This window comes from Lysinibacillus sp. FSL K6-0057, from assembly GCF_038630885.1.
GTDB classification, from domain to species: domain Bacteria; phylum Bacillota; class Bacilli; order Bacillales_A; family Planococcaceae; genus Lysinibacillus; species Lysinibacillus fusiformis_F.
In genome coordinates this window covers 1-115,343 of the sequence record NZ_CP152047.1, presented here as the reverse complement: position 1 = coordinate 115,343, position 115,343 = coordinate 1, and the positions used below count along the sequence as shown (strand labels likewise).

The 115,343-nt window shown below is 39.5% G+C and carries 93 protein-coding genes, 6 tRNA genes, 10 rRNA genes, 1 other RNA gene and 1 other annotated feature; of the genes, 11 read left to right on the top strand and 99 right to left on the bottom strand.

Annotation, left to right across the window (positions count from 1 at the left end):
- Positions 1-62 precede the first annotated feature (62 nt).
- From MHB40_RS00550 to MHB40_RS00460, 19 genes are all read right to left on the bottom strand, one after another.
- Positions 63-1,614, bottom strand: a 16S ribosomal RNA gene (locus MHB40_RS00550).
- A gap of 772 nt (positions 1,615-2,386) precedes the next feature.
- Positions 2,387-2,668, bottom strand: a complete 282-nt coding sequence (locus tag MHB40_RS00545) for a hypothetical protein (protein WP_205446384.1) — start codon at positions 2,666-2,668, stop codon at positions 2,387-2,389.
- A 208-nt stretch (positions 2,669-2,876) separates the two neighbouring features.
- Entirely contained in the window at positions 2,877-4,379 is a 1,503-nt protein-coding gene (lysS, locus tag MHB40_RS00540) for a lysine--tRNA ligase (RefSeq protein WP_342442149.1), read from the bottom strand.
- 177 nt (positions 4,380-4,556) lie between these two features.
- Positions 4,557-5,597: a tRNA dihydrouridine synthase DusB gene (dusB, locus tag MHB40_RS00535; RefSeq protein WP_205446382.1), complete on the bottom strand. Its 1,041-nt coding sequence runs from the start codon at positions 5,595-5,597 to the stop codon at positions 4,557-4,559.
- An 88-nt stretch (positions 5,598-5,685) separates the two neighbouring features.
- Positions 5,686-6,198: a 2-amino-4-hydroxy-6-hydroxymethyldihydropteridine diphosphokinase gene (gene folK / locus MHB40_RS00530; protein ID WP_342442148.1), complete on the bottom strand. Its 513-nt coding sequence runs from the start codon at positions 6,196-6,198 to the stop codon at positions 5,686-5,688.
- A complete protein-coding gene (folB, locus tag MHB40_RS00525; protein ID WP_342442147.1) occupies positions 6,198-6,563 on the bottom strand; it encodes a dihydroneopterin aldolase in 366 nt (121 codons plus the stop codon). Before folB ends, folK begins: the two co-directional genes overlap by 1 nt.
- Positions 6,563-7,417, bottom strand: a complete 855-nt coding sequence (gene folP / locus MHB40_RS00520) for a dihydropteroate synthase (protein ID WP_342442146.1) — start codon at positions 7,415-7,417, stop codon at positions 6,563-6,565. The genes folB and folP overlap by 1 nt, the downstream gene beginning before the upstream one ends.
- A 12-nt stretch (positions 7,418-7,429) precedes the next feature.
- Positions 7,430-8,269 (bottom strand): aminodeoxychorismate lyase, encoded by an 840-nt coding sequence (gene pabC, locus MHB40_RS00515; protein WP_342442145.1) that lies wholly within the window; start codon positions 8,267-8,269, stop codon positions 7,430-7,432.
- Positions 8,270-8,851 carry an aminodeoxychorismate/anthranilate synthase component II gene (gene pabA / locus MHB40_RS00510; protein WP_342533693.1) on the bottom strand — a complete coding sequence of 194 codons (582 nt, stop codon included), beginning with the start codon at positions 8,849-8,851 and terminating at the stop codon, positions 8,270-8,272.
- Positions 8,848-10,278: an aminodeoxychorismate synthase, component I gene (gene pabB / locus MHB40_RS00505; protein WP_342534739.1), complete on the bottom strand. Its 1,431-nt coding sequence runs from the start codon at positions 10,276-10,278 to the stop codon at positions 8,848-8,850. Before pabB ends, pabA begins: the two co-directional genes overlap by 4 nt.
- 127 nt (positions 10,279-10,405) lie before the next feature.
- Positions 10,406-11,335 (bottom strand): cysteine synthase A, encoded by a 930-nt coding sequence (gene cysK, locus MHB40_RS00500; protein WP_205446375.1) that lies wholly within the window; start codon positions 11,333-11,335, stop codon positions 10,406-10,408.
- A 248-nt stretch (positions 11,336-11,583) separates the two neighbouring features.
- The gene (locus tag MHB40_RS00495; protein ID WP_342533692.1) at positions 11,584-12,555 is read right to left on the bottom strand and encodes a peptidyl-prolyl cis-trans isomerase; all 972 of its coding nucleotides are present in this window, start codon (positions 12,553-12,555) and stop codon (positions 11,584-11,586) included.
- Entirely contained in the window at positions 12,539-13,420 is an 882-nt protein-coding gene (gene hslO, locus MHB40_RS00490) for an Hsp33 family molecular chaperone HslO (protein ID WP_009373570.1), read from the bottom strand. The genes MHB40_RS00495 and hslO overlap by 17 nt, the downstream gene beginning before the upstream one ends.
- A gap of 21 nt (positions 13,421-13,441) precedes the next feature.
- Positions 13,442-14,209, bottom strand: coding sequence for a type III pantothenate kinase (locus MHB40_RS00485; protein WP_004229137.1), 768 nt, complete (start codon positions 14,207-14,209; stop codon positions 13,442-13,444).
- A 247-nt stretch (positions 14,210-14,456) separates the two neighbouring features.
- Complete coding sequence (locus tag MHB40_RS00480; protein WP_342533691.1) at positions 14,457-15,290, bottom strand: aldo/keto reductase; 834 nt, start codon at positions 15,288-15,290, stop codon at positions 14,457-14,459.
- A gap of 164 nt (positions 15,291-15,454) precedes the next feature.
- On the bottom strand, positions 15,455-17,482 hold the full coding sequence (ftsH, locus tag MHB40_RS00475) for an ATP-dependent zinc metalloprotease FtsH (RefSeq protein WP_333006334.1): 2,028 nt from the start codon (positions 17,480-17,482) through the stop codon (positions 15,455-15,457).
- A 282-nt stretch (positions 17,483-17,764) separates the two neighbouring features.
- Positions 17,765-18,307, bottom strand: a complete 543-nt coding sequence (hpt, locus tag MHB40_RS00470; protein ID WP_004229145.1) for a hypoxanthine phosphoribosyltransferase — start codon at positions 18,305-18,307, stop codon at positions 17,765-17,767.
- A 67-nt stretch (positions 18,308-18,374) separates the two neighbouring features.
- Complete coding sequence (tilS, locus tag MHB40_RS00465) at positions 18,375-19,781, bottom strand: tRNA lysidine(34) synthetase TilS (protein ID WP_342533690.1); 1,407 nt, start codon at positions 19,779-19,781, stop codon at positions 18,375-18,377.
- Between the two features lie 29 nt (positions 19,782-19,810).
- Positions 19,811-22,204, bottom strand: coding sequence for a SpoIIE family protein phosphatase (locus MHB40_RS00460; RefSeq protein ID WP_342442138.1), 2,394 nt, complete (start codon positions 22,202-22,204; stop codon positions 19,811-19,813).
- 419 nt (positions 22,205-22,623) lie between these two features.
- On the opposite strand from MHB40_RS00460, the gene MHB40_RS00455 reads away from it, so the two are divergent.
- The 4 genes from MHB40_RS00455 to MHB40_RS00440 all read left to right on the top strand — a co-directional run bounded on the left by MHB40_RS00455 (position 22,624) and on the right by MHB40_RS00440 (position 23,267).
- Positions 22,624-22,698 (top strand) — tRNA-Gly (locus tag MHB40_RS00455).
- Between the two features lie 11 nt (positions 22,699-22,709).
- Positions 22,710-22,786 (top strand) — tRNA-Met (locus tag MHB40_RS00450).
- A 4-nt stretch (positions 22,787-22,790) separates the two neighbouring features.
- Positions 22,791-22,862 (top strand) — tRNA-Glu (locus MHB40_RS00445).
- Positions 22,863-23,015: 153 nt separating this feature from the next.
- Entirely contained in the window at positions 23,016-23,267 is a 252-nt protein-coding gene (locus MHB40_RS00440) for a hypothetical protein (protein ID WP_205446366.1), read from the top strand.
- Between the two features lie 86 nt (positions 23,268-23,353).
- Here MHB40_RS00440 and MHB40_RS00435 read toward each other — a convergent pair whose 3' ends face one another.
- From MHB40_RS00435 to metG, 25 genes are all read right to left on the bottom strand, one after another.
- Positions 23,354-23,782 carry a S1 domain-containing RNA-binding protein gene (locus MHB40_RS00435; RefSeq protein WP_004229154.1) on the bottom strand — a complete coding sequence of 143 codons (429 nt, stop codon included), beginning with the start codon at positions 23,780-23,782 and terminating at the stop codon, positions 23,354-23,356.
- 134 nt (positions 23,783-23,916) lie between these two features.
- Positions 23,917-24,321, bottom strand: coding sequence for a septum formation initiator family protein (locus MHB40_RS00430; RefSeq protein ID WP_131522611.1), 405 nt, complete (start codon positions 24,319-24,321; stop codon positions 23,917-23,919).
- 17 nt (positions 24,322-24,338) lie between these two features.
- Positions 24,339-24,830 carry a spore cortex biosynthesis protein YabQ gene (gene yabQ / locus MHB40_RS00425; protein ID WP_205446365.1) on the bottom strand — a complete coding sequence of 164 codons (492 nt, stop codon included), beginning with the start codon at positions 24,828-24,830 and terminating at the stop codon, positions 24,339-24,341.
- Entirely contained in the window at positions 24,827-25,126 is a 300-nt protein-coding gene (gene yabP / locus MHB40_RS00420; protein ID WP_004229167.1) for a sporulation protein YabP, read from the bottom strand. The genes yabQ and yabP overlap by 4 nt, the downstream gene beginning before the upstream one ends.
- A gap of 147 nt (positions 25,127-25,273) precedes the next feature.
- Positions 25,274-25,564, bottom strand: a complete 291-nt coding sequence (locus tag MHB40_RS00415; protein ID WP_205446364.1) for an RNA-binding S4 domain-containing protein — start codon at positions 25,562-25,564, stop codon at positions 25,274-25,276.
- Positions 25,565-25,568: 4 nt separating this feature from the next.
- Positions 25,569-27,029 (bottom strand): nucleoside triphosphate pyrophosphohydrolase, encoded by a 1,461-nt coding sequence (mazG, locus tag MHB40_RS00410; RefSeq protein ID WP_342533689.1) that lies wholly within the window; start codon positions 27,027-27,029, stop codon positions 25,569-25,571.
- Positions 27,030-27,038: 9 nt separating this feature from the next.
- The gene (locus MHB40_RS00405; RefSeq protein WP_342533688.1) at positions 27,039-28,661 is read right to left on the bottom strand and encodes an oligosaccharide flippase family protein; all 1,623 of its coding nucleotides are present in this window, start codon (positions 28,659-28,661) and stop codon (positions 27,039-27,041) included.
- 158 nt (positions 28,662-28,819) lie between these two features.
- Entirely contained in the window at positions 28,820-29,356 is a 537-nt protein-coding gene (gene spoVT, locus MHB40_RS00400) for a stage V sporulation protein T (protein ID WP_004229174.1), read from the bottom strand.
- A gap of 307 nt (positions 29,357-29,663) precedes the next feature.
- Entirely contained in the window at positions 29,664-33,176 is a 3,513-nt protein-coding gene (gene mfd, locus MHB40_RS00395; RefSeq protein ID WP_342533687.1) for a transcription-repair coupling factor, read from the bottom strand.
- Between the two features lie 142 nt (positions 33,177-33,318).
- Entirely contained in the window at positions 33,319-33,546 is a 228-nt protein-coding gene (locus MHB40_RS00390) for an anti-sigma-F factor Fin (RefSeq protein WP_016993788.1), read from the bottom strand.
- 241 nt (positions 33,547-33,787) lie between these two features.
- Entirely contained in the window at positions 33,788-34,354 is a 567-nt protein-coding gene (pth, locus tag MHB40_RS00385) for an aminoacyl-tRNA hydrolase (RefSeq protein ID WP_205446360.1), read from the bottom strand.
- Between the two features lie 148 nt (positions 34,355-34,502).
- On the bottom strand, positions 34,503-35,093 hold the full coding sequence (locus MHB40_RS00380; RefSeq protein ID WP_342442133.1) for a 50S ribosomal protein L25/general stress protein Ctc: 591 nt from the start codon (positions 35,091-35,093) through the stop codon (positions 34,503-34,505).
- 252 nt (positions 35,094-35,345) lie between these two features.
- Positions 35,346-36,305, bottom strand: a complete 960-nt coding sequence (locus tag MHB40_RS00375; RefSeq protein WP_004229183.1) for a ribose-phosphate diphosphokinase — start codon at positions 36,303-36,305, stop codon at positions 35,346-35,348.
- 24 nt (positions 36,306-36,329) lie between these two features.
- Complete coding sequence (gene glmU / locus MHB40_RS00370) at positions 36,330-37,700, bottom strand: bifunctional UDP-N-acetylglucosamine diphosphorylase/glucosamine-1-phosphate N-acetyltransferase GlmU (protein WP_342442132.1); 1,371 nt, start codon at positions 37,698-37,700, stop codon at positions 36,330-36,332.
- Positions 37,701-37,962: 262 nt separating this feature from the next.
- The gene (gene spoVG / locus MHB40_RS00365; protein WP_205446356.1) at positions 37,963-38,265 is read right to left on the bottom strand and encodes a septation regulator SpoVG; all 303 of its coding nucleotides are present in this window, start codon (positions 38,263-38,265) and stop codon (positions 37,963-37,965) included.
- A 220-nt stretch (positions 38,266-38,485) separates the two neighbouring features.
- Complete coding sequence (locus tag MHB40_RS00360) at positions 38,486-38,860, bottom strand: RidA family protein (protein ID WP_205446355.1); 375 nt, start codon at positions 38,858-38,860, stop codon at positions 38,486-38,488.
- A complete protein-coding gene (purR, locus tag MHB40_RS00355; protein ID WP_205446354.1) occupies positions 38,857-39,690 on the bottom strand; it encodes a pur operon repressor in 834 nt (277 codons plus the stop codon). The genes MHB40_RS00360 and purR overlap by 4 nt, the downstream gene beginning before the upstream one ends.
- A gap of 56 nt (positions 39,691-39,746) precedes the next feature.
- Complete coding sequence (ispE, locus tag MHB40_RS00350; protein ID WP_205446353.1) at positions 39,747-40,613, bottom strand: 4-(cytidine 5'-diphospho)-2-C-methyl-D-erythritol kinase; 867 nt, start codon at positions 40,611-40,613, stop codon at positions 39,747-39,749.
- Between the two features lie 221 nt (positions 40,614-40,834).
- The gene (locus tag MHB40_RS00345; RefSeq protein WP_004229193.1) at positions 40,835-41,014 is read right to left on the bottom strand and encodes a small, acid-soluble spore protein, alpha/beta type; all 180 of its coding nucleotides are present in this window, start codon (positions 41,012-41,014) and stop codon (positions 40,835-40,837) included.
- Between the two features lie 113 nt (positions 41,015-41,127).
- Positions 41,128-41,388 (bottom strand): Veg family protein, encoded by a 261-nt coding sequence (locus tag MHB40_RS00340; RefSeq protein WP_004229199.1) that lies wholly within the window; start codon positions 41,386-41,388, stop codon positions 41,128-41,130.
- Between the two features lie 157 nt (positions 41,389-41,545).
- Entirely contained in the window at positions 41,546-42,427 is an 882-nt protein-coding gene (gene rsmA, locus MHB40_RS00335; protein WP_205446352.1) for a 16S rRNA (adenine(1518)-N(6)/adenine(1519)-N(6))-dimethyltransferase RsmA, read from the bottom strand.
- Positions 42,420-42,986: a ribonuclease M5 gene (rnmV, locus tag MHB40_RS00330; protein WP_205446351.1), complete on the bottom strand. Its 567-nt coding sequence runs from the start codon at positions 42,984-42,986 to the stop codon at positions 42,420-42,422. The genes rsmA and rnmV overlap by 8 nt, the downstream gene beginning before the upstream one ends.
- A 204-nt stretch (positions 42,987-43,190) precedes the next feature.
- Complete coding sequence (locus MHB40_RS00325; protein WP_342442131.1) at positions 43,191-44,402, bottom strand: ubiquitin-like domain-containing protein; 1,212 nt, start codon at positions 44,400-44,402, stop codon at positions 43,191-43,193.
- Between the two features lie 135 nt (positions 44,403-44,537).
- On the bottom strand, positions 44,538-45,308 hold the full coding sequence (locus MHB40_RS00320; protein WP_205446349.1) for a TatD family hydrolase: 771 nt from the start codon (positions 45,306-45,308) through the stop codon (positions 44,538-44,540).
- Between the two features lie 253 nt (positions 45,309-45,561).
- Positions 45,562-47,538, bottom strand: a complete 1,977-nt coding sequence (gene metG / locus MHB40_RS00315) for a methionine--tRNA ligase (RefSeq protein ID WP_205446348.1) — start codon at positions 47,536-47,538, stop codon at positions 45,562-45,564.
- A gap of 349 nt (positions 47,539-47,887) precedes the next feature.
- On the opposite strand from metG, the gene MHB40_RS00310 reads away from it, so the two are divergent.
- Positions 47,888-48,166, top strand: a complete 279-nt coding sequence (locus MHB40_RS00310) for an AbrB/MazE/SpoVT family DNA-binding domain-containing protein (RefSeq protein WP_004229214.1) — start codon at positions 47,888-47,890, stop codon at positions 48,164-48,166.
- A gap of 238 nt (positions 48,167-48,404) precedes the next feature.
- Here the strand turns inward: MHB40_RS00310 and rsmI are convergent, their stop codons facing one another.
- The 20 genes from rsmI to ffs all read right to left on the bottom strand — a co-directional run bounded on the left by rsmI (position 48,405) and on the right by ffs (position 65,674).
- Positions 48,405-49,280, bottom strand: coding sequence for a 16S rRNA (cytidine(1402)-2'-O)-methyltransferase (gene rsmI, locus MHB40_RS00305; RefSeq protein ID WP_342533686.1), 876 nt, complete (start codon positions 49,278-49,280; stop codon positions 48,405-48,407).
- Entirely contained in the window at positions 49,277-49,540 is a 264-nt protein-coding gene (locus tag MHB40_RS00300) for a GIY-YIG nuclease family protein (RefSeq protein WP_342533685.1), read from the bottom strand. The genes rsmI and MHB40_RS00300 overlap by 4 nt, the downstream gene beginning before the upstream one ends.
- Complete coding sequence (locus tag MHB40_RS00295) at positions 49,524-50,273, bottom strand: tRNA1(Val) (adenine(37)-N6)-methyltransferase (protein WP_342533684.1); 750 nt, start codon at positions 50,271-50,273, stop codon at positions 49,524-49,526. Before MHB40_RS00295 ends, MHB40_RS00300 begins: the two co-directional genes overlap by 17 nt.
- 63 nt (positions 50,274-50,336) lie before the next feature.
- Complete coding sequence (yabA, locus tag MHB40_RS00290) at positions 50,337-50,693, bottom strand: DNA replication initiation control protein YabA (protein ID WP_004229222.1); 357 nt, start codon at positions 50,691-50,693, stop codon at positions 50,337-50,339.
- A gap of 27 nt (positions 50,694-50,720) precedes the next feature.
- A complete protein-coding gene (locus MHB40_RS00285; protein ID WP_205446344.1) occupies positions 50,721-51,536 on the bottom strand; it encodes a stage 0 sporulation family protein in 816 nt (271 codons plus the stop codon).
- Positions 51,529-52,533, bottom strand: a complete 1,005-nt coding sequence (gene holB / locus MHB40_RS00280; RefSeq protein WP_342533683.1) for a DNA polymerase III subunit delta' — start codon at positions 52,531-52,533, stop codon at positions 51,529-51,531. The genes MHB40_RS00285 and holB overlap by 8 nt, the downstream gene beginning before the upstream one ends.
- Before the next feature lie 156 nt (positions 52,534-52,689).
- Positions 52,690-53,130, bottom strand: coding sequence for a YaaR family protein (locus MHB40_RS00275; protein ID WP_004229228.1), 441 nt, complete (start codon positions 53,128-53,130; stop codon positions 52,690-52,692).
- A gap of 123 nt (positions 53,131-53,253) precedes the next feature.
- Complete coding sequence (locus MHB40_RS00270) at positions 53,254-53,583, bottom strand: cyclic-di-AMP receptor (RefSeq protein WP_004229230.1); 330 nt, start codon at positions 53,581-53,583, stop codon at positions 53,254-53,256.
- A gap of 307 nt (positions 53,584-53,890) precedes the next feature.
- Positions 53,891-54,520 (bottom strand): dTMP kinase, encoded by a 630-nt coding sequence (gene tmk / locus MHB40_RS00265; RefSeq protein WP_205446342.1) that lies wholly within the window; start codon positions 54,518-54,520, stop codon positions 53,891-53,893.
- Between the two features lie 17 nt (positions 54,521-54,537).
- On the bottom strand, positions 54,538-55,971 hold the full coding sequence (locus tag MHB40_RS00260) for an aminotransferase class I/II-fold pyridoxal phosphate-dependent enzyme (protein WP_342442126.1): 1,434 nt from the start codon (positions 55,969-55,971) through the stop codon (positions 54,538-54,540).
- Positions 55,972-56,288: 317 nt separating this feature from the next.
- Positions 56,289-56,726 (bottom strand): SRPBCC family protein, encoded by a 438-nt coding sequence (locus MHB40_RS00255; protein WP_342442125.1) that lies wholly within the window; start codon positions 56,724-56,726, stop codon positions 56,289-56,291.
- Positions 56,727-56,831: 105 nt separating this feature from the next.
- Positions 56,832-56,947 (bottom strand): 5S ribosomal RNA (gene rrf, locus MHB40_RS00250).
- A 68-nt stretch (positions 56,948-57,015) separates the two neighbouring features.
- Positions 57,016-59,943 (bottom strand): 23S ribosomal RNA (locus MHB40_RS00245).
- Positions 59,944-60,124: 181 nt separating this feature from the next.
- Positions 60,125-61,676 (bottom strand): 16S ribosomal RNA (locus MHB40_RS00240).
- Together the 16S, 23S and 5S rRNA genes form the textbook arrangement of a ribosomal RNA operon.
- 283 nt (positions 61,677-61,959) lie before the next feature.
- Positions 61,960-62,232, bottom strand: coding sequence for a pro-sigmaK processing inhibitor BofA family protein (locus tag MHB40_RS00235; protein ID WP_205446339.1), 273 nt, complete (start codon positions 62,230-62,232; stop codon positions 61,960-61,962).
- Positions 62,233-62,308: 76 nt separating this feature from the next.
- Positions 62,309-62,524: a YaaL family protein gene (locus tag MHB40_RS00230; protein ID WP_004233954.1), complete on the bottom strand. Its 216-nt coding sequence runs from the start codon at positions 62,522-62,524 to the stop codon at positions 62,309-62,311.
- Between the two features lie 13 nt (positions 62,525-62,537).
- A complete protein-coding gene (gene recR / locus MHB40_RS00225; RefSeq protein WP_205446338.1) occupies positions 62,538-63,134 on the bottom strand; it encodes a recombination mediator RecR in 597 nt (198 codons plus the stop codon).
- Positions 63,135-63,145: 11 nt separating this feature from the next.
- A complete protein-coding gene (locus MHB40_RS00220; RefSeq protein ID WP_004233957.1) occupies positions 63,146-63,460 on the bottom strand; it encodes a YbaB/EbfC family nucleoid-associated protein in 315 nt (104 codons plus the stop codon).
- A 21-nt stretch (positions 63,461-63,481) separates the two neighbouring features.
- Positions 63,482-65,266, bottom strand: coding sequence for a DNA polymerase III subunit gamma/tau (dnaX, locus tag MHB40_RS00215; RefSeq protein ID WP_342533682.1), 1,785 nt, complete (start codon positions 65,264-65,266; stop codon positions 63,482-63,484).
- A 140-nt stretch (positions 65,267-65,406) separates the two neighbouring features.
- An RNA gene (ffs, locus tag MHB40_RS00210) (signal recognition particle sRNA large type) lies at positions 65,407-65,674 on the bottom strand.
- A gap of 168 nt (positions 65,675-65,842) precedes the next feature.
- On the opposite strand from ffs, the gene MHB40_RS00205 reads away from it, so the two are divergent.
- The 4 genes from MHB40_RS00205 to MHB40_RS00190 all read left to right on the top strand — a co-directional run bounded on the left by MHB40_RS00205 (position 65,843) and on the right by MHB40_RS00190 (position 69,567).
- Positions 65,843-65,935 (top strand) — tRNA-Ser (locus MHB40_RS00205).
- Between the two features lie 126 nt (positions 65,936-66,061).
- Positions 66,062-67,321 carry an ATP-binding protein gene (locus MHB40_RS00200; RefSeq protein WP_205446336.1) on the top strand — a complete coding sequence of 420 codons (1,260 nt, stop codon included), beginning with the start codon at positions 66,062-66,064 and terminating at the stop codon, positions 67,319-67,321.
- Positions 67,322-68,200, top strand: coding sequence for a response regulator (locus MHB40_RS00195; RefSeq protein WP_205446335.1), 879 nt, complete (start codon positions 67,322-67,324; stop codon positions 68,198-68,200). It abuts the gene before it with no gap.
- Positions 68,201-68,292: 92 nt separating this feature from the next.
- Positions 68,293-69,567: a cation:dicarboxylase symporter family transporter gene (locus tag MHB40_RS00190; RefSeq protein WP_205446334.1), complete on the top strand. Its 1,275-nt coding sequence runs from the start codon at positions 68,293-68,295 to the stop codon at positions 69,565-69,567.
- A 45-nt stretch (positions 69,568-69,612) separates the two neighbouring features.
- Here the strand turns inward: MHB40_RS00190 and MHB40_RS00185 are convergent, their stop codons facing one another.
- From MHB40_RS00185 to MHB40_RS00140, 10 genes are all read right to left on the bottom strand, one after another.
- Positions 69,613-70,233 (bottom strand): RraA family protein, encoded by a 621-nt coding sequence (locus MHB40_RS00185; protein WP_342533681.1) that lies wholly within the window; start codon positions 70,231-70,233, stop codon positions 69,613-69,615.
- A gap of 114 nt (positions 70,234-70,347) precedes the next feature.
- A complete protein-coding gene (locus MHB40_RS00180) occupies positions 70,348-71,256 on the bottom strand; it encodes a methyl-accepting chemotaxis protein (RefSeq protein ID WP_342533680.1) in 909 nt (302 codons plus the stop codon).
- Between the two features lie 138 nt (positions 71,257-71,394).
- Positions 71,395-71,922, bottom strand: a complete 528-nt coding sequence (locus MHB40_RS00175) for a TIGR00730 family Rossman fold protein (RefSeq protein WP_243456369.1) — start codon at positions 71,920-71,922, stop codon at positions 71,395-71,397.
- An 89-nt stretch (positions 71,923-72,011) separates the two neighbouring features.
- Positions 72,012-72,680 carry a deoxynucleoside kinase gene (locus MHB40_RS00170; RefSeq protein WP_048391003.1) on the bottom strand — a complete coding sequence of 223 codons (669 nt, stop codon included), beginning with the start codon at positions 72,678-72,680 and terminating at the stop codon, positions 72,012-72,014.
- Positions 72,680-73,315, bottom strand: coding sequence for a deoxynucleoside kinase (locus tag MHB40_RS00165; protein WP_342533679.1), 636 nt, complete (start codon positions 73,313-73,315; stop codon positions 72,680-72,682). Before MHB40_RS00165 ends, MHB40_RS00170 begins: the two co-directional genes overlap by 1 nt.
- A 197-nt stretch (positions 73,316-73,512) precedes the next feature.
- Positions 73,513-75,924 carry a heavy metal translocating P-type ATPase gene (locus MHB40_RS00160; protein WP_342533678.1) on the bottom strand — a complete coding sequence of 804 codons (2,412 nt, stop codon included), beginning with the start codon at positions 75,922-75,924 and terminating at the stop codon, positions 73,513-73,515.
- A gap of 80 nt (positions 75,925-76,004) precedes the next feature.
- Complete coding sequence (gene copZ / locus MHB40_RS00155; RefSeq protein WP_004233974.1) at positions 76,005-76,211, bottom strand: copper chaperone CopZ; 207 nt, start codon at positions 76,209-76,211, stop codon at positions 76,005-76,007.
- A gap of 32 nt (positions 76,212-76,243) precedes the next feature.
- Positions 76,244-76,576 carry a metal-sensitive transcriptional regulator gene (locus MHB40_RS00150; RefSeq protein ID WP_205446329.1) on the bottom strand — a complete coding sequence of 111 codons (333 nt, stop codon included), beginning with the start codon at positions 76,574-76,576 and terminating at the stop codon, positions 76,244-76,246.
- A 66-nt stretch (positions 76,577-76,642) separates the two neighbouring features.
- On the bottom strand, positions 76,643-77,596 hold the full coding sequence (locus MHB40_RS00145) for a cation diffusion facilitator family transporter (RefSeq protein ID WP_205446328.1): 954 nt from the start codon (positions 77,594-77,596) through the stop codon (positions 76,643-76,645).
- A gap of 19 nt (positions 77,597-77,615) precedes the next feature.
- Positions 77,616-77,951 (bottom strand): metalloregulator ArsR/SmtB family transcription factor, encoded by a 336-nt coding sequence (locus MHB40_RS00140; protein WP_205446327.1) that lies wholly within the window; start codon positions 77,949-77,951, stop codon positions 77,616-77,618.
- A gap of 237 nt (positions 77,952-78,188) precedes the next feature.
- Between MHB40_RS00140 and tadA the strand changes: the two genes are divergently transcribed.
- Positions 78,189-78,704 carry a tRNA adenosine(34) deaminase TadA gene (gene tadA / locus MHB40_RS00135; protein WP_342533677.1) on the top strand — a complete coding sequence of 172 codons (516 nt, stop codon included), beginning with the start codon at positions 78,189-78,191 and terminating at the stop codon, positions 78,702-78,704.
- A 103-nt stretch (positions 78,705-78,807) separates the two neighbouring features.
- On the opposite strand, the gene MHB40_RS00130 is transcribed toward tadA, so the two are convergent.
- The 6 genes from MHB40_RS00130 to pdxS form a co-directional block, all read right to left on the bottom strand.
- The gene (locus tag MHB40_RS00130) at positions 78,808-80,400 is read right to left on the bottom strand and encodes an amidohydrolase (RefSeq protein WP_342442118.1); all 1,593 of its coding nucleotides are present in this window, start codon (positions 80,398-80,400) and stop codon (positions 78,808-78,810) included.
- Complete coding sequence (gene brnQ, locus MHB40_RS00125) at positions 80,397-81,728, bottom strand: branched-chain amino acid transport system II carrier protein (protein ID WP_342442117.1); 1,332 nt, start codon at positions 81,726-81,728, stop codon at positions 80,397-80,399. Before brnQ ends, MHB40_RS00130 begins: the two co-directional genes overlap by 4 nt.
- A gap of 109 nt (positions 81,729-81,837) precedes the next feature.
- Positions 81,838-83,172 (bottom strand): sigma 54-interacting transcriptional regulator, encoded by a 1,335-nt coding sequence (locus MHB40_RS00120; protein WP_342442116.1) that lies wholly within the window; start codon positions 83,170-83,172, stop codon positions 81,838-81,840.
- Between the two features lie 141 nt (positions 83,173-83,313).
- Positions 83,314-84,594, bottom strand: a complete 1,281-nt coding sequence (gene serS / locus MHB40_RS00115) for a serine--tRNA ligase (protein ID WP_342533676.1) — start codon at positions 84,592-84,594, stop codon at positions 83,314-83,316.
- A gap of 75 nt (positions 84,595-84,669) precedes the next feature.
- Positions 84,670-84,889, bottom strand: a binding site (T-box leader).
- A gap of 49 nt (positions 84,890-84,938) precedes the next feature.
- Positions 84,939-85,502 carry a pyridoxal 5'-phosphate synthase glutaminase subunit PdxT gene (gene pdxT / locus MHB40_RS00110; RefSeq protein WP_342533675.1) on the bottom strand — a complete coding sequence of 188 codons (564 nt, stop codon included), beginning with the start codon at positions 85,500-85,502 and terminating at the stop codon, positions 84,939-84,941.
- 1 nt (position 85,503) lies between these two features.
- Positions 85,504-86,388, bottom strand: a complete 885-nt coding sequence (gene pdxS / locus MHB40_RS00105) for a pyridoxal 5'-phosphate synthase subunit PdxS (RefSeq protein WP_342442114.1) — start codon at positions 86,386-86,388, stop codon at positions 85,504-85,506.
- 102 nt (positions 86,389-86,490) lie between these two features.
- Here pdxS and MHB40_RS00100 point away from each other — a divergent pair, with 102 nt between their 5' ends.
- Complete coding sequence (locus MHB40_RS00100) at positions 86,491-87,915, top strand: PLP-dependent aminotransferase family protein (RefSeq protein WP_342533674.1); 1,425 nt, start codon at positions 86,491-86,493, stop codon at positions 87,913-87,915.
- A 15-nt stretch (positions 87,916-87,930) separates the two neighbouring features.
- Here the strand turns inward: MHB40_RS00100 and asnB are convergent, their stop codons facing one another.
- The 19 genes from asnB to dnaA form a co-directional block, all read right to left on the bottom strand.
- On the bottom strand, positions 87,931-89,769 hold the full coding sequence (gene asnB / locus MHB40_RS00095) for an asparagine synthase (glutamine-hydrolyzing) (RefSeq protein ID WP_342533673.1): 1,839 nt from the start codon (positions 89,767-89,769) through the stop codon (positions 87,931-87,933).
- A gap of 99 nt (positions 89,770-89,868) precedes the next feature.
- A complete protein-coding gene (locus MHB40_RS00090) occupies positions 89,869-91,200 on the bottom strand; it encodes a D-alanyl-D-alanine carboxypeptidase family protein (RefSeq protein ID WP_342442111.1) in 1,332 nt (443 codons plus the stop codon).
- Between the two features lie 142 nt (positions 91,201-91,342).
- Complete coding sequence (guaB, locus tag MHB40_RS00085) at positions 91,343-92,806, bottom strand: IMP dehydrogenase (protein ID WP_004233999.1); 1,464 nt, start codon at positions 92,804-92,806, stop codon at positions 91,343-91,345.
- 285 nt (positions 92,807-93,091) lie between these two features.
- Positions 93,092-93,207: ribosomal RNA gene (rrf, locus tag MHB40_RS00080) — 5S ribosomal RNA — on the bottom strand.
- 67 nt (positions 93,208-93,274) lie between these two features.
- A 23S ribosomal RNA gene (locus MHB40_RS00075) occupies positions 93,275-96,202 on the bottom strand.
- Positions 96,203-96,382: 180 nt separating this feature from the next.
- A 16S ribosomal RNA gene (locus tag MHB40_RS00070) occupies positions 96,383-97,934 on the bottom strand.
- Positions 97,935-98,245: 311 nt separating this feature from the next.
- Positions 98,246-99,139 (bottom strand): patatin-like phospholipase family protein, encoded by an 894-nt coding sequence (locus MHB40_RS00065; protein WP_205446317.1) that lies wholly within the window; start codon positions 99,137-99,139, stop codon positions 98,246-98,248.
- A gap of 899 nt (positions 99,140-100,038) precedes the next feature.
- Positions 100,039-100,154: ribosomal RNA gene (gene rrf, locus MHB40_RS00060) — 5S ribosomal RNA — on the bottom strand.
- Positions 100,155-100,221: 67 nt separating this feature from the next.
- Positions 100,222-103,149: ribosomal RNA gene (locus MHB40_RS00055) — 23S ribosomal RNA — on the bottom strand.
- Positions 103,150-103,238: 89 nt separating this feature from the next.
- Positions 103,239-103,314 (bottom strand) — tRNA-Ala (locus MHB40_RS00050).
- 12 nt (positions 103,315-103,326) lie between these two features.
- Positions 103,327-103,403 (bottom strand) — tRNA-Ile (locus tag MHB40_RS00045).
- 94 nt (positions 103,404-103,497) lie between these two features.
- A 16S ribosomal RNA gene (locus tag MHB40_RS00040) occupies positions 103,498-105,049 on the bottom strand.
- Between the two features lie 438 nt (positions 105,050-105,487).
- Positions 105,488-106,570, bottom strand: a complete 1,083-nt coding sequence (locus MHB40_RS00035; protein ID WP_342533672.1) for an HD-GYP domain-containing protein — start codon at positions 106,568-106,570, stop codon at positions 105,488-105,490.
- Positions 106,571-106,711: 141 nt separating this feature from the next.
- On the bottom strand, positions 106,712-109,177 hold the full coding sequence (gene gyrA / locus MHB40_RS00030) for a DNA gyrase subunit A (RefSeq protein WP_205446315.1): 2,466 nt from the start codon (positions 109,175-109,177) through the stop codon (positions 106,712-106,714).
- A gap of 25 nt (positions 109,178-109,202) precedes the next feature.
- Positions 109,203-111,137: a DNA topoisomerase (ATP-hydrolyzing) subunit B gene (gene gyrB, locus MHB40_RS00025; RefSeq protein ID WP_342442109.1), complete on the bottom strand. Its 1,935-nt coding sequence runs from the start codon at positions 111,135-111,137 to the stop codon at positions 109,203-109,205.
- A 92-nt stretch (positions 111,138-111,229) separates the two neighbouring features.
- Positions 111,230-112,345: a DNA replication/repair protein RecF gene (gene recF / locus MHB40_RS00020; protein ID WP_205446313.1), complete on the bottom strand. Its 1,116-nt coding sequence runs from the start codon at positions 112,343-112,345 to the stop codon at positions 111,230-111,232.
- Between the two features lie 3 nt (positions 112,346-112,348).
- Positions 112,349-112,573, bottom strand: a complete 225-nt coding sequence (yaaA, locus tag MHB40_RS00015) for a S4 domain-containing protein YaaA (RefSeq protein WP_205446312.1) — start codon at positions 112,571-112,573, stop codon at positions 112,349-112,351.
- Between the two features lie 113 nt (positions 112,574-112,686).
- Positions 112,687-113,823 carry a DNA polymerase III subunit beta gene (gene dnaN / locus MHB40_RS00010; RefSeq protein WP_004233305.1) on the bottom strand — a complete coding sequence of 379 codons (1,137 nt, stop codon included), beginning with the start codon at positions 113,821-113,823 and terminating at the stop codon, positions 112,687-112,689.
- A gap of 170 nt (positions 113,824-113,993) precedes the next feature.
- Entirely contained in the window at positions 113,994-115,343 is a 1,350-nt protein-coding gene (gene dnaA, locus MHB40_RS00005; RefSeq protein ID WP_205446311.1) for a chromosomal replication initiator protein DnaA, read from the bottom strand.

The following is a 115,343-nucleotide window of genomic DNA, read 5'->3' as shown; positions in this document are numbered from 1 at the left end:
CAAAACTGAACGCAAAACGTAATCTTACAAACCCAAGGTTTGTATTCCGAAATAATCCTTAGAAAGGAGGTGATCCAGCCGCACCTTCCGATACGGCTACCTTGTTACGACTTCACCCCAATCATCTATCCCACCTTCGGCGGCTGGCTCCAAAAGGTTACCTCACCGACTTCGGGTGTTACAAACTCTCGTGGTGTGACGGGCGGTGTGTACAAGGCCCGGGAACGTATTCACCGCGGCATGCTGATCCGCGATTACTAGCGATTCCGGCTTCATGTAGGCGAGTTGCAGCCTACAATCCGAACTGAGAACGACTTTATCGGATTAGCTCCCTCTCGCGAGTTGGCAACCGTTTGTATCGTCCATTGTAGCACGTGTGTAGCCCAGGTCATAAGGGGCATGATGATTTGACGTCATCCCCACCTTCCTCCGGTTTGTCACCGGCAGTCACCTTAGAGTGCCCAACTAAATGATGGCAACTAAGATCAAGGGTTGCGCTCGTTGCGGGACTTAACCCAACATCTCACGACACGAGCTGACGACAACCATGCACCACCTGTCACCGTTGCCCCCGAAGGGGAAACTATATCTCTACAGTGGTCAACGGGATGTCAAGACCTGGTAAGGTTCTTCGCGTTGCTTCGAATTAAACCACATGCTCCACCGCTTGTGCGGGCCCCCGTCAATTCCTTTGAGTTTCAGTCTTGCGACCGTACTCCCCAGGCGGAGTGCTTAATGCGTTAGCTGCAGCACTAAGGGGCGGAAACCCCCTAACACTTAGCACTCATCGTTTACGGCGTGGACTACCAGGGTATCTAATCCTGTTTGCTCCCCACGCTTTCGCGCCTCAGTGTCAGTTACAGACCAGATAGTCGCCTTCGCCACTGGTGTTCCTCCAAATCTCTACGCATTTCACCGCTACACTTGGAATTCCACTATCCTCTTCTGCACTCAAGTCTCCCAGTTTCCAATGACCCTCCACGGTTGAGCCGTGGGCTTTCACATCAGACTTAAGAAACCACCTGCGCGCGCTTTACGCCCAATAATTCCGGACAACGCTTGCCACCTACGTATTACCGCGGCTGCTGGCACGTAGTTAGCCGTGGCTTTCTAATAAGGTACCGTCAAGGTACAGCCAGTTACTACTGTACTTGTTCTTCCCTTACAACAGAGTTTTACGAACCGAAATCCTTCTTCACTCACGCGGCGTTGCTCCATCAGGCTTTCGCCCATTGTGGAAGATTCCCTACTGCTGCCTCCCGTAGGAGTCTGGGCCGTGTCTCAGTCCCAGTGTGGCCGATCACCCTCTCAGGTCGGCTACGCATCGTCGCCTTGGTGAGCCGTTACCTCACCAACTAGCTAATGCGCCGCGGGCCCATCCTATAGCGACAGCCGAAACCGTCTTTCAGTGTTTCACCATGAGGTGAAACAAATTATTCGGTATTAGCCCCGGTTTCCCGGAGTTATCCCAAACTATAGGGTAGGTTGCCCACGTGTTACTCACCCGTCCGCCGCTAACGTCGAAGGAGCAAGCTCCTTCTCTGTTCGCTCGACTTGCATGTATTAGGCACGCCGCCAGCGTTCGTCCTGAGCCAGGATCAAACTCTCCATAAAAGAAATTTGATTAGCTCAAATTGTTTTGCTGGCATCAATTTTGATGTCCAAAATTTTTGTTTCGTTCACTCGCCGAAGCTAGCTACTTAAAACTTTATTGATTACGTTTTGCTTGTTCAGTTTTCAAGGTTCATTTCGTAACCATCTTTCGACAGCAACTTTTATATTATAACATTTCTTCATTTCGTTGTCAACACTTTTTCTAAAAAGTTATTCAAAAATTATCAGAGACAACTTTTATATTATATTATAATCATTTATTTCTGTCAACATCTTTTTTCAAATTCATTTTTGAAGCTCGATGTTGTTAATTGCGTTGTCTTAACGACAAGTAATAATTTATCACGTTATAAAAAACTTCGCAAGTGTTTTTTACACAAATTCTATTTTATTTTAATAAAATTGATTTTATAAGCTATTTTTTGCATTTACGAGAGTTTTAATTATCGTATTCTCGTTTCTTACTTAATTATTTGTTTTACTATACATCTCTTTCTATTAAATCTCAACATTTAAAATTAAAATACTAATAATTTTATAGCTCTTAAAGTTGGTAGTTGTAGCTAACAAAATCATTACTTTATATAAGAGATCATTCTTTTACAGATGTCCTTCTTCCTTGATAAAAACTACAAATCATACAAAACCGTTTATTCCTTCATAATAACTATAACTGTAACTACAATCTATGTTACTTCAATCCCAACCTAAAATAAGCAGGCGCTAAAGTACGTCTTCTGTACTTTAGCGCCTGCTTATTTCTAAGATGCCCCTATTTTATGTCATTACTTTGAGGATCGACTATGTTTAAGCACCATAAGAAATTATCCCATGCGGAATACCAGCCACTGAAGATTTCAGAAGAATCATCCCAACGAACTTCAAATTTCTTGTGGCCATCTATTTCCACTAAATATAAGGTAAGCGTCTCGTCTTTTTTAGCAACGACTAATTTCATACCATGCTCGAGCTCTTCCTCCGTAAATGGAACATCGGAAACAGAACGTAATTGTGCCTGTTCAAATACTTGTTTGTTAATAATTTTGTAATTCATTATAAGCCCCCAATAAAATACTTCTTTTTTATACTTATTGTATTGAAAAACATAGAACTATAAAAGTATAACCTAAATTTAATCAACGTTTAAACAACTTAATTTTTTTCATTGAACAAAAAGAAGAGAATTCACTTATCTTGTGAATTCTCCTCTTCATACATTACTGCTCTTTTATAGCTCTATGAAAAACCTACACTACAATTTACTATTTTGTAATATGACGCATTGTTGGGAACAATAATACATCACGAATTGATGGTGAATTTGTTAGTAGCATGATTAAGCGGTCAATACCGATACCTAGACCACCTGTTGGAGGCATACCGTATTCTAATGCTTCAATGAAATCATTGTCCATTTCATGTGCCTCATCATTACCTGCTTCTTTTTCTGCTAATTGCGCTTCAAAGCGTTGGCGTTGGTCGATTGGGTCATTTAACTCCGTGAAGGCATTTGCATGTTCACGACGAACGATGAATAACTCAAAGCGATCTGTAAAACGCTCGTCCTCTGGATTTTTCTTCGCAAGAGGTGAGATTTCTACTGGATGACCAAATACGAATGTAGGCTGTACAAGTGTCTCTTCTACTTTCTGTTCAAAGAATTCATTGATAATATGACCTACTTCATGAACATCCTTCACTTCTACTCCATGCTCTTTAGCAAGCGCTTGTGCTTGTTCTTTTGTCATTGGCTGCCAGAAATCTACACCCGTTGCCTCTTTTACAGCATCTACCATGTGAACTCGTTTCCAACCTACCGCAAGATTAATTTGATCTTCTCCATATTGAACTGTTGTTGTACCTAGAACTTCTTGGGCAACATGTGCAATAAGGTTTTCAGTTAGAGACATGATATCTTGATAATCAGCATATGCTTCGTATAGTTCAATCATTGTAAATTCAGGGTTGTGGCGTGTAGAAATTCCTTCATTACGGAACACACGTCCGATTTCGTAAACTTTCTCTAAACCACCAACGATTAAACGTTTTAAGTGCAATTCGATGGCAATTCGCATATATAATTCCATATCAAGTGCATTGTGATGCGTAATAAATGGACGAGCAGCTGCGCCACCAGCAATTGTGTGAAGCATTGGTGTTTCTACTTCTAAGTATCCAGCATTATCTAAATAATTACGGATTGCACGGATAATTTTAGAACGAGTGATAAATGTTTTTTTGCTATCTTCGTTTGTCATTAAATCTAGGTAACGTTGGCGATAACGTTGCTCAACATCCTGTAAGCCATGGAATTTCTCTGGCATAGGACGTAGCGCTTTTGTCAGGAACGTGAATTCCTCAGCCTTTACAGAAAGTTCTCCCACTTGTGTACGGAATACGTTACCGCGCACACCTACGATGTCTCCTAAATCAGCTTGTTTAAATAATTCATACGCTTCTTCGCCTACATGATCTTGGCGAACATAAATTTGAATTTGACCACTTAAATCCTGAATATGCGCAAATCCAGCTTTTCCTTTACCACGTTTCGTCATAATACGGCCCGCAATAATAACCTCTTGAAGGTTTTCCTCAAGCTGCTCTTTTGTTTGATCTGCAAATTGCTCACGTACTTCTGTGGATAAATGTGTACGCTCAAAACGGCTTCCAAATGGATCTTGTCCGTTTTCTAGTATAGTTGTCATCTTTTGGCGTCTCACCAATAGTTGATCATTTAATTCTTCTATATTTGACACTTGTTTCACTCCTTAAGTAAATTGTCCGCGTTTACGTCCATAATATTTCTATTGTACACAATTTTAGTGCTGTAATCATCTGTTTCAGTTTATTTTCAACCTAATACAAAATAATTAATAATTCGAAAAATTTAAGTTGCAGCTAAAAGGCGTCTCTACCAAATTGTAGAGATGCCCATCATGTATCTATATAATTAATTCTTTGGCTTCTGGAACAATCAATTTAGATTCGCTTTCTTCATACTCCTGTACAAGACCATTTAACAATGCGCGAAGCTCTGCCGCAGTTTCAGTTTGGTTAATAGCATTGCGTGCTTTACCATTGCCGCGAATCCCTTTTAAATACCATGATGCATGTTTACGCATTTCCCGAACTGCAATTCCTTCTCCTTTTAATTGAAGAAGTCGTTCAAAGTGTAATAGACATACATCCATTTTTTCACGTACACCTGGTTCTTCTTTTAATTCACCTGTTTCTAGGTATTGAACCGTACGGTAGATCATCCATGGATTACCTAAAGCAGCACGTCCAATCATTACTGCATCTACACCTGTAGTTTCAAGCATGCGTTTCGCGTCTTGTGGTGTTTCCACGTCCCCATTACCAAGCACAGGAATGCTGACATTTTCCTTCACTTGACGAATGTAATCCCAGTTCGCTTTACCTTCATACATTTGTACACGTGTACGACCATGAACTGCTACTGCAGATGCACCTGCCCGCTCCACAGCTTGGGCATTTTCAATTGCAAAAATATGCTCTTCGTCCCAGCCAATACGCATTTTTACGCTAACTGGTTTTTTGACGGCATCCACAACAGCCGCTACCATTTCATATACTTTATCTGGATTAAGTAGCAAGCGTGCACCCGCTTCACATTTTATGATTTTATTAACAGGGCATCCCATGTTGATATCAATAATATCAGCAGTTGTATTTTCATCCACATATTTCGCTGCTTCCACTAAGGTTGCTTTATCCCCACCAAAGATTTGCAATGACAGAGGATTTTCACGTTCATCGATATAAAGCATACCTAATGTTTTTTCATTTTTTTGAACAATGCCCTTATCACTAATCATTTCAGCGTATACGAGACCTGCACCAAACTCCTTAACCGTTAATCGGAAAGCAGAGTTACAAATCCCAGCCATTGGCGCTAATACTACTCGATTGTCCATGACAATATCGCCAATTTGAAATGGCTTCTCTGTTGACTGACCCAACGTTTTTCTTCCTCCTCTATAGGCTTTACCTATTTTTCTCTAGCTATCGTTAATGCTATACGCTGATAATTCATTCCTACACCATTACTTAATTCACCGTTGAAGGTTCATTAAAAAGTTTCCAGAAGATCACGCCTTCCTTTTCACAATCCATTTGCTGTAACAGAACATGCGCTTGTTGTAGCTGTTCATCCAGTGGTGATGGTGTAATCTCTACAAGTGGTACTAGGACGAATGCTCGCTCATACATTCTTGGATGAGGAACAATTAAGTTCTCCGTTTCAATATTCTCTTGATTGTAAAGTAAAATGTCAAGGTCAATAACCCGTGGGCCCCAGCGGAATTCTCTTACACGCCCTAATTCCTGTTCGATTGCTTGGCAAATCTTCAACATCTCAGTAGACGATATATCTGTTTTTAGATGAACAGCTATATTTAAAAAATCTGCCTGGTCCGTGTAACCTACAGCTGCTGTTTCATAAACAGATGAAACACGGATTAGCTCAATTTCCTTCTTTTCCTTTAAAAGGGCTACTGCGTGCTGAAGATTTTCATATCTCTCTCCCATATTTGTTCCGATAGATAAATAGACATCCTTCATTAGAAATCACCTCTCGTTACCTCAACAGAGACCTCTTTGTAATAACCATGAATGGGTGGGTCTGGTTTAATGAGCTCTACACGAACGCCCTCTACTTTATCCGGATAGGTTGCTAAAATTACATTCGCTATTTTCACAACAAGAGCCTCAATAAGCTTAAACGGTTCGCCTTCTACAATATCACGACATAACGCATATACCTCTGCATAATTAACTGTATAAGAAAGATCATCCGTTTCCCCAGCTTTTGTCATATCTACTGCAAGCGAAACATTTGCTCGGAAGCGTTGACCTAGAGTCGTTTCCGCGGCTAACACACCATGATAGCCATAAAACTGCATGTCCTTTAAATGAATATAATCCATCAAGCTTCCTCCTTAAACAAACGTTTACCCACTAATACATCCGCCATATGTGTTGTACGCGCCATTTCCTTTACATCGTGAACTCTGATCATATGACAGCCCTTTTCAATTCCATAAGCCACCGTTGCACTTGTCCCTTCAAGACGCTCCTCAACAGGTAGCTTTAAAACATTACCAATCATTGATTTACGTGATGTTGCTAATAATACCGGATAGCCCATAGCCACTAATTCCGTTAAGTGTTGCATCATAGCTATATTTTGTGCAGTATTTTTAGCAAAGCCAATACCTGGATCTAAGATGATATGATGATCAGGGACTCCAGCTTGCTGTGCGATGGCAATACTTTTTTCTAAATCTGCCTTTGCAGTCGTCCAAAAATCAATGCCATAATCCATATTTTCACGATTATGCATTAAAATGATAGGAACATGTAAATCTGCAGCCACCTGAGCAATTTCTGGTTCTGCTTTCGCTCCCCAAATATCATTGATGATATGTGCGCCCGCTTCAATTGCAGCACGCGCTACACTTGCTTTATACGTATCAACAGAAATAACGGCCTTTACTTCTTTTGCCAATGCTTGAATAACAGGCACAATGCGTGCAATTTCTTCTTCATCTGAAATTCGTTCATACCCTGGACGTGTAGATTCCCCACCTACATCAATGATTTTTGCTCCTTCAGCTACCATTTTTTTCGCTTGAGCAACAGCAGCCACCACATTGTTATACTTTCCTCCATCAGAGAAGGAGTCTGGTGTAACATTTAGAATCCCCATAACAAATGTTTCTTGTGTATAGTCTAATGTAATACCATTAATCGTTAATGGTTTCGTATATTTTTCTAGCATGTAAACGCTCCTTTATCCTTGCTCCACTTCTTGAATAAATGCCCCATGCAAAAGCGAATAAATAGGTCCTTTATTGCCAAAAAATCGCTGGTTCTCCAAGCTACTAATAGGCACAAGCTCTTGTACTGAATTGGTAATGAAGCATTCCGCACTTTGTAGTAAGTCTTCTTTTGTATAAAAGCCTTGCTGTACTTCGATATCTAGCACATTGGCCTTCTCTATAACCCATGCACGAATAATCCCTGGTAAAATACCTGTCTCCAAGGAAGGCGTATATAGTATATCATTTTTTACCCAAAAAACATTTGATGTCACACCTTCAGCCACATAGCCTTGTTCCGTTAAAAAGAAACCTTCTTGTTTGGCCAGTGATGGTATTTCAAAGCGACCAAGTACGTTGTTGCCATAATGATGTGATTTAACTCGTACCCCTTGTTCAGGTGTATTGCGTGTTGTAGTAAGCCATTGTGCAATCTTTTCAGTACCACGCGGTGTGTCCTGAAGTTCCTTGCGAAAAATGATGACATTGGGTTGCCTATATTCTGTTGGCTGTAATCCAATATTATGCTCTCCAGCGGATACATTTAAACGGAAGTAGCCATCCTGACCGCCTGCCAGTTGATTTAGTTGTTGTACAACCTCAAGTAATACATTTTCAGAATAGGTTAAATGAATGTGATATTGTGATAAAGCATGCTGTAATCTTTCCATATGTTCTTCCCAGCAGAATACCTGACCCCTATATGTTCGGAACGTTTCAAAAAATCCCAAACCGTATAAAAACCCATGATCAAATGGCGAAATTCGCAAATCCTGGGCCGCCATATAGTTTCCATTCATCCAGCACTGCATCTATTTCACTCCTTCTACATACATCTCTATAAATTGGCGAAGAAGTTTTTTCCCTTGCTCCGTCATAATGGATTCTGGATGATATTGTACACCCTCAATTGGATATTCCTTATGACGAAGACCCATAATTTCTCCCTCTTCTGTCCAAGCTGTTACTTCTAGACACGCTGGTAATGTCTCCTTTTCTACAATAAGAGAGTGATAGCGAGTTGCTTGGAATGGATTTGGTATACCTTTATGCAAACCTACTTCTGCATGCAGCACGGGTGATGTCTTACCATGCATTAGACGTTCCGCTCGTATGACATTGCCACCAAACACCTGTGCAAGTGCCTGATGTCCAAGGCAAACCCCTAAAATCGGAATATTTCCCGCGAAATATTTAATAATGTTCAGGCTTTCACCCGCCTCATTCGGACTACAAGGTCCTGGAGAAATAACAATCATATCGGGTGCAAGTTGTTCTATTTCCTCTACTGTCATAACATCATTACGTTTCACAACTATCTCATGACCAAATTCACCCAAATATTGGACGATGTTATAAATAAATGAATCATAATTGTCGATCATTAAAATCATTTTGCTCGCTCCTCTGCCATTGCCTTCGCCTGCCACATTGCCTTCGCTTTGTTTAAAGATTCCTGATACTCTCTTTCGGGAACAGAGTCAATGACAATGCCTGCGCCAGCCTGAATATGCGCAACCCCATCTTTTATAAATGCTGTACGGATCACAATATTAAACTCCATATCACCGGTAAAGCCTAGCCAGCCGATTGAGCCTGTATATAAACCACGTCGTACAGGCTCCAATTCTTCAATAATTTCCATAGTGCGGATCTTTGGCGCTCCTGTAATTGTCCCACCTGGGAACATTGCGCGAATAACATCTGCATTCGTTTTGCCTTCTGCTATTTCTCCACGCACATTCGAAACGATATGCATGACATGTGAATAGCGCTCAATGACCATAAACTCATCCACTTCCACTGTTCCATAGGTCGATACTCGGCCTAAATCATTACGCTCTAAATCCACTAACATTACATGCTCAGCACGCTCTTTTTCATTATCAATTAACTCCTGAGCCAATGTTAAATCTTCCACTTCGGTTTTTCCTCTTGGTCGAGTACCCGCAATTGGTCTCGTCGACAACTCATTGCCTTGACGCTTGACTAATAACTCTGGTGATCCAGAAACAACAGCAAAATCAGGTGCTTCAATATAAGCCATATATGGTGACGGATTAAACGCTCGAAGTGCCTCATAGACATCCATTGCAGTTGCATTTAGGTTCTTAGACTGACGAACAGATAAATTCACCTGAAAGACATCACCTTGCGCGATATACGTTTGTATTTTTTTAACCGCTGCCTCGAAATCAGCTCCTGCAAATGAAACAAGTAATTCGTTCTCATCATTCATAACTTCTGTAGCATTTGTTTTTTCAAATTTGCGCGCGCCTAATCCAGCCTGTGCTGCAACATGCCAGTTGTTAGCCCATTCTTCCAAGTTGACCTCATTATCTTCTAGCTTCATAAGTGTCACTGTATTTGTTTTCACATCATGTACTGCCCAACAATCAAAAATATAATAATAGATATCTGGTACTTGTAGGTCATCTATTGCCGTATTAGGAAGCTCCTCAATTTTACGGGCATAATCATACGCAACGAATCCAATAGCCCCTCCCTGAAAAACAGGAAGCTCTGCATTATAAGTAACCCGATATTCCGCCACAAGCTCTTCCAATAAGTCGAGGGACTCGCCTTGTAAAACTTCTTGTCTACCATTTCTCCAATTTACTAAAAGCCCACCCTCTACTGATTGTGCGATAGCTAATGGATTCCACGCTGCTATTGAAAAATGTCCACCACGTCCACTTTCTAAAAACACATGTGCTTGCTGAGTCTCTGTCTGCTTTTTATAGCTATAAAAAAATGAATCTGCATCCATCGTTAATGTTTTCGTAAGTATTGTCTTCAAGTTATTTTCCCCTTTAAACATATGATGTGATTCCATCTTAACTTGATTATTACATAGAAGCGAATATTTTTATAATTTTCATAGTGTCCATTTTTTTGCATTAAAAAGGACTCCTTTTATAAAGGAGCCCTTACATAAAAAACTTTAATTAGTCTTCAAATTGATATAAAGGTGTTGATAGGTAACGCTCACCGTTAGAAGGCACAATAGCAAGAACATTCGAACCCTTGCCTAAACGTTTTGCCGCTTCAATTGCAGCATAGATTGCAGCACCAGATGAAATACCACATAGGATTCCTTCTTCACGTGCTACTTTACGTGCTACTTCAAAAGCAACCTCATTTTCAACAGGGAATACTGAAGAATAGACTTCCGTATCTAAAACGGCTGGTACAAATCCAGCGCCAATTCCTTGAATTTTATGTGGCCCTGGTTGACCACCAGAAAGAACTGGTGAATCTTTTGGCTCAACAGCAATGATTTCAATGCTTGGATACTTTTCTTTTAAGACAGCACCCGCACCAGTGATTGTACCACCTGTACCAACACCAGCTACAAATGCATCAAGTGTTAGGCCATCAAATGCTTCTACAATTTCAGGACCTGTTGTTAGACGGTGAATTACTGCGTTCGCTGGATTCGTAAACTGTTGTGGCAGGAAGTAGCCATGCTCTGCAGATAGTTCTTCTGCTTTAGCAATTGCCCCCTTCATACCCGCTGGACCAGGCGTTAACACAAGCTCTGCACCATAAGCACGCAATAAATTACGACGCTCTAAGCTCATTGTTTCTGGCATAACTAAAATGGCTTTATAACCTTTAGCAGCAGCAATCATTGCAAGACCAATACCTGTATTACCAGATGTCGGCTCAATAATTGTACCACCAGGTTTTAATGTCCCGTCTTTTTCCGCAGCTTCGATCATCGCTAAAGCTAAGCGGTCTTTTACTGAGCTTCCTGGATTAAAATATTCTAATTTTACATACACAGTACCTTCATTTTCACTTGTTGCATGATTTAATTTTACAATTGGTGTTTTACCAACTAATTCAGCTACCGAATTTGCTAATCTACTCATTTACTAATCCACTCCCAATCCCTACTATTTTTATAGGTTTTACTTATTTTGTATTTTATCAATTTTTCCATTCGATTGTCAATAAATAAAGCATATATTTTCAGAATATTTATCATTGCGTTGAAAAGGAAAAACTTTATCATCGGCTAAAGAAAAAGAATCTGCATCTATTGGGTAAATCACTACGAATGCCTGTAAGTTTGATCAGACTCATTTTACCCCGCAAAACCTGCAGACTCTTTCATGTATTATTTTTCTTTTTTAGACTCTCCATAATACCAAGTAGCATTAAATTCAGACCAAAATGCTTCTGGCGTAACAGATTGCGGCAATTGCTCTAAAGCTAATTCACGCTCAATATGTTCTTTCACATCGTCATATGTAAAGGATTGTCCTTCTAATACCTCTTGCACTTGAACAATGCCATAATGACCATTATCTAACTTAAAGGCTTTACTTACCTCATTTGCCTTTATCGATTTCACAGCATTAATAATTGCAGGGTCTACATTTTCCTGATTTTCTGTAAGGAAACCAATATCCCCTCCTAAACTCGCTGAAGCACTATCAACAGAAATTTCTCGTGCCAGCACTGTAAAATCAGAGCCATTTTTTAATTCACCCAGTGCCTCATCAGCAGCTTTTTTTGAATCGACCTCAATAAAATTCGTACGATAGCTTGTTTTTGTATTATATAAGCCTTGATTTTCCTCATAATACTTTTCAACGTTTTCTTCCTCTATCACTACATCTTTCGTGAGTACCTTATCCAATATAAGCTGTGATCGAATCTTTTGGCGTAGTTGCTCTGCCGAAAGATTTTGCATGGCTGTATCATACAAATCTTGAGCAGATCGCATTAACGCTAATTCCAGATCAATTTCTTTATCAGTAACTTTAATTTTATATGTTTTTGCGGCCTTTTCCATTACCGTTTCATTTACTAAATTTTGGAGTGTTTCTTTACCATATCGTTCTTCCATAGCAATCATCCACTCTTGGCGTGTGATAACATCCCCGTCAATGGCAGCGACTTGTTCGTCGCTACCAATTTCCTGACCTTTGTTCGGGATCAACCAACTAATGAACCATAATACATTTCCTAATAACAAAACGGCTATGACAGCTAAAGCAGGCTTTGTCTTTAAACGACGTTGCAATAAAGGAGTTTGGTTTGGTGTTACATTGGTTGAAGGTCGCCGATTACGCGTTGAGCTCATCGATAAACCCTTCTAGCTCATCTTTAGAAAAGCTATATGTCTCTAAGCAGAAGTGACATTGTGCCTCTGCACCGCCGTCCTCATCAATCATTTCTCTAATCTCTGCAGTTCCTAGACCTAAAATTGCCGCACCAAACCGCTCTTTTGAACATTGACATTTAAATTCAACTGGCATGGAATCTAAAATTTGTAGATGTCCATTTCCTAATACAGCTTCTAAAATTTGCTCTGGTGTAAAGCCTTTTTCAATCATTTTGGAAACAGGCTCTATTGTAGCAAGGTGTTGCTCAATTTCAGTTATCGTTTCTTCCTCACAACCTGGCATTAATTGAAGTATAAATCCGCCAGCTGCAAGAATAGTGTTGTCTGGATTAACTAATACGCCTAAACCTACAGATGATGGTACTTGCTCAGATGTAGCAAAATAATAAGTAAAATCTTCAGCAATTTCGCCTGAAACAATTGGTGTTTGTCCTGAAAACATATCTCTTAAACCAAGGTCTTTAACAATTGTAAGAGCACCTTCTGTTCCAACACCTGCTCGAACATCTAGCTTACCTTGCTCGTTTAAATCAAAGTGTACATGAGGGTTTGTCACAAATCCACGCACTTCTCCATGTGCATTACTATCAATTACCATTGGGCCAATTGGACCGTTGCCTTCAATTTTAATAGTAATTTTCTCTTCACCTTTTAGCATGGCTCCCATCATAACTGCCGCTGTCATTGAACGACCTAAAGCTGCTGATACAACTGGCCATGTATCGTGACGGCGTTGCACTTCTCCTACTGTGGCTGTTGTACGTGCTGCAAACACACGAACTTGTCCATTAAATCCTAAACCTCTTACTAAATAATCACTCATAAATGGAATGTCCCTCATTTCCTATTGGTTACGTTTATAGAGCTTATATAAACCCTTTAACGTTAAAAATGGATCTACAACATCTATAATTTGTGTCTCCCCTGCAATTAGATTTGCTAATCCACCTGTAGCAATAACTAATGGCTCCTCTTTACTTTGTGCTTTTATACGATTAACAATGCCCTCAACTTGCCCGACAAAGCCATAAAAAATTCCCGCCTGCATGGCAGAAACGGTCGTTTTCCCCACGATATGTGTAGGTCGAACGATTTCAATACGCGGCAATCTTGCAGCCTGTGTATAAAGAGCCTCTGTAGAAATAGTGATGCCTGGCGCAATAGCTCCCCCCATGTAATCGCCCTTTTCGTTCAAATAACAATAGGTTGTTGCTGTCCCAAAATCAACTATGATACAAGGGGCCTTATATAAATCTAGAGCTGCTATGGCATTCACTATGCGATCAGACCCAACCTCACGTGGATTTTCGTATTTAATATTTAAACCCGTTTTTACACCTGGTCCTACTACCAAAGGCTTTTTTCGAAAATACTTCTGGCACATCGCCTCTAGGGAAAACATAATTGGTGGCACAACTGAGGATATAATAATGCCTGTTATTTGTTCAAATGAAATGCCTGCATGATTAAAAAAGGAAAGAACTTGCATGGCATATTCATCTTCTGTTTTATGAAGATCCGTCACCATACGCCAATGGAAGGCTAATTGATCGTTGTCATCATAGACACCTAAAACAATATTTGAATTCCCTGCATCTAAAACTAAAATCAAAAATGACACCTCCCATATCGTCATTGTAACTTTCGCAATCCCCATATTACAACATTCTCTCTAACTGGAATGAGGATAAAACACTTTAGAAAATGATACCATACTTTTTATCTTGATTCAGCAGATGTTGTTTGTACTGTAGGGGGCATGCTAGGTACAGCATCGTCTACTACAAATGGAGATCAAAACTATATTGTTTCATCCTTCCATAAAAAGAGGCACCTAAATATGGCCGCCTCTCTTAAGATCATTTGAAATTAAATTTTTCTGGATCTGGACCACAACGCAGTCCATCGTTCATTGCATCCAACTGTGTCATTTCCTGCTCAGTTAACGCAAAGTCAAAAACAGCTAGGTTTTCAGTCATACGTGCAGGTGTCATCGTTTTTGGAATCGTGACAACATCATGTTGTACATCATAGCGTAATACAATCTGTGCAGGCGTTTTGCCGTATTTAGCGGCTAGCTCTTGAATCAAAGTTTCTTCCAGTAGAGAACCATTCATCAACGGAGACCATGCCTCCACCTGTATCCCCTTATCCTTACAGTAAGCACGTACTTCCTCCTGTGTTAAGTGCGGATGGAATTCAATTTGATTAATAACAGGGACGACAGTCGTTGCCTTCAAAAGGCTTTCTAAATGGTGTACGTGGAAATTACTAACTCCAATTGAACGTACTCGACCATCTTGGTAAATCTTTTCTAGCGCTTTATAAACCTCAAGATAATTTTGGTCTATTCCAGGCCAATGTACTAAATATAAATCCAAATAGTCTAATCCTATTTTTTCTAAACTGCTGTCATATGCCGCAAGTGTTTCTTCATAGGAAAGTCCATCGTTCCAAACTTTTGATGTGATAAATAATTCTTCACGAGTTACTATGCCTTCTTCAATGGCTGCTCGTATCCCTCGTCCAACACTTTCCTCGTTGCGATATACTTGTGCTGTATCAATACTACGATAACCTTTTGCTATAGCTGTTTTAACTGCTTCAGCTAGGTCATCTCCTTCGGGTACTCGAAAAACACCATAACCAACCAACGGCATTTTAAGTCCATTATTCAATACAACATTTCCCATGCGTATACACTCCCATCTGTTTTAGCTAACAAATACCACATCACTCTATCCTAAATATAGATCGTTGCAGCTTGTCTTTTTTACTACTTTATCCTAATGCTTATTAGCAAGAAAAGGCAAAGAAAAAGACTGCTTACTGAACTAGTAAACAGTCTTCCCTATTTTTAATCACGTTTTTCATCGATACCCTTAGGTGCATCATTTGGTTCTTTACGTTCTTTTGCTAGATCCAAAGTTGTTGGATTTGGCTCTTTACTTAATAGCTCTTTTTCAACAACTGGTTCGCCAATAGTATCTAATGTAGGCTTTGCTTCAATCTTTGGAGTGTTCTCCTCAATTTTTTCTACAGCCTCTGGTTCTGGTAATACACCATGATCACGTAAATGCTCAATTTCCTGTGCATTTAATGTTTCTTTTTCCATTAGTGTATTGGCAATTAAATCAAGCAGGTGACGCTTTTCCGTAAGGATACGCTTAGTACGCTCATATTGTGTATCAATAATTTTTTGCATTTCTTTATCAATTTCATAGGCGATTGAATCAGAATAGTTCTGGTCAGAATTAAAGTCGCGGCCAAGGAATACATTACCACCTTGACTTGAACCAAATTGCATTGCGCCAAGATTCTCACTCATTCCGTATTCAGTAACCATAGCACGGGCAATGCTTGTTACCTTTTGGAAATCGTTATGCGCTCCAGTAGAAACTTCACCAAGAACAATTTCTTCAGCTACACGACCACCAAGAAGACCTGCAATACGATCTAAAAGCTCTTGTTTGGTAGTAAAGAAGCGCTCTTCCTTCGGTAACATAATCGCATATCCACCAGCTTGCCCACGAGGAACAATTGTTACTTTGTGTACTGTATCAGCCTCATCTAGTTCAAGACCAACGACTACGTGGCCAGCTTCATGGAAGGATACTAGTTTCTTCTCTTTGGCAGAATATACACGACTGGCTTTTGCAGGACCAGCGATTACTCGGTCTGATGCTTCATCGATATCTGCCATATTAATAGTGCGTTTACTTTTTCGAGCCGCTACAAGCGCTGCCTCGTTTAGTAAGTTTTCTAAATCCGCACCTGAGAAACCTGGTGTACGTTGAGCAACAGCTGCTAAATCAACTGTATCTGCTAAAGGCTTATTGCGTGCATGTACTTTAAGAATTGCCTCACGTCCTTTTACATCAGGATGCCCTACTGTAATTTGACGGTCAAAACGACCTGGACGTAATAATGCTTTATCTAAAATATCTGGGCGGTTTGTTGCGGCAATGATAATAATCCCTTCATTGGCACCGAAACCATCCATTTCAACTAATAACTGGTTTAATGTTTGTTCACGCTCATCATGACCTCCACCGAGACCAGCACCACGTTGACGACCTACTGCATCAATCTCATCGATAAAGATGATACATGGAGCATTTTTCTTAGCATTTTCAAATAGATCTCGAACACGTGAAGCCCCAACACCGACAAACATTTCTACGAAGTCAGAACCTGAGATAGAGAAGAATGGAACGCCTGCTTCACCTGCTACTGCTCGTGCAAGTAATGTTTTACCTGTACCTGGAGGACCTACAAGTAAGATACCCTTTGGAATACGGGCACCAATTTCAGTGAATTTGCGGTGGTCTTTTAAGAATTCTACCACTTCGACAAGTTCTGCTTTCTCTTCATCAGCACCTGCTACATCTGTAAAACGTACTTTTTTCTTTTGATCATCATACAGTTTAGCTTTACTTTTACCAAAGCTCATCACTTTATTACCGCCACCTTGAGATTGACTCATTAGGAAGAAGAATAAGAAAATGATGATAATGAAAGGAATAATTCCTGTGAAGAATTGAATCCATCCACTTGTTTCTGGTGCTGCTAAAAAACTAATATTACTATTTTTATCCTTAGCAGCCTCATCGATGCGGTCCATTAAAGATTGGTTTTCACGAGGGATGTTTAAAGTAAAACTTTCCCCTTTTTCATACCCCTTCAGTGTTCCTTCAACGACGTAAACTGATTTATCAGGTTGAATTGTAGCACTTGTTATTTCTTTCTTATCTAGAGCTTCTTGAAACTCATGATAAGTTAATTCTTTCGTTGGTGAATTTCCACCATTGAAAGTACCAAAAATACCGATAATCACTAGGAAAATCAGTAGATAGAATATGGTATATCGAAATATTCGATTCATCTCCAGCCTCCTCATTACAAACAGAAAAATTATAAGTAAAATCTTAACATATCATGATTTCATCATACAACGAAAAGCCCTACTTAAAAAATGTTTCGTTCACTTATTGCCGTTATCACAACAGTTTTTAGGCCATCTTTATATGTCCCAGCGTAATTGTACCTGTTCCTCGGGCTCGATATAGCTAAACATTGTGTCAAGATTTTGAATTATGTTCAACATAACAAAAAATACGTGACTTGCGCTGGAGACCTTTACTTTTTATAGCTGGTCTTTTGTATCTTAGAAAGAATATACCTCAGGCTTCAAAATACCGATATAAGGTAAGTTACGATATTTTTCAGCGTAATCTAAGCCATATCCTACAACAAAGCCATCTGGCACTTCAAAACCAACATAGTCAGCAGATAAATTTACTTTTCGGCCTGATGGTTTATCAAGTAATGTAACAATTTTAATGGACTTTGCTTTGCGGTATTTAAATAAATCTACTAGATAGCTTAAAGTTAAACCACTATCAATAATGTCCTCGATAATTAATACGTCACGCCCCTCAACGCTTGTATTCAAATCCTTTAAAATCTTTACTTCACCAGACGACACGGTAGCATTACCATAGCTAGAGACATCCATGAAATCCAGTTCGATGAAAGAATCGAAACGTTTCATTAGGTCCGTCATAAATGGCATTGCCCCTTTAAGAACGCCAACAGCTAATGGAAATGCATCTTTGTATTCCTCTGTTAATTGCGCGCCTAAGTCTGCAATTCTTTCTTGCAATTGTTCTTCTGTAATCATAATTTTTTCGATGTCGTTTTGTAACATATCGATTCCTCCTCGTGATGTATCAAAAAATCTTCAACCTATTACGTTGAAATATTTTACAAAGACCTTAGTCTACGATGAGCACTGTATCATCGTTTGGTTGCGGAGTGGTTGAAAAAAATATTCCCATACGCACACCAATTACCGCTACCACCTCATCAGATTGAGAAATCAGTAACGGCCAGCTATTTCGCTCATTTAAAGGAATCTTTTCATCTATAAAAAGGCGAGATAAGCGTTTTGGCTGATCCATTCCTTTTAACAGCATTCTATCTCCATCCCTGCGTGCCCGAACATAGAGCGGTAGGTGGAGTTTGCTAGCGTTAAAATAAAAAAGTTGTGCAGTATCCGTCAGCAATTCAGACGATAAATCATGCAAATTGACTACGTGTAAGCGCTCACCATTTGTCAGTGTTGTCCAGCCATTAGCAGTCGAAATAACCTGGTTTTCAGGAGAAGCTAGGCCTTCTAACGGCTCATTTTTCTGAATCGTTAATTTCCCATAACGGCGAACTGCTAGAAAATCTTCAGGTAAGTGAATTTCAGCATACCCTGCTGTTGTCTCACAAAGCTTTAAAATTGAAGTCAATAAGGCATAACTTTGTATCGTATTTGAATCTTTGTAAAGATAGTTTAATAGTATTAAAATGAGCCTCCTTTGTAAAGCAAGTGGTACCAATTGAAAAGCCTCAATTTCCATGCTATATGTATTTTCGTTACTTCTTATGATAATTTGGGAAAATACATCTTGGGCCAATGTCATTAAAAAGGTATCGTCTTCTTGCAATTGCTTTGTGAAATGGGTCACCTGTTCAGTCACTCGCGGATTTTCTGCCTCCAGTAATGGTACCACATGATGTCTAAAACGATTGCGTACATAGGTATCTTTGGAATTGCTTGCATCTTCTCGATAATCCAAACCTTTTCTAAGTAAATATTCCCCTATTTCAGACTTTGTAACCGTTAAAAACGGACGAATTAATGATTTTCCTTCAAAAAGTCTTTGTGGACGTATGCCTTGCATACTATTCATTGTTGCATTTTTTGTAAGGGCCATTAATACTGATTCCAGTTGGTCATCCGCATGATGTGCAGTTACAAGCTTATTAGCATTTGTTTTTTGCAAAACTTCTTTGAAATATCGATACCTTTCCCTACGACAAATTAACTGTGTATTACCGTTTTCCTGTGCCATAATTGTTGGTATTGGAATTTCCGTAGCATGTAAGTAAACACCATTATCGTCACAATATTTTTGAACAAAAGCTCTATCCTCAGCAGAGGCTTCCCCTCTCAACATATGATCAACATGTACAGCCTCCACCCGAATGTTCCACTGCTCCTGTGTTTGAACAATGTAATGAAGTAAAGCCATAGAGTCTACCCCACCCGAAACGGCGATGAGAAGATGGTCGCCTTGCTGTAATAATTGCTCTTCTTCAATAAATGTTTTGACCTTTAATTCAAATGACAAACGCTTCTCCTCCCCTTTTCGTTGTTATTTTATGATGATTTACTCATAGAATACTGAGCTGGCCTAAAAACAGCCCATGTCGGTACAACATGCGTCACCTCTAACATTAATACTGTACAGTCATCTTCTATTTCAAAATAACCTTGGAATGATTGCATAATGGTTGTTAGCTTTTCTTGAATGGTTTTATTTGTACTTGCTACCTGCTGTGCGAAAGCTAAAAATGTCTCCTCTTGTTCATCCCAATCAGCTACACTTGAGAACAGGCCGTCTGAATGCATTAAAATAACGTCTCCTGCCTTTAGTTTTCTTTTTTCAGCTTCAACTGTTGAAATAGATAGGAATCCTACAGGTGCTGCATTACTTTCAACTTTCAGTACCTCTTTACCACGCAAAATGTAGGTTGACATTCCACCAGCCTTCCACGACCACAAATCGCCATGCTGTAAATCGACAAGTGCAAAATCAAGAGTTGCATACATATCATCTTGTTGCTTCAATGCCATGACATAATGGAGCGTATGCATCGCAGTTTCTGGATTCATATTGTAATTTAGACACTCTCGCATCAAATGGATCAATTTTCTACTTTCATGTTGTGCTTCTTTACTTTGCCCCATACCATCAGACAGCAAAATTGCAAATAATCCAGGATGCAATTGGAAAAGGGCATGAGAATCACCCGAGTATAATGTTGCATCTTTAGACATGCTATATATATCATACTCTACTTCAAAGCTAATAGCTGATCTAAAGCATATTTGAACATGACGAAACGGTATTTCACAGGCTACTACTTTTTCAATTTCAAAAGGTTCATCAAAAATTTCATAAAGAATCGGCAGAATCATACGTTCAGCTAATGTCGTATCTTTCTCCCAATTGACACGTGCTGGTGCTAAGGCACAAACAATCTTTCTTGCCCCCGGCTTATTGCTTAGGACATCAAGTTGAAAACATTCAATATTGGCCTCCTTTAAGCGTTCAACAATGTCCTTTTCAACACTTACAAAAGAAATTGTATCCTCCTTCATCTCAGCAATTAACTGATTCAAATGATTACTCATATCTCGAAGTTGTAAGGCAATCATTTTTTTACCATGGAAATATTGCCCGTTAATGCGTTCTCTATAGAGCTCTGTATCTAATTCCTCAAAAATTTTCGTGGATTTCACGCATTTATAGCGTATTTGTTCTTCTACACGATGAATAGCTGATTCCTTTCCTACTCCTTTCATATGAAACCAATCTGTCATCAGCTTGTCCATACCATTATTTTGCGCTCCCCAGCAATGATCGTAACGGAAACAACTTAAACAAGTATTCATTGGCGCTACTTCCTTTGCAGCTTCTACTGGTGCCGTCATAAAGCGATCAAACACAAGCTCCTTCATGAATTGCACAAAATGCTGAAAGTGCTCTAATTTATACGTTACATGTTCCGTTAACCAATTCTGTCGGGCTAGTAAAATCTCCTCTCGTTGTGGAAAGAGCTTGTCCCTTACCTTATCTGAATATTTCTTTGGAATTGTTAGAAATAGAATACTCCCAATGGCAATTGAGGTGAAATATACACTATCTAAAGGCAATGTGGCGTCATAAAATAGAAAAAATACACTCGGTAAAATACTACCGATAGCAACGCCAAATCTACCACCTTTCGCTCCCATACCCGCACACAATCCTGTTAAGGTAGCAACCGAGAGCATACCCGTAAACGAAAGCTTGGCCACACCGATAAGAGTCCCTAGTACTGCTCCAATAACAGTTGCTAACGGAACACTTCCAACCAATGCACCAAAACAGATAAAGAGCTGCAGTAAAAAAATAGGGAGTGAAAAATAGCTAATTACAACTGCTTGCATCCCGGTAAGCATGGCTGCAAAGACGACTAATCCTGAACCTAGCTTTTCATATGTCCAATGCGTCGTAAACCATTCATACGAGTTAACAAATAGTACCTGCATAAACAATGTCATAATAAGAGCTAAAGCTGCTTCACAGCCCACATAAAATTGTACAAGCACTGGTGGTAAGCCTTGATACATCACTCCTTGCCACATTATTTGTACCAGTAATACAGCTAAAGACACCGCAATACTTTGGGGCAGTTGCCAGTAACGGAAACGCATAATACATTCATACAGGATGATTTGTAAAGCGAGAATAAGGACTTGTCCAAAGCCCAGAAAAAAGCAACCCGCTAAACTCCCAAATAAAACAAATTTGGCATACTCCCTATATTTCGTTCGGATAATGGCCCAAAAAGGAACTGAGAACGGTACAGCCGCTTCAAATACAACAGATTGAGCCAAGAAAAAGGCTGTTAAAAAAAAGAGAGAGCCTATTAGGATCTGCTTCTTTTTCAAACCTATTTTTTGGTCATCTACATTCGTTGTATTATACCATTCAATACTTGTCATTTAACTATCCCCTTTCCGCACTTTTGGTTATTATAAAAAATTATGTGTGGAAAGATTGTCTGACGTTGACATAAAAAAATATAAATATTTCGACTAATAGCTATTCATAAATACGAGAACTGGCAACAATTTCTTTAGTAAAAGGCTGTTAATCAAAAAAAATATTGAAAAATCTATTTATTGAAGCAAAATAATAATCACTTACTATTGGTCTTAAACCCTAATTTGAAGGGATTTTGCGTACTATTAGTGCCTTTATTCAGCTATTCCCCCCGATACATTTCTACGTAAGAACTAAAAATCCGCTAAAATATCCTGCTATGTTAATTCTCCTGAAATATCTTTAAATATTTTTTAATAAACCTACTTGACACTAGCACGATTGGCTTGTATTATTTAACTTGTTGCTTAAACGACATGCGGAAGTAGTTCAGTGGTAGAACACCACCTTGCCAAGGTGGGGGTCGCGAGTTCGAACCTCGTCTTCCGCTCCATTTATAAATTTGGCGGCCTAGCTCAGCTGGCTAGAGCGTACGGTTCATACCCGTAAGGTCGGGGGTTCGATCCCCTCGGCCGCCACCATATAGGCCCGTTGGTCAAGTGGTTAAGACACCGCCCTTTCACGGCGGTAACACGGGTTCGAATCCCGTACGGGTCATCTCAAATAGGCATCTCAGAATCTAGTTCTGAGATGCCTATTTTTATTTTACCCATCAGATAATTCTATCCGTCAGCTCAACTAAAGCTATGTGATAGAGTATAAAAATATGGCATACTAGTAAAAAGAGTGTTTTTAGGAGGTTTAATTCCCTTGAGTGCATTAACAAAGGCTGCTTTAATTTGCGGAAGTGGCTCAATGATTATTCTTATTTCAATTCTAATAAACTTACCGTTTTTTGTTCAAATAATCCTATTGCTTTGTGGACTAGCTGTGAGTGTATATGGTGTTTCTTTACTTGTCAAAATGGTAATCCATCCAGTGAAGAAAGAATCCATAGGTCCTTCAGATGAAAAAATGATAACACCCACAAAAAAGAAAAAGAGACCTTCTTCTACTTTGTAGGTACATTAAAAAAGGGAGTAGCTTTTTAAAAAGCTACTCCCAACTCTATTTCATACACTTTTTCTACGATTAAAACAGTCAGCAAACTACCCTCTTCTAGCTCCGCGACCTCCGCGTTTTGATTCTGTAGCACGTTTAAGTGTTGCTAGACGTTCATCACTATCTTTTAAGAAGCGTGCCATTTTTTGCTCAAAATTTTCTTTTGGCTGGTGGCGTTCGTTGCGATCATTAGAACGATTATCACGACGTGGGCGTGCTGGACGCTCTGGTCTCTCAGCTTGAGGCTTTGCTTTACGGATTGAAAGACCAATCTTTCCGTCCGCTTCAACATTCATCACTTTTACTTCAACTTCATCTCCAACTTTTAGATGCTCATTGATATCTTTTACATAATTGTCAGCAACTTCACTAATGTGAACTAAGCCTGTTTTGCCATCTGGCAGCTCAACGAATGCTCCAAAATTTGTGATTCCTGTTACTTTACCTTGTACCTTGCTGCCTACTTCAATTGACATAAAAAAAATGCTCCTCCTTAAAAATTAAGCGACTCTTTTGAGCCATGTAATCAATTTAATCAAACTTTTTACTGCAATAAGCTTCTCTTTTCATTATATATAACAATAAAAGAGTGTCAACAATACATAGCTTTTCAGTCGTCTTTTTTATCTTCCTTATCTGGAATTATGAAAATAATCTCACCTTTTTCCGATAAGTAGTACTCTTTTCTTAATAGCTTTGCGATATATTCATCATCCTGTAATTGTTTGATTTTAAGATTTAATGTATCTTGTTCTTCTTTCAATTCAGTGAGATGCTGATTCGCTTCTTCCTTGGATTTCTCTTTTGCTGCTAATGTTTCATTTTGATGTGACAGCACATTTAAGAGAAGAGCAATAATAATGACTGGTACAATCGCAAAAAAGACAATACGACGCATTTTACGTTTTCGAGCCTGTTGTTTGCGATTTATAGCTCTATCCGTGTTACGGACATAGTCATTATCAAGCTTCGTGAAGTTTTGTGATTCATCATTTGATGAATGACGTCTAGTCATGCCCGCACCTCCGAAAATTATTGTTGCTTTTTATTATACTTCAAATATCGTAATTTTTTTAAAAAAGTGTAGGACAAATACGAATAAATTTTGACAAAAGGTCTTATAACAAACATAACAATATTTATGAATAATTGCAAAATTTGTCGAATAACAGTAACTATGAAGCGTACAATGAACCAGAAGGGTCTCCATGTTATATTCACCAAAATTCTAGCAACGAAACGTAAAAAGGTTTGAAAAAACGTTTGATACAAAAAAATTCCGGCTATTTGCGCTAGCGGGTCATAAGCCCGCCAAGCGCCATCTTTTAGCCAAAATAATAAATAGTATGTCAATCCTCCAAGTAGAATCCATGCTATTAACTCAACAACCATCATCCACTTTCGAAGGCTTGACCTTTTTGGAGTTGAAAAAACAATGAGCCTTATACTATCAATTATGAAACCAACTGCTATACCGCTCAAAACCATGACAATTAATTGGTAAAATTGTTCACTGACAATCATCCAAATAACTTATGAAGGAAACCTTTCGAGAAGCCACTTTCCTCCTCGTCATACTGTAAGGTTTTTACAGTTCCTTCAAGCGTCAATAATCCTTTGTCAACATCTAAATGAACGATATGCAGTTCCTCTCCACGGATTAACAAGTGCCCTTGGGACGTCTTAATGAAAAACTCTTCCTGATCAAAGCGTTCAATTGATTTTACAGAAGTCATGTCCATTCTTTTACGATTACGAATCGTTAAAATATGCTCTCCAGATGGAATTGTGTAACGATTACTTTCTTGATGTAGCGTCATTTTTTTCCTCCTTTAGTCGTCCTAGCTTCTGTTCACTTTATGCGGACAACCTTCAAAGCATGACAACTTTATTTAAGTTGTGTAATACTTTCACCCACAAAAAGAAAGGTGGGACAACATTAGGAGGGCTAGAAATTAAATTTAGCTTTATTCCTCATCATCAATAAATTCAGGCTCAATCTTATCCAGTCGTTCTTCTTTCAAAATGGTAAACATTTTTGCTGCATCTTCTTTTTTCACAGTATCACGTAATTCTTCTACACGTGCTGTTACTATTTTTTGACCGAAACGGATTGCAAGCTCATCACCTGCTTTTACTGAACTGCTTGCTTTTGCAATCTTTTCATTGATTGTGATACGGCCCTGATCTGCCACTTCTTTGGCTAAAGTGCGGCGCTTTATTAAACGGGATACTTTTAAAAACTTATCTAATCTCATATTCTTACTCCTTTTCTAGTTGCTTTGCTTCATTCCAAAATGCATCTAATTGTTCTATTGTAAAATCGGAAAATGGTTTTCCACTTGCCTTTACCTGTTGCTCAACATAGCCGAAACGCCTTGCAAATTTCTCATTTGCATGTAGCATAGCTTCTTCTGGTGACAATTTATAGAAACGCGCTAAGTTTACTAGCGTGAACAGCACATCACCAAATTCATCAAGACGAGATGCATTAGAGCCTTTCGTCACCTCATGGCGAAATTCCTGCCACTCCTCGGCAAATTTATCCCATGCTCCCTCCACATCTGGCCAGTCAAAGCCCACTTTTGCAGCTCTTTTTTGATAGTTATAGGCTGTTTGTAACGCAGATGATGCTCTATACTCTTCGTCTAATAACGCTTTATCGCTAGTTCCCTTTTCTTCAGCCTTGATGGCCTCCCAATTAGCCACAACACTATCTGCATCTTCTACTGTAACATCCCCAAAAACGTGTGGATGGCGACGAATCATTTTTTCACTGATTGAAGCTAACACATCTTCAAGTGTAAAGTAGCCTTGATCTTCTCCTATTTGTGCATGTAAAAATACTTGTAACAACACATCGCCTAGTTCCTCAATCATTGCAAAATCATCTTCAGCATCTACCGCAGCCAAGTATTCATGTGCTTCTTCAAGTAAGTATTTTTTTAACGACTCATGTGTTTGCTTTTGATCCCAAGGACAACCATTCGGACCTCTCAGCGTTGCAATGATTTGGCGGAATGTTGTCCAATCTCTTAATGACTCCTCCTGTGATTTTACAGGTGGTACATAGACCGTTGTTAAATTATTTACTTCTACACTCTGATCGAGTTCATAGAGTGGCACTGTGACAATCTGTTCTTGTGAAGATCCTGCAGCTGTCACAACCGTCACAGGATATTCATCATCATATTTCTCCATCAACGTCAGCTTCACTTCTGATGCACTGAATGTATCGTATACTTGAGCAATCAAGATATGCTGACGCATATTAATGTCATGCATTGAAAAGCTGGTACCATCAAGTAATTGAAAGCCTTCAATTGGATCAATTTTTAATGCGCCAAAAATTGGATCTAAGAAACTCTGACCACCCTCAATGACTAGCTCAATTTTCCCTTCATTAGCTGCTGCAATAAGCAATTGCACTGTTTGCTCTGCAACTAATGGGTGGCCAGGCACAGCATACATAATATCCTCAACAGCTGTAGCCTCCATAAGGGAATCAGCTATTTCCTCATAAACAGGTTGGAATGTATCGTGTTTTTCGTATACATTGTCAAAGCTTTCGAATTCTACACCTTCTGCTGCTAATTCCTCTAAAACCGGATGATCCACTGTACGTACATATAATTTGTTTGCAGTCTTTAATTTTTTATAAACACCCATTTGCAGCTGATTAAAGTCTCCTGCACCTAAGCCAATAATTGTTAATGTATTCAATATCCACACCTACTTCTTTGAATTTAGCCAAAGTTGGTAAACAGCCATTCTACGTCCAAACGGCAATAAATACCACTCTTTTTCTACTAATACTCGTTTCTTGGCAATGATTGTCAGCATAACAAACGCCCCAATAGATACTGCCGTCAAGCCCGCCACCATAGCTATCATTCGTGAAGACATCAGATGGTTTAAAAAGGCCGACACTAGCTGTAACCATACAAGCACGACGATTGCCATACTGAAAGATGCTATCCCTACTTTTTTATAAAAAGCGCCTGTGGCTAATTGGATGCCAGTCAATGTTTTTAAATAAATAATCAGCAAGATTGCTGTTAATAATAATCCTATATCATTAGCGATGGCAGCGCCTAGTACACCTAACCAACCGATTAATCGTATATTTAAAATCATTTTTAATAGAAAACCTAATATTAAAAATAAAGCTGGTTTTTTTAATTTTCCATAGCCTTGTAAGATTGCTGTAAATGTAAGAATAATCGACAATGGGACGATTTGGAATACATAGACAATCAATACCTCGGATAAGGAATTGGTTTTAAAAAGCATTTCATTTAAATAAGGCATAACTAGCATTAAGCCTAGTGCAGCAGACCAGCCGAACAGTACGGATGCTTTGTATGTTAATTGTATAAATGGAACTGCACTTCGTCCCTCTTGTTTTTTCGACAAATGGGCAACAAGTGGCACAATGGCCAGCGACAATGAGGATGCAATGACAACACCTAATTGAACTAACGGTTGTCCTCGATCATAAATCCCCTTCGTTTCCTTCGCTATTGTAGGAGTCATGCCATGATCAACTAATGATGAATAGATCGTAAATGAATCGACTAACTGATAACCGAGTAGTAGTAGACCGCTCATACTGACACTCAAACTCAGCCATGTGACCTCTTTAATGATAGGCAAACTTGGATTACGATGTAGATGTTGTTTAACTTGCAGTAAACCAAAACGTTTATACGAGATATAAACAAGTAATAACAAGGCCGTAATTTCTCCAATTACTGTACCGATAACAGCCATTCTTCCCGCACCATAAAGTGATTTTGTAGTCGTCATAATAATAAAGGTCCCCGTCAAAATAACAGTTACTCTCACTGCTTGTTCAAGTACTTGAGCATAAGCAATGGGCTCCATAATTCCTCTTGATTGAAAGCTACCTTTCAAAATAGCCAGCGCCGGCATAACCAATACTACAAGGGAGCCTGTGCGAATCAATGGTGCCAATTGAATGTCTCCCATCAACTGGGCGATCTTTTCAGCACCTCCAAATAAAACAGCAAAAAACAGTAGTGATAGTACCGTCAAATACCTGAAAACAACCCGCATAATAGTGCTACGTCTTTCATCACGTTCTATTGTATCAACAATGCAATCATTGTCTGCAAGCATTTTAGAAATGGCTACAGCAAAGCCACTAGAAGTCCAAACAACGAAGATTGATATAACTGGATATACCTGTTGATAGATATAAAAGCCTTCATCACCAACTAGATTTTGAAAAGGCACACGATAAATGGCACTAAGAACTTTTACAATAAGGGCCGCTATCGTCAATAAGGCAGCACCCTTCATGTAGCTTTTCATACCAAAACGTTGCGACATAAATTGCCCTCTTTCCTTCTTAACAATGCCAATAGTATAGCATATCTCAAAAGTTTGACGCTTCAAGTAGCACTACTGTTCCTATAATGATCAATCTTTATGTACGCAAAAAAGTTATTGTTCAGCCTTAAAGGTCTTCGCAATAACTTTTCCATGCATCAACTATTCATTTGTTTAGCTAAGAAGTTTGCAGCGGTTTCCACTACTTTGACTTCTACCTCACCCACAAAATGTACTTTAGACAATACGATAATACAGCCGATCGGATCACCATTTACCATTATAGGTGTCGCACAATATGACTTTACTTGCTCATATTGCCCAGGAACAATTTCAATCGTTGTCTCCATTTTTTCAATTTTTGTAGAGCGCTCGTCCATAAAGCTTTCCGCAAAGGACGTAATGCGACGATTAATATATTCCTTTTTCCCAATCCCTGCAACAGCGATTACTTCATCACGGTCAGTGACAAACGCCGGTGTGCCCATTGTTTCATAAAGTGTTTCAACATATTCTCTTGCAAATTCCCCCAAATCATTGATGGGAGAATATTTTTTTAAAATGACTTCGCCTTCTCGGTCCGTATAAATTTCAAGCGGGTCGCCTTCACGAATACGTAGCGTCCTACGAATTTCTTTTGGAATAACTACACGCCCTAAATCATCAATACGACGAACAATTCCTGTTGCCTTCATTCTAATGCCTCGCTTTCGCTACAATGAAATTTTTATTCAACTATAGTATGGTTTTTATTTAAGCAATCTATGCAAAAACTGAAGAAAAAGGATTTCACAACCAACAATTTTTTTCAAAAAAGCAGTATTACATCAATCAACTCCTTATTAGATTACCCAAGGAATAAGTTTCTATAATTAATTCATAAAAAATATTGGAAAAAATCAATTATTCCTCCGCTCAATGTGTTCCAGATGTTGTTTACTGAATCAACATAAAAAAAGGCCATCTTATCTTTTACAGTAAAAGATAAGATTAGCCTTTTGACTATTGCTGCTTTTTTGCTTTATCAATAATTTGCATTAGTTCTTCCAACATATCAAAGGGTTGATATTTCCCACTCTTGCGTTCATCTATTGTTAATTTTAACTGCATGCCATCCATACCAAAACCAACAGCACGCTCAAACTTCATCGACTCTTCAATAATCTTACTGCCATCGACATTTGTTGTCCCTTGTTCCGACAATAGTATTGTAATAAGTTTTTGCTTCTCCTTTACAGATACTACTCCCGCACCTAAGCCCCAAACTTTCATTCTTGCTATTCGAAGTAAACGCTCTGTTTCAATTGGAAGATCGCCAAATCGATCCTCTAATTCCTCCATGATTTCGTCATACTCCTCCACCTGATCCATAGCCTTAATTCGTTTATACATTTGGATTTTTTGATATCCATCTGGAATATAGACGTCTGGAATATACGCATCAATACTCAGCAAAATTTCAATATCTGGCTTTTCTTCTTTTTTCACGCCTGTTTGACGTTCAGCAATGGCATCTTGAAGCATTTGAGAATATAAATCAAAGCCGACTGAATCAATAAAGCCATGTTGCTGGGCTCCAAGTAAGTTTCCTGCTCCTCGAATAGATAAATCTCGCATCGCAATTTTAAAGCCTGAGCCAAGCTCTGTAAATTCTTTAATTGCCTGCAAACGTTGCTCCGCTACATCTGTCAAAACTTTGTCGCGTTGGTACATAAAATACGCATAGGCTACTCTGTTAGAACGTCCAACACGCCCACGTAATTGGTAGAGCTGAGCTAAGCCCATGCGATCAGCATCATGGACAATTAATGTATTTACATTTGGTATATCGACACCTGTCTCGATAATCGTTGTTGTGACAAGCACATCATAGTCACCCTCTAAAAAGGCTAAAATCACTGATTCTAGCTCTGATTCTGTCATTTTTCCATGAGCAAAGCCTATACGTGCTTCAGGGACGAGCACTTGAATCTCCTCAACCCTTCGAGCCATATCTTCAACACGGTTATATAAATAAAATACTTGTCCGCCACGTGCCATTTCTCTCTCAATAGCTTCTCGCACTAATGCACCACTGTGCTCCATCACATATGTTTGAACCGGGAAACGATTAGCAGGAGGCGTTTCAATAACAGATAAATCTCGGACCCCTACCATTGACATATGAAGTGTCCTCGGGATTGGTGTAGCCGTTAAAGTTAAGACATCGACATTTGTCTTTAACTGCTTAATTTTTTCCTTATGTGTCACACCAAAACGTTGCTCTTCATCCACAATTAACAGACCAAGGTCTTGGAAAATTAAATCTTTGGATAAAATGCGGTGTGTTCCAATAACTATATCGACTCGGCCTTCTTTTAATCCTTTTAATGTGGCTGTTTGCTCCTTTTTCGTACGGAAGCGAGATAACACTCCAACATTAATAGCAAAATCCTGAAAGCGCTCACGAATAGTCTCATAATGTTGCTGGGCTAAGATGGTTGTAGGGACAAGGAATGCCACTTGTTTACCATCTTGAATAGCCTTAAATGCGGCACGAATGGCTACCTCTGTTTTACCATAGCCTACATCACCACATACTAAACGGTCCATAGGGCGTTCACGTTCCATATCTCGTTTTACTTCAACAATTGAACGTAGCTGATCCTCTGTTTCCTCATAGGGGAACATCGCCTCAAAATTACGTTGATCATCATTATCAGGTGTAAAAGCATGCCCTTTCTCTGCTTCACGCTTTGCATACAGCTTTATTAAATCATCTGCAATATCCTGTACAGCAGAAGATACCTTCGCTTTAGCCTTTTTCCACTCAGCTCCACCTAATTTATGTAGCTTTGGTTCACGATCCTCTGACGCCACATATTTTTGGATTAAATCTATTTGCTCTACAGGTACATATAATTTATCGTCTGCACGATATCGAATATGCAAGTAATCCTTATGTGTACCATTGACCTCTAATGTTTCTACACCAATATATTTACCAATCCCATGATGAACATGTACAACATAATCACCTGGCTTAATTTCCGTATAACTTTTAATACGTTCAGCATTGGTCATTTTTTGTGTACGTGCTTTTTTCTTTACCTGCTGTTTAAAGAGCTCATCTTCTGTCACAATTGCTAAACGCTGTAGAGGTAATTCAAAGCCACTCGACATGCCACCATCTATAATATAAATACCAGGTTCTGTTGGTTCACCTAATGACGTATGAATATCGTATTCTTCAAGCATTTGCTGCACTTTTTTCACTCGTTCTTTATCTCTTGCCACGATTAGAACGGTAAATTTACCAAGTAACCAGCGTTCAACCTCACTTTGAAGCAAGGACATTTGACCATGAAATTGCTGCATAGGCTTACAGGAAAAATTCGTCGTTTTATTAAACGTAATCCCCGCAAATGTTCGCGAAAATAATGAAAATGAAAGCTTTTGTTGTGACAACATCGCCTGTATTTCTTTTAATGAGAAGGCAGGTTTGACATCATGAACCATTTTTCCTTCTTCAATTAAAGATAAAAACCATTCATCTTCTTCGCGTTCCCACGCATCCATTACCTCTTGAATACGTCCAAGTTCGTCAAAAAGGACAATACCATCATGTTCAAAATAATCTCCCAAATAGGCTGTTTTATCATATAATAATGAGCCATATTTGTTTACATAATCAGGTAGATTGCCTTGCTGTAACAATTCAATATCATATTGAATATGCTGATACAGAAGTTCCTTTGTCTCCTGCTTTTTTACCTTCTTTAGACTTGCTGCTAACGCCACTTCTAGACGGCCTGCTAATGCCTGTCTTTCTGATTTAGTAAGAATGACCTCAGAAGCAGGAAGAATACGAATTTTTTGTAATTTATCAATAGAACGTTGGTCATCTGCTGAGAATGTCCGAATGGAATCAACCTCTGTATCAAATAATTCTATACGAATAGGTGCTTCCAAATAAGGTGGATAAATATCTAAAATACCCCCACGCAACGCAAACTCTCCAGGTGACGTCACCATCGAATTTCGTACATAGCCCATCTCAACTAATGTTTGTAACCACATATCAATTTCAATATCATCGCCTACGGCTGTTTGTAAAAAATAGTGTAGCCAGTGTTCCTTAGGCTGCATTATTTTACGTAAACCAGCCACAGGTATTACATAGACAGCTTTCTCACCTCTAGCTAAGCAATCAAGCGTCACGATTCGCTCCGCGCGAAGTTCTGGTGAAGCTACAGAAAGATCGGCTGCAATAAATTCATCAGCTGGGTAATAATGAACATGTTCTTCCCCTAACAATCCAGCAAGCTCATCGACCATTTTTTGTGCCTGCAGTAGATTAGGAGAGACAATGTAGATTGGCTTCTTTACATATTCAAATAACACATCGACCATTACGGGGCGCGCGCTTCCTGTTAAACCTGTAATAAGCTGTGATGCAGTTTGACCGCTCTGAACTTCCTTTAAAAATGATGTAATATGTTTATCCTGCGACACAAGCTGTCGTAAAACCTCCACAGTCAAAAGCTCCTTTCAGCATAAAATTCTATATTTTTATTTCTATCATTCTAGTGCTATTTTACATATTTCTATTAATGGCTAATTTATAAAATGGAAAAAGCCTTGAACACACATATAGTGTGTCAAAGCATCCTTCCAATTATTGAATCCATTTATTGAGTGCGTGATAATCTGGATATTGTCTCAGCGAATCCTCACATTGCTCACAAATGCAGTGCACAGTCGTTTGACCATGTTGATCTTTCTCAACATAATCATCCGCTTCTCCCAATTCGAAAATATGCAACTTTCGAATTGTATCATCTGCATCAAATGGTAGTGTCCCTATTTCTACTTCACAATGCCGACATCGATAGCGAACTGACATCTCCAAATCATCCTCCTTTAAGCAACTTTCTACTTAAAGTATAGACATTTATAAAAAGGATTATGCACTTTTCACTGTCATCATCATTGCAATAACTTGAAAATTAGAGAATTAATTTTTACTTGTAGCGAAGACTATTCACTACAAGCATTAGCTGTAATGATAGTGTAAGGCATTTGATCGATCACCTTACACCATGCCAATTATCCAAAAACTTTAACAGAAATTTCATTACTTCCATCTATTTGCTTGCGTTAAAGTGATTCATCACATCAAGAAACGGCTTTGAAAGAGATGCTTCAACAGCATTTACTGACTTTACAATAGCGTCTTGCATAAGAACTTGGTCTTCCTTCGAAAATTTCGCTAATACATAGTCTGCTACCTTCATGCCCGCTGGCGGACGATTAATTCCAACTCGAATACGATTAAATTCCTGAGTACCTAAATGTTGGATTAACGATTTAATGCCGTTATGGCCACCTGCACTTCCTTTTTGTCGCAGACGTAATTTACCTGTTTCTAAATCCAAGTCATCATAAATAACAATTAAATCTTCTACCTCAATATCAAAATAATCCATTAGGGGTCCAACACATTCCCCTGATAAATTCATATATGTTAAAGGTTTAACAAGTAGAACCTTTCCTTCTGGTCGATGTACAGTAGTGTACATTCCATTAAATTTTGAATTTGTTAAAGGCGCCCCCCATTTTTCTGCTAAAGCATCAATTACATCAAAGCCAATATTATGTCTTGTATGTTCATACGGTTTACCTGGGTTTCCTAAACCAACGATAATTTTCATAAGTACCTCGCTTCTTTCAAATCTAATAGTCATTATTTTACCATATAGCACACCTAGAAAGCATTTTGTACAATTGTTAAAGGGCATAAAAAAATAAGGCTAATAAGAAAGCTGTAGCCTCCTTATTAGCCTTAACTGTTATTTACTTTTATACTGGCTCTTCTTCACTATCTGTCGTCTCTTCCTCTACAGAAACAGGCGCCACAATAGTTACTAACATATAATCATCTTCACTAATAATTTCAACAGATGTAGCATCTCGAATATCTGCTACTGTTAGCGATTCACCAATTTTCAATGATGAGATATCCACATCAATTGATTCGGGTAACTCTGCTGGTTTTACTTTTACTTTTAATTCTAAGTTAGGCTGCATTAAAATACCGCCCTCACTCACACCAACTGACTGTCCAAGTAATTTAATTGGGACATCCGCTTCTAGCTCCTCGGCCATATTAATGGCTAAAAAATCAATATGATTTACTTCATCTTTCAATGAACATTGCTGTATCTCTGACACAACAGCATTCACTTTTTTCCCCTCTAACTCTAGCGAAAACACACTGTTTTGCCCATTTTTTTGAATGGATTTTTTAAAATCCTTTGCAGCAATAGAAATTGGGGTTGAATCTACTTTGTAGCCGTAAATAACTGCAGGAATGGCTCCCCCTTTTCTAAGTTGGGTTATTGTTGAACGATGCCCAGTTTCGCGCTTTGTAACACTTAATACTGTACTCATACTTCTTTATTCCCCTTCCAAGAAAATTATTTACGCCTCAACAATAATTCGTTGTAGGCTATGATAATATTTAGCTCTATTTTTTAAGGTAGAGTAAATATTATTAAGACACATTTTTATTATACCCCTTTGTGAGAAGATTCACACAAAAAACACTCATCTATTTCTTTCCCTTGATGAAATAGTGTCCAATTTATATAGAAAAGACCAATCTACTCAAAGAATAGATTGGTCTTATACTTACGATATTTATTAATCAAATAGAGTACTTACAGATTTATTTTCATAAACGCGAGAGATAGCATCAGCCATTAGCTTAGCTACAGAAAGCTCCGTAATTTTTGGAGATTTTTTCTCGTCTGAAAGCTGAATTGTATTTGTCACCACTAATTCTTTAATAGCAGAGTTTTCAATACGTTCAATTGCTGGACCAGATAATACAGGGTGTGAACAGCAAGCGTAAACTTCTTTTGCACCAGCGGCACGTAACGCATCTGCCCCAATTGTAATTGTGCCTGCTGTATCAATAATATCATCAATTAAGATTGCCACTTTACCATCAACATTACCAACAATGTTCATCACTTCCGCAACGTTTGGTTTCGGACGACGTTTGTCAATAATTGCAATCGGTGCTTTTAATCGTTCAGCCATTTTACGAGCACGTGTTACCCCACCATGATCTGGTGAAACAATAACGATTTCATCTCCTGGAATACCTTTAGATTTGAAGTAATCAGATAGTAATGGTACTGCCATTAAGTGGTCGATTAGGATATCGAAGAAACCTTGGATTTGAGGTGCGTGTAAATCTAATACGATAACACGTGTTGCACCAGCAGTCTCAAGTAGATTTGCCACTAATTTAGCTGTAATTGGCTCGCGCGCTTTTGCTTTACGATCTTGACGTGCATAACCATAATAAGGCATTACAACGTTTACTGTACGAGCAGATGCACGTTTAACTGCATCTACCATAATTAAAAGCTCCATTAAATGTTCGTTTACAGGTGCAGAAGTAGACTGCACGATAAACACATCACAACCTCGAATACTTTCTTCAATGCTAATTTGAATCTCTCCATCACTGAAGTGCTTAACAGAAGATTTACCTAATTCAACGCCCATTTCCTGCGCAATTTCTTGAGCTAATGGATTATTAGAATTAAGTGAAAATATTTTTAATTGTGAGTTTGCATAATGATACGGCATGATGGCCTCCTGTTTAGTTGATAATTATTTTGAATTTAATTTGCTTACATAATTCGGTTTGTTTTCTTGTCTTGCACGAGCTATTGCAAGTGCATCTTCAGGAACTTCTTTTGTAATTGTAGAACCTGCTGCAATAAATGAACCTTTTCCAACTTTCACTGGTGCTACTAAGTTAGTATTACATCCTACAAATACATCATCTTCAATAATCGTTTTGAACTTGTTTTTTCCATCATAGTTTACTGTAATGGAACCACAACCAATATTGACGTTACTGCCGATTTCGGCATCGCCAATATAACTTAAATGCGAAACTTTCGTGTCATTACCCAGCTTGCTTTTCTTCACTTCTACAAAGTTACCAATTTTAACATGACTACCGATGTCTGAAAGTGGTCGAATATGAGCAAATGGCCCAATAGCAGTATCCTCTGCAATAGCGCTTTCACGGACAACAGAAGAGTGTACAGTTGTGCGATCACCAACACGACTATCGATAATTTGAGTATTTGGCCCGATAATGCAATCTTCACCGATCACAGTAGCACCTTCAATCATTGAGCCTGGTTGAATCACAGTGTCACGCCCAATAACTGCATCTACACTAATATGCGTTGTTTCAGGATGAATAATTGTTACACCATTACGCATATGCTTCTCGTTGATTCTTGTACGCATTAATGTCTCAGCTTGTGACAAAGCCACACGATCGTTAACACCTAACGTTTCCTCAAAATCATCAGTGACATATGCTTCAACAATATCACCTTGCTTTTGTAAAATTTCAATGACATCTGGTAAATAATATTCACCTTGAGCATTATCATTTTTCACAAGCTTCAATGTTTCAAATAATAATTTGTTATCAAAGCAGTATGTGCCAGTATTTATTTCTTTTACTAATTGTTGCTCTGCTGAAGCATCCTTTTGCTCAACAATTTGCTCGACCTGCCCGTTATCGCCACGTAAAATACGGCCATAGCCAGTTGGATTTTCAGCAATTGCTGTTAAAATAGTTGCTTTAGCATTTTTCGCTTGATGATGTTCGAATAGAGCTTGCATCGTTTCAGGACGAATTAGTGGTGTATCTCCACATACAACTAATGTTGTACCTTCTTCATTACCTAAAATCGCCTCAGCTTGTTGCACAGCGTGCGCTGTACCTAATTGTTCAGCCTGCAGTACATACTCACTCTTATCTCCAAGCTGTTGTTGCACTTTTTCAGCACCATGTCCGACTACCGTTACAATGCGATTCACATCTAACGTTTGAATATGATCCACCACATGTTGTACCATAGGTTTCCCACATACTGGATGGAGCACTTTATATAATTTGGACTTCATACGTGTACCTTGACCTGCAGCCAAAATGACAGCAAAAACATTGCTCATCTGTAAGTCCTCCAATACGCTCATTTTCTCTTATGACTATATAGCAAAATTCATCTATTTTCAAGGCATGTAGAGTTGACAAAAACATGAATTCCTAAATCCAATGCACCTTATGCTCGAATGTCATGAAGTATATCCTAAAATTGCTCATATTATCTTTTTATCAAAATAAAAAGAACCCTTCTAGCTAGAAGAGTTCTTCCTATCTTTTTTTACCATCAGTTTGTAACATATCCTTTAAAAGTAAGTTATTACCTTTCTATTACACACCGATTCCCTCTAATTCTTCCTCTTTACCGGTTTCCTCTACTTCACTAGAGTTATGATACTCGTTTAAAATGATTTCCTGAATTTTATTTCGAGTATCAGAATTAATTGGATGGGCAATATCTCTAAATTCCCCATCTGGTGTTCGTTTACTTGGCATAGCTACAAATAAACCAGTATTTCCATCAATTACACGAATATCGTGAACAACAAACTCATTGTCAAGTGTAATGGAAGCAATCGCACGCATGCGACCATCCGTCTGTACCCGACGTAATCTCACATCAGTAACTTCCATTTTCTCACCACCTCTCTTCTTGGATGCCTAAATGAAAATATCATATTCTCGATTACCGAATATTTTCCTTTTCATAGTCTATCAAATTTTCTAAAAAATTTGAATACTTATTAGAATAATATTTTTTCTTATATACGTAATTTTTGACAATTGTTTGTCGGCATAAAAAAACTCACTAAATAGAATAGAAATTCTCTTTAGTGAGCTTAGCAAGCTTCATTTATTTTACGATTGCGATTACTTCGATTTCAACTTTTACATCTTTCGGAAGACGGGCTACCTCTACAGCTGAACGAGCTGGTTTATGATCACCAAAATGACTTGCATAAACTTCATTCATCGCTACAAAGTCGTTCATATCCTTCATAAAGACCGTTGTTTTCACAACATTATCTAAAGAAGTTCCAGCTTCCGCTAAAACTGCTTTTAAATTAGCAAAGACTTGATTTGTTTGTACAGTTATATCGCCTTCCACTAAATCACCTGTAGCTGTTAATGGAATTTGACCAGAGCTATAAAAAATCCCGTTAACAATAATACCTTGTGAGTATGGTCCGATTGCTGCTGGTGCATTTGTTGTTGCTACTACTTTCATTTGTCATGTCCCCTTTTAGAAAAATAGTTACCTTCACTTAATGCAATTGTTCGATCTTTTTCATTAACTTCATGAAGCTTTACAAGTGAATAATAATCATCTACTAATGTTTCGTCTGCATGCTCAGCCTCCACAAGCACCGCAATACCTGCTAGCTGACAGTCAAACTCTTCTAATAGATTTTTCATGCCATTCATAGTACCGCCGACCTTCATAAAGTCGTCTGTAATTAATACACGTTGTCCACTCTTCATGCTTCTTTTTGATAATACCATTGTCTGAATTCTTCTGGAAGAACCCGATACATAGTTAATGCTAACTGTAGAGCCTTCTGTTACTTTACTATCTCTTCTCACAACAACCACGGGTACATTTAAATGCCTTGCAATGGCATGGGCAATGGATATCCCTTTGGTTGCTACTGTCATTATGACATCGATTTGTTGATCTGCAAAGGCAGAAGCAAAGACCTTCCCTACGCGATTAATTAAATCTGGGTTTCCAAGCAAGTCTGTCATAAATAAGTAACCGCCTGGTAACAATCGATCTGAATGTTCTAGCTCTGCCTTTAAATCTTGAATCACTAAACGTACTTCTGCCTCGGACATTTTCGGAATATACTTTACTCCTCCTGCAGCACCCGGCACTGTTATCAATAACCCGATTCCTTTTTCTTCGAAAGTTTCTTTTACAATCGTTAAATCCTCACTAATGGATGACTTAGCAGATTGATATAGTTCTGAAAAATAAGTTAGCGGGATCAGCTGATGTGGATGTTCTAGTAAGTAGTACGTCATATCAACTAGTCGTTCACTACGTTTCCATTTCATGCGACCCTCTCCTAAACACGAATATTTATAGGTAAAATTAACACAAATTTGCGTTTCTAAGCAAGCGTATTTCGCTCACCTAAAATTCGTACTGCATAAACTTCCTCACAAAAACCACGTAAACCATTATAAATACGACTTACACGAGCTTCACTATCCACCAGCCCAAACACAGTCGGACCGCTTCCGCTCATTAACGTAGCATCTGCCCCAAAGCGCTTCATTTGTTCCTTTAACATCACAACTTCTGGGTGTAACTTAAATGTTACAGTTTCCAAAACATTTCCTAATGAAGAACATAGTAGCTCATAATCTTTTGTCTCTATAGCTTGTATCATCTGCTGTGTATTTGGATGTTCCAATCCTTCAACCTTAAGACCCCCATATACTTCTGCTGTTGATACACCAATTTTAGGCTTAGCTAGTACAACCCAACAATTAGGTGGGGCTGATAATTCCTTTATTTTTTCGCCTCGTCCTGTAGCGAGTGCTGTACCTCCATAAACACAAAACGAAACATCCGAACCAATTTTAGCGCCAAGCTCCGCTATTTCATCTATTGATAAACCTAAATCCCACAGTTCATTTAACCCTTTTAATGTTGCAGCTGCATCACTACTGCCACCTGCGAGCCCTGCTGCGATGGGTATTTCCTTTTCAATCGTAATGGATACACCTTGTCTAATGCCGTATGTATCTTTTATGAGACGCGCTGCCTGATAAGCAAAATTGCGATGGTCATTTGGTACAAAATTATCTGTTGAAATTATTTGAATAACACCATCTTCTCGAGATTCAAGACTGATACGATCAGCTAAATCGACTGTTGTCATAACCATCTCCACTTCGTGAAAATTATCTGGTCTTTTATAAAGTACATCTAATGTTAAATTGATTTTTGCAGGCGCCTTTACATAAAGCATCTTTCTTCCTCCCTTATAGCTACACGTATAAACAGTTCTTTTTTTCGCGCAAGATTATTCATTTTATTTTACCATATTGAGAATACGAAAATGGAAAAAAAGAACCGTTTACCCTGTTCGGAGTAACGGCTCTCTCTCGTCAGTTGTATTTGTTGTGTCAGTAAGGATTTTCATCCCTGCTGAATGAAACGTTATAAGATGACTATTTTAGCAAAAACAGTCTACTTACGCTCTTGCTCACTACTTGCCCGTTCAGCCATTTCTATGGCACGTTTGACCATATTACCAGCATCACGAGCTTTTATGCCGCCCCAGCCTTCCTTTTGCACAACATCATAAAATCCAAGCTCTTTTGCGATCTCTTCTTTTAAACGAGGTGACATGATACCTTTTCTAGGCATATAAACTCCTCCTTTAACAACTGACGAATTTAGTATGCCCGTGAAAACGCAAAACACTCATGTATTTTTTAACATACATGAGTGTTTCTAAATATAGAAATAAGTACTAGAAACTATTTTGCGACAGCAGCCTTTGCTTCGTCTAAAAATGTAATCTCTACTGCTTCAGTTAAAATATCTGTGTAGCTATACGATACGCGCTTGCACGTATTGTCTTCTTGATCGAGTTCTACTACAAAGATGGCGCGATATGTCTCACGTAGTATCCCTGCACACTCAACCGTTTTCTTGCGACCACCGTTTGCTTTTAATTGCAAACGTTTACCCAAATGACAATCCAACGACTTTTTAATGTCCGCTAAAGTTTTTGGCATTTTCGCTTACACCTCACTAATTACAAGTATAAGCTAATGGCCCAAAAATGTCAACAAAATATAATATTTTATCAGCCTCTTATAAATCTTGTCAACTTATTTTTTATAAAAAAATATATATTTTTTTACATCTCCGAAAAAATGTTAACAAAAATTTTTACTTTGCAAAAACAGGATGCAGTGCATCAGCTAATTTTCCAAACTCTTGAATCGAAAGTGTTTCTCCACGACGAGTTGGCTCAATATGAGCTAGCTCTAATGCCTGTAAAATTTGATCCTTTTGTGCCTTTCCATTTGGTAAACCAGCTTGCAGGTTATTATAGATCGTTTTTCTTCGCTGTACGAAAGAGGCACGCGTTACAACAAATAGAAAATCCTCATCTATTACTTTTACTGGTGGTTCATCATGCTTGATAAGGCGAATTACAGCGGAGTCGACATTAGGTTGTGGCATGAAAACTGTTTTTGGCACTGTCATAGCAATATCTGCCTTCACGTAATACTGAATCGCAATAGATAACGAACCGTATTCCTTCGTTCCCGGCTTAGCCGTTATACGATCTGCCACCTCTTTTTGCATCATAACAACAAAACCACGGATTGGTAGTCGGTCATTGAGTAATTTCAATAAAATAGGCGTAGTGACGTAATATGGTAAATTGGCAACAACCATAATATCATCAATACCTGGCATCTCATCTGCAATTACCTTCGCAACATCTGCCTTAAGTATGTCAGAGTGGATGATAGACACATTATTATATGGACTAAGTGTATCTTCTAGTACAGGTAATAAACGTTGGTCGATTTCAAAGGAAACAACCTTTTTAGCGCTTCTTGCCAAATGCTCTGTTAATGCCCCAATACCAGGGCCAACTTCAATTGCACCACTATTCTCTGTTAAATTTGCGTGGCTTACTATATTTCGTAAAATGTTAGGATCAATTAAAAAGTTTTGCCCCAAGCTTTTTTTAAATGAAAAACCATATTTTTTTAGAATTTCTTGTGTTCGAATTGGTGTAGCAATATCCTTATGCATCATTTTCCTCCTGATCTACCTGTGCGATAGCCGCACCAAATTGCTCCTCTGTAATCTGAAACATCTTCAACCTTTTATGAAGTTGTTTACCGTTTGTAGCACCTATATTTAAGATTTCTCCTAGACGATCACGACGCTGCTTTGATTGTGGGTGTCCAATTAAACGCGCTGTCATTAAATCTTCCAGTGTAATAACCTCTTCGTTTAGTACATCATGAATAGGGGTATAGACATGTTGTAGTGCCTCACGTATATCATCGTCAGCAGCATGTTCGATACCTAACCCTTTACCGTTTTTGGCAATCGTTTTGGCTTTTGGTAAAAAGGCATGCTTCACCCCTTGTACATGCTCCTCAATAATGGCGCGTATTCGACGTCCTGGGTAGTCAGGATCTGTAAATACAATAACACCACGCTTTTCTTGGGCATGCTGAATTCGTTTCAACGTTTCTTCAGAAATCGCAGATCCATTTGTTTCTATAGTATCTGCTTGCACAGCACGTTTAATAGCCGTCGTATCGTCTTTTCCTTCAACAACAATAATTTCTTTAATTTGCAAAAAGGCCCCTCTTTTCTATCTACCTTATCTTCTGACCATTTTACAACTGCTCTATATGATTTGTACAGGAATACAAGGTACAGACAAGCTTAATAAGCTTATCTTACAAAATCATTTGCTAAAAATAATAAAGAAGCTTTCCCGCCAGTCAAAACAGGAAAGCTCCATTTGTGAAAAAACATTTTGATTAATTTTACAATTTTTCTAATTTAATACTTTAATGCGCACTTTCTTACGTCCCCAGTTACGTGCTTGGGCATCTGTTTGTACAAGTATGTCAATCTTATTACCCTTAATTGACCCACCAGTATCCCCAGCAATAGCTGTACCATAGCCTTCAACCCAAACCTTTGATCCTAACTTAATAACAGAAGGGTCAACTGCTATCACCTTCAAGCCTGAATTTGAACGTAAGTTTATACCAGTTGCTGATGTACCAGTACAACCGTTGCAATATGGTGTATAAGCTGTTGCTGTTACATAAAATTCTTTACCGCTAGCAGGCTCTGCAGAACCACGTGATACAGTTGCTGCGCTTGCAACAATTGTTTTTGTGCCAACTGCAACGACTTGTTTCTTCGGCTCTTTTAAAACTTTCTCAGATTGTAAATTTTTTGCTACAACATTACCATTTTCTTTGATAACTTCATACGTACGAGAAATCGATCCCTTCTCGCCTGTTGCTACTACTTTTTGTTTCCCCTTTTGCAATGAAGCATCCTGCTTCTTTTCAACTGCGAAATCTAAAGAGTCTTCCACTACATCGATAACCTTTTCTACGCGAACTACTGTGATTTTACTCTCCGGAGTAATAACGTTCTCCAGGTTATTTTCGACACGATCGAATTCATTTAGCTGAATTCCTTGTTGTTTTAAAAAGTTAGCGACCGTAGTCGAAGTGGACCATACTTGTCTTTTATTTACGCCATCGACAAGCGCTACTTGAAACGCTTTTTGAATATCGATTTTGTTTTCTGCTCCTAGTTCAGTATCTAGACCTTGCGCTAAAGAGTCGTGCTCAGATACTTTAATATTTGCTTCCTTCAAAATGTCCTTCACAAGTGTTTCAGTTGTCCAAACTTTTGACTGATTTCCATCAACTGAAATAGTTACTTCTTTTGCCTGTTCCCATGTAATTGCTAATCCATTCACAATTTTGGTGTTCAGAGAGGGTGATATTTTGTCATGCTCTGCTATATCTATATTTTGACTTTGTAATAATTGTTCTACAGTTTTGGCATGTGTTGATACTTCGATTGTTTCTCCATTTGCTTCAAGCTTAACGGCTTTTTTCGTACCTTGATAAAGCACGAAAGAGATTACAGATACAAACAGGACAAGTGAAATAATTCTTATCACTGTTTGCTTACTCCTCAATGATCCTAAGAACAAGTTTTTCATGGAATTATTTGACATGAAAAAACGCCTCCTTAATACAAGGTTGGATTATACGGACTAGTTTTGGCACTGTCAACCCGAAAGTATTTCTCTGAAAATTGACTTCTTGTTTTTTGCCAACCACAAACCCTGTATTGGAGGCATCTAAGCTAGTTAATTGTCAATCCCAAAAAATTTTTTCGCATTGGCTGTAGTTGCTTGTGCAATTTCCTCAATTGTCAACCCTTTCAAACGTGCGATTTCCTCAGCAACTAAAGGCACGAAAGCGGGTTCATTACGCTTACCTCGATGTGGATGTGGAGCTAAATAAGGAGCGTCTGTTTCAATCATCAAGTGCTCTAGAGGTATTTCTGTAGCCACTTCCTTTGGTAGTCGGGCATTTTTAAATGTTACTGGCCCTCCAAGACTAATCATAAAATTCATAGCTATACATTCACGTGCTGTTTCTACACTCCCACTAAAGCAGTGCATGACACCCCCTACAGAAGCCGCATTTTCTTCACGCAAAATTTGTACAACATCACCTGTTGCATCCCTATTATGAATAATGATTGGCAAATTGATCTTTTGAGCTAATTGAATTTGCTTGCGAAAAAGTGCTTGTTGAACATCTTTTGGTGACTTATCCCAATAGTAGTCCAATCCAATTTCACCAATGCCAACTATTTTTGGATGTGATGCTAATTCCTCAATCCACTCTAAATCTTGTTGAGTACAATCAATAGCGTCTACTGGATGCCAACCAATGACACCATAAACAAAGTCATATTGCTCTATTAGTTGCATTGTTCTCTCAATGGTTTTACGGTCGAAACCAATGACCACCATTCTCTCTACTTTCGCTTCAAGGGCTCTATCAATCACCTCTTGAAGATCTTCCTCATACTGGTCTGCGTTTAAATGTACGTGCGTATCTATATACATTTTCATTCTCCTAACATAGATTTTATTAAAATTTATTATTTCATATTTTTCGTAAGCATTACATTTTCGTTACAAACTATTTGGTATTGTGACATTCCACTTAATCGACAATACCTAAAATAGTTCTTTAAACCTATAAATCAACATCTTTCACGCGATATAAATTATTTCAAAATAATTTAATTCCAATTTCCCTAACGGATTTGAAAAGCCTGCTGAATAATTCATATTCAGCAGGCCTTTCTTAAGATCATTACTTTACTTTTGCACCATTTTCAAGTTTAGGATCAACAGATGCTAATTTTAAAATTCCATCTTTTTCACCAGCCAAAATCATTCCTTGTGATAATTCACCACGTAATTTTACTGGTTTTAAATTTGCTACGACAATCACTTTTTGACCGATTAAATCATCTGGTGTATAGAATTTCGCAATACCTGAAACTACTTGACGTTGCTCATATCCTAGATCAACTTGAAGCTTTAATAATTTATCCGCTTTCGGAACTGTTTCACATGCAGTCACAGTCGCTACACGCAAATCAATTTTCATAAAATCATCAATAGCAATTTCAGGAATTTCTGGGTTTTCGTCAGTCTTTGTAGCCTTTTTACTTTCTTCCTCCTGTGGTGTTTTCACAGAACCACGCATTTCCTCTCGAATATAAGCAATTTCAACTTCATTTTCCAAGCGTGGGAAAATAGGTATCCCTTTTTCTACCACTTTAATGTTTGCTGGAATAGTATTGCCGAATGTTTCAATTGTATCCCATGCTAAGAATTTGTCATCTAAACCTAACTGATCGATCATACGTTTCGGGGTTGTTGTCATAAATGGTTGTAACATGACAGCAATTTGGTGTAAGCTCTCTGCCAAATTTCGCATAACAGCACCTAATTTTGGCTTATCGGACTCTTCTTTTGCCAACACCCAAGGTTGTGTCTCATCGATATATTTATTAGTACGTGACACCAATGTCCATAAGTCAGCAAGAACGACACTAAATTGCATTTTTTCCATACTTTCTTCATATTTAATACGTACCGACTCAGCTTGCTCTTTTAACGCAGCATCAAATTCTGTCGGTTGAAGATTTTCTGTCGGAATAACACCATCAAAATATTTATTAATCATTGAAATAGTACGATTTAATAAATTTCCTAAGTCATTCGCCAAATCAAAGTTTGTGCGTTCTATAAATGATTCTGGTGAAAATACACCATCAGAGCCAAATGGTAATTCACGTAATAGGAAATAACGTGTCGCATCTAGGCCATAACGCTCGATTAACATTTCTGGATAAATAACATTGCCTTTTGATTTAGACATTTTACCGTCCTTCATCATAATAAAACCATGAGCAAATACTTTTTTTGGTAATGGTAAATCTAATGCCATTAAGAAGATTGGCCAATAAATCGTGTGGAAACGAACAATATCCTTCCCAACTACATGTACATCTGCTGGCCAATATTTATTGAATAGTGATTCATCCTCTGATAGATATCCTAAGGCTGTAATATAATTCGTTAATGCATCAACCCATACATAAATGACATGCTTTGGATCTCCTGGTACTTTAATACCCCAGTCGAAGGATGTTCTTGATACAGATAAATCTTCTAGCCCCGGTTTAATGAAGTTGTTAATCATTTCATTTTTTCGCGACTCTGGCTCAATGAATTCAAGGTTCTCTTCATAATAAGCTAATAAGCGATCCGCATATTTCTTCATATTAAAGAAGTACGATTCTTCTTTTACTTTGTGCACTGGGCGACCACAATCTGGACAGTTCCCGTCAACTAATTGAGTCTCTGTAAAGAATGATTCACATGGTGTACAGTACCAGCCTTCATATTCACCTTTATAAATATCACCATTATCTAAAAACTTTTGGAAAATCTTTTCGACAGCTTTCGTATGTCGCTCCTGCGTTGTTTGAATAAAGTCATCATAAGAAATATCCATTAAACCCCAAAGTTTTTTCGCAGCATCTGCGATTTCATTTACATAATCTTGAGGATGTTTGCCCGCTTCTGCTGCTTTTTCTTGAATTTTTTGACCGTGTTCGTCCATTCCTGTTAAAAAGCGTACATCATACCCTTGTAAACGCTTATAGCGCGCAATAGTATCAGATGCTACTGTTGTATATGCCGTACCAATATGAAATTTCCCACTTGGATAGTAAATGGGTGTTGTTATATAGAATGTTTTTTGTTGTTCACTCACAAGAACTGCCTCCATTGTTTTACAATATACTTTCTATTCTAACGAAGTACGAAATTCGTTTCAATGAAAGTTTATCAAACGCGAAAATTGTCGAATAATATATCTAATCCATTAAATGACTTAAATAAGAACCTTTTTTACTATAAACAAAAATATTTATTAAAAACCTTTTAAAAAAATTAAAATACCTGCATTCTTCTCAAAAATTTTTTTTAAAAACCATAATATTAGTGCATTAATTAATTGACGTTTATGGCATTACTTGGTATGATAACTATCAGACAAAGAAATAATGTCGAAATTTGACGAAATACCAATATAACTTTTATAAATTAGGAGGAAATCTATTATGAAATCAACAGGGATTGTTCGTAAAGTCGATGAGTTAGGTCGTGTAGTAATTCCTATCGAGTTACGCCGTACGCTAGGTATTGCAGAAAAGGACGCTTTAGAAATCTATGTGGATGACGATAAAATCATCTTAAAAAAATATATGCCTAATATGACATGTGCTGTTACTGGTGAAGTTTCAGATGATAACTTCCGTCTAGTTGGAGGCAAATTAATTTTAAGTCCAGAAGGCGCTGAAATGTTAGTTAAAGAAATTCAATCTAACTTAAAAAAATAAGTGATTACTCACCTAAATCAAAAACAGTGATTTAGGTGTTTTTGTTTATATACAATTTAATATACCCAAAATCTAGAACCCTTATAATGTCCATGTCAGACCTTTCCTCTTAAGGTTACTATTATTTACAATTATTATCAATTTAAAATTATGTCTCAAAATCATTACATTTCAACTTTTTAAGTTATGATGACTAACTAAAAATAAAGAGCTACCCTACTAAGGTAACTCTTTACTATTATTCACTATGATATTCATTATAAACATCTCGTTTTGCCACTTTTCTTAGCTTAGCTACTTCCTTAATGGCTTCTTTTGAAGTGATATTGGATTGATTGATAATAAAATCAACATGTTCAACTATAGACATGTTTTGCCAATAGGCTTCTTCATGTTCTTCCTCTTCTACAGAGCTATTGCCTTCAAGGACAATACAAAACTCTCCTCGTATTTCCTCTGTTTGTGACCATTCTACAGCTTCGGCCAATGTACCTCGTAAAAATTCTTCAAATTTCTTTGTTAGCTCTCGAGCTAAAACAATGCGACGGTCCCCGAGTATAGCTTCCATATCTTTTAATGTATCCTTTAAGCGATGTGGTGCCTCATATAATAAAATCGTTTCTTGGCGTTTTTTTAATTGCTCTAATTGCTGGCGACGTTCCTTTTTCCCGCGGTTCAAAAATCCATAAAAGAAAAATGGCTGTGGCGACAACCCAGATGCAATTAACGCTGAAATCGCTGCATTAGGACCTGGCACTGGTACGACAGAAAAGTTTCGAGCAATTGCTTTTTCCACTATATCGGCACCTGGATCAGAAATACAAGGTAAACCTGCATCACTTACTAATGCTATTGTTTTTCCTTCTTGTAGCAATGTTAATAATTTTTCTCCACCTACGGCTAAATTATGCTCATGGTAGCTTATTAGTGGTGTTTCAATCTCGAAATAGTTACACAGCTTTTTTGTGTTTCTAGTATCTTCTGCAGCGATAATATCGGCTTCTTTTAAAATGCGAAGTGCACGCACGCTCATATCCTCTAGATTACCAATAGGTGTTCCTACCAGATATAAACAACCTGTCTGATCGTGTATTGTACTTTTTTGTGATTTCACGATTCACCCCTCCTTATATAATTAATTTTCTGTGATCTTGTTAATTGCTTAAAAGCATATTCCGCACGCATTGCTTCTTGCTTTGTCTCAAATATTTCTTTATAAATACATTTCACTGGACCTCTAGCTCTTGTATATTTTGCTCCTTTACCAGCGTTATGTACAGCAACACGTTTTTCTATATTATTTGTATACCCTGCATAAAGCGTTTGATCAGCACACTCTAACACATAAAAGTAGTGACTACTGCTCTTTTCCATACAGAATGTCTCTCACTTCTGCCGTATATTCATTATTGGCATCATAGACATACAACGGCGGCAGAATTTTTAAATCTGGCTTTCCGTCTTTGATTCCTTCTATTAATAATGTATTGGCCTCTTTCCCTTCCTTCGGATAAATAAGCTGCATCCGTTTAGGCTCTAAGCGATTTGCTCGCATAGCTGTAACAATATCTAATAATCGCCCTGGACGATGGACAAATGCCGCCTTGCCACCCTGCTTTAATAATTTACTTGCTGATTGAATCGCTTCTTCTAATGTTAAATATAGTTCATGTCTTGCAATGGCATGATGCTCACTAAGATTTTTATCACTTGCTTCATGTGCTAAAAAATAGGGTGGATTGCAGGTAACCGCATCATACTTTTCAATGCCTAATTGTTTCGGTATTTCTTTTACATCTCCAAGAATCATTTGAATTTGCTGTTCTAGTTGATTGTAACAGATACTTCTCTCTGCCATATCAAATAAACGTGACTGAATCTCTACTCCCGTTATTTGTCCCTTTGTACGTGCACTTAAAAAGAGAGGAATTACACCATTTCCTGAGCATAAATCAACAATTTTTCCCTTATGATAAGGAATATTAACAAACTTTGAAAGCAACACTGCATCCAATGAGAATGAAAAGACAGAGGGGCTTTGAATAATACGTAAATTTTCAGCCAACAAATAATCTAGTCGTTCGTCACCTTTTAGCCATTTTTCCATGCTTCTTCCTCCTACGCTACAAAACAAAAGACTGACACCACCGTAGCGGGAATCAGCCTTCTATTACACATTTTGTTTATTTAAAAATGATAGACAAAACAGACAATCCTCACCTTTACGGGAACTTCCAAAATGAACATGACAAACATGGAAGCCCTCCTGGTAGAGGCGAGCTAAGTTATCATATCCCTCACCAATATCTAGCGGACTCTCTTTCTTTACTTCAGCAGCTTGTACGGAGTTTGTATTAGAAAGTAGTTCTTCTAGACGTGTTCGTAGGTGATGATTTTCTGTCTCAAGCGCCTTATGCTCTTCCATCATTAACGCTACAAATTGTTTCAATGCACCAAATTGCTCCTGCATTGCTTCGAGCTGTTGTTCGAACTCCATAACGGTATCCAAGAAATTACGGTCCTTCACCCAAGCCACCTCGTTAAATTCTCTATCTTAAATAAGATTTTTTTCGCCTGCTAGCAGTTCTTCTAGTGTATACTCAACTGTGCGTTCCTGCTCGTGTAAATATACTTGAATAATTCTTTCCAGCACATTTAGCCCTACTACTTTTCCACGGCCATCTGGTGTCATTGTTATCTCACCAACATCTGGCATGCCCTCTTTTGCTTCTTCATATTCATCATTTTCATACTTTAAGCAACACATTAACCGTCCACAAAGACCAGATATTTTTGAGGGATTTAATGATAAGTTTTGATCTTTAGCCATCTTGATAGAAACTGGCTCAAAATCACCTAAAAATGTGGAGCAACAAAGCATTCTTCCACATGGACCAATGCCACCTAATAGCTTTGCTTCATCACGCACACCGATTTGGCGAAGCTCAATACGCGTTCTAAAAACTGAGGCTAAATCTTTTACTAGATCCCTGAAGTCAACTCGTCCTTCAGCTGTAAAGTAAAAAATAATTTTATTACGATCAAATGTATATTCAACATCTACAAGTTTCATTTCTAAATTATGCTCTATAATTTTAGTACTAGCGAGTTCAAATGCACGTTTCGATTCGGCTGCATTTTCCTCTACTTGTATACGATCACGATCATCCGCTGGTCTAAGTACTTGTTTAAGTGGTAATACAACATCATTATCACCCACTACTTTTTGAGGGACAACTACCTTTCCATACTCTACACCGCGGGCTGTCTCTACAATGACATATTGACTATCTTCTAGTAGAAATGATGCCGGATCAAAATAATATATTTTACCCGCCTTTTTAAAGCGGACTCCTACTACATTATACAAATGTATATCCCTCCTGCAGATTTAGCATTAACTGCTCCATCAATAACGTCCTATTCATGTTACGCTGTAAAGAGGCGCGCGCTTGTAAAATAGATTCCATCTGATTTGATAATCTTTCATAAGTGGAATATAGCGCAACTTCTTTAAATAGTGGTAACATGTCTGGATAAGTACAAGCTGCCTCGGGATTAGCTTTTATTGACACTATATCACGGTAAGCAAATAGTAGTAAATCCAATGCTTGCTCCATCTCGCTTTTTTCTTTAAAGTGAGGCAACCACTCTTCATGCACAATAAGCATTGCTTCGTGTACATTTTGCCGAATGGCCTCTACTAATTTTAACACTGTTTTTCGAGCGAGTGCAAACTGCTCATCATTCGCTAAAAATATAGCCGTTTCGAGCTCATTTGTCATCATGCTTACTGTTGAAGCCATTGAATGTGAAATATTATTTTCCTGTAGATGCTTCAACAAAACATGACGTGGCATTTTTTGAAATTTGATATGTTGGCAACGAGAACGGATAGTTGGAAGTATTGACTGCATTTGCTCTGTTAGTAATATGGCAGTTACCTCTCCATCTGGTTCCTCTAAAAATTTAAGTATCATATTGGCAGAGGCTGTATTAAGACGATCTGCATGATGAAGCACATAAATCTTACGTCCCTCTTCTACACCCATCATTTTCATTTCTCCAATGAGTTCTCGCATTTGATCAATTTTTATGAATTGACCATCAGGATAAATTTGATGAATATTTGGATGATTTCCCGAATCTACACGTTTGCAATTTCGACATGTTTCACATGGAACATTTCCACTTGGTTGCTCACATAACATTAATTTGACAAAAAAGTACATAATATCTGCCTTGCCTGTCCCTTTTTCGCCATCAAAAATATATGCATGTGCTAATCTATTCTTGTCAAAAATCGTTTGAAGTTGCTTCATTACGACTGGTTGTAGTGTGAGTAGCTCTTCAACATTCTTGGCCATACATTTAAATTCCTTCCTGTGTCTATAACAAAAAGTGCGACTTTCTTGCACTCTTACTTTTTGTAAAGAAACATTACAGTGGTTCTACTTTAGTGGCAAGTTGCCAACTTAACATTTGAAAAAAGCCCGCGCCTATATGAGAACGAGACACGGGTTTTACATATATAAATTAATTAGTAAGCCTTTAATCTCACCGATTTTATCAAGGAGATCTATTGCTTCTTTTTCTTCATCTAAGAGATCCTGTGCAAGTTCGACAAGACGTGTATCAATGGTTTCAATGATTTTCAAACGTCTTCCTTCACCAAAACGATTCCAGGTATGTGATTGTTTTAACTCCATACCATGTTCTACTGTCTCTTGTAGAAATCGTTTAACAAGCATTTTAAACCTAGCAAGTTCTCGTAAATTACGTGATCTAGCAACTCGGTCACCTGCAGTAGATATATCCCCTAACAAACGTGTTAGTTGTTCTGTTTGCAGCTTATTACCTTGCTTGACGACCATATCTCCAAATCGGTTATTTTGATTATTATTTTGTAGTGGCTCTTTGCGATTTGTATTTAACCCGACACGTATATCTTGATTAATCTTCAAGCTGGTTTCGCCCCCACAATTTTTATCTTTCTCCTAGGCATAATCGCTTTTAAATAACTATTAGTTTTTTTAAAATGTCTAATAGTAGCTAATAATCAATAATTCAGCTTCGGAGGCTACTTTTTAAAAATGATGGAATTGTTCAATCGGTAAAACAAATACAGTAGCTCCTCCTACCTCAACCTCCACAGGGTAAGGTATATAGGAATCAGCATTTCCTCCTAACGGAGAAACTGGTGCAACCATTTGCTCTCTTGCTCGACAATTATCCCGAATAATATCTAAAAGTTTGGGTATGAGAGAGTCTTCAGTTCCTATAAGAAACGTCGTATTTCCTGAACGTAAAAATCCTCCTGTGCTCGCTAATTTAGTTGCGCGAAACTGATTTTTCGTTAAAGCATTTGATAAGCGGCTGCTATCCTGATCTTGCACTACAGCTACGACTAACTTCATTCGCACTCACCCCTTTTATAAAATTCACCTAGATAGATTTCAATACTATTCCTAAGCATTAGCTTATAAACATTTATCTTGATTCAGCGGATGTTTATACACCCGTTGAATATAGGGGAACACCATCATGTTGCCCGCCTACACAATGCAGGTTAGTTAATCTAAAAACTAAATCTGCGTGAAAGCGAAGCGTCAGCGGCAATTGCGCTCCGACGTAATGGGTACTCCCACAAATGATGTTATCCTAGTGAAGATAAATTAATGGATAGTATCATTATATCACATTGTTGTAGACAACTTCATGCTTTTACTGCATTGCTTCCAATAATAATAACCATACATCTTCCACAACATTCTCAATATCTTGGTCTGCGTTGACCACACGTATTCGTTCTGGGTACTGCTCTACTAGTTGTAAATATCCTTCACGCACCTTCTGATGAAACGACAAGCTTTCAACGTCTAAGCGGTTTACTTCCCGATTGCCAGTTGCATGAATACGTGCTAAGCCTACCTCTGGTGCAAGATCAAATAATATAGTCACGTCAGGCAATTTTTTCCCAATAGCGAACTCATTAATAGAAAGCACTTCATCGACACCGATTCCTCTTGCATATCCTTGATAGGCTAAAGATGAATCGATAAAACGGTCACATATAACCAACTTCCCGGCATCTAAAGCAGGTCGTACTTTTTCAAAATAATGCTGGCTTCTTGCTGCAGCATATAATAATGCTTCTGTTCGTTCGTCCATAGCTGTATGTGCAGGATTCAAGATGATGGTTCTTATTTTTTCTGCAATCTCAATTCCACCGGGTTCTCTTGTTGCCAGAACTTCAATATTTTTTTCTGTTAATCGCTTTGCTATCATTTGAATGACCGTTGTTTTTCCTGCTCCCTCGGGACCTTCGAATGTAATAAATAAATTGCTATTCATGCTGTTATTGCCTCCAACTATTTAATGACCTGAATCATTTTTTCTGCTAAACGATGATTCCCTTGGAATGTCGCACCTGCTGCTAATAGCTCTTCCAATTGACTTAATTTAGCTACTGTTATTCTTTCTCCTGGCACTAACAATGGTATACCAGGTGGATAAGGTATAATCATATTTGCTGAAATCCGGCCCATTGTACGCATATATGGTAACCATTCTTTATTTAATGATGCAACCTCATTAAAGGTATAGATAGGCTCAGTAATCGGTACAAAATGATAGGCTGTATGAGAAGCCGTTATGCTATCGGTTTTAGCTGTGTTTAATAGCATAGTTATAGCCTCTTTTATACGAATTCTGATTTCAGCAAATGGGTAGGTATGTCCTTGCTTCAGCAAAGGTAACACAAATAAGACCTGATTCGCATCTGCCAGCTCCCCATAAACATGCTTCGCCTCTAATGCCTCTTGTAATTGAAAACCACTATAACCATTAACACGTAACAATACTTTAAGTGGATCATCTACTTCAATTACTTCCAATGAACCAATCGAACGTAATGCTTCAATCCATTGATTCTTTTTTTCTATTATATATGCCCCATCACTCTCCATATATGTCTGTACATAATAGCGAGCATCATCTAATGAAGCTAATAATAAATAAGATGGGCTACTAGATTGTAACATGCGTAAATAATGATGTATTTTGTCAGCCGCTATCAATTCCGACTTAACATGCATAAAAGAAGCCATCGTCATAGCTGGTAGAGTCTTATGCGCTGATTGTACAACAATATCTGCTCCAAATGACAATGCGGATGGCTGAAATAAAGTACATGCATTAAAATGAGCGCCATGTGCTTCATCCACCAATACAGGTATTCCTTTTTCATGACAATAAGCAATTTGCTGCTGTATTTCATTAGAAGTCATCCCATAATAAGTAGGATATGTCAGAACAACTGCTTTCGCCTCTGAATAATTTTCTACTGCTTCTTTTAAATCTCTATAAGTCACATGTGTCGCCGATAATGTTCGTTCATCCCATAGCGGTGACACAAATATTGGCTTAGCCCCAACAAGTTCAATGGCATGGAAAATTGATTTATGTGCATTACGCTGAACAATAATCGTATCGCCCTTGTTACAAGTAGCATATATCATTGCTAAATTTCCAACAGTAGAACCTCCTACTAGAAAGAAACTCTTCGTTGCTCCATATGTATCTGCCAATAAATTTTCTGCTTCTAATATCATTTCCTCAGGATAATGTAGATCATCTAAACCTGATAATTCAGTTACATCATAACGCATTACATCTTTAAATGCTTGTGGAAGGTGGGACAGTTCGCCATGCTTATGACCTGGGACATGAAAAGAAATATTTTGTTGTTGTCGAAAACGTTCTAACCCTTCAATAATTGGCTTTTTCTTTTGCAAAACAAACACCCATTTTCGTTAGATTCTCCTTTAATTATACGAAATTATAAGGAGATAAAAAAGCTATCCCTCGACAAGGTCATCCATTTTTATTTAATAAACAAATTTTTTCAACAAATTATCTTATTATCAACCAGGACATCTTGATGTCATTACCGCTGACACTGCGCTCAAAAATAAAACAAGTATATTCACTCTTTCTTATAAGGAGAAAGTCTTCTATGCCTGAACCATCTCTTTCTGTACAAGTAATATTTGCTGAATCAAAATAAAACCGATTATTACAGATGACAGTAATAATCGGTTCTCCAAATCTTTTCATATCACTATTCTTTTGCCACTTGAAGAGCCATTGCTTCCACTAATTGCTCGACTAGCCGAGGTACAAAGTTATCTAATACCGGATTCATCATTCCCGCTAAAAATCCACTTGCTTTCATTGTTAAATTACCAGTCAGTTGAGGTGATTCACCTTGATTTTGTTTTATTTCAAAAGAACCATCACCATTTATCGGATCAGATAAACCCTCTAAATCAAATAGTACTTGATGAGCATCTGATTTTTTCATTTTAAGTTCTACTTTAACCGCTTTTTGAATAATGCCAAAATCACCTTGGAAGACCCAAATCATATCATTTTCATTTAGTATTTCGTGATGTAAATAACCTGGTATTAAAACAGCCCATTGTTCTCTATTTTGAATAAAATTCTCTAATTTTTCTTTCTGTATATTGATTTCCTTATTACATTGTCCTGTTGCCACTCCATTGCACCCCTTTGTTTATTTTAATTACTCTATTAAACTTTAACATTTTATAGGATTCTAAATAAACAAAAAAACCACTGATTTCTCAGTGGTTACTTTTTTGCCTAGCGACGTCCTACTCTCACAGGGGGAAGCCCCCAACTACCATCGGCGCTAAAGAGCTTAACTTCCGTGTTCGGTATGGGAACGGGTGTGACCTCTTTGCCATCATCACTAGACATGTATTTAATTGAAAGTGTTGTTCTTTCAAAACTGGATAAACGTGCATTGAATGGTTCAAACTTTTTTGGTTAAGTCCTCGATCGATTAGTATTCGTCAGCTCCATGTGTCACCACACTTCCACCTCGAACCTATCTACCTCATCGTCTTTGAGGGATCTTACTTACTTGCGTAATGGGAAATCTCATCTTGAGGGGGGCTTCATGCTTAGATGCTTTCAGCACTTATCCCGTCCACACATAGCTACCCAGCGATGCCTTTGGCAAGACAACTGGTACACCAGCGGTGTGTCCATCCCGGTCCTCTCGTACTAAGGACAGCTCCTCTCAAATTTCCTACGCCCACGACGGATAGGGACCGAACTGTCTCACGACGTTCTGAACCCAGCTCGCGTACCGCTTTAATGGGCGAACAGCCCAACCCTTGGGACCGACTACAGCCCCAGGATGCGATGAGCCGACATCGAGGTGCCAAACCTCCCCGTCGATGTGGACTCTTGGGGGAGATAAGCCTGTTATCCCCGGGGTAGCTTTTATCCGTTGAGCGATGGCCCTTCCATGCGGAACCACCGGATCACTAAGCCCGTCTTTCGACCCTGCTCGACTTGTAGGTCTCGCAGTCAAGCTCCCTTGTGCCTTTACACTCTACGAATGATTTCCAACCATTCTGAGGGAACCTTTGGGCGCCTCCGTTACCTTTTAGGAGGCGACCGCCCCAGTCAAACTGTCCGCCTGACACTGTCTCCTGCCCCGCTAAGGGGCATGGGTTAGAATTTCAATACAACCAGGGTAGTATCCCACCGACGCCTCCTTCGAAGCTGGCGCTCCGAGATCTCTGGCTCCTACCTATCCTGTACAAGTTGTACCAAAATTCAATATCAGGCTACAGTAAAGCTCCACGGGGTCTTTCCGTCCTGTCGCGGGTAACCTGCATCTTCACAGGTACTATAATTTCACCGAGTCTCTCGTTGAGACAGTGCCCAGATCGTTACGCCTTTCGTGCGGGTCGGAACTTACCCGACAAGGAATTTCGCTACCTTAGGACCGTTATAGTTACGGCCGCCGTTTACTGGGGCTTCAATTCGCAGCTTCGCTTGCGCTAACCACTCCTCTTAACCTTCCAGCACCGGGCAGGCGTCAGCCCCTATACGTCACCTTACGGTTTTGCAGAGACCTGTGTTTTTGCTAAACAGTCGCCTGGGCCTATTCACTGCGGCTCTCATGCGCTTGCACGCTCAAGAGCACCCCTTCTCCCGAAGTTACGGGGTCATTTTGCCGAGTTCCTTAACGAGAGTTCTCTCGCACACCTTAGGATTCTCTCCTCGACTACCTGTGTCGGTTTGCGGTACGGGCACCTCTCACCTCGATAGAGGCTTTTCTTGGCAGTGTGAAATCAGGAACTTCGTCCATACGGACTCGCCATCACAGCTCAACGTTACAGTGTGCGGATTTGCCTACACACACGCCTTACTGCTTGGACGCGCATATCCAACAGCGCGCTTACCCTATCCTACTGCGTCCCCCCATTTCTCAAACGGTGAGGAGGTGGTACAGGAATATCAACCTGTTGTCCATCGCCTACGCCTATCGGCCTCGGCTTAGGTCCCGACTAACCCTGAGCGGACGAGCCTTCCTCAGGAAACCTTAGTCATACGGTGGACGGGATTCTCACCCGTCTTTCGCTACTCATACCGGCATTCTCACTTCTAAGCGCTCCACCAGTCCTTCCGGTCTGACTTCAACGCACTTAGAACGCTCTCCTACCACTGACATCGTAGATGTCAATCCACAGCTTCGGTGAATCGTTTAGCCCCGATACATTTTCGGCGCAGCGTCACTCGACCAGTGAGCTATTACGCACTCTTTAAATGATGGCTGCTTCTAAGCCAACATCCTGGTTGTCTGTGCAACGCCACATCCTTTTCCACTTAACGATTACTTTGGGACCTTAGCTGGTGGTCTGGGCTGTTTCCCTTTTGACTACGGATCTTATCACTCGCAGTCTGACTCCCGTGTATAAATATCTGGCATTCGGAGTTTGTCTGAATTCGGTAAACCGGGATGGCCCCCTAGTCCAAACAGTGCTCTACCTCCAGTATTCTCATCACGAGGCTAGCCCTAAAGCTATTTCGGAGAGAACCAGCTATCTCCAAGTTCGATTGGAATTTCTCCGCTACCCACACCTCATCCCCGCACTTTTCAACGTGCGTGGGTTCGGGCCTCCAGTAAGTGTTACCTCACCTTCACCCTGGACATGGGTAGATCACCTGGTTTCGGGTCTACGACCACGTACTATTTCGCCCTATTCAGACTCGCTTTCGCTGCGGCTCCGCCTTCTAAAGCTTAACCTCGCACGTAATCGTAACTCGCCGGTTCATTCTACAAAAGGCACGCTATCACCCATTAACGGGCTCTAACTACTTGTAGGCACACGGTTTCAGGATCTCTTTCACTCCCCTTCCGGGGTGCTTTTCACCTTTCCCTCACGGTACTGGTTCACTATCGGTCACTAGGTAGTATTTAGCCTTGGGAGATGGTCCTCCCGGATTCCGACGGAATTTCACGTGTTCCGCCGTACTCAGGATCCACTCAGGAGAGAACGAACTTTCGACTACAGGGCTTTTACCTGCTCTGGCGGACCTTTCCAAGTCGCTTCATCTAACTCGCTCTTTTGTAACTCCGTATTGAGTGTCCTACAACCCCAAGAGGCAAGCCTCTTGGTTTGGGCTCTTCCCGTTTCGCTCGCCGCTACTCAGGGAATCGATTTTTCTTTCTCTTCCTCCAGGTACTTAGATGTTTCAGTTCCCTGGGTCTGCCTTCAAGACGCTATGTATTCACGTCAAGATACTACGCGATTAAACGTAGTGGGTTCCCCCATTCGGAAATCTCCGGATCAAAGCTCACTTACAGCTCCCCGAAGCATATCGGTGTTAGTGCCGTCCTTCTTCGGCTCCTAGTGCCAAGGCATTCGCCGTGCGCCCTTAATAACTTAACCAAGTTATTAAGCCTATAAAAAAACTTAAAAAATAAATGTGTTTGTTACAATTTCAATGTCGTTTTATCCAGTTTTCAAAGAACAAGTTTTGAAGTGTTTCATTCAGAAGAATGAACCTTCAAAACTGAACGCAAAACGTAATCTTACAAACCCAAGGTTTGTATTCCGAAATAATCCTTAGAAAGGAGGTGATCCAGCCGCACCTTCCGATACGGCTACCTTGTTACGACTTCACCCCAATCATCTATCCCACCTTCGGCGGCTGGCTCCAAAAGGTTACCTCACCGACTTCGGGTGTTACAAACTCTCGTGGTGTGACGGGCGGTGTGTACAAGGCCCGGGAACGTATTCACCGCGGCATGCTGATCCGCGATTACTAGCGATTCCGGCTTCATGTAGGCGAGTTGCAGCCTACAATCCGAACTGAGAACGACTTTATCGGATTAGCTCCCTCTCGCGAGTTGGCAACCGTTTGTATCGTCCATTGTAGCACGTGTGTAGCCCAGGTCATAAGGGGCATGATGATTTGACGTCATCCCCACCTTCCTCCGGTTTGTCACCGGCAGTCACCTTAGAGTGCCCAACTAAATGATGGCAACTAAGATCAAGGGTTGCGCTCGTTGCGGGACTTAACCCAACATCTCACGACACGAGCTGACGACAACCATGCACCACCTGTCACCGTTGCCCCCGAAGGGGAAACTATATCTCTACAGTGGTCAACGGGATGTCAAGACCTGGTAAGGTTCTTCGCGTTGCTTCGAATTAAACCACATGCTCCACCGCTTGTGCGGGCCCCCGTCAATTCCTTTGAGTTTCAGTCTTGCGACCGTACTCCCCAGGCGGAGTGCTTAATGCGTTAGCTGCAGCACTAAGGGGCGGAAACCCCCTAACACTTAGCACTCATCGTTTACGGCGTGGACTACCAGGGTATCTAATCCTGTTTGCTCCCCACGCTTTCGCGCCTCAGTGTCAGTTACAGACCAGATAGTCGCCTTCGCCACTGGTGTTCCTCCAAATCTCTACGCATTTCACCGCTACACTTGGAATTCCACTATCCTCTTCTGCACTCAAGTCTCCCAGTTTCCAATGACCCTCCACGGTTGAGCCGTGGGCTTTCACATCAGACTTAAGAAACCACCTGCGCGCGCTTTACGCCCAATAATTCCGGACAACGCTTGCCACCTACGTATTACCGCGGCTGCTGGCACGTAGTTAGCCGTGGCTTTCTAATAAGGTACCGTCAAGGTACAGCCAGTTACTACTGTACTTGTTCTTCCCTTACAACAGAGTTTTACGAACCGAAATCCTTCTTCACTCACGCGGCGTTGCTCCATCAGGCTTTCGCCCATTGTGGAAGATTCCCTACTGCTGCCTCCCGTAGGAGTCTGGGCCGTGTCTCAGTCCCAGTGTGGCCGATCACCCTCTCAGGTCGGCTACGCATCGTCGCCTTGGTGAGCCGTTACCTCACCAACTAGCTAATGCGCCGCGGGCCCATCCTATAGCGACAGCCGAAACCGTCTTTCAGTGTTTCACCATGAGGTGAAACAAATTATTCGGTATTAGCCCCGGTTTCCCGGAGTTATCCCAAACTATAGGGTAGGTTGCCCACGTGTTACTCACCCGTCCGCCGCTAACGTCGAAGGAGCAAGCTCCTTCTCTGTTCGCTCGACTTGCATGTATTAGGCACGCCGCCAGCGTTCGTCCTGAGCCAGGATCAAACTCTCCATAAAAGAAATTTGATTAGCTCAAATTGTTTTGCTGGCATCAATTTTGATGTCCAAATTTTTTGTTTCGTTCACTCGCCGAAGCTAGCTACTTAAAACTTTATTGATTACGTTTTGCTTGTTCAGTTTTCAAGGTTCATTTGTTTGCCGCTGTTTCAGTAGCAACTCTTATATAATACCATGTGCTATACATTGTGTCAACAATAATTTTTAAATTTTTTTTTCGTTTCAACCAGTTGTATTAGCGACTTCTATAACTATACCAGAATCTTTTTATAATGCAAGCCTTTTATAAAAAAAATATTAAAGCTGTTATTCCTAATACACCTGGAATACCTAAGACAGCGATTGTTAAGACAGAAAACAGATTGATTGGCACATTATATCCTATATAACCAATACCTAAATGAATTACGAATAATAATAGAAAAGCAAATGCAAATCTAAACCAAAACACCGATAATCCTTCTAAGATTTTACCCAGTTTAGCATGTCTTATTATTACATAAAGAAAAAGAAGCCCAACAGGAATACAAATACTCATAATTACTAACCAAGACATATAGTTGCCCCCCTCAATTAAATAATTATGAAAGTTTATGTTTCCTGTTTTGCTTCTATGAATATTTTAAAAAGAACTATTTTATTAATACCTTACGAATTCTAGCTTCCTTAAACAAATAGAAATGAATACTTTCTGCAGTTTTGCGTTGAGCAATCACACCAAGATCATAATCATCCATTAATTCTTCTATTATCTTCGCCTGCTGTAAATCCTCTTTTGTTTCTTTAATCAGATTCACAAGCTTATCATCGAATTCTTTTTTTAGTTTCCCTTTACTACGGAAGAACATATTAATCCCTCACTCATAACTCGCGTCGGCCTTCCATTGCCTTAGATAGCGTAACCTCATCTGCGTATTCTAGATCTCCACCTACTGGTAATCCGTGCGCAATACGGGTCGTACGAATACCTGACGGTTTGACTAGGCGAGAAATGTACATAGCGGTTGCCTCACCCTCAATTGTTGAATTCGTAGCTAAAATAAGCTCTTGGACACTTTCATCTTGCAAGCGCACTAACAAAGAAGCAACATTAATATCTTCTGGACCGATACCATCCATTGGCGAAATAGCCCCCTGAAGTACATGGTACATACCATTGTAGTCGCGCATTTTTTCCATTGCGATCACATCTTTTGTATCTTGCACAACACAAATAACAGAATGATCTCGCTGCTTATCTGTACAAATGTGACATGGATCTACATCCGTTATATTGCCACAAACAGAACAGTAGCTTAGGTTTCGTTTAGCATCAATCAGTGCTTTAGAGAAAGATAATACATCGTCTTCCTTCATTGATAACACAAAAAACGCCAGACGAGCCGCAGTTTTCGGCCCGATACCTGGCAATTTCATAAAACTATCGATCAATTTAGATATTGGTTCTGGGTAGTACATATGAATACCTCCTAGAATGGAAGGTTTAAGCCTTGAGTGAATTTACCCATAGTTGAGTTTGTTTTTTCTTCTACCTTTTTCAACGCTTCATTTGTTGCAATAACAATTAGGTCTTGTAACATTTCGATGTCTTCAGGGTCTACTACAGATTCATCAAGATTTACTGAAACTACTTCACGCTGACCAGAAACTGTTACTTTCACCATACCGCCGCCTGCAACACCTTCAAATTGCTCAGCATTTAAAGCTTCTTGAGCCTCCATCATTTCCTTTTGCATTTTTTGCATCTTTTTCATCATACCTTGCATATTTCCCATTCCACGCATAAATGTTTTCCTCCTAAAAATTTAATCTTCAATAATTTCAACAAAATCTTTACCAAAGAGCTTTTCAGCCTCTGTCACAAGTGGATCTTGTGAAGCGAGAGGTTGGGCATCATCGATAAATGGTTCTTCTGGCATTTCTGCCGGTGGTGGCTCTAATAATTCCTCACCATGCTCTGATACAGTCTGCGATTTCTTTTGCTGTAAACCATGATCACGAATAAACTCTTCACGCATTTTCAACCATGATTCTTCAGGTATGCATAGCATCTCGTACATTGTACCAGTCTGCCCTGCGATTAATTGTGTAAAGTGAGCCTTTAAAGACTGGTTGTCGGCAACCATCTGACAATGAATATCATACTTGAATTTTAACACAAAAGCACTTGAAGATGCCGCAACAGGTTCGGCTTCTGCTAAAAGAGCAGATTGAGATTTTTGCAGTTGACTTAAAGCTTGTGCCCAAATGGACTTGATACGTTGTACATCTTGCTTAGTAGCGTCTTTCAGCACTTCCTGAATACGACCCGTCGGCGCTTTATAACCATTCGGACTTTTAGCTCTCGGCTTTTGCTCTTTTTGTGCTGTCGACACTTGAACAGGTGCCCCTGTTTGCAGTTGTAAGGATAATTGCTGAACCATCTGCTCTAGAGCTATAATCTTTTGAGTGAGCTCAGGACTTTGCACCGTTTCGTTTGTGGCCACTGATTGATGGATTACTCCTCCCGAAAACTGTACCATTTTAAGCAAAGCCGTCTCTAAATAAATTTTCGTATGGTGAGAGAAGCGCATTTCCTGCTGTGTTTTTGCGAGTATATCAATATAGCCATAAAGCATATCTGGTGCAAAATCGTGTGCTAAAGTAAATACGCGTTCCTCAGGGGACACAAGCTCTAAAAGTTCAGCTAAATCATCACTTGTTTGAAGTAATAACAAATCACGGAAAAATGTAATTAAATCTTCTGAGAGACGCAATGGATCCTTACCGTCAGCTATAAGTTGTTCTAAAAGTGCAAGCATTTGCGCAACATCTTTCACTTTGAGTGCCTCAGCCAATTCATAAAAAATATCCTGACTAATTGAACCTGTAACTAACAACGTATCTTCAAGTTTTAATTTTTCCCCACTAAAAGACACAACTTGGTCCAATAAGCTCAAAGCATCACGCATTCCCCCTGCGGCAGATTGTGCAATTACCTTTAAACCTTGGTCTTCATATGGTAAATCAATATCTTCTAAAACAACCTTCATCCGTTCAATAATATCATTAGTAGAAAGTCGTTTAAAATCAAAGCGCTGACAACGAGAAATAATCGTTGCAGGCAATTTATGAGGCTCTGTTGTCGCTAAAATAAACACAGCATGGGGAGGTGGTTCTTCCAATGTTTTCAAAAGAGCGTTAAAAGCACTTGTAGAAAGCATGTGCACTTCGTCAATGATGTACACTTTGTATCTACTGCTTGCAGGAGCAAAACGTACCTTTTCTATGATATCCCTAATCTCTTCAACACGTGAATTCGAGGCTGCATCAAATTCAATGACATCTGGATGTGAACCATCTGTAATACTTATGCACGTAGCACATTCATTACACGGTTCTTTCGATGGTGCATGTTCACAATTTAAGGCCTTTGCAAAGATTTTAGCCGTACTTGTTTTCCCAGTACCACGAGGTCCAGAAAATAAATACGCATGTGTTGTTTTATTTGCTAGGAGAGCATTTTGTAGCGTTCTTTTGACATGTGCTTGGCCAGACATTTCTCGAAAAGATTGCGGTCGATACACACGATAAAATGCTTGATACGTCACTATTTTCCTCTCTCCTTCTCCATTTAATTGAATAGATTTATTATAGCATTTGCTGCATTATATAGAAAACGAAGTTGCTAAATTAAAATAAAAAAGCATCCGCCTATAATAGACGGATGCTTTGAATTGGCAATTTAATGCCGTGCACCTTTCCTTGACAGCCGCACATAAGCGTTACTCTTGTCGTTAGCTCAGATTAGGCAACCCCGCGGCACATGAATAAGACCACTTAATGCTGCTTCCTTCCGGACCTGACATGGTTCATGGGTATCCATTGCGCAGGACCCAATCGTCAACACTACGTGCAAAAGGCAGACCAAACAATACGGACAGCCTCGAAAAAGGAATTCAGTCTCGCTAGAGCGGATTGCGAGTTACAGGACACCGCTACCTTCCCACCTAGCACGGCAATAACTAGTATACTGACTGTTTGTATAAATTGCAACTTAATGCACAAATTATTTATTTCCAAGTCATGATTTAAACAATATAAATTTTTTCAAAAAATATATTGACGCTCGTTTCTAGTTATGATAAATTTATTTTTGTCGATAAGACAGCAAAGCAATATAACATGGAGGTATACCCAAGTCTGGCTGAAGGGATCGGTCTTGAAAACCGACAGGCGGGTAACACCGCGCGGGGGTTCGAATCCCTCTACCTCCTCCAGTTTTAAATTTCCGACTACAAATGTAGCCGTTTTTTTTTGCCTAAATTGTATGTATGACTTGTTAGATACCACTTCCGCCTCGGTTGTGGTATTTTTTATTATATCAATGATGGGAGGTTGTTGAATTGCAATCGAAATTACTTATGACGCGTGCTTCCCTTACTTGGATTTTCATTATTGCTGTTATGACCGCAATTGGTAGTGAAATTAAAATTATGCCTTTTGCTAATACAACTTTCCGTTTTGGTTTAGGAACAATTGTCTTCTTTTTATGTACATTAATTAAACCTACACCTATTATTTTGGCTGGCGTTGCTACAAGTATTGTGACAACTATTTTTCGTGTTTTTAATTCCACATTACATGATGTTCCGATTTCTGAGAGTATATTTAACCATTTACCAGCCGGTTTATTTTATGTATTGTTTGCACTATGCCTGCAAATTTTAGATATTCAACAATACAGAGAAAAACCACTAAAACTTGGTTTACTCGTTGCCTTTAGTGAGGTCATTAGTAATTTAGCTGAACAAATTTTCCGCTTCTTTGTCCAAACTTATACTTTTTTATTTCTTCATGACCTCTTGATCCTATTAGCAGTAGCATTATTACGAAGCTTTTTTGTAGTAGGGATTTACAGCTCTATTTTGATAGCTGAACAAAAAAAACGGGTACAAGAAATGCTGAATATTGGATCTGACCTCTATGTTGAGACCCTCTATTTAAAGAAATCAATGAACCATATTGAAACAATTACGGCTAGTGGTTATGAATTATATCGACAGTTAAAAACTCTAGGTTATCGAGCAGAAAGTTTACAAGCACTTCATATTGCCCAGGAAATCCATGAAGTGAAAAAGGATTCTCAACGTATATATGCCGGTATTTCAAAGATTGTTGGTGAAAAGAGCTTTGGCCCTTTTGTATTATCTGAATTATTGCATTATATTGAAGAAGGTAATAGGAAATATGCAGAATTACTCGGTAAGGAGATACAATTTAATACATGTATAGACTTCGATTTTCAAACAAAAGATCATATTGCACTCCTTGCTCTATTAAATAATTTATCAGCCAATGCTGTTGAGGCTATTGAAGAACAAGGGATCATTTCTATTGCTATTGAGCGCCAAGAAGATAATACTGTAATAACAGTATGTGATAATGGACAAGGGATTTCACAAGCAGATATTTCTGTTATTTTTGAACCTGGGTACACCACTAAATTCAATGTTGATGGTGTAGCGGCAACTGGCATTGGGCTTTCACACGTTGCTGAACTAGTAGAAAAATTAAAAGGCTCAATAACCGTTGAATCAAACAATCAATACACAACGTTTAAAATCATAATTCCTACGCAAACTATTCAAACGGGAGAGACTTAAATGAGGTATTTTATTGTAGACGATGATCGTGCAAGTCGTGTTATGTTAAAACAAATTATTGAAGATAGCGGATTAGGTACAGTTATTGGTGAGGCTCGCAATGGTGAGGATGCCATTCCACAAATTTTAATGACGCAGCCAGAGTTTGTGCTAATTGATTTACTGATGCCTAAGCTTGATGGTATAGCAACTGTAGAACAACTTATGCAAAATCGTTTCGAGGGACAATTTATTATGATTTCACAGGTAGTGAATAAAGAAATGGTTGGCGAAGCTTATGAGCAAGGAATTGATTTCTTCATTCATAAACCAATCAATCGTATTGAAGTCGAAAATGTTTTGAAAAAAACAACTGAACAATTTCGACTCAAAAACTCACTATTAGTGATACGTCAATCTCTTACAAACATTGAGTTAAGTGAACAAAAGGCTCATAAAGCTACATCACGAGACCATATTCAATCTATTTTGAATGATATGGGGATTGTCGGGGAAATTGGTAGCGAAGATATCATTGCCATTATAGAAACATTACTTGCTCACCAGCACAAGATTGCACCCCTTCCTCCATTAAAAGAGCTTTATGAAGAAATTGCTGCTGTGACCAAGGCTACACCAGATGAAATTTTAAAAGAGAGTAAAGCCATCGAGCAACGTGTGCGTCGAACAATATTAGCTGCCATGATTAATCTCGCTAATTTAGGGGTTGTCGATTACACAAACTCAGAATTCGAGTACTATGCCCCTCGCTACTTTGATTTTAAAGAAATTCGTCAGCTCATGACACAGATTGAAGATCACGATAATCGTAAAGCAAAGGTAAATATTAAGAAGTTTATTCAAGTGTTATATTCAGACATTTTAACAAAAATAAATTAATTTTCTCGGATTTTGTCGGATTCCATAAGTCCTCCGTATTATTAAAGTAAGGCATGTCCTAAAAATTTAATATTAGGGGAGGTACAAAGGATTTGAAAAAGAAATTTAAAATCAGTTTAGCCGCTCAAATTTTAATCGGTTTGATTTTAGGGATCGTTGTTGGTGGTATCTTTTACGGAAACCCCAAAATCGAGACATATTTACAACCATTAGGGGATATATTTTTACATCTTATTAAGATGATTGTTGTACCGATTATTATTTCGACATTAATCGTTGGTGTTGCTGGTACTGGAGATATGAAGCAACTTGGACGATTAGGCGGTAAATCTATAATTTACTTTGAGATTATTACAACCGTTGCAATCGTTGTTGGATTACTTTCCGCAAACATTTTCCAACCTGGTGCAGGACTTAACATGAATGAATTATCTCAAGGGGATATTTCGAAGTATGTATCAACAACTGAGGAAGTACAGCATGAAGGGCCATTTGATATCATTGTAGGCATCGTCCCAACAAATATTATTCAGTCAATGGCTGAAGGTAATATGCTAGCGATTATCTTCTTCTCCGTTATTTTCGGTTTAGGGGTTGCTGCAGTAGGTGATCGAGGGAAACCAGTCTTAGACTTCTTCCAAGGGGTAGCAGATGCTATGTTCTGGGTAACCAACCTCGTAATGAAATTCGCTCCATTAGGGGTATTTGGTTTAATCGGTGTAACCGTTTCCAAATATGGGTTTGCTTCACTGGTTCCACTTGCCAAATTGGCTATTCTTGTTTATGCAACAATGCTGTTCTTCATCTTTGTCGTTCTTGGACTTGTGGCAAAATTCGCAGGAATCAGCATCTTCTATTTAATTAAAGTGTTAAAAGATGAGCTAATTTTAGCCTTCTCAACAGCAAGTTCTGAAGCTGTATTACCACGTATTATGATGAAAATGGAGAAATTAGGGGCGCCGAAGGATATTGTATCTTTCGTTATACCGACCGGTTACTCCTTTAACTTAGATGGGTCAACACTATATCAAGCCATTGCAGCATTATTTATTGCGCAAATGTACGGTATTCACCTAAGTATTGGTGAACAAATTACGTTAATGCTTGTATTAATGGTTACATCTAAAGGTATTGCTGGTGTTCCAGGGGTATCATTCGTAGTACTTCTAGCAACTTTAGGTACTGTAGGTATTCCACTTGAGGGACTAGCCTTTATTGCTGGTATTGACCGTATCCTTGATATGGGACGTACAGTCGTTAACGTAATTGGTAACTCATTAGCGTCATTAGTAATGGCTAAATGGGAAGGCCGTTTCGATCGAGAAAAGATGAAAAATTACTTTAATGATAATGAAAATCTAGCGTAATTTAAAAAAATCCTCACGATGTTGGATGGCATCGTGAGGGTTTTTTTATTTTGCTAATACTTTATCTAAATAAGCGATAATCGATTCTTTCCCATTGGCATGTGCTTCTTGTGCACGTTTTTCATCTTTTTCAAGTTTAGCCTCTGCTGCTGCAACAATTTTTTCAGCATCTTGCTGTGGCACAACAATCACACCATCCACATCCCCAATAATATAATCACCAGGATGAACCGTTACTCCCCCAATGGCGATCGGCACATTTACTTGTCCACCGCCGTTTTTATTGCCTGCTGCTACAGTAGTGCCTAACGAGAACACAGGGAAATTTAATTCACGAATTGCTGCAATATCGCGGATTACGCCATCCACAACAAAACCTTGTACACCTATCCCTTTTGCTAAGGAAATTACAAAATCTCCAGCCACAGCTCGGTTGGTATTTCCTTTTGCATCAATGACTAAAATATCCCCTGCAGTTGCCGCCCTAATCGCTTCCAATACGGCGCCATTTTCACCATCTGGTAAACGTACAGTTACAGCTCGCCCAGCAATTTTAAAATGGTCTGCTAATGGCTTAATATCACTTCGCAAATTGGTATGCCCGCCTGTCGCATCTGAAATAGCTGTTGTTGGTAAATGCTGAAAGCTTACTTCCACTTTTGTCATACATAACACCCCTATTATGATTGATGACTTACACTATTATTGTAAATAAAAAACATATACTATTTCAATATATCTCGGAAACTATTGGTAATTATAATAATAGTCATTTTAGAATTAAATAATTTCAATAAACTGCTTTGAGTGCTCATCTAAGGCTTCAGCGGCTGATGCTATTTCACTAAAGTCATTTGCTGTGACAGTAATTTGCTCATTTGTTTTATCTATTTTTTCAGCTATTTTTGTAATACTGTCTGTCACCTGACCAATTTCTCGCTCAATGCCCTCCACATTATCCTTCACTTCCGAAATGGATTGTTCAACTCTTATAGAAAGTTTTCGTACCTCTTTAGCCACTACATCAAAACCTCTACCATATTCTCCAGCCCTAGCTGCTTCAATAGCTGCATTTAACGCTAATAAATTAGTTTGTGAGGCAATCTCCTGTATAGTCTTTACAATTCCTTTAATAGAATCTGCTTGTTTTTGAAGCTGTACAAGATTACTTACATTTTCATTTGATTCCTTGGAAACCACTTTAATGGTTTCTAGTAGATCTTGGCTATTTTGAATGCCAGCTTCTGAACGCTGGTAAAGCTTATTAGACATGCCCTTCAACTTGTCCGCAACACTAACGATCTCATGTTGTCGTTCAGTAATATTGGTAGCTATTTTGGAAACACCTATTACTTTTCTTGTATTATTTGCGAAGACAGGCATATATGTCGCTTCCAGCCAAATGATATTACCCCTAGCATCAATTCTTTCTATTTTGTCCTGATAGCTGTTTCCTGCCGTTAGATTGCGCCAAAATTTATCGTACTCCATACTATTCACGAAATCAGGCAAGCAAAAGTCTTTATGATTTTTTCCTAGCATTTCCTTGACTGTATAGCCTAATGTTTGAGCAAATAGTTCATTGACATATGCAACTCGTCTGTCCATATCGAAGCGGATAATGGCTATATTGCGTTCAATGGCTTGTACTACTAAATCATCGGTTACTTGAGCATCTACACTATGCATAAACAACACCCCATCCATTACTAATTTTTTACTTAAAATTTAATTATTTTACTTTTATATTACATCAATTATGCCTCATTGTAATTGCAACGGATGTTAGAACACCCGCTGCATCAAGATAAAAAACATGGAGAATGTTCATCCATGTTTTTTTAATAAACGTAAAATCCCTTCAGAGGTAGCCGCTACACGTAAGAATTTCTTTTGCTCAGCACGTATAAAGCCTTCCTCTAGCATTATTTTAAAATGCTGTAGAAGCGCATCATAGAATCCATGGACATTATATAAAATGACAGGCTTTGTATGCAGTCCAATCTGAGCCCAAGTAAATACCTCAAAATATTCATCTAAAGTCCCTGCGCCGCCTGGAAGAGCAATAAAAGCATCGGCTAACTCGGCCATCTTAGCTTTACGAATATGCATAGAGTCTACAATATGGATCTCTGTTAATGAGGCATGAGCCAATTCACGCTTTTGTAAATGAGTTGGCATCACACCAATCACTTCTCCACCCGCTGCTAAAACAGCATCGGCTACCTTCCCCATTAGCCCTGTTTTAGAACCACCATAGACAACTCCGTGACCGTTTTTCGCCAGTGCTGTACCAAGCTCAGCCGCTTTCTCCGCATAAATAGGACTTTTACCTAAACCAGATCCGCAATACACTGCGATTCTTATAATAATCCCTCCTATTCAAAAAACGTGAAACAATCGGCTATATATTGTCTCACGTTTTTTGGTCATTTATTTTACTTTTATTTTCGTAAATGGCTTGTTTGTTTTAGCATATGACTGATGCGGCTCACAATTGCTTCAATGGCATCAGGATTTTTTAATAAATCATAATCATTAATATCTAAACGTAGAACTGGACAAGAATTAAAATTATTTATCCAATTTTCGTAGCGTTCATGCATTTCTATCCAATAATCATTCGGTGTTTGTTGCTCCATTGTCCGTCCACGTTCTTGAATTCGACCAATAACTGCATCAATAGGTCCTTCAAGATAGACAAGTAAATCTGGATGGGGGAAATATGGTGTCATCACCATAGCGTCAAATAAATTCGTATAAGTCTCATAATCTGTTGGACTCATCGTTCCTTTATCATAGTGCATCTTAGCAAAAATGCCAGTATCTTCGTAAATAGAACGATCTTGTACAAATCCTCCACCATATTCAAAAATACGCTTCTGTTCTTTAAAACGCTCTGCTAAAAAGTAGACCTGTAAATGAAAGCTCCATTTTTCAAAGTCCTCATAAAATTTATCAAGGTATGGATTTGTGTCTACTTTCTCGAACGATGTACGAAAGTTCAACGCTTCTGCTAATGCCTTTGTCATCGTCGATTTTCCTACCCCAACAGTACCAGCAATCGTAATAACAGTTTGTGGTGGAATATCATACTTCTCTCTTAAATTCATTATTGCAAACTCCTTTGTTGTAACGTCTCTTTAATTATTTTTAAAACATAATTTAAATCGTTTGGATTTTTTACAAAATCAAGCTGATCTCCATTAAATCGAATAACTGGAATTTCTGGATGCATGCTCTCAAAATGCTCGATAAAAGAATGATAGTCGGCCACAAGCTGCTCCATATAATCTCGTGAAATCATCTTTTCAAATTCTCGTCCCCGCATGGCGATACGCTTCATTAATGTATCAACGCTGGCATGTAAATAAACCACTACATTTGGAACAGGCATGTCTTTCGTTAAAATTCGATAGATTTCCTCATACTTCTCGTACTCAGTTGGTACCAATGTACGCTTCGCAAATATTAAATTTTTAAAAATATGATAGTCTGCTACAACAGGTTTGGCATGTGCTAAACGAAATTTTTTAATATCGGTTAATTGCTTATAGCGATTACAAAGGAAGAACATTTCCGTTTGGAAACTCCACTCCTCAATGTTTTCATAAAACTTATTTAAAAAAGGGTTTTCGTCTACAATTTCTTTTAATAGATGGTAATTAAATGTCGCTGCTATCTCTTTCGATAAAGAGGTTTTACCAACACCAATCGGACCTTCTACCGTAACAAATGGAACCGTCACCAGAAGCTCCTCCTTTTGTTCTATGGATTCGATCATTGTGTCCTACATAAATGAATCAGTGCCTTTCATTTTATCATAGTAAGAAAATGAAAAACAGAATCAACCTATTGTTCTAGTAAATTTACCTGTGGTATTTTTCTCCTGATGACATAGAAAAAAAGGCATTGAGAATATACTTCTCCATGCCTTTCACATGCCTATAATTTCACTCGTTGTAAACGAAGTGCATTTAATACTACCGAAACTGAACTAAAGGCCATCGCTGCGCCTGCTACCCATGGAGCAAGCAGACCGAGTGCAGCAATTGGAATACCTAATGTATTATAAGCAAATGCCCAAAATAGATTTTGTTTAATATTACGCATTGTTTTTCGACTCATTAGAATGGCATCCGCGATACTATTTAAATCTCCACGAATAAGCGTAATATCTGCAGCTTCCATTGCCACATCTGTCCCTGTACCAATTGCCATCCCAATATTCGCTGTTGCTAAGGCAGGTGCGTCATTAATGCCATCACCAACCATCGCTACTTTTTTCCCTTGGGCTTGAAGTTTTTTCACTTCATCAGCTTTACCTTCTGGTAAGACTTCTGCAATAACATGATTCACGCCTACCTCTGTTCCAATGGCTTGAGCAGTACGCTCGTTATCACCAGTCATCATGATGACCGTAATACCCATATCCTGTAAACGACGAATAGCTTCTTTTGATGTATCTTTCACGGTATCAGCCACAGCGACTAAACCTGCATATTGCCCGTTGATGGCAGCTAGCATTGCTGTTTTACCGTTTCGTTCTAGTTGCTCCATTGTTGGTAAAATATCATTAATACTTATTCCATATTGTTGCATTAATTTACGTGTGCCAATGACAACACCTTGACCTGAGACAGTTGCCTGCACGCCATAACCAGGTATTGCCTCGAAGAATTGAACATCCCCTAAAGCTATGCCTCGTTTTTCTATGCCCTGTACAATGGCTTCTGCTAGTGGGTGCTCTGACTGCTTCTCTGCTGCGCCCATTAAGGATAAAAAGCGCACTTCATCTTGCTCTGACGCTAAGAGAACATCCGTAAGCTCCGGTTTTCCGTGTGTCACTGTACCTGTTTTATCTACAACGACAGTATCAATGCTTTGTGTTTGCTCTAAATGTTCTCCACCTTTAAATAAAATACCAAACTCAGCTGCACGTCCTGAGCCTGCCATTATTGAAGTTGGTGTTGCTAACCCTAGAGCACATGGGCAAGCAATAACAAGTACTGCGATTAAAACCTCTAAAGCAGGTGTAAATTCTCCAGGGCTAACCCAAATAATCCAAATTAAAAAGGTTACAATGGCTATACCAACAACGATTGGTACGAAAATTCCCGAAATCTGATCTGCTAAACGTTGAATTGGCGCTTTTGATCCTTGAGCATCTTCAACCACTTTAATGATTTGTGCTAATGCTGTATCACGGCCTACCTTTGTTGCAGTCATTTTAATAAAACCATTTTTATTAATGGTTGAGCCAAATAATGGATCACCTTGTTTTTTATCCACGGGTAGACTCTCACCTGTTAACATCGATTCATCAACAGCTGTTGTTCCCTCTATTACTTCACCATCGACAGGAATCTTTTCCCCTGGCTTCACTAGAATAACATCGCCAATGATAACTTCTTCTAAAGGAACCTCTTTTTCTACACCGTCACGTACAACAATAGCAGTCTTAGCTTGAAGTCCCATTAGTTTTTTTATGGCTTCAGATGAGCGTCCTTTTGCTTTTGCCTCAAACAATTTACCTAATAAAATTAACGTAATTAAAACAGCACTCGTTTCAAAATAAAGATGTGGACCATGGTGTGATCCTATCGTTACAATCGCTTGATAGACACTATAGAAATAGGCGGCTGATGTCCCCATGACAACAAGCACATCCATATTTGCACTACCATTGCGTAATGCTTTATATGCCCCTACATAAAATTGCTTACCAATAATAAATTGCACAGGAGTAGCCAATACCATTTGGACCCATGGATTCATTAGAAATTCTGGAACATATAAAAATGACGTAAAGGAAAAATGGCCAACCATCGTCCAAAGCAGTGGTAAAGAAAGTATAGCCGATAAAATAAATTTATGTTGTTGCTGTTTGATAGCTTTTTCGCGATGATCCACTGTTTCCTGCTCATCTGCCTTTTGATGAGCCCCATAACCTAGTTTCTCAACCTTTGCAATGATATCTGCGATGGACACTTCTGATGGATTAAATTCGATCATCGCTTTTTCCAGTGCTAAGTTGACATTAGCAGAAGAAATACCGCTTAGCTTATTTAAGCCTTTTTCAATGCGAGTCGCACAAGCTGCACATGTCATACCTGTAATATCAAGTTCAGTTTTTTGTTTAACAACACCATAGCCAAGTGCTTCTATTTTCTTTTCAAAATCTGCTTCACTTAGCTTTGCTGGGTCGTATTTAATAGACGATTTTTCAAGTGCTAAATTTACCGTTGCTTGTTCTACACCATCCATTTTATTTAAACCTTTTTCAATACGAGTGGCACAGGCTGCACACGTCATACCTGTAATTTGCAAATTAGCTTCTTTACTAGCAGAACTCATTTACTGTTCACCTCTCCTTATACCAACAGGGGGTATATATATTTGAAAATAAGAGAGTGCTACAGGAGCACTCTACAATTTTACTTTACGTCATATCCTTGATCATCAATTGTTTCTTTAATTTGGTCAAGTGATACTTGTGCATCATCAAATGCAATATCCACTAAACCATCTGCTAAATTAACTTTAACTTGTTCAACACCAGCTAAAGCACCAACACTTTTTTCCACAGCATTTACACAATGACCACATGACATTCCTTGTACGTTTAATGTTACGTTTTGCATAATAAAATCTCTCCTTTTAATATGGTTTTAATCTATTTTTTCATTAACTTTTGGATCGTTACGACTAACTCATCTAATACTGCTTCATCGCCCTCTGAGAGACGATCCACTACACAGCCCTTTAAATGACCTTCTAATAATATTTTTGCCACACTATTTAATGCTGATTGTGTAGCAGATAGTTGCGTAATAATATCATCACAGTAAACGTCTTTATCAATCATTCCCTTAATACCACGAATCTGACCTTCAATACGGTTTAAGCGGGTTGTTAAATCCTTTTTCACACGCTCAGGGTGATGACTTTTTCGACAAGACGTAGCTTCCTCTGTATGACAAGCATCCTCTTTTACCGTGTCCTCCATTCACTACACCTCCTATTTGTAATTATCATACTATACCCAAGAAGGGTATGCAAGTTATAAAAAATTTTATTTATCATCATGATGATGCTCATGGTCATTTTCTAATTTACATAAAATAGAATCGTCATGTCGATGTAAAGCTGTTTCTAATTGAATTGTTACATGCTTAATACCCTTATGCTGAAGATTATGTTCAATTTTCCGCAAGATATGCTCACTCTCAGCTATTTTCAATTGATCATTTACAACCGCATGACAGGATAATGCATTCGTTCCACTAGTAATTGTCCAGATGTGTAAATCGTGGATACTTTCTATTCCTTCAGTCTGCTCTATTAACTGAATAATCTCCTGAACATCTACATTTGAAGGAGTCCCCTCCATTAAAACATGGATTGAGGCTTTTGTGACATGGTAGCCACTTCGTACGACCAATAATGCAACAATAACGCTAGCAAGAGGATCTGCCCAGCCCCAGCCAAAAAACATAATTAATAGTGCCGCAACAATAGCCCCTACAGACCCTAGCATATCACTTAGTACATGTAAAAAGGCTCCGCGCATATTTAAATTATCCTTTGTATCACTGCCACGCATCATAATCCAGGCAACTAAAATGTTAACGAACAAACCAATTGTACTAATAATAAGCATTCCTGTAGTAGCTACTTCTGGTGGGTTTGTAAATCGTTCAATCGCTTCATAGAAAATGAATAATGCTATCCCTATTAATGTAATGCCATTTAATACTGCGGCCAAAATTTCAAATCGTTTATAGCCGTATGTTTTACTATAGCTAGCAGCTTTTTCTCCAAACATAAAAGCTAGCATCGCTATACCCAAAGAGATAGAGTCACTTAACATATGCCCTGCATCAGATAAAAGAGCTAAACTATTTGTTAAAAAGCCACCAATGGCTTCCACTACCATGTATCCTGTAATAATAATAAACGACAGTAATAGTACCTTTTTATTTGCACCATGTGTATGGTCATGACCATGATCGTGATGATGTCCCATAGTTATTCCTCCATTTCATTTAGTTATGAGCAGCATGCTCAATGGCCTGCTTCAATAAATTCATAATGTGATCGTCATCCTTAGAATAGTATAAGGTTGTTCCCTCTCTTCTAAATTTCACTAACCTTAAATTTTTAAGAAAACGTAATTGATGAGAAACGGTCGATTGGCCTAAATCTAAAATGTCTGCAATATCATTTACAGCGTGTTCATCTGAACAAAGTAAGTTTAAAATACGAATTCTAGTTGGATCACTCAATGCTTTAAAAGTCTGAGATACTACAAATAATGTCTCTTCATCTAAATGCTGATCTACGTTTTTTAGTGTTTCTGAACTGTTTAATTTTTCATCCATAAAAGTTTACCCCATTCTTCAATATTTATATATGAGCATGTGTTCATATATAAATATATATGGATATATTAGGAATGTCAACAAGCATTTATGCTTCTACATGTTGCAGGTCACTCGTTATCGCATGGATGCGATGATTTTAGGCTAACATCCCCTATTAACCAATACCGACTAAAGAAAGTTAAAAGTAGCAATTACCAATTCAGCGCGCTACACTACTGTTAAGGAGAGATATGTGTGGATATTTTTGAATCAGATCGTTTATTTATGAAACAAGCATTAGAGGAAGCCCAACAGGCAGCCTTACTTGGAGAAGTACCCATTGGTGCAGTCCTTGTTTATGAAGGGAAAATCATTGCACGTGCACATAATTTAAGAGAAACAACGCAAAATGCAACAACACATGCTGAGCTGTTAGTGATTCAAGAAGCCTGCAAAAAAATAGGTAGTTGGCGACTCGAGGATACTACTCTTTATGTGACATTAGAGCCTTGTCCAATGTGTGCAGGAGCCATTCTCCAATCGCGTGTGCCCCGTGTTGTTTATGGTGCAAGGGATCAAAAAGCTGGGTGTGTAGATTCCCTTTACCGTTTATTAAATGATGAACGCTTTAATCATGAATGTAATGTAACAGAAGGGATTTTAGCCGAGGAATGTGGTCAAATTCTAACAGACTTTTTTAAGGCTTTACGAGAGCGTAAAAAAGCTGAGAAAAAAGCACGATTAGCTTCCAACGATGTAAATAGCAATTAAAGAAGGTGCCTCCTAATGAGACACCTTTTTTTTATATTTATGGGAATGGCGATATATATGAAATGTGTCGTAGCAGCGACAGCACCTTCATAACTAATGACGATTAAGCTTCAATCGTTGATTGTGTAAAAACACATTCTCCTTCGATATATGTAGCGAATGGTTTTACATGCATAAGCTGGTTATGTGCAAGCGTCAGTAAATCATCAGTTAGTACAACAAAATTTGCATCATAGCCCTCTTTTAACTGACCAACATTGTTCATACGGATCATCGTTTTTGCATCAGCTGTATATAGCTGTAATGCCTCCTCCACAGAGATTTTTTCTGCTGCGCCTAAATCTGTTCCATCATAGGCTGTACGTGTAACGGCTGCTTGTATCGTCACAAAGGGATTAGCCGCTTCTGCCCAAGATGTAGCAGGGGCATCTGAAGATAACGTGGTCGCGATCCGCCGCTGTAAAAATGTTTGTACACCATATAATGTCTGTGTTTTTTCTAGTCCTAGATTTTCTAAATAGCTCTCAATTTCACAGAATAAGAAGATTGGTTGTGGCACAAAGCCTATGCCCCATTCAGCAGCTTTTTGCAAGGCACTTTCAGAAGGCATGGCTGCATGCTCAATACGAACAGAAGGTGCATCTGTTAACCAAGCTTTTTCCTCATAAAATGTGTCAACAATTAGATCAATGGCTCTGTCTCCCATTGCATGAACCACTAATTGAACGGCACGTTCTTTGGCTTCCGCAGCAGCTGCTAGTAGTTCCTCTTTCGAAGTCATGGCTATGCCCTTTTCTTCACTTCCCAAAAATGGCGCTGAAACAAGTGCTGTACGGCCTGAAACACTGCCATCTGAAAATAGCTTGATGCCTCCGATATAGGCTCCTGCAGAACGATCGATATTATTTGCTGTTAACAGCTCGTATCGTTGAATATCCTCCCAAATATAATAAACTGCTACTCGTTGCTTAAAGCCTTTTTCTCGGGCTTTACGGTACAGGCTTAAATAATCAACCGGGGCTACAGTAGCCATTAATTCTGTAATACTTGTTACACCGTAGGATGCCAAAGTTTGTGATAGCTTTAGAAGCCTTGTCACAATTTCTTCTTCAGAGGGTGTAGGTAAATGCTGTAACACTAGATTCCGTGCATTTTCACGTAGTACGCCTGTAGGTTCCCCATTTTCATCACGATCAATTTGTCCACCCTGTGGATCAGGGGTATCCTTTGTAATACCTGCAATTGCTAATGCCTTGCTATTGACCGATATAATATGACCACACGTACGCATAACAATGATAGGTAATTCTGTGGAGGCACGATCTAAATCCTCTTTTAAAGGCGCTCTTCTTTCTTTTAGTTTTCCTTCATCATAGCCCCAGCCTAATATCCATCCATGCTGACTTGCATCATATTTTGCTAGTGCAATTATTATATCCTCAATAGAATGAATGTGTGGAGGTAAACAAGCCACTTGTTCCAAAACATCTGCTAACATAATTGGATGCATATGAGCGTCAATAATCCCAGGAATAATGACCTTTCCTTGTACATCTATTATTTCACCATGATAGGCAGGTAAGTCTTCCTGTTGTCCAATCCAAACTACCTTTCCATCTTCAATCACCATGGCTGTTGCAGATGGCTGATAAGTATCTGCCGTATAGATTTTTGCATTACAAATAATTTTCATCATTTTTCAACTCCTATTTCTTCCATACCAAAAGTCGATTTTTCAGGATCTTCTGCTTTCAGTACTTTATGCAAAATAGTACCTATAATAAAGCCAACAATAGATGGCCCAATCCAAGCAAATCCGCTAGACTGTAATGGTAAATGTAAGACCAACTGTGTCACACCAGGAATCGTAATTTCATAGCTAGCAAATGTTTCAACAACGCTTACTAGAAATGCAAATAGGACAGTTCCTTTATAAGCTCCTGCATTTGGCACAAAACGATCAAAAGCCCCCAGTAGTACAAGTACAATAATGACCGGATAAATGACCAAGAAAATTGGCAATGTAATTTCGACAATGGCACCTACACCTAAGGAACCAATGGTTGCGCCTACTACACACATAATGAATACCCATGATCTATAGCCAAGCTTCTCTTTTGTTAGTTCATTTAAAAACTGTGATGATATGACCATGACACCAATCGCTGATGTTAAGCAGGCAAAAACAACACATATAGCCAATAACACTTTACCCAAATTACCAATAACACTAAAGGCAATACCCGCTAATAGTTCTGTATCACTGCCAGAATTTGTGATGATGCCGCTACTTGTAGCACCTAAATAAAGTAAGCCACCGTATACGGCAATTAACCCTATTGCTGCAATAGCCATACCACCTAGTGCGACCTTTTTAGATAGTTTCCCTTTATAGCCATAGCCAACTATTGCTGCTAAAAAAATAGGAGCACAAAGAATGCCTGTTCCCACATCTCCTGTTTGATAGGCCGCTATTATCGAATTGGCAAAGACCCCTTCTGCCCCTGTATTGACTGCTGTTCCCATTGGATCTAGTACCCCTTTACCAATTAGGATAATGAGTATAAGAACAAGAACGGGGGTCAACCATTTTCCAATCTTATCGATAACATTTGATTGATCCATCGCAAAGTAAAAACAAATTACAAAGAATGCTAATACTGACACAATTAAAGGTACGTTCGGAATAATTTGTGACACCCCTAATTCATGTGTTGTCGCTGACATTCTCGGTATTGTGACAACCATTCCAATACAAACCATCATGACCGTGTTAAAGGCTTTATAAAACCAATTTCCAATTGGCCTTGTGAGCGCTTCTACAGTTCCCCCAGTGTTAAAAATTGCATACACCGCAAGCACAGGCAAAATAACACCTGTTAAGCTAAAGCCCATCAGAGCAGAAATCCACGATTCCCCTGCACTATTTCCTATAGATGGCGGAAATATTAAATTTCCAGCGCCAAAAAATATAGCAAATAAGGCTAGCCCGACGATTATCGTATGCTGTACAACTTTAGACATATCCTCAACCCCTTTATAATCGTTTTGCATAAGATTTATCTAAATAATAAAAAATTTAAAAACATGAAAAAAGGAGATAAATTTTTATCCCCTTTTTGTAAAAAAAATTTTACAACAATTCATATTTTAAACACTTATACTTTAGCAATTGACGTGAAATACCTAAACGACGAGCCGTTTCCGCTAAACGTCCATTCGTTTCACGCAACTTTTCCGCTATAATTAGACGCTCGTAGGCTTCAGTTAAATCTCGTAAATGACCAGATTGGTTGTTCTGCATCATCGGCTGAGTTGAATGTTGAATATTTTTTTTAATCCTTTCTGGAACATGCTCAATAAGAATTTCATCTCCAAGTAAATTATTGTATGCCGATTCAAGGGCATTTTTTAGTTCACGCACATTACCTGGCCAATGATAGGCATAAAATAATTGAATTACCTCATCACGATAACTTACATTTTTCTGTAGAGTATGTTCATTATAAAATTGTATATAAAAATCAAGGATAGGTGGTATATCTTCCTTCCTTAATCGTAGTGGTGGCAAATCAATTTGGAGAACATTTAAGCGATAAAATAAGTCCTCGCGTAGCTTTTTCTCAGCTAAGAGTTTCTCTACATCTTCATTGATAGTAGTAATATAGCGTATATCCAACTGCTCTCCATTCAGGATTTTGATATCTACTGCATGCAACAGTTTTGCCTGTAGAGATACATCTAATAAATTTAGGTGATCAATGAGTAGTGTCCCACCATTAGCCTCCTGTAACTTTCCTCTTTTTCCTTCATTGTCTGAGCCATATAGCTGTGTAAAAATATTATCTTCCGTCAATGTTGAACAGTTCAACATAATAAATGGTTTTGTATAGCGTTTGCTTTCATTGTGTATGCCTTGTGCGATAATATCTTTCCCTGTTCCAGTTTCCCCTGTTAGTAAAATAGGTGCGTTTTTTTTGGCACTACGACGTGCCTTTTCAAGTTGAGTCTTCATCTCAGCATTTGTAGTAATGAAATCCTCCAGACGATAGGTAGTGTGATTATCTCGATATAATTTATGTCCCAGGAAATTATCTAAGTATTTAATTTGCTTGCTTTCATAAAAATGTTTTGAGAATTCAATGGCTCCAATGGCTTTTCCATGCTCCATAATGGGATAGGTTGAACTCAGCGATAAATAACTAAAACCGTTCAATGTTGTAAGTTGTTGCTCATAGTATAAAATTGGTTGCCCTGTTTGTATGACTTGAAAGACAGTACTTGTCTCAGATGATAAATTTTGATAATTATCAGTCACAGTACTGTGAAAAAACTCATCTGGTGTTAAGCCGATTTCCAATAATATATTTAAATCTGCTAAGTCATAAAAGATTGCACAGCCTTTATCATCTGTAATTAAAACATTATCAAATTCACTGAGAGCCTGTGCAAATTGTTGCAATTCCATGAATTTCTCCCCCTTGTCCCCATGAATATTACCCATTATAACGAATTTTCAAAAATTATGAGAGATTTCAATTTTTGAAATACAAAAAAGCTATTTTAGATTATCCATAAAAGGATTATCTAAAATAGCTTTATCTGTGGTTTATTTTGGTGCGATTACTTCTTTACCACCCATATAAGGTCTTAAAACTTCAGGAATTACTACACTTCCATCAGCTTGTTGATAGTTTTCTAGGATAGCGGCAACTGTACGACCAATGGCAAGACCTGAACCGTTTAATGTATGAACATACTCTGGTTTTGCATTTGGCTCACGACGGAAGCGGATATTTGCTCGTCGTGCTTGGAAATCTTCAAAGTTAGAACAAGAAGAAATTTCACGGTACATGTTTTGTGCAGGAATCCAAACTTCTAAATCATATTTCTTCGCTGCAGTAAAACCTAAATCAGCTGTACACATTTTTAGCTTACGATATGGTAAGCCTAGTAATTGTAATACCTTTTCCGCATGATTTGTTAATAGCTCTAATTGTTCGTATGATTCCTCTGGTTTTACAAAGCGAACTAATTCTACTTTGTTGAACTGGTGTTGACGGATTAAACCACGTGTATCACGACCTGCAGATCCCGCTTCTGAACGGAAGCATGCACTATACGCTGCAAAGCCTTGCGGTAAAGCCTCAGCCGGTAAAATCTCATCACGATAGAAGTTCGTTACTGGTACTTCTGCAGTTGGAATCATGAAATATTCTGTTTCCTCTAATTTGAATACATCTTCCTCAAACTTCGGAAGCTGTCCTGTACCTGTTAGGCTATCACGATTAACAATGACAGGTGGTAGCATTTCCTCGTAACCATGCTCCTCTGCATGTAAATCCATCATGAATGTCATTAATGCACGTTCTAAACGAGCGCCAAGACCACGGTAGAATAAGAAACGGCTACCTGTTACTTTCGCGCCACGTTCAAAGTCTACAATTTTTAAATCTGTAGCAAGGTCCCAGTGTGCTTTAATATCAAAATCAAATGCTGGAATTTCACCCCACGTATACTCCTCAACATTGTCGTCCTCTGTTGTGCCTACTGGTACAGACTCATGCGGAATGTTTGGTAAACGCATCATCATATCTTTAAAGCGTTCTTCAACATCATTTAATTGTACGTCTAATTCTTTAATTTCATCGCCAACCTGACGCATACGAGCAATAACTTCATCTGCATTTTCCTTGTTGCGTTTCATTATTGAAATTTGTTCAGATACTTTATTGCGTTCTGCTTTTAATTCTTCTGTTTTCGCAATCAATTCACGACGTTTTGCATCTAAGCCCTCAAAGTCATCTAAATTTCCTAAATCTTCATTACGTGTTAATAACATTTCTTTAATTTCCGCGAAATTATCGCGTACACGTTTAATATCTAACATCTTCATACCTCCAATAGTTTCTTAATGATGGAAAATCGTTGCAGCGAAATGAACACAAAAAAGCCCTCATCCCTAAAAAGGGACGAGAGCTACCCGCGTTGCCACCCTAATTGACTAGGCATAAAGCTACCTAATCCACTTATTTCATAACGGCATTTCAGCCGGCTACAGCCTACTTCATTCACTTCGACTGTGCAACTCCAGGACGGATTCACAAGTGCTTTTATCAGCTTCCACCAGCCGCTGACTCTCTAAAAAAAACGTGCTTGCTACTACTTCCCATCATTGTGTTCAGTTATTTAAAATTTAAACATACTGTACTATATGAAAACAAATTTTGCAAGTCATACCATAGAGGATACAAAATATTCAAGAATTCGTGTATCGGCTGTTAATTCAGGATGAAACGAACAGCCTAATAAATGGCCATCTTGCGCTAAAATAATTTTTCCTTCATGTTGTGCTAGAATTTCAACATCTTTACCCACGGCTTCAATATGAGGTGCACGAATAAATACTGCTGGGATACCTACACCTACTTTAGGAATATCTAGTTGTACTTCAAAGCTATCTACCTGACGTCCATAAGAGTTTCTTGCTACGGCCACGTCCATCACAGCCAAATGTGGTTCATCATCTACTAGATGCTTGGCTAATAAAATTAATCCTGCACATGTACCAAGCATCGGTAAACCTTGCTGTGCAAGTCCACGAATTGGCTCTAGTAGATCAAAACGATCCAGCAATTTTCTCATTGTTGTGCTTTCTCCACCAGGTAACACAAGTCCATCAAGATTTACTAAATCCGTCTTTTGTTTTACGAGGATAGCTTCGCAACCAAGAGCTTTTAACATCTGAATATGCTCACGCACCGCTCCTTGTAATGCTAAAACACCAATTCGTTTCATGCTACCAACCTCGCTCTTGCATACGCTCGTTGTGTCCAAGCTGTGCAATATCAATCCCCTTCATTGGTACACCGAGTTCCTTTGATATTTCCGCAATAAGCTTATAGTCTTTATAATGAGTAGTCGCCTCTACAATGGCACGTGCAAATTTTTCAGGGTTTTCAGATTTAAAAATACCTGAACCTACGAAAACACCATCAGCTCCAAGTTCCATCATTAAGGCAGCATCGGCAGGCGTCGCCACTCCTCCTGCTGCGAAGTTTACTACTGGTAAACGACCAAGACGTTTAATTTCTCTTAATAATTCGAAAGGAGCTCCTAGTAATTTCGCCTCTGTCATTAATTCATCTTCTGTCATGCCCACTACTTTACGTACCTGAGCATTTACTTTGCGAATATGTCGAACTGCTTCCACAATATTCCCTGTTCCTGGCTCACCTTTTGTTCGTAACATTGATGCGCCTTCCCCGATACGACGAGCTGCCTCCCCTAAATCACGACAGCCACACACAAACGGTACTGTGTATTCACTTTTTAATAAATGGTATTCTTCATCCGCTGGTGTTAAAACTTCACTTTCATCAATATAATCAACACCCATTGCTTCTAAAACACGTGCTTCCACAATATGACCAATACGTGCTTTGGCCATCACAGGAATAGTTACAGACCCCATTACTTCCTCAACAATACGAGGATCGGCCATGCGTGCAACGCCACCTGCTTTACGAATATCTGAAGGTACTCTTTCTAATGCCATAACTGCTACAGCACCTGCAGCTTCTGCAATTTTTGCTTGCTCTGCATTAATGACATCCATAATGACGCCGCCCTTTTGCATTTCTGCCATACCACGTTTTACTAGCTCTGTACCTGTTTGTTTCATTTTCTAACCTCCACCTTTATGATGAAGTTTAGTATAATAGAAATTGACCATATCAAAATATCCAGTTTTCAAAATATTTATAAGGTCAGGAGGCTACAAAACATGGATATGCTTTTATTTCAGCTTGAAAGAGATAGTGATAAACCGCTTTATGATCAGCTTTATAGCGGTATTAAAGAAGCCATCATTTCTAATAAAATAACTGTAGGAGAAAAATTGCCTTCAAAAAGAAAATTGGCTGATTTTTTAAATATTTCTCAAACAACAATTGAAATTGCCTATGCCCAGCTATTAGCTGAAGGTTATATTATGTCCAAATCAAGGATTGGTTATTTTGTAGAAGAAATAGATGAATTACCCTACATTCAGCAGGATACTATAACATCCATCAATGAGCATCCTAAGAAAAAATCATACAAAATTGATTTTAATCCTGGTTCTATTGATATCGATGCCTTTCCATTTCAAACTTGGAGAAAATATGCGAAGGAGCTTTTTGACGATACCTCAAAGGAGCTATTATTAACAGGTGAACCACAAGGAGAACTTTCTTTACGCACAGAGATTGCTAATTATTTATATCAGTCGCGTGGTGTTGTATGCCATCCTGAACAAATTGTCATAGGTTCTGGTACGGAACAGCTTCTCCCTATGATACTACGTCTTTTTAGCGAAGATACAAGCTTTGCATTAGAAAATCCAGGGTACCCTGCCGTGCATCGTATGTTTTCGCAGCATAAACGAAAAGTTTACCCAATTGTAGTCGATGAAGAGGGCATTATTATTCATGAGCTTGAAAAAACGAATGCTAATGTCGTGTATATTACACCCTCACATCAATTCCCAACTGGTGCTGTATTATCCGCTACAAGGCGAGCACAGGCTTTAAATTGGGCGGCGCAAAGCTCCTCTCGCTATATTATTGAGGATGATTATGATTCGGAATTTCGTTATGCTGGAAAACCAATTCCTGCTCTACACGCCTTAGATCGAAACGATAAAGTTATTTACATGAGTACTTTTACAAAATCATTAATGCCATCCTTGCGAGTAGCTTATTTTGTACTTCCACCTAAACTACTTGCTACCTATAACGATGTCTTTAATTATTACTCATCTACTGTGCCTCGTTTCGATCAACATATCGTGGCAAATTTTATGCGTGACGGGCATTTTGCAAAGCATCTCAATCGTATGCGTAAAATTTATCGTAAAAAACACGATAAACTAACTTCTATTTTAGAAAAATATTCATCATCCATTAACATTACTGGTGAGCAAGCGGGTATGCATATTTTATTAGAGGTTCAACACACATTCTCAGAAAAACAATTACAACAGCTCGCCTCTCAAGCAGGGATCGGCATTTATCCATTATCAGCCTACAGACTAGATCATTATGAATCTTCACAAGCTCAATTTTTATTAGGCTTTGGAGGGATTCCCGTACAAGCAATTGAATCATCCATTGAACAGTTGATGGATTGCTGGGGAATACAAAAAAATGACCCATCTACCAGTGAGTAGATAGGTCATTTTATATTAAGTTTCAATTAATTGAATTTGATAATGCTCAAACCATGTATGAACTTGCCCTAGATACGCTAAAAGCTGAGGACCTGCCATTAATTGCCCATACCACGGAATCTTAAAAGAGCTACCGCCAGATTCAATTAACTCCACAAGCTTTTGTCGTTCAAATAGTTCATGTAAAATCGAATTTTTATCACGTAGAATTTCCTTCAACCATTTTTGCACACCAGCTGTGTAGACAGGATGATATGTTTTTGGATAAGGATTTTTTTTACGATACAACACTTCATTAGGCAATAAATGTGCCATTGATTTTCGAAGTAATCCTTTTTCTATCCCATCCAAATTCTTCATTTCCCACGGAATATTCCAAGCGTATTCTACAAGCCGATGATCTGCAAAAGGAACACGTACCTCTAAACTTGCCCCCATACTCATACGATCTTTCCGCTCTAATAATGTTTGCATGAACCATAGCATATTTAAGTAAGACATTTCACGATGACTTGCCTCTGCTAGACCTTCTCCATCTAATAATGGTACTTCAGCTATTGTTTGTGTATATAGTTGTTGTGCATAGGACTCAATTTTTAATTTTTTATCCCACTTCTCTTGAAGTAATCCACTTCTTTCAGACAATGAACGGATCCAAGGAAAACCTGAAGCCCTTTCTTTAAACCATGGATACCCACCAAAAATTTCATCTGCACACTCTCCTGATAACGCTACAGTAAAATCCTTTTTTATTTCTCGACAAAACCATAATAACGATGAATCTACATCTGCCATACCAGGGGAATCTCGAACGATGACCGATTCCACTAATAAATCAATTAACTGTTGCTGAGTGATTTCCTCTGCATGGTGGGCCGTCTGGAAAGTGTCTGTCATTTTCTGAATCCAGTACGTATCTGTAGACGTTTGGAAAGAATGTGGGTTAAAGAAGCGCTCATTATCTTCATAATCGATAGAATACGTATGCAATTGATTGTTTTGTTGCTGGAAGCTATTTGCCGCAATGCCAGTGATAATACTGGAATCTAGTCCTCCTGAAAGAAATGTACAAATGGGTACATCAGAAACTAACTGACGTTCTATAGCATCCGTTAACAAAAAACGTACATGCTCAATTGTTTCCTCCAAAGATTCTTCATGTCTGCGGCTTTGTAGCTGCCAATATGGCCACTTTTTTAAACCTTCTTCTCTAGAGAAACGCATGGCATAGCCAGGCCGTAATTCTTTAATATTTTGAAAAAGGGTTTTGCCTGGCGCTCTAGAGGGCCCTACAGCCATCATACTTGCCAATCCTTCAACGTTTACACTTGCTTGGACCGTCGGGTGTGCCAGCAGAGCCTTCACTTCAGATGCAAAAAGTACACCATCTTGTTGCTCTGTATAATACAAGGGTTTCACACCTAATCGGTCTCGGCACAAAAATAGTGATTGTGTTTGTTCATCCCAAACACCAAAGGCAAAAATCCCATTTAGAAATTCTACACATTGCTCTTTCCACTCAATATAGGCTGTTAATAACACTTCAGTATCCGATTGTGTTGTAAAACTGTGTCCTCTTTTTAGAAGTTCTTTACGTAGCTCTTCTGTATTATAAAGTTCGCCATTATATGTAATGACATAGTTTAATCCATCATGAATTTTTTTCATTGGTTGTTTGCCACCAATTAAATCAATAACTGCCAAACGTCGATGACCAAATGCTATATGCTCACTACACCAAATATTTTCATCATCTGGCCCTCTCTTATTTAATGTTTGCGTCATCGATTTTAATATTGTGTCACTTGTTCTTAAATCCTTTTGAAAGCTAGCCCATCCTGTAATGCCACACATTTAGCCACATCCTTTCGCCTATTAGCGTATGCAGCAGCGTGTAAAAATGTGAAAAAGCACATGAATGCTTAAGTACATTCATGTGCTCCTATTTAAATATTAAAACAATCCCCCAACAAAGTCTGTAATGCCTCCCCATAAATTACCGAAGAAGTTACCTACACCTTGGAAGAACAATGAGATACCGCTAGCACGCTCTACAGCCTTTGTTGTGACAACATCGGATGAAATATCCTTGCCATCGATAAAGCCGTAATCTGTGCCTTCTGTGCGCTCAATAACAACCTTCCCTACAACAGTGTCTTTTTTAACATCTGCCTCTAAACTCTTTTTATCTAAAACCAATGTAGGTTTATATAATTCTTTATCAGAAGACTTAATCATAAAGGAAATTGGTTCTTTTACTGCAATCGATACTTTGTCTTCTTTACCTTTTGTCACTTTAACTGTTTTTTGATCTTTGAATGTATAGTTCGCTGGTAAAATTTCTTGTTTCGAGAATTGTGAAAAACCATAGTTAAATAATTTTGCTGTGGCATCAAAACGAGCTGCATATGATCCTTGTCCATTTGCATCAACAGCTTTCATAACAACTGCAATCAAACGAGTACCATTGCGCTCTGCAGTACCTGTGAAGCAGTGACCTGCAAAGTTTGTTGTACCTGTTTTTAATCCATCTACGCCTTGATATTCATACACTAATCCAGGTAACATAAAGTTCCAGTTAGACATTTTAATTGCATCTTCTGTACCTTCACGGAAAGTCTTTTTTGCAATTTTAGATGTTTCTAATACCTTTGGGTGATCTTTTAATAAATGATACGCCAATTTTGCTACAGATTTTGCAGGCATCACATTTTCATCTTCTGGGCCTGTGCCTGATGGATGCATACCAAATAAATCAGCATTATTAAGACCAGTGGCATTGACAAATTTATAGCCCTCTAAACCAAGTTCTTCTGCTTTTTTATTCATTAACTTTAAAAATTCAGTTTCAGAACCTGCAATCGTTTCAGCAATAGCTACGGTAGCTGCATTTGCTGAATAGATAGCCATTGCCTCGTATAACTCACGAATCGTATAAGAACCATCTCTACGTAAAGGTACATTACTTAATGCACGATTTTGAGACATACGATACGTATAATCAGTTACGTGATATTCCTGATCCCATTTAACTGTCCCTGCATCAATCGCGTCCAATAACAGGAATTCAGTCATCATTTTTGTCATACTTGCAATACCTAGTGAAGTATCTGCATTTTGTTCAAATAAAATTTTTCCTGAATCTGCATCAATTAAAATCGCAGCATCCACTGTTAATCCTAAATCTGTTTCCGCATTTGCCTTTGCAGGAATACCTGCAAAAATACTAAATAATAAAACAGGAATTAGGAGTAAGCGTAATACGGTGTTCATTTTCTTTTTCACCTTTAAAGCCCTCCAAAAAATAATCTTGTCCTCGACATTTTATCATAGATAACAACAAACGTGTTGACTCTCTACCATAAAAAAAATGCTCTCGCGCCATCTTTGTAGACGATGCGAAAGCATAAAAGTTGCAAGTAATATATTACATGGAATAGTTTGGTGATTCTTTTGTAATCTGTACATCATGTGGATGTGATTCACGAAGACCAGCACCTGTCATTCTAACAAATTGTGCATTCTCTCGTAGGTGCTCAAGATGTGGTGCTCCACAATAACCCATACCAGCGCGAATACCACCAATCAGTTGGTAAATCGTATCAGCTAATGGTCCTTTATATGGAAGGCGACCTTCAATACCTTCAGGTACTAATTTTTTCGCATCCTCTTGGAAGTAACGATCTTTAGAACCTTTTTCCATCGCGCCGATAGAACCCATACCACGGTAAACTTTGAAGCGACGTCCTTGGAAGATTTCTGTTTCTCCAGGAGATTCAGATGTACCTGCTAGAAGAGAACCAAGCATTACAACGTTGCCCCCAGCTGCTAGAGCTTTCACGATATCACCAGAGTATTTAATACCACCATCAGCAATAATTGTTTTACCAAGCTCACGAGCTACTGTAGCACAATCATATACTGCTGTAATTTGTGGTACACCTACACCAGCCACAACACGTGTAGTACAAATAGAACCAGGACCAATACCTACTTTAACAACATCTGCCCCAGCTTCAAATAATGCACGTGCGCCTTCTCCTGTAGCAACATTACCAGCAATGATTTCTAGCTCTGGGTAAGTCTCACGGATTGAGCGAATTGTTTGTAATACGCCTTCTGAATGACCATGGGCTGTATCGATTACAACAATGTCCACTTGTGCTTCTACAAGCTTCTCAATACGTACCATCGTATCTTTTGATACACCAACTGCTGCGCCCACTAGTAAACGACCATGTGTATCTTTAGCAGCATTCGGGAATTCAATAACTTTCTCGATATCTTTAATTGTGATAAGTCCAGTTAATCTACCTTCTTCATCTACAATTGGAAGCTTTTCGATTTTATATTGTTGAAGAATTTTTTCAGCATCCTCTAAAGTCGTTCCAACTGGTGCTGTAATCAAATCTTCTTTTGTCATGACATCTTCAATTTTTAAAGAGTAATCAGAGATAAAGCGTAAATCACGGTTTGTAATAATCCCTACTAGCTTTTGATTTTCCATACTATCAACAATAGGTACACCAGAGATTCGGTATTTACCCATTAGATGCTCAGCATCGAAAACTTGATGTGTCGGAGTTAAGAAGAATGGGTTTGTAATAACACCATTTTCAGAACGTTTTACTTTTTCTACTTGTTCAGCTTGCTCATCGATCCCCATATTTTTATGGATAATACCGATACCGCCTTGACGTGCCATAGCAATCGCCATTTTAGACTCTGTAACTGTATCCATACCTGCGCTGACCATTGGGATGTTTAATTTAATCTTTGGTGTTAATTGAACAGATAAATCAACATCTTTCGGTAGTACTTCGGAATGAGCTGGTACTAATAATACATCATCAAAAGTTAAACCTTCTTTGGCAAATTTAGTTTCCCACATTTTCGTAACTTCCTCCTATAGTTAAAAGAATATTAATTGTAAGATTAACAACGTGGACTGCTACTGTCAAGGAACTTATAAAAGAAAGACAATTCAGATTTTTAATGTGTGGTAATTAAAATGAGCAATCTAAATAATTATCTACGTTTAAAAGTCATTTATTCCTACTCTTTTTAATTAAAATACTTATAAATATAATAGATTTTTGAACCAGTTCTTTAACAAAGTTAAAAGATACCATTAGAAAGTAAAAAAATAGCCAGCACACGGCTGACTGTTTCAATTGCCTAGCGACGTCCTACTCTCACAGGGGGAAGCCCCCAACTACCATCGGCGCTAAAGAGCTTAACTTCCGTGTTCGGTATGGGAACGGGTGTGACCTCTTTGCCATCATCACTAGACATGTATTAAATTGAAAGAATTATTCTTTCAAAACTGGATAAACGTGCATTGAATGTTTCAAACGTTTTGGTTAAGTCCTCGATCGATTAGTATTCGTCAGCTCCATGTGTCACCACACTTCCACCTCGAACCTATCTACCTCATCGTCTTTGAGGGATCTTACTTACTTGCGTAATGGGAAATCTCATCTTGAGGGGGGCTTCATGCTTAGATGCTTTCAGCACTTATCCCGTCCACACATAGCTACCCAGCGATGCCTTTGGCAAGACAACTGGTACACCAGCGGTGTGTCCATCCCGGTCCTCTCGTACTAAGGACAGCTCCTCTCAAATTTCCTACGCCCACGACGGATAGGGACCGAACTGTCTCACGACGTTCTGAACCCAGCTCGCGTACCGCTTTAATGGGCGAACAGCCCAACCCTTGGGACCGACTACAGCCCCAGGATGCGATGAGCCGACATCGAGGTGCCAAACCTCCCCGTCGATGTGGACTCTTGGGGGAGATAAGCCTGTTATCCCCGGGGTAGCTTTTATCCGTTGAGCGATGGCCCTTCCATGCGGAACCACCGGATCACTAAGCCCGTCTTTCGACCCTGCTCGACTTGTAGGTCTCGCAGTCAAGCTCCCTTGTGCCTTTACACTCTACGAATGATTTCCAACCATTCTGAGGGAACCTTTGGGCGCCTCCGTTACCTTTTAGGAGGCGACCGCCCCAGTCAAACTGTCCGCCTGACACTGTCTCCTGCCCCGCTAAGGGGCATGGGTTAGAATTTCAATACAACCAGGGTAGTATCCCACCGACGCCTCCTTCGAAGCTGGCGCTCCGAGATCTCTGGCTCCTACCTATCCTGTACAAGTTGTACCAAAATTCAATATCAGGCTACAGTAAAGCTCCACGGGGTCTTTCCGTCCTGTCGCGGGTAACCTGCATCTTCACAGGTACTATAATTTCACCGAGTCTCTCGTTGAGACAGTGCCCAGATCGTTACGCCTTTCGTGCGGGTCGGAACTTACCCGACAAGGAATTTCGCTACCTTAGGACCGTTATAGTTACGGCCGCCGTTTACTGGGGCTTCAATTCGCAGCTTCGCTTGCGCTAACCACTCCTCTTAACCTTCCAGCACCGGGCAGGCGTCAGCCCCTATACGTCACCTTACGGTTTTGCAGAGACCTGTGTTTTTGCTAAACAGTCGCCTGGGCCTATTCACTGCGGCTCTCATGCGCTTGCACGCTCAAGAGCACCCCTTCTCCCGAAGTTACGGGGTCATTTTGCCGAGTTCCTTAACGAGAGTTCTCTCGCACACCTTAGGATTCTCTCCTCGACTACCTGTGTCGGTTTGCGGTACGGGCACCTCTCACCTCGATAGAGGCTTTTCTTGGCAGTGTGAAATCAGGAACTTCGTCCATACGGACTCGCCATCACAGCTCAACGTTACAGTGTGCGGATTTGCCTACACACACGCCTTACTGCTTGGACGCGCATATCCAACAGCGCGCTTACCCTATCCTACTGCGTCCCCCCATTTCTCAAACGGTGAGGAGGTGGTACAGGAATATCAACCTGTTGTCCATCGCCTACGCCTATCGGCCTCGGCTTAGGTCCCGACTAACCCTGAGCGGACGAGCCTTCCTCAGGAAACCTTAGTCATACGGTGGACGGGATTCTCACCCGTCTTTCGCTACTCATACCGGCATTCTCACTTCTAAGCGCTCCACCAGTCCTTCCGGTCTGACTTCAACGCACTTAGAACGCTCTCCTACCACTGACATCGTAGATGTCAATCCACAGCTTCGGTGAATCGTTTAGCCCCGATACATTTTCGGCGCAGCGTCACTCGACCAGTGAGCTATTACGCACTCTTTAAATGATGGCTGCTTCTAAGCCAACATCCTGGTTGTCTGTGCAACGCCACATCCTTTTCCACTTAACGATTACTTTGGGACCTTAGCTGGTGGTCTGGGCTGTTTCCCTTTTGACTACGGATCTTATCACTCGCAGTCTGACTCCCGTGTATAAATATCTGGCATTCGGAGTTTGTCTGAATTCGGTAAACCGGGATGGCCCCCTAGTCCAAACAGTGCTCTACCTCCAGTATTCTCATCACGAGGCTAGCCCTAAAGCTATTTCGGAGAGAACCAGCTATCTCCAAGTTCGATTGGAATTTCTCCGCTACCCACACCTCATCCCCGCACTTTTCAACGTGCGTGGGTTCGGGCCTCCAGTAAGTGTTACCTCACCTTCACCCTGGACATGGGTAGATCACCTGGTTTCGGGTCTACGACCACGTACTATTTCGCCCTATTCAGACTCGCTTTCGCTGCGGCTCCGCCTTCTAAAGCTTAACCTCGCACGTAATCGTAACTCGCCGGTTCATTCTACAAAAGGCACGCTATCACCCATTAACGGGCTCTAACTACTTGTAGGCACACGGTTTCAGGATCTCTTTCACTCCCCTTCCGGGGTGCTTTTCACCTTTCCCTCACGGTACTGGTTCACTATCGGTCACTAGGTAGTATTTAGCCTTGGGAGATGGTCCTCCCGGATTCCGACGGAATTTCACGTGTTCCGCCGTACTCAGGATCCACTCAGGAGGGAACGAACTTTCGACTACAGGGCTTTTACCTGCTCTGGCGGACCTTTCCAAGTCGCTTCATCTAACTCGCTCTTTTGTAACTCCGTATTGAGTGTCCTACAACCCCAAGAGGCAAGCCTCTTGGTTTGGGCTCTTCCCGTTTCGCTCGCCGCTACTCAGGGAATCGATTTTTCTTTCTCTTCCTCCAGGTACTTAGATGTTTCAGTTCCCTGGGTCTGCCTTCAAGACGCTATGTATTCACGTCAAGATACTACGCGATTAAACGTAGTGGGTTCCCCCATTCGGAAATCTCCGGATCAAAGCTCACTTACAGCTCCCCGAAGCATATCGGTGTTAGTGCCGTCCTTCTTCGGCTCCTAGTGCCAAGGCATTCGCCGTGCGCCCTTAATAACTTAACCAAGTTATTAAGCCTATAAAAAACTTAAAAAATAAATGTGTTTGTTACAATTTCAATGTCGTTTTATCCAGTTTTCAAAGAACAAGTTTTGAAGTGTTTCATTCAGAAGAATGAACCTTCAAAACTGAACGCAAAACGTAATCTTACAAACCCAAGGTTTGTATTCCGAAATAATCCTTAGAAAGGAGGTGATCCAGCCGCACCTTCCGATACGGCTACCTTGTTACGACTTCACCCCAATCATCTATCCCACCTTCGGCGGCTGGCTCCAAAAGGTTACCTCACCGACTTCGGGTGTTACAAACTCTCGTGGTGTGACGGGCGGTGTGTACAAGGCCCGGGAACGTATTCACCGCGGCATGCTGATCCGCGATTACTAGCGATTCCGGCTTCATGTAGGCGAGTTGCAGCCTACAATCCGAACTGAGAACGACTTTATCGGATTAGCTCCCTCTCGCGAGTTGGCAACCGTTTGTATCGTCCATTGTAGCACGTGTGTAGCCCAGGTCATAAGGGGCATGATGATTTGACGTCATCCCCACCTTCCTCCGGTTTGTCACCGGCAGTCACCTTAGAGTGCCCAACTAAATGATGGCAACTAAGATCAAGGGTTGCGCTCGTTGCGGGACTTAACCCAACATCTCACGACACGAGCTGACGACAACCATGCACCACCTGTCACCGTTGCCCCCGAAGGGGAAACTATATCTCTACAGTGGTCAACGGGATGTCAAGACCTGGTAAGGTTCTTCGCGTTGCTTCGAATTAAACCACATGCTCCACCGCTTGTGCGGGCCCCCGTCAATTCCTTTGAGTTTCAGTCTTGCGACCGTACTCCCCAGGCGGAGTGCTTAATGCGTTAGCTGCAGCACTAAGGGGCGGAAACCCCCTAACACTTAGCACTCATCGTTTACGGCGTGGACTACCAGGGTATCTAATCCTGTTTGCTCCCCACGCTTTCGCGCCTCAGTGTCAGTTACAGACCAGATAGTCGCCTTCGCCACTGGTGTTCCTCCAAATCTCTACGCATTTCACCGCTACACTTGGAATTCCACTATCCTCTTCTGCACTCAAGTCTCCCAGTTTCCAATGACCCTCCACGGTTGAGCCGTGGGCTTTCACATCAGACTTAAGAAACCACCTGCGCGCGCTTTACGCCCAATAATTCCGGACAACGCTTGCCACCTACGTATTACCGCGGCTGCTGGCACGTAGTTAGCCGTGGCTTTCTAATAAGGTACCGTCAAGGTACAGCCAGTTACTACTGTACTTGTTCTTCCCTTACAACAGAGTTTTACGAACCGAAATCCTTCTTCACTCACGCGGCGTTGCTCCATCAGGCTTTCGCCCATTGTGGAAGATTCCCTACTGCTGCCTCCCGTAGGAGTCTGGGCCGTGTCTCAGTCCCAGTGTGGCCGATCACCCTCTCAGGTCGGCTACGCATCGTCGCCTTGGTGAGCCGTTACCTCACCAACTAGCTAATGCGCCGCGGGCCCATCCTATAGCGACAGCCGAAACCGTCTTTCAGTGTTTCACCATGAGGTGAAACAAATTATTCGGTATTAGCCCCGGTTTCCCGGAGTTATCCCAAACTATAGGGTAGGTTGCCCACGTGTTACTCACCCGTCCGCCGCTAACGTCGAAGGAGCAAGCTCCTTCTCTGTTCGCTCGACTTGCATGTATTAGGCACGCCGCCAGCGTTCGTCCTGAGCCAGGATCAAACTCTCCATAAAAGAAATTTGATTAGCTCAAATTGTTTTGCTGGCATCAATTTTGATGTCCAAAATTTTTGTATTGTTCACTAGCCGAAGCTAGCTACTTAAAACTTTATTGATTACATTTTGCTTGTTCAGTTTTCAAGGTTCATTATTATGTTTACTCTTCTGTAAGAGCTAACTTTTATATAATAACATGTTTTATATTTAATGTCAAACAGTTATTTTATTTTATATTTTAGTAGCTGTATGTCTCAACAGCAACTTTTATATAATAACACCCTATTTATTATTGGTCAATAGTTTTTCAATATTTTTTTATAAAATAATTACAACTTCAATCTTGGCCAATTCCGTAAAAATTGAATTGTACGGTTTCTTCCTATTTCTAATAAGGTTTCTTTTGTTTCCTCATTTAAATCAAATTGAGTAGCACTATAATCTTCTACAGGAATAAAAATAATATCTCTTTCATGACGTCTTGATATATATCTTTCATCATGTGCATCTTTCATCGTTGAAAATAAAGCTTCAAATAAACTCAGACCATTTTTAATTTCTTGTGGACATTGTTCTTCTCTTCTTCTGCTAAGTTTCAGACCTAAAATTGGGCGTACTTTTCGACCTTCTTTATCATCGAATATCCATAGTGGAAAATTACTTAAAACTCCACCATCCACTATTACTGATTCTCCCTTCCCAGTCTTTAATGTAACTGGTTCAAAGAAAAATGGTATACCACAACTCATTCGTAACGCACAAGCAACTGAAAAATTTTTTGCTTCAATTTGATATTTGTGCAAATCGTCTGGTAAAACAATCATTCTACCATTGGTTAAATCTGAGGCTACTAACTTAAGTGAATCTTTAGGCAGATCACCAAAAGTATAGACCCCTTTTGCAGCTAACTTTTGGAAGAACCATTTTTCTAATGCCTTTCCTTTATAGAGACCTAAATGATTATAAACATTTACCCATTTCATAAAAGGGAAAGGTAAAATTGTTCTTCTTGGGTCCAGTAACGAAGGAACGTCCAACTCCTCTAGCATGATTTCAATCTCTTTTCCACTATATCCTGCAGCGATAAATGCAGCTAAAATGGCACCTGCACTTGTACCAGCTACACGTTTAAATCGAAAATGTTCAGCTTCTAGTACTTGATATGCTCCTACTAATGCAAAGCCCTTCAAACCGCCGCCAGAAAACACACCATCAATCCACAAAATTCCCTCTCCTTTTTGATGTAATCTTTACAGTATAGGGATGAATAATGACGAATAGAACTAAAATTTTCACTTTATTGTCGATACCTAAAAACATAGCTACAAACTTTAATAATGACCTAACTAAAAATGAATTCTATTATCATCCATATAAAGAAAGTACTAATCATAAAAAATAAAGGGGAAAAAATTTAGTTATCATTAAAATGTATAAAACTACTTAAATAGTAATAAAAGTTGCATTATGAATCAAAATTTTCATATATTTTGCAGAGTTTTAAAGTGTAGAGCATATTTTGACAAAATTAAAGAGCATAAGCCCAAAATAATATTGGACTCAAGCCCAAACCACTACCTAATGAGTTAACTATGTCTAATAAGTGCGTACTGGTGATTTATTGTAGATATGATGCGCTAAAGAATTGGCCTTATTTTAAAGACATCGGGTAAGATTCATCAACCATACTAAAATAGCTTATATATTTTTTCTTTCTCTTTATTTCTTCCATAAACAGTCTATAAATTCTTTCATTTATCTTTTTCTTATCTCCATCAACAGTATTTTACAATGTCCCCATATTATAATTGACGATTACTATAATTAAATTTGTAGGTTGATTGATAATCATTAAACTATTCACCCATTTTAATTGGTCCATGAAAGTTTTAGATTGGTTAGCAATCGATGAACATGATTCACAAACGTTGTTACCTTCATAACTTCTACATCTTTCTTCCACTGATTTAACATACTATCGATCTCTTCTTCTTTAGCAAGTTGGTTGACTAGACGTGACTTTTTAATGGTTTTAGCTAAAAGCTTTCTAAACCCTCCTACACAGTACGAAGTTTACAATGAATATAAAAAAACAGTCAACATACAGTTGACTGTTTCATTTGCCTAGCGACGTCCTACTCTCACAGGGGGAAGCCCCCAACTACCATCGGCGCTAAAGAGCTTAACTTCCGTGTTCGGTATGGGAACGGGTGTGACCTCTTTGCCATCATCACTAGACATGTATTAAATTGAAAGAATTATTCTTTCAAAACTGGATAAACGTGCATTGAATGTTTCAAACGTTTTGGTTAAGTCCTCGATCGATTAGTATTCGTCAGCTCCATGTGTCACCACACTTCCACCTCGAACCTATCTACCTCATCGTCTTTGAGGGATCTTACTTACTTGCGTAATGGGAAATCTCATCTTGAGGGGGGCTTCATGCTTAGATGCTTTCAGCACTTATCCCGTCCACACATAGCTACCCAGCGATGCCTTTGGCAAGACAACTGGTACACCAGCGGTGTGTCCATCCCGGTCCTCTCGTACTAAGGACAGCTCCTCTCAAATTTCCTACGCCCACGACGGATAGGGACCGAACTGTCTCACGACGTTCTGAACCCAGCTCGCGTACCGCTTTAATGGGCGAACAGCCCAACCCTTGGGACCGACTACAGCCCCAGGATGCGATGAGCCGACATCGAGGTGCCAAACCTCCCCGTCGATGTGGACTCTTGGGGGAGATAAGCCTGTTATCCCCGGGGTAGCTTTTATCCGTTGAGCGATGGCCCTTCCATGCGGAACCACCGGATCACTAAGCCCGTCTTTCGACCCTGCTCGACTTGTAGGTCTCGCAGTCAAGCTCCCTTGTGCCTTTACACTCTACGAATGATTTCCAACCATTCTGAGGGAACCTTTGGGCGCCTCCGTTACCTTTTAGGAGGCGACCGCCCCAGTCAAACTGTCCGCCTGACACTGTCTCCTGCCCCGCTAAGGGGCATGGGTTAGAATTTCAATACAACCAGGGTAGTATCCCACCGACGCCTCCTTCGAAGCTGGCGCTCCGAGATCTCTGGCTCCTACCTATCCTGTACAAGTTGTACCAAAATTCAATATCAGGCTACAGTAAAGCTCCACGGGGTCTTTCCGTCCTGTCGCGGGTAACCTGCATCTTCACAGGTACTATAATTTCACCGAGTCTCTCGTTGAGACAGTGCCCAGATCGTTACGCCTTTCGTGCGGGTCGGAACTTACCCGACAAGGAATTTCGCTACCTTAGGACCGTTATAGTTACGGCCGCCGTTTACTGGGGCTTCAATTCGCAGCTTCGCTTGCGCTAACCACTCCTCTTAACCTTCCAGCACCGGGCAGGCGTCAGCCCCTATACGTCACCTTACGGTTTTGCAGAGACCTGTGTTTTTGCTAAACAGTCGCCTGGGCCTATTCACTGCGGCTCTCATGCGCTTGCACGCTCAAGAGCACCCCTTCTCCCGAAGTTACGGGGTCATTTTGCCGAGTTCCTTAACGAGAGTTCTCTCGCACACCTTAGGATTCTCTCCTCGACTACCTGTGTCGGTTTGCGGTACGGGCACCTCTCACCTCGATAGAGGCTTTTCTTGGCAGTGTGAAATCAGGAACTTCGTCCATACGGACTCGCCATCACAGCTCAACGTTACAGTGTGCGGATTTGCCTACACACACGCCTTACTGCTTGGACGCGCATATCCAACAGCGCGCTTACCCTATCCTACTGCGTCCCCCCATTTCTCAAACGGTGAGGAGGTGGTACAGGAATATCAACCTGTTGTCCATCGCCTACGCCTATCGGCCTCGGCTTAGGTCCCGACTAACCCTGAGCGGACGAGCCTTCCTCAGGAAACCTTAGTCATACGGTGGACGGGATTCTCACCCGTCTTTCGCTACTCATACCGGCATTCTCACTTCTAAGCGCTCCACCAGTCCTTCCGGTCTGACTTCAACGCACTTAGAACGCTCTCCTACCACTGACATCGTAGATGTCAATCCACAGCTTCGGTGAATCGTTTAGCCCCGATACATTTTCGGCGCAGCGTCACTCGACCAGTGAGCTATTACGCACTCTTTAAATGATGGCTGCTTCTAAGCCAACATCCTGGTTGTCTGTGCAACGCCACATCCTTTTCCACTTAACGATTACTTTGGGACCTTAGCTGGTGGTCTGGGCTGTTTCCCTTTTGACTACGGATCTTATCACTCGCAGTCTGACTCCCGTGTATAAATATCTGGCATTCGGAGTTTGTCTGAATTCGGTAAACCGGGATGGCCCCCTAGTCCAAACAGTGCTCTACCTCCAGTATTCTCATCACGAGGCTAGCCCTAAAGCTATTTCGGAGAGAACCAGCTATCTCCAAGTTCGATTGGAATTTCTCCGCTACCCACACCTCATCCCCGCACTTTTCAACGTGCGTGGGTTCGGGCCTCCAGTAAGTGTTACCTCACCTTCACCCTGGACATGGGTAGATCACCTGGTTTCGGGTCTACGACCACGTACTATTTCGCCCTATTCAGACTCGCTTTCGCTGCGGCTCCGCCTTCTAAAGCTTAACCTCGCACGTAATCGTAACTCGCCGGTTCATTCTACAAAAGGCACGCTATCACCCATTAACGGGCTCTAACTACTTGTAGGCACACGGTTTCAGGATCTCTTTCACTCCCCTTCCGGGGTGCTTTTCACCTTTCCCTCACGGTACTGGTTCACTATCGGTCACTAGGTAGTATTTAGCCTTGGGAGATGGTCCTCCCGGATTCCGACGGAATTTCACGTGTTCCGCCGTACTCAGGATCCACTCAGGAGAGAACGAACTTTCGACTACAGGGCTTTTACCTGCTCTGGCGGACCTTTCCAAGTCGCTTCATCTAACTCGCTCTTTTGTAACTCCGTATTGAGTGTCCTACAACCCCAAGAGGCAAGCCTCTTGGTTTGGGCTCTTCCCGTTTCGCTCGCCGCTACTCAGGGAATCGATTTTTCTTTCTCTTCCTCCAGGTACTTAGATGTTTCAGTTCCCTGGGTCTGCCTTCAAGACGCTATGTATTCACGTCAAGATACTACGCGATTAAACGTAGTGGGTTCCCCCATTCGGAAATCTCCGGATCAAAGCTCACTTACAGCTCCCCGAAGCATATCGGTGTTAGTGCCGTCCTTCTTCGGCTCCTAGTGCCAAGGCATTCGCCGTGCGCCCTTAATAACTTAACCAAGTTATTAAGCCTATAAAAAACTTAAAAAATAAATGTGTTTGTTACAATTTCAATGTCGTTTTATCCAGTTTTCAAAGAACAAAAAAATGGTGGAGCCTAGCGGGATCGAACCGCTGACCTCCTGCGTGCAAGGCAGGCGCTCTCCCAGCTGAGCTAAGGCCCCAAGAGGTATATATGGTGGGCCTAAATGGACTCGAACCATCGACCTCACGCTTATCAGGCGTGCGCTCTAACCAGCTGAGCTATAGGCCCTCTTAGAAGTTTTATTATATTTTATAAACCTTCAAAACTGAACGCAAAACGTAATCTTACAAACCCAAGGTTTGTATTCCGAAATAATCCTTAGAAAGGAGGTGATCCAGCCGCACCTTCCGATACGGCTACCTTGTTACGACTTCACCCCAATCATCTATCCCACCTTCGGCGGCTGGCTCCAAAAGGTTACCTCACCGACTTCGGGTGTTACAAACTCTCGTGGTGTGACGGGCGGTGTGTACAAGGCCCGGGAACGTATTCACCGCGGCATGCTGATCCGCGATTACTAGCGATTCCGGCTTCATGTAGGCGAGTTGCAGCCTACAATCCGAACTGAGAACGACTTTATCGGATTAGCTCCCTCTCGCGAGTTGGCAACCGTTTGTATCGTCCATTGTAGCACGTGTGTAGCCCAGGTCATAAGGGGCATGATGATTTGACGTCATCCCCACCTTCCTCCGGTTTGTCACCGGCAGTCACCTTAGAGTGCCCAACTAAATGATGGCAACTAAGATCAAGGGTTGCGCTCGTTGCGGGACTTAACCCAACATCTCACGACACGAGCTGACGACAACCATGCACCACCTGTCACCGTTGCCCCCGAAGGGGAAACTATATCTCTACAGTGGTCAACGGGATGTCAAGACCTGGTAAGGTTCTTCGCGTTGCTTCGAATTAAACCACATGCTCCACCGCTTGTGCGGGCCCCCGTCAATTCCTTTGAGTTTCAGTCTTGCGACCGTACTCCCCAGGCGGAGTGCTTAATGCGTTAGCTGCAGCACTAAGGGGCGGAAACCCCCTAACACTTAGCACTCATCGTTTACGGCGTGGACTACCAGGGTATCTAATCCTGTTTGCTCCCCACGCTTTCGCGCCTCAGTGTCAGTTACAGACCAGATAGTCGCCTTCGCCACTGGTGTTCCTCCAAATCTCTACGCATTTCACCGCTACACTTGGAATTCCACTATCCTCTTCTGCACTCAAGTCTCCCAGTTTCCAATGACCCTCCACGGTTGAGCCGTGGGCTTTCACATCAGACTTAAGAAACCACCTGCGCGCGCTTTACGCCCAATAATTCCGGACAACGCTTGCCACCTACGTATTACCGCGGCTGCTGGCACGTAGTTAGCCGTGGCTTTCTAATAAGGTACCGTCAAGGTACAGCCAGTTACTACTGTACTTGTTCTTCCCTTACAACAGAGTTTTACGAACCGAAATCCTTCTTCACTCACGCGGCGTTGCTCCATCAGGCTTTCGCCCATTGTGGAAGATTCCCTACTGCTGCCTCCCGTAGGAGTCTGGGCCGTGTCTCAGTCCCAGTGTGGCCGATCACCCTCTCAGGTCGGCTACGCATCGTCGCCTTGGTGAGCCGTTACCTCACCAACTAGCTAATGCGCCGCGGGCCCATCCTATAGCGACAGCCGAAACCGTCTTTCAGTGTTTCACCATGAGGTGAAACAAATTATTCGGTATTAGCCCCGGTTTCCCGGAGTTATCCCAAACTATAGGGTAGGTTGCCCACGTGTTACTCACCCGTCCGCCGCTAACGTCGAAGGAGCAAGCTCCTTCTCTGTTCGCTCGACTTGCATGTATTAGGCACGCCGCCAGCGTTCGTCCTGAGCCAGGATCAAACTCTCCATAAAAGAAATTTGATAAGCTCAAATTGTTTTGCTGGCATCAATTTTGATGTCCAAAATTTTTGTTCCGTTCACTAGCCAAAGCTAGCTACTTAAAACTTTATTGATTACGTTTTGCTTGTTCAGTTTTCAAGGTTCATGTTCTTTATTTCACTGTCACCTCTTGGCGACTCATTTATAATATCAAGATTCTAAAATAAAGTCAACACTTTCTCCGAAAATATTTTAATACATTAGATTTGAATGTTTCAAAACACAATCATAGTGAAAATGCCCACTATTTAATGATTAATATTGGTTATCATTTCTTAAGAAAAATACTAAACTGCCGCCTATTAAGAAGGCGTAGACTAAATTTCTTGCACTATATACAGTGAACACCTCACTTCCCTGAAAACCTTTGAATAAAAATAGGCAAGCCATATAATATGGTTTGCCACTTTTTTATAGATTAGTTATGATTCGTGAAATATAAAAACTGCGATTTTTTCCTAAATCAAAAATTTCCCCTGAATGAATTAATTTAATGAGAGGTCGTGTTGGGGCAAATTTATTTACAAACATCACTTCTCCACGTTCTAGATTAGAAAGTTCTACAATCGTCCCTATCGGAAGATCTGCAACAATATCAATTAAAGCACGTACTACTTTAATATCAAACTTTCCAAACTCAGATTCATTAATCATTTCTATAACTTTAAATGAAGATTGCTTCGATCGATACACTCGTTCACACGTCATAGCATGAAAAACATCTGCAACAGCAATGATTTGTGCAAAAATAGAAATATTGGCGATCTTTTCGCTCTTCGGATATCCGCTACCATTTAAACGTTCATGGTGTTGGAAGATGGCTTCTTTCATTGTTTCTTTTAAAATGGTCAGATCTTTCACCATGTTATGGCTATAAGTCGGATGTTTATATATTTCATCATATTCTTGCTCTGTTAAAGGTGTCTTCTTATCTCTGATACGAGGATGTACTTTAGCCATACCACAATCGGCTAATAAACCACCAATGGCTACTTGAATAGTGGTTCCTCTATCATAACCAAGTTTTTGCGCAATAACTGAGGCAATCAAACCAGTTGCTACACAATGATGATACAGGTAGTCTTTAGGGTTTGAATACTCATTTAGATCAAAAATAATAGTACGATCTTCTAGCACCATCTCTACTAAAGGTAAAATAATTGTCCTTGCTTTTGCAATATCTACCTTTGCTCCCGCTTCCCAATTTTTAAATTCCTTTTTAAACTGTTCAACAGAATGATTATAGACTTTTCTAAAGGTTGGAATTTCTTCAATTGTAACTTCGACATCGATTTCATTCTTTTCTAATCGAGTATCATTTTCACTTTTGTAAACTGGGACGTTGAAAATATTAAATGCATGAAAAACTTGCAAGTGTACATAAGAAATCATTGTATCTTTGAATATAATTGGATACTGTGTATTAGCAAATATATCTTCAGAAATTACCTTGCCAACGCCTAGCTCTGAAATCGGAACATGTATAGTTTCCACGGAATGAACACCTCTCCACTATTTCTTGCTTCAAAATAAGGTATTTCCATTTTATCATGGAATTCAAAATAATTACTTATTTTTCATTATTTACGTAAAAAAACCGATGGCGACATTCAATGTTGTCGTCATCGGCTTAAATTATTCTTCTATTTCTTCTTCGTCCTCTAAAGCCTCTTCTGCTTTTTCCACTTTAGCTACAGTTGCAACCAATTCGTCATCTCCTAGTCGAATTAAACGAACTCCCTGCGTACTGCGCCCAATTAGTGAAATATCATTTACATCCATACGAATAAGCATACCATTAATGGTAATAAGCATTAAATCCTCAGAACCATCAACAGTTTTTACAGCCACCATCGGACCATTCTTATCTGTAATTTGGATAGTTTTCAGACCTACACCACCACGACTTTGTAAACGATAGTCCTCTTCAGAAGTACGTTTACCGTAACCTTTTTCGGTTACTACTAAAATTTCTTGTCCTGGCTCAACAATCTCCATACCTACTACTTCGTCACCATCACGCAGCTTAATACCACGAACACCACCAGCTGTACGACCCATAGAACGGATGTCGTCTTCTTGGAAACGAACGAGCATACCGTCACGTGTACCAATAATTACTTGTTTCTCTCCATCCGTTAGACGTACAGAAATAAGATCATCGTCTTCTCTCAAGCTAATAGCTATTAAACCATTTGTTCGGATGTTAGCAAATTGTGATACAGGGGTACGTTTTGTAATACCTGTTTTTGTGGTAAAGATAAAGTAAGCATCTTCATCAAACGACCCAACACGAATCATAGCTGTTACTTTTTCGCCTTTATCTATATTGAGCAAGTTTACGATTGGTAACCCTTTAGCCGTACGACCGAACTCTGGGATTTCATATCCTTTAGCTCTAAATACTTTACCTTTAGACGTAAAGAATAGAATTGTATCGTGGGTTGAAGTATTCATTAGATGCTCTACAAAATCGTCTTCATTTGTACCCATTCCTTGTACACCACGACCGCCACGCTTTTGACTACGATATGTATTCGCAGCTAAACGCTTGATATAGCCATTATGCGTTAAAGTAACAACTGAGTTTTCAACAGGGATTAAATCCTCATCCTCAATCATTTCTAGACCACCTGATGTAATCTCAGTACGACGTATATCATTAAAACGTTCTTTCAGCTCTAAAATTTCAGTACGAATAATATCAACAATTTTCTCTTCATCTGCTAAAATTGCCTTTAATTCAGCTATAAGAACTTGAAGCTCTTGATATTCTGCTTCAATTTTTTCACGCTCTAAGCCACTTAATCGAACTAGGCGCATATCTAAAATAGCTTGAGCCTGACGCTCAGACAAGCTAAAACGTTCCATCAATTGAGGTTTCGCTTCTTCACCACTACGTGAACCACGAATAATAGCAATTATTTCATCAATATGATCCAGTGCAATTCGTAAGCCCTCTAATATATGTGCGCGGTCTTCAGCTTTTCGAAGGTCGAATTCTGTACGACGACGAATAATTACTTTTTGGTGCTCTAAATAATGGTATAGCATTTCCTTTAAGCCTAATACTTTGGGCTGACCATTTACTAAAGACAGCATATTGATACCGAAGCTCGATTGCATAGCTGTTTGTTTATATAGATTATTTAAAACGACATTAGCATTTGCATCTTTACGAATTTCAATGACTACACGCATACCACGACGGTCAGATTCATCACGTAAATTTGTGATACCATCTATTTTTTTATCACGTACAAGCTCTGCAATTTTTTCAATGAGCTTAGCCTTATTCACTTGGTAAGGCAGTTCATGAATAAGAATAGTTTCCTTACCATTTGCCTTTTGCTCAATTTCCACTTTCGCACGAATAATGATGGAACCTCGACCAGTTTCGTAGGCTCTACGTATACCACTACGTCCTAAAATCAATCCTCCAGTAGGAAAATCAGGGCCTGGAATAATTTCCATTAGCTCCTCGGTTGTAATGGCTGGATTTTCAGAAAGTGCTATAACAGCATCGATTGTTTCTCCCAATTGATGTGGAGGAATATTTGTTGCCATACCTACGGCAATCCCTGCAGCACCATTTACTAATAAGTTTGGATAACGACTTGGTAAAACGACTGGTTCTTTTTCAGAGCCGTCATAGTTATCCGTATAGTCAATTGTATTTTTATTAATATCACGAAGCATTTCCATTGCAATGCGAGACATACGTGATTCCGTATAACGCATCGCCGCAGCTCCGTCCCCATCGACAGAACCAAAGTTCCCGTGGCCATCAACAAGCATGTAACGATAGCTAAAATCTTGCGCCATACGTACCATTGCATCATAGATGGAAGAGTCACCATGTGGATGGTACTTACCCATTACATCCCCGACGATACGTGCTGATTTTTTATACGCTTTATCTGCTGTATTTCCTAGCTCTTGCATGCCGTATAAAATACGACGATGAACTGGCTTCAATCCGTCGCGTACATCTGGTAATGCACGCGAAACGATTACACTCATTGCATAATCGAGGAAGGATGTTTCAATTTCTTCTGTTATATTAATTCCTTTTACACCGGAGCGTTCTTGTTCTGACAAAGTGTAGACCTCCCCTCAACTAAAATTAAATATCTAAATTAGCGTATACGGCATTTTCCTCAATAAATTGACGACGAGGTTCAACTTCATCGCCCATTAAACGCTCAAATGCTTGGTTTGCTTTAATTGCATCATCTAATTCTACTTGTAATAATGTGCGGTACTCAGGATCCATTGTTGTTTCCCAAAGTTGCTCAGCGTTCATTTCACCAAGACCTTTATAACGCTGCACATTTGGTTTTGGCATTTTTGGTAGTCGTTCTAAAATTTCTTTTAATGTCTCTTCATCATAGCAGTACTCAATATGTTTACCTTGTTTCACTTGATAAAGTGGTGGCTGTGCAATATAAATATAGCCCGCTTCTATAAGTGGTCGAAGGAAACGGAAGAAGAATGTTAAAAGTAATGTACGGATATGCGCTCCATCAACATCGGCATCTGTCATGATAATGATTTTATGATAACGAGCTTTTTCTAAATTAAACTCCTCACCTATCCCTGTGCCGAATGCTGTAATCATTGCACGGATTTCCGCATTCGATAAAATTTTATCTAGTCGAGCTTTCTCAACGTTAAGAATCTTACCACGTAAAGGCAAAATTGCTTGGAAATGACGGTCACGCCCAGATTTAGCCGAGCCGCCGGCAGAATCACCCTCAACAATATAAATTTCACAATCAGCTGGGTTTGTAGAAGAACAATCAGCTAATTTACCTGGTAAGCTAGATACTTCAAGTGCATTTTTACGACGAGTAAATTCACGTGCCTTTTTAGCAGCTACACGTGCACGAGCTGCCATTAAACCTTTTTCGACAACCTTACGTGCAACAGTTGGATTTTCTAACATAAAACGTTCAAAGCCATCAGAGAATAATGAATTGGTAATTTGACTTACTTCTGAATTCCCTAACTTTGTTTTTGTTTGTCCTTCAAATTGAGGATCTGGGTGTTTAACAGAAACAATAGCTGTTAACCCTTCACGTACATCCTCCCCTGTAAGATTAGCGTCAGATTCTTTGAGCAATCCATTTTTTCGCGCATAGTCATTAATAACGCGAGTAAGGGCTGTTTTAAAACCAGACTCATGTGTACCGCCCTCGTACGTATTAATGTTGTTAGCAAATGAAAAAATATTAGAAGAGAATCCAGCATTATATTGCATGGCAATTTCTACTGTGATGCCATCCTTCTCTCCAAGAACATCAATTGGATCATGGATTGGTTCTTTAGATTGGTTTAAATGCTCAACATAGGAACGAATACCACCTTCATAGTGGTATGTAGTTGAACGAACCTCTTCTTCGCGTTCATCAGCAATCGTAATCTTAATGCCACGATTTAAATAAGCCAATTCTCTAATACGATGAGCTAAAATATCATATTCATAAACAGTTGTTTCTTTAAAAATTTCTGGGTCAGCTTTAAATCGCGTTGTTGTACCATTGTGATCTGTATCACCGATAACTGTTAACTCTTGAATAGTTTTTCCACGTTCAAATTTTATTTCATGGATATGACCTTCACGATGAACTTGGACAATTGTTTCAACAGAGAGTGCATTTACCACGGATGCTCCAACTCCATGAAGACCACCAGAAACTTTATAGCCTCCACCGCCAAATTTACCACCAGCATGTAAAACAGTCATAATAACTTCAACTGCTGGCTTACCCATTTTTTCTTGAATGCTAACTGGAATACCACGACCGTTATCTTCTACGCGGATCCAGTTTTCTTTTTCAATTGTTACTTTTATATCTGTACAAAATCCTGCAAGAGCTTCATCGATACTGTTATCAACAATTTCCCATACTAAATGGTGAAGCCCTTTAGAGCTTGTTGAACCGATATACATCCCTGGTCTTTTACGTACTGCTTCTAAACCTTCTAATACCTGTATCTGATCGGCCTCATAAGCTTGGTTTTGTAAACCTTCGTTCTCTATAGCCACGGCTTTCATCTACTCCTTCATAACATCATTGTGTGTAAATGAATGAACAGTCAACCGAGCTGACTATTACCATTCTTTTGTAATCTAAAAAACTACCCTGGCTAACTTTTTTCAATCGCACCTTGTTTCACGTGGAACAGTTGAGCCTGTTCCATCGTTTCATGATGAATTCCATCCACACTTGTGGTTGTGACAAAGGTTTGGACTTCACCCTGAATGGTATTTAATAAATGCGATTGGCGATAATCATCGAGTTCCGATAAAACATCATCTAAAAGTAGTATGGGTGTTTCGTTTGTTTCTTGTTTAATTAATTCAATTTCAGCAAGTTTTAAAGACAATGCAGTCGTACGTTGTTGTCCTTGTGAACCATATGTTTGAACATCATAGCCATTTACTAAAAACTGCAAATCATCACGGTGTGGACCAACGAGCGTCACACCCCTATCAAATTCACGTTCTCTCGCTTCAATTAATTTTTGATGTAAAGTATTTTCAATTTCACTAGTAGAGTGTTCTTTTTCAATACCAGCTACCGTACGATATTTTATAAGCAGTGTTTCCTTACCTTGCGATATACCTGCGTGTATGGGTTCCGCCCACTCCTGCAATAAATCCATAAATTGAAATCTTTTACGAATAATTTGGGTAGCAGCGTGAATATATTGTTCATTGTAGACCTCATACATCACATCATTTGACATGGACTTGCCTTGGTTCATTTTTAAAAAATGGTTACGTTGTTTTAAAACTTTTTGAAAGGTTAATAAATCATGTAAATAGACAGGCGAAATTTGCCCAATCTCCATATCAATAAAACGGCGACGTATTTGCGGACTTCCCTTTACAACGTTCAAATCCTCTGGCGCAAACATAACGACATTCATTTGACCAATATAATGACTAAGGCGACTTTGCTCTATATGATTTATCTTGCCCTTTTTACCTTTCTTTGTAATCGTAAGTTCGATCGGTAAAATACCATGCCTTTTTTTAACGGCCCCTTCTATTTTACCATAGTCTGAATCCCAACGTATCAATTCTTTATCGTTCGTTGTTCGATGAGACTTAGCCATTGCTAAAACATAGATGGACTCCATAACATTTGTTTTTCCTTGTGCATTTTCACCAATGAAAACATTAATTTTTGGAGAGAAGTTTAAAGCTAAGGCATCATAGTTACGGTAATTTGTAAGTTTTATTTGATCAATATACATAATTTATTGTCCAGTTGGTCCTACGATTTGAAAACGACCACATCCAGGAATATTAACAACGTCTCCGTTACGTAATTTCCGACCTCGACGATCATCTACTTCTCCATTTACATATACAGCATGTTCTTGTAAAAACCACTTGGCCATTCCACCTGAACTAATGGCATCCGTAATTTTTAAAAGCTGCCCTAACGTGATGAACTCCTCATCAATTTTAATGTCCTGCATAGTGTGTTCCCCTCCGAATACAGACTGTCTATCTCTCTATCATACCTAAAATTACGCCATAAGTAAAAAAAGATAGTCACTATGAGCGACTATCTTAACAGATCTTATATTCTTTAGTAAGTTCGTACAGGTAAAATTAATTGTAAAATAGCATCATCATGAACGGAACGTAAAATAAACGGTCTCATTGCCCCAGTAAATTGAATAACTACGTCTTGTCCATCAATTGCTTTTAATGCTTCCATCATATATTTTGCACTGAAAGAGATTTTCAAACCTTCCCCTTCCAATGCTTCTACAGGGATTTCTTCTTGTACTTTACCGATTTCGGGAGAATTAGAAGAAACTTCAACTGCTTGATTATCTAAAATTTCAAACCGTACAACATTATTACGATCTCCTCGTGCAACAAGTGAGGCACGGTCAATAGCTTGTAATAAAGATTTTCCGTTAATCGTTACATTTGTTTGATATTCTTCAGGAATTAGACGAGTTGTATCTGGATAATTTCCTTCCAGTAAGCGAGAGAAGAATAATACATCGCCAGTTTTAAATAATACTTGCTGACTTGTAATAACGATTTGTACAAGATTTGTAGAATCCTCTAATACTTTATTTAATTCGTTCAAACTTTTTCCTGGAATAACAACACTATGTTCAACTTCTGGTAAATTTTCCAGTTGCACTTTACGTCTAGCTAAACGATGACTATCTGTTGCAACACAGATTAAAGTTTCGTTTTTGATCTGCCAGTTTACACCTGTCAACACGGGTCTACTTTCTGAAGTGGCAACAGCAAATACTGTTTCACGAATAATTGTTTTTAAGAGATCAGCTGGAATAGTAAATTTTTGATCTTCTGTTAGCTCTGGTAATAATGGGTATTCTGCAGCATCCGAGCCAATTAAATGGAATTCGGATTTTCCTGAACGAATATGCGTTTGGAAACCAGGTGTCACTTGGATTTCAACATCATTTGTTGGTAATTTACGTACAATTTCATTAAACATACGTGCCTGCACAACAATTGATCCTGTTTCTGTAATGTGAATAATTTGTTGTCCATCTTCTTCAACTGGAATAAATGTTTGAATAGTTATATCAGCATCACTACCTGTTAAGCGGATACCTTCTTCTGTAACGTCAATTTTAATCCCTGTTAAAATCGGAATAGTTGTTTTTGAACTTACTGCTTTCATGACGTCATTTAAACCCTCTAATAAACGGTCACGTAAAATATCAAATTTCATTCGTTTTCCCTCACATATTTATATTATTTATTTATATAAAATAAAAAAGATATAGTAATAGGCCCTGTGGATTTGTGGATAAGTATCTTTTTATGAATAAAATCAGTCTATCCACATGTAGATAGACTGTGTATAAGTTTGTGTTTAACTAAATGGTTTGTCCACAGTATTTACTTCCCTAGCATACTACGAATTTGTTTAACATCTTGTTGAAGCTGAACGTCATTTTTCAACATAGAAGATATTTTTTCGTGCGCATGGATAACAGTCGTATGGTCGCGACCACCAAATTCTTCGCCAATTTTCGGCAGCGAAAAATCTGTTAATTCGCGTGATAAATACATAGCAACTTGACGTGGAAAAGCAATTAGTTTTGTACGTTTTTTGGCAGTGAAATCTTCCAAACGTATACTAAAATGCTCCCCTACCGCATTTTGAATGTCTAATATTGTCACTGTCCGCGGCTTTGAATTTGGAATGATATCCTTCAATGCTTCGGCAGCTAATGTCGCTGTAATATCTTTGTTAACCAGTGAAGAGTAGGCAACGACGCGAATAAGCGCACCTTCAAGCTCCCTAATATTGGAGTCAATCTGGTTCGCAATATAAAGCATTACTTCATTCGGTACCTCTAGACCGTCTGCTTTTGCTTTTTTACGCAAAATAGCGATACGAGTTTCCAAATCGGGTGGCGCAATATCAGTTATTAACCCCCACTCGAAACGTGAACGGAGCCGATCTTCTAAAGTTGGAATCTCCTTTGGAGGTCGGTCACTTGATATAACAATTTGTTTTGATTCTTCATGTAAAGTATTAAAAGTGTGGAAAAATTCTTCTTGAGTTGATTCTTTTCCAGCAAGGAATTGAATATCATCAATTAGCAGTACATCCACATTGCGGTACTTATTGCGAAAATCAAGTGCTTTGTTATCACGAATGGAGTTAATAAATTCATTTGTAAATTTTTCGGATGATAAGTACACCACTTTTGCATTAGGATTATGCTCTAATACATAATGACCAATGGCGTGCATTAAGTGTGTTTTCCCTAGCCCAACGCCCCCATAAATAAAGAAGGGATTATATGCCTTCGCAGGTGCTTCTGCGACAGCTAGCGAAGCTGCATGTGCAAAGCGGTTACCAGAGCCAATAACAAACGTATCAAAAGTATACTTCGGGTTTAACATACCTGGTGAAATATCATGATGTTCATTATTTTTTGCTTGGATAATCGGCGCTGGCAAATCGAAATCGTCCGAATCCTGGTTTTTTTGAACAACAAATTTAATAAGCAAGTCTTCGCCTGTAAGCTCCGTTAATATACCTGTAATCAAATGAATATAATGATTTTCAAGCCAGTCTCGAGCAAACGAATTTGGGGCAGCAATCGTCACAGTGGAACCACTACCATTGTAAGATAGTAACTTTGTAGACTTTAGCCACGTTTCGAAGCTTGGTTTAGAAATTTTTTGTTCAACTTGAGCCAGGACATTGTTCCATAGTTCTTCTAAATGTTCCAA

Excerpts from the sequence above, each read along its gene's own strand:
- MHB40_RS00320 (WP_205446349.1), bottom strand. The coding sequence starts at position 45,308 with ATGTATATAGATACGCACGTACATTTAAACGCAGACCAGTATGAGGAA.
- MHB40_RS00270 (WP_004229230.1), bottom strand. The coding sequence starts at position 53,583 with ATGAAGTTAGTCGTAGCTGTAGTGCAAGATCAGGATAGCAGCCGCTTA.
- pabB (WP_342534739.1), bottom strand. The coding sequence starts at position 10,278 with ATGTTTAAAGGGGAAAATAACTTGAAGACAATACTTACGAAAACATTA.
- glmU (WP_342442132.1), bottom strand. The coding sequence starts at position 37,700 with ATGAGCAATGTTTTTGCTGTCATTTTGGCTGCAGGTCAAGGTACACGT.
- MHB40_RS00375 (WP_004229183.1), bottom strand. The coding sequence starts at position 36,305 with ATGCCGTATCATTATGCAAACTCACAATTAAAAATATTTTCACTTAAT.
- pth (WP_205446360.1), bottom strand. The coding sequence starts at position 34,354 with ATGAAAATTATCGTTGGTTTAGGAAACCCAGGTAAACCGTATGAACAT.
- recF (WP_205446313.1), bottom strand. The coding sequence starts at position 112,345 with ATGTATATTGATCAAATAAAACTTACAAATTACCGTAACTATGATGCC.
- MHB40_RS00380 (WP_342442133.1), bottom strand. The coding sequence starts at position 35,093 with ATGAGTACAGTATTAAGTGTTACAAAGCGCGAAACTGGGCATCGTTCA.
- spoVT (WP_004229174.1), bottom strand. The coding sequence starts at position 29,356 with ATGAAGGCAACAGGAATTGTTCGTCGTATTGATGATTTAGGGCGTGTA.
- MHB40_RS00160 (WP_342533678.1), bottom strand. The coding sequence starts at position 75,924 with ATGAGTTCTGCTAGTAAAGAAGCTAATTTGCAAATTACAGGTATGACG.
- hpt (WP_004229145.1), bottom strand. The coding sequence starts at position 18,307 with ATGTTACAAAACGACATCGAAAAAATTATGATTACAGAAGAACAATTG.
- MHB40_RS00180 (WP_342533680.1), bottom strand. The coding sequence starts at position 71,256 with ATGCATAGTGTAGATGCTCAAGTAACCGATGATTTAGTAGTACAAGCC.
- MHB40_RS00100 (WP_342533674.1), top strand. The coding sequence starts at position 86,491 with ATGGATATGCTTTTATTTCAGCTTGAAAGAGATAGTGATAAACCGCTT.
- cysK (WP_205446375.1), bottom strand. The coding sequence starts at position 11,335 with ATGAGTAGATTAGCAAATTCGGTAGCTGAATTAGTTGGTAAAACACCA.
- tmk (WP_205446342.1), bottom strand. The coding sequence starts at position 54,520 with ATGAATAGCAATTTATTTATTACATTCGAAGGTCCCGAGGGAGCAGGA.
- gyrB (WP_342442109.1), bottom strand. The coding sequence starts at position 111,137 with ATGAAAGCCGTGGCTATAGAGAACGAAGGTTTACAAAACCAAGCTTAT.
- rsmA (WP_205446352.1), bottom strand. The coding sequence starts at position 42,427 with ATGCATAAGGATATTGCTACACCAATTCGAACACAAGAAATTCTAAAA.
- holB (WP_342533683.1), bottom strand. The coding sequence starts at position 52,533 with ATGGCCAAGAATGTTGAAGAGCTACTCACACTACAACCAGTCGTAATG.
- MHB40_RS00195 (WP_205446335.1), top strand. The coding sequence starts at position 67,322 with ATGAGGTATTTTATTGTAGACGATGATCGTGCAAGTCGTGTTATGTTA.
- serS (WP_342533676.1), bottom strand. The coding sequence starts at position 84,594 with ATGTTAGATATTAAACGTGTACGCGATAATTTCGCGGAAATTAAAGAA.
- MHB40_RS00130 (WP_342442118.1), bottom strand. The coding sequence starts at position 80,400 with ATGATGAAAATTATTTGTAATGCAAAAATCTATACGGCAGATACTTAT.
- folK (WP_342442148.1), bottom strand. The coding sequence starts at position 6,198 with ATGAAGGATGTCTATTTATCTATCGGAACAAATATGGGAGAGAGATAT.
- spoVG (WP_205446356.1), bottom strand. The coding sequence starts at position 38,265 with ATGGAAGTTACTGATGTGAGATTACGTCGGGTACAGACGGATGGTCGC.
- guaB (WP_004233999.1), bottom strand. The coding sequence starts at position 92,806 with ATGTGGGAAACTAAATTTGCCAAAGAAGGTTTAACTTTTGATGATGTA.
- MHB40_RS00405 (WP_342533688.1), bottom strand. The coding sequence starts at position 28,661 with ATGTCGCAACGTTTTGGTATGAAAAGCTACATGAAGGGTGCTGCCTTA.
- MHB40_RS00415 (WP_205446364.1), bottom strand. The coding sequence starts at position 25,564 with ATGAGATTAGATAAGTTTTTAAAAGTATCCCGTTTAATAAAGCGCCGC.
- yaaA (WP_205446312.1), bottom strand. The coding sequence starts at position 112,573 with ATGCAGGACATTAAAATTGATGAGGAGTTCATCACGTTAGGGCAGCTT.
- MHB40_RS00150 (WP_205446329.1), bottom strand. The coding sequence starts at position 76,576 with ATGGAGGACACGGTAAAAGAGGATGCTTGTCATACAGAGGAAGCTACG.
- ftsH (WP_333006334.1), bottom strand. The coding sequence starts at position 17,482 with ATGAATCGAATATTTCGATATACCATATTCTATCTACTGATTTTCCTA.
- MHB40_RS00345 (WP_004229193.1), bottom strand. The coding sequence starts at position 41,014 with ATGCCTAGAAAAGGTATCATGTCACCTCGTTTAAAAGAAGAGATCGCA.
- copZ (WP_004233974.1), bottom strand. The coding sequence starts at position 76,211 with ATGCAAAACGTAACATTAAACGTACAAGGAATGTCATGTGGTCATTGT.
- MHB40_RS00170 (WP_048391003.1), bottom strand. The coding sequence starts at position 72,680 with ATGAATTTAAGAGAGAAGTATGATATTCCACCACAAACTGTTATTACG.
- MHB40_RS00435 (WP_004229154.1), bottom strand. The coding sequence starts at position 23,782 with ATGTCAATTGAAGTAGGCAGCAAGGTACAAGGTAAAGTAACAGGAATC.
- MHB40_RS00390 (WP_016993788.1), bottom strand. The coding sequence starts at position 33,546 with ATGTCAGTTCGCTATCGATGTCGGCATTGTGAAGTAGAAATAGGGACA.
- MHB40_RS00300 (WP_342533685.1), bottom strand. The coding sequence starts at position 49,540 with ATGGAAAAGAGCAGTAGTCACTACTTTTATGTGTTAGAGTGTGCTGAT.
- MHB40_RS00295 (WP_342533684.1), bottom strand. The coding sequence starts at position 50,273 with ATGGAAAAATGGCTAAAAGGTGACGAACGACTAGATTATTTGTTGGCT.
- yabQ (WP_205446365.1), bottom strand. The coding sequence starts at position 24,830 with ATGATTGTCAGTGAACAATTTTACCAATTAATTGTCATGGTTTTGAGC.
- ispE (WP_205446353.1), bottom strand. The coding sequence starts at position 40,613 with ATGCTTTATGTAAAGGCGCCTGCAAAAATCAATTTAACATTAGATGTA.
- MHB40_RS00340 (WP_004229199.1), bottom strand. The coding sequence starts at position 41,388 with ATGCCAAAAACTTTAGCGGACATTAAAAAGTCGTTGGATTGTCATTTG.
- MHB40_RS00235 (WP_205446339.1), bottom strand. The coding sequence starts at position 62,232 with ATGTCTTGGTTAGTAATTATGAGTATTTGTATTCCTGTTGGGCTTCTT.
- MHB40_RS00460 (WP_342442138.1), bottom strand. The coding sequence starts at position 22,204 with ATGACAAGTATTGAATGGTATAATACAACGAATGTAGATGACCAAAAA.
- folB (WP_342442147.1), bottom strand. The coding sequence starts at position 6,563 with ATGGATTATATTCATTTAAAGGACATGCAGTTTTATGGCTATCATGGT.
- yabP (WP_004229167.1), bottom strand. The coding sequence starts at position 25,126 with ATGACGCTACATCAAGAAAGTAATCGTTACACAATTCCATCTGGAGAG.
- MHB40_RS00325 (WP_342442131.1), bottom strand. The coding sequence starts at position 44,402 with ATGTCAAATAATTCCATGAAAAACTTGTTCTTAGGATCATTGAGGAGT.
- pabC (WP_342442145.1), bottom strand. The coding sequence starts at position 8,269 with ATGCAGTGCTGGATGAATGGAAACTATATGGCGGCCCAGGATTTGCGA.
- MHB40_RS00545 (WP_205446384.1), bottom strand. The coding sequence starts at position 2,668 with ATGAATTACAAAATTATTAACAAACAAGTATTTGAACAGGCACAATTA.
- MHB40_RS00140 (WP_205446327.1), bottom strand. The coding sequence starts at position 77,951 with ATGGATGAAAAATTAAACAGTTCAGAAACACTAAAAAACGTAGATCAG.
- hslO (WP_009373570.1), bottom strand. The coding sequence starts at position 13,420 with ATGAGTGATTATTTAGTAAGAGGTTTAGGATTTAATGGACAAGTTCGT.
- dnaN (WP_004233305.1), bottom strand. The coding sequence starts at position 113,823 with ATGAAATTTGATATTTTACGTGACCGTTTATTAGAGGGTTTAAATGAC.
- pabA (WP_342533693.1), bottom strand. The coding sequence starts at position 8,851 with ATGATTTTAATGATCGACAATTATGATTCATTTATTTATAACATCGTC.
- recR (WP_205446338.1), bottom strand. The coding sequence starts at position 63,134 with ATGTACTACCCAGAACCAATATCTAAATTGATCGATAGTTTTATGAAA.
- MHB40_RS00360 (WP_205446355.1), bottom strand. The coding sequence starts at position 38,860 with ATGAAAGTAGTAGCAACAACAAATGCACCAGCAGCAATCGGACCATAC.
- MHB40_RS00430 (WP_131522611.1), bottom strand. The coding sequence starts at position 24,321 with ATGACTAGACGTCATTCATCAAATGATGAATCACAAAACTTCACGAAG.
- folP (WP_342442146.1), bottom strand. The coding sequence starts at position 7,417 with ATGCTAGAAAAATATACGAAACCATTAACGATTAATGGTATTACATTA.
- MHB40_RS00230 (WP_004233954.1), bottom strand. The coding sequence starts at position 62,524 with ATGTTCTTCCGTAGTAAAGGGAAACTAAAAAAAGAATTCGATGATAAG.
- MHB40_RS00480 (WP_342533691.1), bottom strand. The coding sequence starts at position 15,290 with ATGGGAAATGTTGTATTGAATAATGGACTTAAAATGCCGTTGGTTGGT.
- MHB40_RS00120 (WP_342442116.1), bottom strand. The coding sequence starts at position 83,172 with ATGGAATTGCAACAATTTGCACAGGCTCTCAGTGAATTTGATAATGTT.
- MHB40_RS00145 (WP_205446328.1), bottom strand. The coding sequence starts at position 77,596 with ATGGGACATCATCACGATCATGGTCATGACCATACACATGGTGCAAAT.
- brnQ (WP_342442117.1), bottom strand. The coding sequence starts at position 81,728 with ATGTCTAAAGTTGTACAGCATACGATAATCGTCGGGCTAGCCTTATTT.
- pdxT (WP_342533675.1), bottom strand. The coding sequence starts at position 85,502 with ATGAAACGAATTGGTGTTTTAGCATTACAAGGAGCGGTGCGTGAGCAT.
- pdxS (WP_342442114.1), bottom strand. The coding sequence starts at position 86,388 with ATGAAACAAACAGGTACAGAGCTAGTAAAACGTGGTATGGCAGAAATG.
- MHB40_RS00220 (WP_004233957.1), bottom strand. The coding sequence starts at position 63,460 with ATGCGTGGAATGGGAAATATGCAAGGTATGATGAAAAAGATGCAAAAA.
- purR (WP_205446354.1), bottom strand. The coding sequence starts at position 39,690 with ATGAAATGGAAACGTAGTGAACGACTAGTTGATATGACGTACTACTTA.
- MHB40_RS00310 (WP_004229214.1), top strand. The coding sequence starts at position 47,888 with ATGAAATCAACAGGGATTGTTCGTAAAGTCGATGAGTTAGGTCGTGTA.
- asnB (WP_342533673.1), bottom strand. The coding sequence starts at position 89,769 with ATGTGTGGCATTACAGGATGGGCTAGCTTTCAAAAGGATTTAAGAACA.
- MHB40_RS00185 (WP_342533681.1), bottom strand. The coding sequence starts at position 70,233 with ATGACAAAAGTGGAAGTAAGCTTTCAGCATTTACCAACAACAGCTATT.
- MHB40_RS00495 (WP_342533692.1), bottom strand. The coding sequence starts at position 12,555 with ATGAGCTCAACGCGTAATCGGCGACCTTCAACCAATGTAACACCAAAC.